Here is a 115,343-nt window from a genome sequence, read left to right on the forward strand (position 1 = left end):
GACACCGTCTATTTTGCCGGTGCAAAAAATCGATGGTCATTATGATGCGCATACTATGACACCAAATATCCGCCAGGTTGATGTTGTCGGCGGGTTTACTTCTGCAGCAGGCCATCATTTGTATACTGCCAGAAGTTTCCCAAAAGAGTATTGGAACCGGATGGCTTTTGTTTGTGAGCCTACCGTAAGACTTCTTCATAATGCTTTGATAGAACCAAAAGGTGCAGGTTTTGTCGAAAAAGATAAATGGAATTTAATGGCCAGCTCCGACGAATGGTTTGGCCCCGTACAGGCAGAGGTAGGACCTGACGGAGCCGTGTGGGTCGCAGACTGGTACAACTTCATCATTCAACACAATGTATTTGTAGAAAGGCAGGCGCCATCTGAAATGGTGTTGCCGTTTAAAGAGCAGCCTCGAGGCCAGGGAAATGCCTTTATCAGTCCATTAAGGGATATTAGCTATGGACGTATTTACCGGGTTATTTACAAAAATGCTAAGCCTGTCACTGCTTTAAAATTATCAAAAGATGATTTGCCTAACCTGTTAGCAGCGCTTCAGAACGAGAATATGTTTTGGCGAATGACTGCTCAGCGTCTTATCGTCGAATCGAAAAATATGCAGGCGCTGCCTTTTTTGTATAACATTATAAATAATCAAAAAGTCGATGAGGTTGGTTTAAACAGCCCTACTGTTCATGCTTTGTGGACGCTCCACGGACTTGGAGTATTAGACGGTTCAAATGCAGAGGCTTTACAAGTTGTTGTAAAGGCTTTATCTCATCCCGCAGCCGGGGTTAGAAAAGCAGCGGTAGAGGTTTTGCCAAAAACTCAACAATCTATCGAAATCATTCAAAGTAGTAACTTAATAAATGATCCTAATTTAAATACGCGGCTTGCAGCTATTAAAGCAATCATTACTATGCCCGCTTCCTCTAAGCTGGGTGAGTTAATATTTGCAGCATCTCTTAGACCAGAAAATGGAGACGATGAGTGGATCGCTAAAGCTTTACTTGCAGCAGCGATCACACATGAAGATGGATTTCGTGCCGCCGCTTTAAAAGCTCCGCCGGCTTCTCCGGAGCTAGGACAATCAAGTTTTACGGACAGGATCAGCAAGGCATTAAGCAACGAAATTTATACGCTCCCTCGAAGAGGAGCAATGCAATACTCGCCTGATGTAGCCGGAAAAGAGATCATCATAAAAGGCACCGTTTCAAAGCAGGAACAACGTGAATTACAGGGAGTGATTTTAGCCCAGGGAGGGAAAACTGCAGGTTATGGAATTTATATTCAGAATGGCAAATTAACGATGGTAGTAAAGCAAGATGGACAAAACTTCACCGCAACATCAGAGACAGCTGTACCTGATAAATTTGATTTTCTCGCAACCCTTTCTGGCAATGGCGAGATTGGTCTTAGTATTGACGGGAACGAAGTTGCGCACGCGAAAGCACCTTCGCTATTTAAGCAAAACTTGCTACAAAACGTTCGTACTTCCCAGGACTTTAATACGGAGGATAAGATGGGTGTGTATGAAGGCACCTACGGTTTAACAGGCAACCTGCAGACCGCCACAATAGAATTGAAGAGGCCTTCTAAAACCAACCTCAACTCTTCTACGCCGAGCGCTAAAAATTCAACTACTCCTACGGGAAAGGTAACTACTACGAAAACGTTGCCTTCAATAGAGATCAATTTAAAAGTTGTTCCAAACGTAATGAAGTATAGCAAAACACTTCTAACGGTTAAGGCAGGGCAAAAGGTTACCATCAATCTTGAAAACCCTGATGTAATGCAGCATAACATGGTGATCATAAAACCAGGAACCACGCAAAAAGTAGGCGCGGCGGCAGATGCACTTGCAGCAGATCCTAAAGGTGCAGACAAACAATACGTGCCCCGAATTCCTGAGGTGTTACAATTTATAAAACTCCTTGGACCAGGGGAAGATGGAACCATGCAATTTGTTGCTCCGACAACTCCCGGTGATTATCCGTTTATCTGTACTTTTCCCGGACATTGGAGAATTATGAATGGAATTTTACGGGTAACGAAATAAGGCAACAAAAAGATCATTTGTGTAGATTGTCAAGGTTTCCTTTTACAATGCTTATATAGTTACAATGAACTAAAATCAATAAGGAGGGAAGTCGTTTATGGTCAGCATCAGTTTTAGTTCCAACTTAATAAAAATGACAAAAGCAATTAAAACACTTTGCTATACTTTAATGGCTCTCGCAATAGTAGCAAGGTCAGCAGGGCAAAAGGCTGAAGTATTAAGCCGCATCTCCAACAGTGGTACGAACAAGTTTTACCTCACCAATAAAGCACCTCTCCAAAATCAATATTTCGTAAAACTTCCTGTTGCCAGTATTAAACCGGGAGGTTGGGTAAAAAAGGCGCTAGAACTACAGAAAGAAGGTCTGACAGGCAATCTTGGTGAGATCAGCATTTGGCTTTCGAAAAAAGACAACGCGTGGTTGAATAAAGAAGGCAAGGGTAAATACGGCTGGGAAGAATTGCCATACTGGCTAAAAGGGTACGGCAACATTGGTTATGTTTTGAATGATCAGAAGATGATCAGCGAAGCAAAATTTTGGATAGATGCAGTACTGAATAATCAAAGAGACAACGGAGACTTTGGTCCGGCGGTGGAGAAGGGCGCGGGAAAGCGAGACCTGTGGACGAACATGCCAATGCTCTGGTGCCTGCAGTCTTATTACGAATATTCAAAAGACCCACGAGTTATTAAGTTGATGACGAAGTACTTCAAGTGGCAACTGACCATTCCTGATAATAAATTTCTCGAAGATTATTGGGAGAAAAGCCGTGGTGGGGATAACCTTTCAAGTGTCTATTGGCTATACAATCAAACGGGAGAGAAATTTTTATTGGAGCTGGCGACAAAAATTGATAAAAACACTGCAAACTGGCGGCAGGAAAACAATCTTCCAAACTGGCACAACGTAAACATTGCGCAGAGTTTCCGCGAGCCTGCGCAATATTTCCAGCAAAGCAATAACCAGGCGGATCTGAAGGCAACCTACAATAATTTCAAATTAGTAAGAGACCTGTATGGGCAAGTTCCGGGAGGGATGTTTGGCTCAGATGAAAACGCGAGAAAAGGATACGACGATCCAAGGCAGGCAATTGAGACCTGTGGAATGGTAGAGCAAATTACTTCTGATAATATGTTGCTTGGCATTACCGGCGATCCTCTCTGGGCAGAAAATGCAGAAGACATAGCCTTCAATACTTTTTCGGCGGCCTTTACTCCCAATTATAAAGCGCTTCGATATTTAACCGCCCCTAACATGGCTATCAGCGATAGTAAAAATCATGCTCCCGGCATCGATAACAACGGCCCTTTCTTAATGATGAATCCTTTTAGCAGCCGTTGCTGCCAGCACAATCACGCCGCCGGTTGGGTTTATTATTCTGAAAATAGCTGGATGGCAACTCCTGATAATGGCTTAGCTGCTCAATTGTATTTTGAAAACTCAGTTAGTGCGAAAGTGGGTGACGGTACAAAGGTTAGAATTGTTCAAATCACCCGGTATCCTTTTGAAGACCAGGTTGCTTTTACTGTGAATACTCCAAAAGCTGTCACGTTCCCTTTATACCTCCGTGTTCCTGCCTGGTGTAAAAAAGCATCTGTCAAAATAAACGGAAGAACGTTGGCTCTTGAAGCAGATCGCACGGGCTATATCAAGCTAACCAACAACTGGAAGAATGGTGACAAAGTCTTACTGGAGTTACCAATGGAGTTAGAGATCAGGAAATGGGAAAAGAACAAAAATAGTGTTAGCGTAGATTATGGACCGTTGACTTATTCTTTAAGGATTAAGGAAGATTATGTTCAGAAAGATAGCAAGGAAACTGCTATCGGAGATTCAAGATGGCAGGAGGGTGCGGACCCCAAGAAGTGGCCGTCTTATGAAATTCTTCCCGGGTCGGAATGGAATTATGGACTATTGATAGATGAACAAAACCCCCGAAATTCCTTTAAAGTAGTAAAGAAAAAGTGGCCGGTGAATAATAACCCTTTTACCAATGCTACCGCGCCAATAGAAATTATAGCGACCGGAAAAAAGATACCTGCATGGGGGATTGACAAGTACGGATTGGTTGCCGTATTACCTCAAAGCCCTGTGATAACTGAAGAGCCCGTAACCACTTTAACCCTGGTGCCAATGGGAGGAGCGCGTTTGAGAATATCAGCCTTCCCTGTGGTCAAGTAGAACTTTTCAAGCCTCAACACCATAGAAAATTTTTTTCATGAGGGATTTTTCTACAAGCCTTATTTATCATCCTTCGCATTTCTAAAACGTACCATCAGCTAACGCTAAAATCGTATGCGCTATACTACTCTCTTTTTACTATTTCTTCTGTCCGCTTCATGTTCGCGTAGCCAGGTTAGGGTAGACCTTTCCGGTTACAATACAAAGAGTCCGGCAAAGGTGGTGGTAAGCGGAAATCTAATCACTGTAAGTTGGCCAGTGGGTAAAACAGAACATGCCAGATTATTGCTCGATCTCGAAAAAGGCAAGCCATTGGTTAAAACTATAGAATCAACTAATAAGGGAACATTTAAAAAAATTGCCCAAAACCTAGATCCGGCTTTTGTATTAACGGTGGGTAAAAGAGACCTTGTCTCCCAAAACGGCTGGAATATCTTCTTTGATAAAGTTCCTGATAAGCCACACCAGTCTTACACTGTTGACTTCGACAAAAGAAGCGCTTCAGTTGTAACCTCCGGTTCTCAAACGGTCGTGCGTATTTCTAATATGCAATCGGCTTCTTTTAAAGGTGCACTGGAAATTACTTTCTATAATGGCAGTCCTCTTTTCAATGTAGCTGCGGTACTTGCTACAAATGTTGATTCGACGGCTATCGTGTACGATGCAGGGCTGGTGAGTAAAACGCCTGTATGGAAGAACATCGTTTGGTCTGATACCAAAAATCAACTTCAATCAGCTACTGCTAACCAATCTGATACCAGCCGAAATCTTGAAGTGAAGTATCGCACAGTGGTAGGCGAAAGTGGACAGGGTAGCCTTGCAGTGTTTCCTGCTCCGCACCAATATTTTTATCCTCTTGACGAAGCGTTCAATCTCAAATTTGTTTGGTACGGCAGTAATTACCGGAAGATGATTCCCGACTTTGGTTTAGGTATAAGGCAAGACTTGTACGGTGACAGGCGTTACGTTCCGTGGTTCAACGCGCCCCCTAAAACGAACCAACGGCTAAATTTCTTCTGCCTTATAAGTACTGAAAAAGGGGGCAGGGCTTTAGAAGAGGTTAAGAAGTTTACACACAACGACGCCTACGTCACTTTGCCTGGCTACAAAACCATGTCGAGCCATTTTCATAATGAATTTATCATGAGCGTGGTGTTAAAAGGAAAGCCAATACCCGAGAAGCCAAACTTTGTTTCTGTCTTTAAAAACACCGGCGTTGACATTGTTCATCTTGGCGAGTTTCATTATACCGCCCATCCAAAGGGACCGGATGAACAAAGGCTGACAGAATTAAAAGCGTTATTTGACCAATGTAAAAGACTATCCGACAGTAAATTTCTCTTATTGCCCGGAGAAGAGCCGAACGAGTTTTTTGGTGGCCACTGGATGCAATTCTTCCCAAAGCCCGTTTACTGGATTATGTCGAGAAAACCGGAGATGCCTTTCGTAACGAACGATCCAAAGTATGGCAAAGTGTACCGGGTCAATAACAAAGAAGAAATGCTGAATTTGCTTCAGACGGAGAAAGGACTTGCATGGACCGCACACGCACGAACAAAAGGATCTACGGGCTTCCCAGATAAATATAAAGACGAAGCATTTTTTAAATCAGACCGTTTTATGGGAGCTGCATGGAAAGCGATTCCCGGCGATTTATCATTGCCGACTTTAAGCCGGCGTGTTTTCGATTTGATGGATGATATGAATAACTGGGGCTTACAAAAACATGTTATTGCAGAGGCAGATTTGTTTTCGATCGAACCCGAGAATGAGCTGTATGCACATCTTAACGTCAACTACCTACAGCTGGATAAACTGCCTGAATTCGAAAAGGGATGGCAGCCAATATTAACGGCTATGGAAAAGGGCCGCTTCTTTTCAAGTACCGGAGAAATTCTGTTTCCTGCATTTACGGTTAATGGAAAAGGAGCAGGTGAAACAGTGCAGTTAGATGCTACCGGAAAAGCATCGATTGCCGTCAACATCAACTGGACCTTCCCTTTAAATTTTGTCGAAATCATTTCAGGCGATGGTAAACAAGTCTTTAGAAAAAGGATTAACCTTAACCACACGACATCTTTCGGAAAACAAAAATTTACATTTCCTGTAAACGTGAAAAATATGAAGTGGGTGCGGCTTGAAGCGTGGGATGTAGCAGTAAACGGTGCGTTCACGCAATCAGTTTGGCTAAAATAAAGTGTAACTTTAGAAAGCGCTTTCATCAAAAATTCGAAACACTCAATAAAACAAACAAAGTATGAAACACGTGTTCGTGGCTGTTTGTCTGCTTGTCTCGATAAACTCACTTCGCGCTCAAGAGAACGGGTACACCGCGCCCATTAACCCTTACGTTTTTCCAACCTTTGTAGAGGGTACAGCTAAGCAAAAATCAGGTGAGGTCAACAAAGCCTTATTCAATTATAATACAGTAACCGAGGAAATGATCTTTGACCAGGGCGGTAAACAACTAGCTTTAGACAAGATAGAAAATATTGACACAGTATATATTGAGGATCGAAAGTTTATACCTTTTGGAAACGTATTTTACGAAGTTGCAACAACCGGGAAGATACCCTTGTTTATACAGCATAAAATGCAACTCATACCTCCGGGAAACAACAGCGGATTGGTGGCTCTTCACAAACTGCCGCCGTCACAAATATTAGCGAAATAAGAGCTGCTGGTATGGTCTATAGACTAAAGCTTCCCGACGATTATAAAACAATAGACAAGACTGTTTACTGGTTAAGGAAGAACAATAATTACTACATTATTAAGTCAGAAAAAAACACAGAGGACTTGTTTCCTGACAGGGCGGAGGCGATAAAAAAGTTTGTAAAAGAAAATAAAGTAGATTTCAAAAACGCGCAGGATTTGATCAAGGTTATTCAATTTTGCAATCAATAGGAGAGGGGTTTTATGAAATATAAAAGTAAGTTTTTCTGACCGGGCATTTCAGCGTTGCGAATCTTTTCTTGCGTCGCACTCTTTTACTGAGTAGCTACGATCAGCTAACCTTTTACCTCACCCATTTTCAACATCCACTTAAGTATCACAAGCATTGTGAAGTCGTCACTCTTTTCTCCATACTTCGCATCCGCATACTTTTACGAAGTTTTAAGAGAAATATATAAAACAGAGAAAAATATTACATTGCGTCTTATTAATTTCAGATAATGAAGTGTGGGATAATGCTAACGAGTCGCTTTAAATTTTTATCAATTTTTTTATTTCTTGCTCTAAAAGGATTTACTCAAAATACTACTAATACCCTGTTCCGTTTATTACCCTCATCACAAACGGGCGTTGGCTTTGCTAATACAATTACGGAAAGTGACAGCTTGAACATTCTCAATCAAGCCAATATATACAATGGCGGTGGCGTGGGAATCGGCGACTTCAACAACGACGGACTTCCTGATATTTATTTTGCCGGCAATATGGTTTCTAACCGCTTGTATATAAACAAGGGCTCGCTGAAATTTGAGGATGTCACCACAGCAGCAGGTGTTGATGGGGCAGGAAGATGGTGTACTGGTGTTTCAGTAATAGACATCAATAATGATGGTTTGTTAGACATCTATGTCTGTGCTTCGTTCCTTAAAAACAATGTCACCGGTCGCACCAATCTTTTATACGTCAACCAGGGAGTAAATAAGGAAGGCGTTCCGACCTTTAAAGAATCTGCTGCAGCCTATGGCATTGCTGATACCGGCTTTAGTACCCAGGCGTACTTTTTCGATTATGATAAAGACGGAGATTTGGACATGTACCTCGTCACAAACGAAATTTATGATCCTAAAACACCCATTAAGTTCCGGCCCAAAGTAACAGACGGAACTGCAGCCAACACCGATCGTTTATATCGAAATAATGGGAATGGAACTTTTAAGAATGTTTCAAAAGAAGCAGGTATTTTAATAGAAGGGTGGGGCCATGCCGCCTGCATTACCGACATCAATCTCGACGGATGGCCAGACATATACGTAGCAAACGATTTTGTTTCAAATGACCTTTGTTACATAAATAATAAAAACGGGACTTTTACGAATCGGCTCGGGGAATACTTCAAACACACTGGTTGGAACGCAATGGGAACTGACGCGGTCGACATCAACAACGACGGCTTTGTCGATCTGATATCACTCGAGATGCTTCCTGAAACAAACATGCGCAAGAAGCGCATGCTAAGCGGTAACGAATACTACAACTATACAAACAACGAAAAGTACGGCTATGAGCATCAGTATGTGCGCAACGTGCTTCAAATAAATAGCGGCAACATTCCCGGCTCTCATCCCATATTTAATGATGTTGGCTATATGGCTGGGGTTTACCAGACGGACTGGAGTTGGTGTCCTCTCGTCGCTGATTTCGATAATGATGGACTGCGCGACCTCATTATCTCCAACGGCTTACCACGTGATGTAACGGATCTTGACTATATCACCTACAACAATGGCCAGGGAGGCATCGGCGGCAAGTACACACTTTCTATGACAGATTCTTTGCCTGTCGTAAAACTCGCCAATTATGCCTTCAAAAATACGGACGGGCTTTCCTTTCAAAATACCACTGCAACCTGGGGACTAGACAAGGCGGCGTTTTCAAATGGTGCTGCTTACGCCGACCTCGATAACGACGGCGATCTTGATATTGTTATCAATAATATCAATGACGAAGCTTTCCTTTATGAAAATACTGCAAACAGTAACGGCCAGCGAGGCTTGTCTCATACGTTGACTGTAAAGATTGAAGGCCAGGATAAAAACATTAACGGCATCGGTACAACTCTTAAGGCTTACTACGCGGGAAAGCAGCAGTTCTACGAGCATCAGCCTGCTCGTGGTTACCTTTCAACAGATGACTACCGCGCTCATTTTGGCCTCGGCTCAGCTACTGTAGTTGACTCTATCAGGGTAGTATGGCCGAATGGTAAAACACAATTGCTTACTAGCGTCGGTGTCGACAAGACAATTACCGTTTCTGGTAAAGACGCTTCTAATTTAGATAAAGCTCCTTCGCTAAATACCAGCGTACCTCTTTTCACCAACGCTTCCTCGAAGTACGGAATAAAGTTCAAGCCAAAAGAAAGAGACTTTGTCGATTATAATATTCAACCTACCATTCCTCATAAACTTAGTCAATACGGTCCGGGCATTGCCGTCGGTGATATAGACAATAATGGTTTTGAAGATTTTTATGTTGGCGGAACATCGGGTAACCCCGGCGTTTTCTTTATGCAAGACGCACTTGGTAAGTTCGCGCTTGACTCTACGCGATTTTTACAGAAAGAAGATCGTTTGTATGAAGACATGGGCGTTCTCTTGTTTGATGTGGACAATGACAAAGACCTTGACTTATATATCGTAAGTGGTAGTTATGAAATTCCGCCGAACCATCCAATCAGTAACGACCGGTTGTTTTTAAATAATGGTAAAGGTAGGTTTGTAAAAAACGTCGGTGCGCTGCCTAAAGACTCCACTAACGGATCGTGCGTGCGGGCTGCAGATATTGACGGTGATGGAGATCTTGATCTTTTTGTGGGAGGTCGGGTAGTTTCAGGCTCTTATCCCGTTACACCGAAGAGCTTAATTCTTAAAAACGACGCCGGTAAGTTCACTGATGTTACCTCAGCATATTGTCCTGAACTGCAGTATGCTGGAATGATTACAGATGGCTTATGGAGTGACTTTGACAACGACGGTAAAGTAGATCTTATCGTTGCTGGAGAATGGATGCCGGTAACCGTGTTTAAGAACACCGGCAAAGGCCTTGTCAAGGTGACCAACACGGGATTAGAAAACCATCTCGGCTGGTGGAACAGCCTGGCAGCCGGCGATTTTGACAACGATGGCGACATAGATTACATAGCTGGTAACCTTGGTCTAAACACAAATTATAAAGCGTCGGTTTCAGAACCTATTACCATACTAGCAAAAGATCTCGACAACAATGGCTCTTTAGATGCCATGGTTTTTTGTTATTTAAAAGCAGAGGACGGTACGACGAAGCCTTATCCCATGGCTACTAAGGATGATATGGTAAGCCAGTTAGTGTCTACGCGTAAAAAATACCCGACCTATAAAGCGTACGCAGTAGCAACAATGGATGATTTTTGGAGTACTAAGGACAGGCAGGACGCTATTGTAATGCGGGCCAACGACATGGCTTCCTCTTTTATTCAAAACGAAGGAAACGGCCATTTTTCAATCAAACCTCTACCGTTCCAGGCGCAGGCTGCTCCGGTGTATGGGATGGTGGCTGAAGACTTTGACAACGACGGAAACCTGGATGTAATGATGGTGGGCAACGACTTCGGAATAGAACCTTACAGCGGTCGACACGATGCATTTATGGGCCTTTATTTAAAAGGTGATGGAAGAGGAAACTTTAGCCATCTCACACCTGCCGAGAGCGGATTTTTTGTAAAAGGGGATGCAAAAGGACTGGCACAAATTCATACAGCAAAAAACGAAGATTTACTGATAGCTACACAAAACCAGGACAGCCTGATTGCTTTCTCAAAAAACCCTTTAAAGACTTCAGTAGTTTCTAAATGGGTCAGCTTACGCCCTGATGATTGTGCTGCAGAGTTTGTATACAAAGACGGTACAAGACGAAAGGTTGAGTTTTATTACGGATCAACTTATTTGTCCCAATCATCAAGGAAGATTCCTTTTGCAAAAGGGTTGGAGAAAATGACAATTATCAATTTCAAAGGCCTAAAAAGGGAAGTGCTATGAAAGTAGTAGTTGTAATACTTTTTACAATTGCCCTTGCAGGTTCTACTTTGGACGCCTGTGCAAGATCTTGGAAAGAGAAAACCGAAAACGCGGTTTACTTACATCGTGCGATTAAAGAGGTCACAGATGTGATGGTGCATGATATATATTCTCCGCCTGTTGCCTGCCGCACGTATGCTTACGTTTGCATTGCTGCATACGAATCCATTATTCCACAGAACAACGAACGGTATCGCAGTTTTGCCGGCCAATTACATCAACTTACTTCGCTTCCGAAACCAACTGCCGCAGATTATAGTCCGTCACTTGCTGCCGTTCAGGCAATCCTTACCGTGGGTAAAGCATTGGTCGTTTCAGAAGAGAAAATTGAAGCATTTAAAGCCAAACTCCTGCAAGAATTTAAGGATGACGGGATACCTGAAGATGTCTTTAATAACTCTATTGCTTACGGTCAGAAAGTGGCAGATCATATTCTTAAATGGGCAGGGCAGGATAACTATAAGCAGACTCGCACCTTTGCAAAGTACGCAGTAACTGACGACCCGGCCACCTGGAAACCTACACCTCCTGCATACATAAAAGCCATAGAACCTCACTGGAATAAAATCAGAACTTTTGTTATTGACTCGGCTGCTCAATTCAAGCCTTTACCGCCAACCCCTTTTTCATTCAGCAAAAAAAGTAAGTTTTACCAGGAGGCGGTGGCTGTACAGATGATAGGTTTAAAGCTTTCTAAAGAACAAAATGAAATAGCCAATTTTTGGGACTGCAATCCTTTTAAAATGAATGTGAGAGGACATGTAATGTTTGCTACAAAAAAGATTTCTCCTGGTGGTCACTGGATTAATATAACAAGATTGGCTTGCAGGAAAGCAAATGCAGACCTGGCTAAATCAGCGGAGGTGTATGCTAGTCTTGCTATCACGCTTGCCGATTGTTTTATTAGTTGCTGGGATGAAAAGTATAGAAGTAAAGTTATTCGGCCCGAAACCTACATCAACCAGTACATCGACGCTCAGTGGGTTCCTTTGCTTCAAACGCCTCCCTTTCCTGAATATACAAGCGGGCATAGCGTGGTCTCTGCTGCCGCCTCAGTGGTACTTTCAAGGTTTTTTGGTGCAAATTTCTCTTACACTGATTCGACTGAGTTTGAGTTTGGATTGCCTGCGCGAAATTTTACTTCTTTTCAAAACGCTGCAGAAGAAGCAGCGATAAGTCGATTTTATGGAGGCATACATTATATGCCTTCCATTACCAATGGCTTACTTGAAGGAAAAAAAATAGGATTATTTGTAAGTCGGAAATTAAGAACAAGAACCGATGAACAGGCTGTCCTAAAGGAGAAAGTGGCGAAGTAGTACTTGTGCCTTGCGCTGTTTTAGATTACTTCCCAACTTTAGAATAGTAGTCTATAAATAAAAAAGCAGAGGCCAATAATCTCTTCAATAAATATTACCACTACACCTATAAAAACTTTTTTCATTACTGTTTTTTATTCTGGGAAAAATCCACGATCTGGACACTTACTTGTAAAGATGCCTTTGTTGCCGATTAAGTTGCAATTAAATGATAAGAGTAGATAGAGGTTTGATTTTTAAAAGCTTCAATTTCTGCCATAAGACTTCTCTCGTTACCATTATACACTTGCTGTGGACGCACATTCTTAACAAAGAAAAATAATTGAAAAAATTTAAGGAAGCGTTGGGTAATCTAAAAAATTAGTTTAGCTTTGAATTTCAAAGTACTTTTAGTACCACAAATATTTATAAGATGCAGCAACCAATCATTACGAAATTTTCTTCGGCTCTGTACAAAAGCATAAAAGATGAATGGAAGTAATATTTATATTTTTTTGCCGCTATACTTTGAAATTCAAAGCACTTTAAACTACAGCAACTTTTATAATTTAAACAAGCAATCTTATGACACACTCTGGTAATTCAACATCTCATCTCAATGAAGCTTCGTTAGTTAAGCGCATGCTGGTCGGCGCAGGCATTGGTTTATTACTGATCTCACTTTTTCTGTTTCCAGCAGGAAAACCCAACCCTGAATGGGGGAGGTTCTGGATGATAAGGCCGCTGATTATTGTTCCATTAGCGGGAGCAATGGGAGGGTTGTGTAACTGCTTTATTCTTCAGTTTCACAAACGGGTTGGGGTAAATAAGGCGCTTGCTATCATCATAAGCGTAATTGTATTTATTGTTGGATTATGGCTCGGAACCGTTTTAGGATTAGACGGAACAATGTGGGACTAAGCCCGTGATCATAGTAATACTATTTAAAACAAGTATAAGCAATACACAATGAGAGACGAGATACTCAAATATAAAGATGACCCAAAGCAGCTCGAGAAGCTGTTTAGAACCAATAAGACGCTTTTTAAAAAAGAGTTCAATGCCCAATACGACGAACTTAAAGGCAACACTTTGGCTGATTTTTGGAATGAAAGGCTGAATCATGAAAATGATGAGATTAGCTGGGGCTCGGGGAAAGAACTATTATTTGTGCTCGTCGCTTGCCTGGTGGCAGGTATCATTGCCAAGCTACCCGCACTTTTCAACTTGCAAGAAGAAGATTTTTACCGGAGAAATGTTGGTTTTATCATATTCCCTGTATTGTCAGCATACTTTGCCTGGAAGAATAATTTGTCGCTCGGTAAAAGTCTTTTTATTGCCGTAGCATTCCTTGCCAGCTCTGTTTTTATCAATTTTCTTCCCAACGAAAACAAGAGCGACACACTAATTTTATCGTGTATTCACTTGCTATTATTTTTATGGTCGGTACTTGGTTTTGCATTTGTTGGTGGGTCGCGCAATGACAATGAGAAGCGGCTTGGTTTCTTAAAGTTTAATGGTGATCTCGTAGTCATGACGGCCCTCATTCTAATCGCCGGCGGCATTATGACCGGCATTACTATCGGTCTGTTTTCGCTAATAGGTTTCAATATCGAGAAAGTATATTTCGAGTATGTTGGAATTTTCGGTCTTGCTTCCGCACCTATTGTAGGCACTTACCTTACGCAAACCAACCCGCAGCTCGTTGGTAGAGTTTCTCCTGTGATCGCCAAAATTTTCAGCCCTTTAGTATTAGTGATGCTGGTAATTTACCTGGTTGCGATGATCTACTCCCAAAAAGATCCATACAACGACCGTGAATTTTTACTTGTTTTTAATGCCCTATTACTTGGTGTGATGGCAATTATTTTCTTTTCCATCGCAGAAGGATCAAAGACAACTAAAAGCCAAACAGAGACTTGGATACTTTTCTTTCTTTCTATTGTAACAATCGTTGTTAACGGCATAGCATTGTCTGCCATCTTATTTCGGATTACAGATGGAGGAATTACTCCAAACAGGGCGGCAGTGTTAGGTGGCAACGTGTTAATTCTAATTAATCTTTTATTGGTAACAGGGCAACTGTACCGTGTACTTTCTAAAAAGGCTCCAATTGATGGGGTTGGGAAAGTAATAGCATCTTACCTGCCCGTCTACATTGTGTGGGCTGTAATCGTAACCTTCATATTCCCGCTGATTTTTGGGTTTAAATAGACAGGTGTTTAAAGTCAAGAGCAGATATATGCGTGCTATCAAGTAACACTTAAAGCTTTGTCCCGTAGAGTTGTAGTACTTTTTAACAAGTGATCTGCAGGACCACTCTTATTACTCTAAAATCAATAAAATTTAATCGGGAATAAGTTCCACTAACGAACGTTTGTTTATCTGTTGCTGCCACAATTTTAAACATAATGGCGCAATACTTCCTGCCATTTATGCGTTGTTGAATACCAAAAGGCATGAAAATCAGGAAAAAAGGTGTTGAATTTTAACGGCATGTCCTTTGTCAATGGTAGGCAAATCCTTAAAATAAATTTGGATGAAATGATGATGCTGCCATTTTTTTTAATTAAAAATATGGTTTATGAAGAAGGTTATTTTGATGTTAGTAGTTTTTCTAATTAGTGGTGCTGCAACTTTATATGGCAAAAAAATAAGACAAATTATTTTTGAAAAGCCCCAAAATAAGACGGTTCGTTTTTTAGTGTTTGCAGGCACTGATTATTCTGCTCCCATTTACAAAAAAGAAAAAGCTACGGTGTCCCTAACTATTTCACGGCTTACAAATGGCAAGGAAGAGATAGTTTGGCAGGAAGTTTTGGATAAAGGAAGCGTGCGAAATTTTCCTAACTATTCCAATGCGATGTACAGAGAGGTTTGTGTACACAACGTATTCGACAATAGAGAAACTTTAGTCGCTTACTATACGGTTTCTTATGCCTCCAGAAAATCACAGATGTCCTACGTTCAAGGGGAGGCCTTACCACAGGGTTCGGCATTAGATACTTTACAAGTTAAAATTTAATTCTTGTCATTAGGCCAAAGTAGTTGCTACAAAAACTTCTGCTGAAACAGTGCCAGTACTATCCGCTCCAGTTACTTTTAAATCTTTCTGATCTAGTCAGTTTCAAACTATTGGCAGTAGGATTTTAAAAGTAGCTCCTTCTCCGGGATTGCTTTCAGCAGCAATGTACCCGTTATGATTTTCCACCACTCTTTTCACAATGGCTAAGCCAACGCCTGAGCCGCTGTATTCCGCTTTTCCGTGCAGCCTTTGAAACATTCTAAAAATTCGCTCGGCATATTCTTGTTGAAACCCGATACCGTTATCCTGCACCTTGATTAGGTGATACCTATGATTTTTCTTTTCTAAGGGAAGGTCAAACGACGACGTTTCACCTGTTACGATCTCAGCAGTCACGGTAATGTGTGGCGTTATATTATTCTGACTATACTTTAGAGCATTTTGAATGAGATTATGAAAAAGCTGTTGTAGCTGCCTTTTATGTCCGTCAACTATTGGTAACTCTCCAATTTCAACAAATGCACCTTTTTCTTCAATAGCAATTTCCAAATCATGAATTACTGTCTCCAATTTCTTATTAAGGTCAACTTTTTCAAGCAAGTCAATACCCATACTTATTTGAGAGTAATCTAAAAGATCGTCTATCAACAAACTCATTCTATGAGTTGCATCTTCTACCCGGTCAAACAAATTTTGCTGTTCATTACTTAGAGAACTGAAACTTGATTTCAGCCGGCTATAAAATACTTGCATTTTTCTCACAGGTTCTTTCAAATCGTGCGAGGCGGCATGTGCAAACTCTTCGAGATTTGCATTAGATCGTTTCAGTTCTTCTATATGTTTTTCCAGTTGAAACTGAGCGGTTTTAAGGGGAGTGTGATCAGTAAAAGTAACCAGCACTTCCTCACCGACCTTGGTACTCATTAGGTCGAGGTATAAGTCATGTCCGTCTACGTTATAATGTATGTCCTGCCGCTGTGTTTCTCCAGTTATAAAAGTCTTCTTATACATTTCAAACGTCCCATTGCCTATATATCCGGGAAACCATGTACTGCCTAATGCTCCAGCTAGTACTTCGGGAGTTTGCCCTACGTATGCTGCAAAGTTTGCGTTGGTAATTACAAAACGAAAATCTACGATTTCACGAGCGTCATTATAAACGGGTGAAAAAGTAAACATACCAGATTGTGCAGCATTAAAAACAGCAGCTAGCCTCTTAACTGTCTGCCTGATTTCCAGTTCCGCTTTTTTAATGGTAGTTACGTCGGTAAAAACATTAATCAGGCTATCCTCGTTCATCTTAGCAACAGATAATTCGAGCCATTTCTCTGTAGGCTCAAAATAATATTGCATGATAAAGGGCTCGCCTGTTGTAAGGGTCTCAAGGGCTTTTTTGAAAATTGGGCTCGTTAAAATATTAGGATCATTTTCGGAAATTTTGTTGTCAAGCATCTGGTCTAAGGGCATACCTACATACTTCTCAGACATTGCATTAGCTATGATCGTTCTTCCATCAATCACATCACCCGAATCATTACGAATTACTTCGGTTACCGTTATGCCACTAGGCGAGTATTTCATAATGTTATCCAGTAAGTTCCGTTGCTCTTCAATTTGCAGGCTCGCTAACTTTTGTTCGGTGATGTCGCGAATTGTAACTACCACAGTTTCCTTATCAGTAGGAACAATCACATAGTCATACCAGTTACTAATACCAGTTGTTACAAAATGTGTTACATCATGTACTGGTCTACCTGTTTCAAGAACTTCACAAAAAAGCTGGAAAAAGCCGTTTGTTTTATTCTCCGGAATTATTGCCAACATGGAAGCTCCAATAACTTCTTCTGAAGAAAGCTGCAGGGGGGCAGTGATGTTTTTGTTCGCGAACAAGTAACGGAAATCAACAATTTCTTCTTCACTATTACGGACTGCTTTTAGCGCGTAGATGCCGTTAAAGGAGGCATTTAGAATACTATCTACTAATAGTTTTTGCTGTTCCAGGTCAGCAGTTCGTTCTTCCACTCTTTGCTGTAATGTGCTTTCACTTTGTTCCAGCTTTTTTCTGGTAAGGGCTTGCTCCGTTACGTTGTGAGCTACGCAAAATATACTGCTGATTTCTGCAGCTGAAGCATTTTCGTAATAGGGTTTGAAAACCAAATCGAAATAGCGCAGTTCCCTTACTTCGTTAATCAACAAGGTGGCAGGGAAGGCTGCAATAGAATAAGGCTTACCTGTCAACCTAACGTTTTCTAATATCGCAATTAATCCCTGCGAGTCTGCTTCGGGTAGTGCTTCAAGTATGGGTTTTCCTATGATGGCAGAAGTTCGGCCAAGAAAAAGTAGCATGTTTTCGTTGGCAAAATCGAATATATAATCAGGGCCGCGAACAATACAGATTGCTACGGGAGCTTGCGTAAACAAATGACGAAGGTGCTGCTCTCGATTTTTAATCCTTTCAGTTGCAAGTACTTTTTCTGTTGTTTCAGTAACCACACAAAACACCCCTCCGACTTCTCCTGACGAAAGAAAAACGGGGCTGTGGGAGTAGGTAAAATAAGCAGCCTCAACGTAACCATGCCTGTTAATTTCCAGCAGTTGATCTTCTGCCAGTGTAGCCTGTTTTTTATCAAACACTTCTTTAACCATGGGCTTTACTTCTGCCCATACTTCACTCCATACTTCATGTCCTTTGCCTCCTAATGCCTGCGGATGTTTTTTACCTGCAATTGGCAAATAGGCATCGTTGTAAAACATAACGGTATCTTCTCCCCACCACAGAAACATTGGGAAGCGTGAAGCCAACAGCAGACTAATTGTATTACGTAAAGTCTCAGGCCAGGTGTCAGGTAAACCAAGGGGCGAAGTGCTCCAATCCTTCGAACGCATAAGTGCGCCCACCTCACCTCCGCCATTTAAATTCATCAGCCAATCAGATCCTGTTACTTGCATTAATACAACGATTACTGTTAAATTCAAATGTAGAGATATTATGTATCCCATCATTAAAAAACAGCAAGTCGCATCCTATATCAAGCGTAAAAATGGCGCATTTTATCAAGGTAAGGCTACGTGTAACCTCTATGAAGTTTTAAGTATTTTGAGGCACCTTTTCGTTTTTCTAAATAATGGTACCAGAAGATCGATAGCTAGATGTATTTCAACCACCACTCTTTATGCTTTGCTTTATACTGACCGAACCACTTGCAAGGCCTGTATAAAATGGCTACGACACCTACCCAAATTAAATAAATAGCAGAAAGAGGTAGACCGGTCTGTAACCCTTTAGGTCTGCCAAATGTTCCTGAAGCAAACTCCATCTGGTCTAAATGAACGCCTTGTAAAAGCAGGATACCTAACAGGATAAAATGAATGAGGAAAAAGTGAACAAGAAAATAAAATAGCGGCACTTTTCCGTAGACAGAAAGCACATCTGTTAACCTGCCTTTTGCCCCTTCGGACAAGGCAAGAAACAAGAACATAGTGCCTAAAGTGATGAGGCAGAAAACCAGGGATGGCGGATACTTAGTAACATTCATAAAAGATAAAAATGTAAAGACTGCATTTTTTTGTGAGGACCAAGGAACTGAGTCGCCGTACACATTTATAAAACGAACAAGAACAAACAACAAAATAGCAGCACTTCCAATTTTTAAAAACAGTGTTTTTCTTCTCGGTTCGGGCAATTCAAAAAACCTTCCTAATGCAAAGCCTGCAAGCATAATACCCAGCCATGGTATAGGAGGATAAGCCATCACAAATACTCTATTAGAAAAGGGAAATGCAGCAGGTGCAAAGAAAGGCGTAAGTACCTTTTTTAGTAAAGATGTTTCCCCTAAAGGAATAATAGGAGAGAGGTTATGTAAAAAGATAATAGCCAGCCCGATAATGGCAATGGTGCGTAATGATAACTTCAGCAACAATGAAAGAATGATAAAGCCTACGCCAATGGTAGCAATTACTTCGAAAATGAGCGTATGGTAACCAACGTCGAAGAACAACCCTAAGTTGACAACAAGAAATTCAAGCAATACCAGGTATAAGCCACGCTTTAAAAGAAAGTTCCTGCTCTTTACCAGGTTGTTGTCTTTGCGGAAAGAAAGGTATGCGGATGTGCCTGCAAGAAAAACGAATGTGGGAGCACATAAGTAAGTAATCCAACGGGTGAAGAATAAAACAGGAGTCGTGGTGGCTAAATTTGTAGGACTTTCGGCAATGGAATCTACATGTATCAGGTCACGAACATGATCAAGAGCCATAATTATCATTACCAGTCCTCTTGTAAAATCTATACTATTAATTCGTTTCATATTTACTACTTAGTTCTAAAAAGATTTGGCGGATAGGTAGGGTTAGCTAGGTACTTTCTGTCGTCGTATTATCCCAACTGTAATAGTTATGTTCGTTATCCAATAAAGAACCCGCCGCGGGGTAGAGCCTGTTTCCAATACTATTCTCTTTGCTTGTTTCTAGCGTTAGTCCACAAGCGTTTGTTGACTTGCAAAGTTCTTTTGCCCTCTCGATCAGTTTTTTCGAATACCCGTTACCTCTGTGATGCTCGTCCACATACAAATCGTTTAACAGCCATAACCTTCGCATGCGAGTCGATGAAAACAGCGGATATAGCTGAACAAATCCGACGGCGACATTTTCTTTGCTAAAACAAATAAATATTTCAGATTCATTATTTGTAATGCGCGAAAAGAGAAACTTTCTTGCGTTTTCAAGGTCCGAAGCTTTTTTATAGAATATTCTGTAATTATCAAATAAGGTTGCTAAAACTTCCAAATCTTCTATTGATGCTTTTCTTATTTCCGCCATCGTATTAATTTTTGCGCCGCTTTAAATGTTTACTTATAACAAATGAAATTGTAAGTGAATTTATTTTTGTGAATATGAAAAAGATTTTTTTGTCGGATAAATAAGCAGGGTGTTTTTTACCGTTACTAAATCTGCCATGTCCGTTTCTTGTTGATCATTCATCTCTGATTTAAGCGCTTTCATTTTAGTGCGATACTCCAGTTCGTCTTTGTAAAAACTAATTTGCACCAATAGATTTTTATCCTGGAAAACAGGCAAAGCTGGAAAATCATTTATAGATGTTTCGCTCACCCAAAACGAAGTATTTTCAATATTGGCTTTGCTTAACATATAGCTATACTGCTTCTTAACAAACTCGATCAATTTATCAAGCTTAGTGTTAGAAATATAGAAGTCAATAACAGCAAAGCCTTTTTGTCTTCCAAACCAGTTGGAATTGAAGCTTGCTTCGTTCGTACTGTCTGATATATTCAACGGCTTTAAAAGGTGTACGTTGTCGTTGTTTAGTATCATCGAATTAGCTGTACTTCTATTTTGCTTCCAAATGATACTTGTATAAAAATCGTTCAAAGCTTTGTTTCTTGATGCCATGCTTTCGAAGCCCCTGATCCAAAAAAAGTGGTTTTCAGCACCCTTCACCTTATACTGACCCAGCGTGCAACTACCTGCTTCTTGCTGTGAAATGATAAAATTGGCCTCAAACAAATTTGTGAAGTTTTCTCTTTGGCCAGGCCGCAAAAGATAGTTCCGTAGTTCTATCACTGCTAAGTTCTTATTGGCACTTAGTTCGTTCCTCAATTGACCAAACGTGATGAATGGGTAAACAATCAGCGTTAACAAAAGGGCCTTTTTCCAAATCTTCATTGTATTTGTTTTATTAGAAATTGTAAGCAATTCATCTCGCAATAAGACGAGTTAAAGCTATTTGTACAAGCCATTTTTACCGCTTTATATTTCATGTTTTTTGACATGATTTACTTTACTTTCAATGTTTATTATGGCAAAAGAACTTGTAAATAAAGGTTTGGATGATTTTAACTGGAAAATCTTACAGGAGCTACAAATGAATGCTCGCATTACGATTGTAGAAATTGGAAAAAGAATTGGTTTGTCTGCACCGGCAGTAGCGGAACGGATTAAGAAATTGGAAGAAGAAGGTTACATAAAAGGTTACCGAACGGTTGTTGATTATGATAAGTTAGGTCTAAGTGTGCCCGTACTTATACACTATAAAGCGACAAAGATTTCTCATAGCGACATGATAAAAATGGTAGATAAAATGCCGGAAGTAATGGAGTGGTATGGCATTACTGGTACCCATTGTTCTATGCTAAAAGTCATCGTCGCCTCAACAAAAGAATTAGAAAATATTATAGAGCGGTTGCAGGAATTTGGAGAAACAAGTACGTCAATAATTTTGTCAAGCAATACTGATGCGAAGGTGGTGAGCAAGAAGTGACCAGTCTCAATCGCGCCGCATTAATATAGTACCATTTCTAGACCGGTAGTAATACATGGAAAGTCGATCCCTGACCAGACACACTATTGGCCCAAATGCGGCCATAATGATTTTCTACCACTTTTCGCGCAATTGACAAACCAACGCCAGTGCCTTCATAATCTTGTTTTCTATGCAATCGCTGAAATATCCCAAAGATTTGTTCTGCGAATTTCTGTTCGAATCCAATTCCGTTATCACTAACTTTTATCTCGTAAAAAGAACGCTCCTGCTGTTCCTGCAACTCAACAAACGGCAACTCATGGCCCATAACCATTTCGCATGTGATGGAAATTTCAGGCGCAATATTCGGCTTGCTGTACTTTAAAGCATTACTGACAAGATTTTGAAAAAGCTGTTGAAGTTGCCGGCGATATCCTTTAACTATGGGCAACTTAGTTGTTGTGATGCGGGCCTGCTTTTCTTCAATCAGAATTTCCAGATCTGCCAGAATATTTTCCAGTTTCTTATTCAAATCAACGTCTTCCATTTCTAAGGGCCGTTCGCTTACATGAGAGAACATCAAAAGGTCGTCCACTAAAAGGCCCATACGCTCCGTTGCTTTTTCCATGCGTTCAAACATTCGCATTTCACTCTCGCTCATTCGTTCTCCCAAGCTGTTTTTCAAACGGCCAGCAAATACGATCACCTTACGTATTGGCTCTTTCATATCATGAGATGCAGCATAAGCAAACTCCTCGAGGTTCGCGTTTGAACGGGCAAGCTCCCGGTTGGTTTTAACCAGTGAATCGTTCGCCTTAGCTAATTCCTCCGTTCGCTTCAGTACGAGGTCCTCTATCTTTTTCCGTGCTATCACTTGTTCAGTCACATCTGTCACCATTGCCATCACTCCTGAAATAGAATTATCCAGTTCACGAATGGCTTCATAACTAAAATTGATGAAAACAGTTTCTACTCTTCCATTACGTGGTAAACTTACAGGCTGCTCTCTTCCACGGTAAGGTTCACCAGTGGTAAGTACGTGAGTCATCAGTTCTTCATATCCTTCATTTCTAGCTTCGGCTACCGCCTCAAATAAAGGTGTTCCGATCACGCCCTCCCGCGCTACTCCCCATAGCTCAAACATCTTTTCGTTGGCTACTTCGACGACAAAATCAGACCCTCGTAAAATACACATAGCAACTGGCGCCTGTAAGATGATATTGCGGAGGCTTTGTTCACTCTCCTTAAGTTTTCGTGTGGCCAATACCTTTTCCGTAGTTTCAGTACAGGCACAAAAAACACCGGCTATACCGCCCCGTTCGTCCGAAATAGGACTATAGGAAAAAGTAAAATAACTCTCCTCCAGGTAGCCAAGTCTATTGATATATAGCAACTGGTCTTCTGCCCAATTGGATTCCCCTTGTTTCTGAACCCGGAGCGCCAAGGGCCCCACGACATCCCATATTTCGGACCACACTTTTGATCCCGGGGCTCCCAATGCATTCGGATGTTTTTTGCCTAGAATAGCCCTGTACGGGTCGTTATAAATAGTTGTTTCTTCAGGGCCCCACCATATAAACATTGGAAATTGCGAGTTAAGAAGTATGCTGATTGCAGCGCGTAAATTTGCTTCCCAACATTCCGGTGATCCAAGCGGTGTATCACTCCAGTCCTTAGCACGAATAAGTTCACCCATTTCGCCACCACCTCTGAGAAAAGGAAAGGTTTCTGCTTCTTTTGCTGCCATTCTAAAAATCAAATTAACTGATAAGATCAAAAATATCCCCAGAGATTGGTTGAAAGAAATTTAATTCAAACGTTAGGGGGTTTCAGTTCTTAGTTATACTCCAGGGCCTTGTACGTTTTAAAAAGAATGTTGACTCTCTTGTAGGAGTAGGTGCATTTAAACGACTACTTCATTTTGCGTCGGCACAGGCAAAAATAAATCGAGCTTATTCTGGCGGCTTATAAATGAGTGATAGTGTTGGTCAAGAGGCTTCGTCACATTTCGTCTGCACTTGGACCATATAACCCCGGAACCGGAACATCGAGCAAACGTAGGTAAACTGCTATTTGCCCGCGGTGATGAAAAAGATGGTTCATGGCCATTGAACGAACGGCTATCATACGGGGTATAGTAGCAAACACATGCTCGCCACTACGCAATGTAAAATTCGCCTGCATTTTCTCATCGCTTGTATTTTGCAGAGTTTGCACAACTTCGTCCAATTTCTGTTGAAAAACTGTCATCAGTTCCTCAGGCGTATTTGCATGCGAAGATTTGTAATGCCCTTTAGCAAAATCAAATTCATGCAGGGTTAGGATAGAATTTAGAAATGCCGGTAATTCGGCCACATGCGAAGCAAGGCGGCCCAAAGTCATTGATTTAGCATGAGGCTTCCAGTCGAATTTACCTTCGGGAACTCTCTCCAATATTCTTTTGGTAGATGCAGCTTCATATTGTAGTTCGGCAATAAAAGATTGATTGAGCATATGATGTGGTTGATTAATAATTTCTTCATCAATGTGTTCAAATGTAGCAGTTAATAGTTCGACTGATACATAGATTACAACATCTTTTTTCTCAAAATTCCCAGCTTCCTATAACGCCGCTGTGGTGCGCTTTACAATAACAAGGGGGCCGCAGGTTTACGGTAGTATTCCGGCAGCCCCCATAGTTATCGCTAAAACTTAAAGAGGATGTGTAGAAAAGATCGGCGAAATATTAAGCATATTTTGAACTTTGCGTTGAAGGATGTGGTAACTCTTTAACCGCTTTATTGATCAATTGACACCAGTAATCAGCTCTTCTTTTTATCTCCATCAGATTTTGCATTCCGTCTTTGTATTCATATAAAACCAGGTTCTTTTTTTGCTGTTCATCAATTAACGTTAATTCAAGTTGCAACTTGCTCACCTGCTTGTCAACGAGCACTGATTTGCCTTTTCTTTGCTCGTAGATACTGTTGTCTTCTGTGGTCACTTTTATCGTTTTTACTTGCCACAAGTCTATTAAAACAACTTCTTCTTTTTCGTTGCCAAAGTCGATATACAGGAGAATGAAGTTCACCTTATCAACCGCTAATAGATAATTGTTTATCGTTTCCTGCAGTAATAATTGAAGTTTGTTTTTCCAAACAACATCAGCCAATAGAATTTTTTGTTGGGCGGTTTTTTTATTTTGCCCCCTTTTGTGTAATAATATAAACAGGATAATAAATAGGAAGATCGCGCCTAAAATGATGGCGGTTATAAACAATGTTTCGTTCATGATAATATATTTTTTGCTGTGTTTACAACGGTTTAGATAATAGAGGTACTACAATGGTTTTTCACATTGTGATAATTAAATAGAAATAAGTATTTGTATTACTACCAGAAGGAATGATAGGGGTAAATTATTAGTAGCGCCCTATCAGTAGCTATGTGATGAACGATGCAATCGTCAGTTGCGTTAATGTGTCGTGCTGAGTAGTATGCAATGAACGATAAAAAGAAGCCATCTAGAAAATGACGCGCTTCTACTGATGTAGAAACGTGGCGGTGTTGTGAGCGTAAGATTTCACTAGTATTATGTAGAACTCCCTGCTTTAATTCGTGGCTCTTTGTTGAGTAATTTCCTGCTACATCATTTGTGCTATGAACGTTTGGATTACTTGCTTCCGCTTTCGAGACTATCTCATTCCCAACATGTTTGTAGATGTGCGTATTGCCTCTAACAAAAAAGGCGAAAGTGAAAAGTAATATAGTTAATGATAAACGCACTGCTGGTACTAATTAATTGATGTTTTATTTAAGATCTCTATTGCTATAAAATGTCCTTCTCCACTTTTTCTTCCCCCTGTAAGTAATGTTCATGCAGCTGCACTTTCGATTGTTTGGGTTTATGCATTTTCATCTGTAAAACGTCCACAGCTAAAGAAAATGCAATAGCAAAATAAATATATCCTTTAGGGATATTGAAGTTAAGCCCTTCACCAATTAAAGAAACGCCAATTAGCAACAGGAAGCTCAAAGCGAGCATTTTAAAAGCAGGGTGCTTATTTATAAAAGCGCTTATAGGTTCAGAAGCAAAAAGCATAATGCCTACTGTTATTATAACTGCTGCATACATGATCCATAGTTCATTTACCATACCTACTGCGGTTATTATGCTGTCTACAGAAAACACTAAGTCTAGTATTAAAATTTGAATGATTGTACTCTTAAAGGAAGTCGCCTTTAACGATGTAGACGCATCGCCTTCCTCGCCTTCGATCTTATGATAGATTTCTGAGGATGATTTATAGAGCAGAAATAGGCCTCCGAGAATTAGGATAACGTCTTTACTTGATATGCTGTTTCCGAAAATGCTAAACAATTCGCCTTGTAGTTTTAATATAATTGAAATGATGGTAAGCAGCGCCAGTCTTAGAACCATTGCTAACATAATCCCAAGACGCCTTGCCTTCTTCTGTTGATGTGCCGGAAGCTTTGCGGCAATAATCGAAATGAAAATGATGTTATCAAGACCTAGAACTACTTCCAATAATATCAATGTTACTAAAGCAATTATCTGTTCCATATTGATTGATTTGTTATCAAAGAAATAGTTGATTCTATTCTTTGTGACGTTATGCTTCTATAGTTGTAAAAGGTTTACCGCCAGCCGCAGTGTCCCATTCTACTTCTTTACTTTGATCTAAAACAACTCGTTTTTTTTGTTTACGGAATAAGGAAGTAACCACAAGCAGCGGTAGTGTTATGAATAAAACGGGATACAATTTTGGATTATGAACAAATGCTGTTTTTAAAATGATAGCATTTATAAAAACCAGCACTAAAAGAAATGATTTAGTGAAAACAGACGTTTTTTTGTCCTGGCTATTTCTTTTTGAATTATGTGACATGATAATTTATTTTGAGTTTTTTAAAAAAGAGGCTGCACAATCTTCAAAGTAATTTTCGGCCTTTGAAGTGGCAGCCTTCGATTGGGGGATATCACCTACTTCAGGCCCTTTCTTTCATGTGGACCGGCAATAATTTCGAAAGATCTCTTTGCCACTTTTTTGCTTGTGTCTCCAGTTGCTCTACACCGCCTTGTTGTTGCTTCTTCGCGTCGTACAAGCGAAGTGAAACTGTACGGTTCTTAAAAACAAGGTTTAAAAAAATACTCTTTAAAAAGTGATGAAGTTTCTTTGACTTCAGTTCTCCCGGTGCAATTCCGCTATATTCTTTTTTTACGCTGCAAGCTTGCAAATCATTCAAGTCTATAATTAAACAAGAAGTAGTGCCAGGTGTTTTTGCCGCGTACAAAAGCTTTCTTTTTAAGACATCCAAAGCCATAATATTAGCACCAACTTCGTCGTGGCTTGAAAAGTGAAGACTTCTTTTTTTTGCGAATTTTGTTAAGTTCCAAAGCTTCTTTATCCTGCTATTCAAATACCCGTATAGAGGTACTATAATCGTTCTCATTTTGAATGTTTTATTACAATAACAACTATGAATTATTTCCGCTCTCGAAATGAACAGTAACCATTAATCGAATAGAACGCAATACGATATAACAAGAAATATTGCGGCAAGCCTTAAGAAAATGGCTTTATAAAATCCTTATGAGTTGTGTTATTGAGAAACGAAACCCTATTTTGATTTCGAGACATAGTATTTCAATTTCAATGTAAAAACTGAAAAGAAAGTTACTTCCCCACGCCCGGAAGAATATGTTTAGGCGGGGGTAATAGTTTTAAAGGCTTTGAAGCTGGAGTAGTAATACATTCCGGAATTAAAAGGAAGGAACTCTGTAAACGAACAGGTAAAACAATCGCGCATATCAAGTACAGTATGGTACTTGTTGAACGTTGAAGAAATCATATTTAGCGTCTTACCCGACATGAAACAAACTTAAGCAATTATAATTAATCAAATGGTTAAAAAAGACAGTGATAGCAATGCATTTCATCTTTTGTGAATCTGTAAAAATTGCTGGTGCTGCAACCATTTAACGCTTTAAAGCTTTTGACGACAATAATACCCAAACGTAGAAAGTTTATACTCCGATCGCTCTACAAAAGCCTATCTTCCCAAGAATGACGAATAAAATACCAGAAGGTACCAGTAACAAACGATCCGGTATTTCAAGAAAAAGAACGACGGCCACAAAAGATTCTCTTCATCACCTTGCTTTCGACCATTCTTTGCAGCCAAATATTATCTTTTTAGTAAGTAGCGGGAAGGTAATAACAGCCAATGCTGCTGCGTGCAAACTATTGGGATACTCAAATTTGGAACTCGTAAATAAAAGCAGAAGTGCTATTTTTTCGGCCGGCGAAAACAGCTTCAAAAAGATGCTAAAGCAAAGAACCGCCAATGGGCATTCTACCGCCTTTGTTACGGCAATAAATAAAGAGGGTCGCAGCCTGCCGTGTCAAATCACTTCTGCCGTATTTATGGATAATGGCGCTGAAAAAGCAATTACTACAATTGTTGACTTGAGCCAAAGCATTCTTAAGCAAAAAAATATTGATGTAAAAAAGGACGAAATCGTTGCTGCTAACATTGTTATAGCTCAAACCAAATCAGACGTAAGGCTGGCTGAGAATAACGAATGGATAAAGTATATAGCAAAGAACTCGTACGATGTAATGTGGGACTGGGATATTGAGTCAGGTGAAATTTATGTAGGAGATAGTGTTGTAGAAGTGTTTGGGTATAAAGTGGAAAACAATCTCGTGAAATTTGAAGATTTAAGACGGTGTCTTTTGCCAAGGGAAAAAGATGTTGTTGAGAAAAAGTTGCAACAAATCCTCGCTTCAGATAGCAAAAGTTGGAAAGACTCATTCACAATGAAACGACTGGATGGTTCTATAGCATTAACCACGTGCAGAGCCAGCATTGTGAGAGATGAAGACCATAAAGCTGTACGCATGATCGGTGCTTTACACGACGTAAGCAGGCTGCAGGAACTCGAGAATAAATTAGAAGAGCAGAAAGATATTCTTCACGAAGCTAAGGCTGGCCTGGATGTACTCTGGGACTGGAATATTGTGACCGATGAAATATGCATAGGTGAAGGTTTTAATGAATTATTAGGTTATTTAGACGAAAGCAATAATGTCAATAGAACTGACTGGCGTAACTATTTACATCCCGATGATAGAAGATCCGTTGAACTAGGATTGCAAAATGTAGTTGTTTCATCTTACGGGCATTGGGAACATACATTTCGGCTTATACGTTCTGATGGCTCCACTGCAAAAGTATTTAATAGGGGAAGTATCTTCAGAAGGGCTAATGAAACAGCCTATCGTATGGTTGGAGTTATAAGAGATATCAGTCCCTATAATGAAAGAAAGAGTATAGACTCCGGATTGGGTGAAGACAAGAAAAGCAAACTGGTGGAAAAAATAAAAGGCATTGTTTTTAAACTGGTGCATTATTCCCACGACAAGCTTGTAACAAATCTCTCAAACTATCTGAGTACTAAACTCCAATACGATTATACTTATTTGGCAAACGTATTTTCAGAAGTGGAAGGACTTTCTATACAGCAGTATATTATCAATCAAAAGATTGAGCGGGTTAAAGATTTGCTTCAAGCTGATGAATTTTCACTAACTGAAATTGCCTCAAAACTTCAGTATAGCAGCGTAGCCCACTTATCAAATCAATTTAAAAAAGTTACTGCTACTACTCCCACTGAATATAAAAGACTGAAGGGGAAGTAGTAGAAATTGAATTGTTTTAACATGTGTGAATGTTGTAACCTTTTGATACTACAGTGTAACAATCGAAGTTGATGCCTCCTCGTTTAATTGTTATGTCTAATACTCGGACATGACAATTAAATGAAATTTATGAAAAAACAAACGCTCGCTATTACGAGTAATCTTTTACAGCTAATTAAAGGTTATTCTAACATCTACAACAAATCGTTTCTGATATTATTACTCCTGGTTGTTGTTGCAGGATGTAAAAAAGTTATGGAGGAAGCAGGAACTTCGGGCGTATGCCCTATAGTTATTTCTGCAAGCCCTAAAGATCTTTCAGAAGGTACAATTCTTAGCAGTAAGGTAAGTGCTACGTTTAATGAGGGTATGAATCCTTCAACTATTAATGCTAAAACTTTCACATTAACACAAGGCACTACCCCTATTGCAGGTGTCATTACCTACACAGGTACAACTGCAACATTTTCTCCGACAAGTAATCTTACACCGGCTACAACTTACACCGGCACTATCACTGCAGGTGTAGAGGATGTCGCAGGCAATGCAATGATCAGTAATTATGTATGGAGTTTTACCACAGGCTCAGGTCCTGATATTATAGCACCTACTGTTACTGCTACCGACCCCATTAATGCAGCAACCGGCGTTGCACTTAACAAAAACATTTCAGCTACTTTCAGCGAAGCGATGGACTCTTTGTCTGCAACCTCAGCCTTTAGCCTTACAAATACAACTGGCGGTGGCACAGCGGTAAACGGAGCGGTTACTTATACAGGAACAACTGCTGTTTTTTCTCCTTTAGGTAACCTTTTGCCTAATACCACTTACACGGCTACTATTACTACAATTGCAAAAGATATTGCTGGCAATAGCCTTGTAGGCAGTTATGTATGGAGCTTTACAACAGGTATTTTAGCAGACGTTATTGCACCAACTGTAATTTCAACAGTTCCGGCAAATGCAGCTACAGGTGTAGCCTTCAATACAAAAGTTTCAGCCACCTTCAGTGAAGCTATGGACCCTTCTACTTTAAATGCCACAACCTTTACGGTACAGCAGGGAACAACAGCGATCACAGGCTTTGTAACATATGTAGGAACAACCGCAACTTTCTCACCATCGGCTAACCTGTTACCTAATTCAGTGTACACTGGTACAATCACTACAGGCGCAAAAGACCTTGCAGGAAATTCTCTTGCAACAAATTATACTTGGAGCTTTACAACAGGTGCTGCAGCTGATATAGTAAGACCAACAGTAATCTCTACAGACCCTGCTAATAATGCTACGAATGTATTAATTGATAAAAAAGTTGCTGCAAACTTTAGTGAAGCAATGGATCCTTTATCAATCAACACGGCAACGTTTATATTAAAAAATGGCGCTGCAATTGTACCGGGAACGGTTACTTACTCAGGTATAAAAGCTTCTTTTTCACCTGTCGCTAATTTAAACCCCAACACTATTTATACAGCGACAATAACCGCGGGCGCAAAAGACCTCGCAGGAAATACATTATTATCTAACCATGTGTGGAGTTTCACTACACAGGCTCCGGTATTAGTGACTCCCTCAATAGGTAGTGCTTCTCTTTTCGGAATATTTGGTGGCAGTGCAGGTATAACGAACCAGGGATTAAATACGGTGATTAACAACGGAAGTATTGGTACAACTGGTGCATCTACTTTAATAACCGGCTTCCATGATGGAACAACAGGTGATATCTATACTGAAACGCCTTTAAACGTAGGAGATGTAAAAGGTAGAATTTATACAGCTCCTCCAACTCCTGGTAACGCCACTTCGTTTGCAGTAGCAACTAAGGGTCTTTCTGATGCGACCATCGCTTACCTTAGTATTTCGCCTGCTTCTAAGCCAGGCGGTACTGATCCAGGCGCCGGTGAATTGGGGGGATTAACCCTTGCACCCGGAATTTATAAATCTGCAAGCGGCACTTTCAAAATCACAAACGGAAACCTTACACTTGATGCTAAAGGCGATCCTAACGCTGTCTGGGTATTCCAAACTGCGGCAGGCTTAACAGTAGGTGTTGCCGGACCACAAGGTGCACGAAGTGTAAACCTGATCAACGGTGCCTTACCTCAAAATGTATTCTGGTACGTCGGCAGCGCGGCTACCATTAACGGTGCAGGCGGCGGTGTTATGGTCGGAACCATCATTGCTTCTGCAGGCGTTACATTCTCTACCGCTGGCAATGCTGTTCAAACAGTATTAAACGGCAGGGCACTTTCTCTGAACGCTTCAGTTACACTGGTAAACACAACTATCAATGTTCCTTAGATAAAAATTACCTGTTGTTTGCTTAAGATGAACTCTGGTTACAAACATCTGTTTTTCAATCAAGCATCGTTGTGTCACTCACTGGTACACTTGTACTGAGAGGCAACAATCAAAGCGAATTCTTAAGCAAACAACATTTCAAAAACAACCTGTAGGGGATCGAAAAAGTTATCCCAACCCTTGTTTTGGCTTCACAACAAAAATAAAATATTTAATAAAAAACATTCTATGACACATTATACAGCAAATAAGAAATTTGCTTTCCTGTTCCTCTCTCTAATGATTGCCGGCGTGGCTGGTAATGCGCAAAAAACAAAGCGGGTACAACCAAAATGGTGGTTTGGCGAATCAGGGGCTGCAAACTTTAATACTTACCGTGGTACCACACAAATGCTAAACAGTAACCTAACGGTTCCTACTGCATTTCATAAAGGAGATGGCATTAAACCTTACGCATCTTTACTAACTGAATACCGTCCAAATAAAGTACTGGGAGGTATGCTAAACATAGCATACGACAACCGGGGCGGAAGCTTCGACAGTGTGATGGCCCCTTGTAATTGCGGAGCAAATTTATCAACAGATCTTAGTTACATCTCTATTGAGCCAAGTATTCGTATAGCACCGTTTTCATCTGCATTTTATATATTTGGCGGACCAACTATAGGCATCAATATAAGCAAGGGCTTTTCTTATATCCAAGCCAAACAAACGGATAAAAGAGGCGATTGGAGCGATGTCCGTAAAACAGTCCTCTCAGCCCAGGCAGGTGCCGGTATTGATATTCCAATTTCAGCAAGAGCAAGTGCAACCCAGTGGACCCTTTCACCATTTGCATCTTTTCAAACAAATTTTGGCCAGGCGCCTCGTGCTATAGGATCATGGTGTTTATACACCGTTCGTACCGGAATCGCACTTAAATTTGGAACAGCCAAAAAAGCAGCCGCTGCAAAAACTACATCAGAACCAGTAAACGTTCCTGTAGTCGCTCCGGAAAAAGAAATACAGTTCTCGGTTAGAGCGCCTAAAGTGGTTCCCTTAAATCGTCGAGTGAAAGAAACTTTTGCGCTTCGTAACTCAGTATTTTTTAACCAGGGTTCTTCTGAAATACCTGCGCGTTATACCGCATTAAGCCGCACCCAGGCAAATGCATTTCACGAAGACCAATTGCAGCAAGACCAGCCAAATAATTTAAACAATGGCCGTTCGGTAAGGCAGTTAGAAGTCTATCATAACATTCTAAATATAATAGGTGATCGCCTTCGGGCAAATCCCGGTACTACAATAGCATTAAGCGGAGCATCAGATAAAAATCCTAAAGAAGGAAAATTGATGGCTGACAATGTGAAACAATACTTAGTATCAACTTTTGGTATCGATGCTTCGAGAATAAGTACAGAAGGAAGAGACAAGCCGGTTATTCCTTCAGAACAACCAGGTGCAACAAAAGAACTTGGTTTATTACGTGAAGGAGATCGCAGGGTAGATATTGTAAGTACCTCACCTGAATTATTATTGCAGGTTGGCGGGGTTGCTTCACCATTTTTAAAGCCTGTACAAATTACAGCAGTACAACAAGATCCACTTGATAGCTATGTTCTTTTCAATGCAACAGGAGCTGATGAATTATTGAAATCATGGAATGTGGAAGTTACAGATGAGCAAGGAACAGTTCAGCATTATGGACCTTTTACAAAAGACCAGGGATCTGTTTCAGGCAAAACGATTTTAGGAAACAATTCTCAAGGCAACTACAAAATAGTAATGCTTGGAGAAACCAAAAGCGGCCGTGCTGTAAAGAAAGAAAGCTCAGTTAGCCTGGTGAAAATGGATGATCCTAAACAAGAAGGTTTGCGTTACAGCATCCTGTTTGATTTTGATAAATCAAAAACAATTGCTTCTTATGCGAAGTTTCTTACTGATATTGTAACACCTCTTATTCCTGAAAACGGAACGGTTATTATTCATGGTCATACAGATATTATTGGCGACGAGAAATACAACAATGCGCTTTCTTCTGAAAGAGCCAATAGTGCACAGAAAATCATTGAAAGTGCTTTGTCGAAAGCTGGTAAGAAAGGTGTAAGTTTTCAAACCTTAGGCTTTGGTGAGGATGCAGCAAATGCACCTTTCGAAAACAATCTTCCTGAAGAGCGTTTCTATAACAGAACAGTCATTATTGATATTGTTCCTTTTAAGTAAAAAGCTTACAAAATCAATCAAACTAAAGGAGACAGGCATTGACGCCTGTCTCTTTTAGTTTTTTCAGTATGTACGTGCTGTGATAAAGCTGTCTTTAGTTTAACTGTTTAAAAATTCTTTCTCATCTGAAGCCTGATCCAGCAGGGCCAGATCTTTTGGCTACAGCATTCTTTGCCGCACCTGCTATTTGTACATCCTTATTTTTGTGCAATGGAAAATGTGAGCATTATATTGATACTATTGTTCGGTATCACTTTTTTAGGGTTATTGAGTAAACGCTACAACTTCCCGTTTCCTATTGTGCTGGTTTTGTCGGGCGTTTGCATCAGCCTGATTCCCGGACTACCCGTGGTTTTGCTGGATCCTACTATTGTATTTATTCTTTTTCTGCCACCGCTACTATATGCTGCTGCCTGGAATACCAGCTGGCACAACTTCAAAGCTTCTGTAAGACCTATCACTTTTGCCGCCGTTGGACTGGTATTTTTTACGACCGCATTAGTTGCATTGACCGCACACTTGCTAATACCGGGCGTAACCTGGCCACTTGCTTTTCTAATTGGCGCCATAGTTTCCCCGCCCGATGCAGTTGCTGCCACATCACTTACCAAAGGTTTAGGGCTGCACCCGAAGTTGATCACGATACTCGAAGGTGAAAGCCTCGTAAATGATGCGAGCGGTTTGATCGCTTATAAGTATGCCCTCGCTGCTATTGCTGCAGGAAACTTTTTCTTTTGGCAAGCGGGGCTGAACTTTATAATTGTAGTGGGTGCAGGTATAGGCATCGGCTTGTTGATTGGCTACCTTTTATACGTGATCCATAAAAAATTTGTTTGTGACTCTGTTATCGAAGTAACACTTACCATTCTTGCTCCCTTTGCCTCATACCTACTTGCCGAACACTTTCATTTTTCAGGTGTGCTTGCTGTCGTTACTACAGGGCTATACCTGTCTTTCCGTTCAGGACAAATATTTACAAATGAGAGTAGGATAATGACTTACTCTGTTTGGGAAGTGGTCGTATTTATATTAAACAGCCTTATTTTCATTTTACTTGGCCTGCAGCTACGAAGCGTAATGGAAGGTATAAAGGAATATCCTTCGGGGGCGTTGGCACTCTATGGAATCGTATTAAGTGCGGTAGTGATCCTGGTAAGATTTATATGGGTTTTGCCAGCTGCAATGCACCGTTTGTATATCACTAAAAACACCGTAAAGAAGGAGCAGTTTGACCGCCGTAATATGGTTGTCTTTGGTTGGGCAGGAATGCGGGGAGTAGTGTCTATGGCGGCAGCTTTGGCATTACCACTTACCATTCAGAACAACGTACTCTTCCCCCATAGGAACCTGGTCATTTATCTTACCTTCTGCGTTATCTTATCTACCCTTATACTGCTCGGTTTTACCCTGCCATGGATTATTAAAAAATTAAAAATCCCCCAGTATTCTATTGCTGCAGAGGAATATGAAGTAAGAACCAATGTAGTAGCCGAAACAATATCGCATATAGAAGAGAACCTTTCCTTATTACCTGATGAACTGCTCAATAACATTAAAAGTAAGTACGAAGTAAAATACAACCGGCTGCAAAAAACAGACTTACCCTCCAATTATTTCGGGCAAGGAAAAACGCTTGCAGGAAACATTTTTAATGAATTTACCAAATTACAATTAGACCTGATAGGTGTCGAACGACAGGTGATTGAGCGCCTACATTTGCAGGGAAAGACAAGTGATGAAATACTGAGAAAGCTTGAGAAAGAACTTGACCTGGAAGAAACGCGGTTACAGTTAGAAATGTATCATTAATTGCAAGGTCATCCACAAAGGCAGTCTTAGGTACGATCAATTCAAACCCCCTTAATTTAGCTTGCGTTATAAAGGCAATTGGCTGTTTTTGTTGATCAAGTACGATATTGTTTAAAACAGTTAATTTTCCGCTTCAAAAATTCTTACCCTTAATTTTTTGATACTCAAATCTTAATATCGCCAAATGAGAAAGGTAGCCTTCATCTTTTTATTGTTCCTTGATTCCGTAATCTATTCGCAAAACAATCAAACCTTGAAGCTTTGGTATAACAAGCCTGCAGGCAAAACATGGGAGAACGCTTTACCTATTGGAAACGGCAGATTAGGTGCCATGATTTATGGTAATGTTGAAAAAGAAACGATACAGTTAAACGAGCATACCGTTTGGAGCGGCAGTCCAAACCGTAACGATAATCTGTTGGCCATTGACTCTTTAGCTGCTATCCGCCAGCTGATATTTGAAGGCAAACAAAAAGATGCTGAAAGATTGGCCAACAGAGTCATCATTACTAAGAAATCGCACGGACAAAAATTTGAACCGGTTGGTAGCCTGCAACTTACTTTTAGCGGCCATGATAATTTCTCAAACTATGGTCGGGAACTAGATATAAAAAGAGCGGTAACGAAAACTTCGTATACCGTGGGAGACGTGACCTACACCAGGGAAGCACTCGCTTCATTTCCCGACCGGGTCATTGCCATGCGGTTGACGGCAAGCAAACCTGGGAGCATTTCATTTACTGCTTCTTTTACTACGCCTCAAAAAAGAGCAACAATCAAAACAACAGCATCTAAAGAACTCACCATTTTTGGTACTACTTCTGATCACGAAACGGTGAAAGGAATGTTGAATTACAAGGGTATTGTACGAATGAAGCCGGAAGGAGGTGCGCTTACAGCAAATGATACCTCTGTTACAATCAGCAATGCGAATGCAGTAACGGTGTATATTTCTATAGCAACCAACTTTAATAATTATCATGATATTACCGGTGATGAAAATGTAAGAGCAGCAGGCTATCTCGATAAAGCATTTCCGAAATCTTTCGCTACTATTTTACCGGCTCACGTGGCAGCTTATCAAAAATATTTTAACAGGGTACGATTAGATCTTGGAACTGCTGCAACCACTAATCTTCCTACAGACGAAAGGTTGAAAGCCTTTAATTCAACGAACGATCCACAGTTTGTAAGTCTCTATTACCAGTATGGCCGCTACCTGCTGATTTCTTCATCTCAACCTGGTGGCCAGGCGGCGAACCTCCAGGGGATATGGAATGATAAACTCAATGCGCCATGGGATAGCAAATACACCATCAACATCAATGCAGAGATGAACTATTGGCCCGCCGAAAAAACGAACCTTGCAGAGTTGCACGAACCGTTTCTTACAATGGTAAAAGAAATGTCTGAGACGGGGCAACAGACAGCAAAAGAAATGTATGGCGCAAGAGGTTGGATGGCACATCACAACACGGATATGTGGCGGGCAACAGGGGCTGTAGATGGAGCTACTTATGGCGTCTGGAATAACGGCGGTGGCTGGACAAGTCAACATCTTTGGGAACATTACCTTTACGGCGGCGACAAATCTTACCTCGCTTCAGTTTACCCCACATTGAAAGGCGCTGCCCGGTTTTATGCTGATTTCCTGGTAGAACATCCCAAGTATCATTGGCTGGTGCTTTGCCCGGACGAGTCGCCTGAAAATGCACCGAAAGCACACCAGAATTCTGCTTTAGATGCGGGAGTAACCATGTCAAACCAAATCGTTTTTGATGTGTTCAGTACTGCAATTAATGCCGCTCAAATTTTAAATAAAGACAAGACTTTTGTTGATACTCTAAAGAATATGCGTAGCCGTTTGGCGCCTATGCATGTTGGACAGTACAGCCAGTTACAGGAATGGTTGGATGATGTGGACGATCCAAAAGATAATCACCGCCATATCTCTCATCTATACGGGTTGTTTCCTTCAAATCAAATTTCTCCGTATCGCACGCCCGAATTATACAATGCATCGAGGAATACTTTGATCCAAAGAGGCGATGTATCCACCGGCTGGAGTATGGGTTGGAAGGTAAATTGGTGGGCTAGAATGCTAGATGGTAACCATGCATATAAGCTTATTCAAAATCAGCTTTCCCCTGTCGGTACTAACCCGGGTGGAGGCGGAACCTATAACAACCTTTTTGATGCCCATGCGCCTTTCCAGATTGATGGCAATTTCGGCTGTACGTCGGGAATCACGGAAATGCTGATGCAAAGTGCCGACGGTGCGCTGCATTTGCTTCCGGCGCTTCCGGACGTTTGGCAAAAAGGTAACATTAGCGGAATAAGGGCAAGGGGCGGCTTTGAAGTGGTGAGGCTTGAATGGCGCGACGCCAAATTGGTAAAGGTGGTTGTGCGCTCAAATCTTGGAGGAAACCTGCGTTTGCGCGTTCCAAATGCATTAAAAGTAAGCGGGGCAGGTTCATTAAAAAAAGCAACCGGCACAAATGCAAATCCTTTTTACAAGACAGAAGAAACAGCCACGCCAATTGTATCACCTAATGCTACCAATACACCTTTGCAATTAAAAGAAACGTTATTGTACGACCTGCCAACGCAAAGTGGAAAAGTATATACGCTGGTCGCAGGATAATAGGGTTGTTAAAGGGAATGGACGTTTTTAATAGGAAAAAGATTTTTGACGAATATTTGAAGTGTTGTTTTTATACAAGTCGACTAGGTAACAAGCTTTTAAAAAAGCCGCTATAAAAAGATACAGCACAAGTGAGTGACACAACCGCACCCCGGCTAAAGAACAAATGCTGGTTTCCAAAAAATAACCATCTTATGGCAGCAGCCTTCAAAATGAACATTTGTTTCTATAATTTGAGCAAGTGAGTGACTAAAAGAAAATACATTGCTATAGTTTTACTTGCTTATAACAAATATGCTGTAGAAATGTACCGTAAGATTTTAGCAATTGCCTGTGTCTCTCTCCTGACTTTACAAAAAGAAATAAAGGCCCAAAAAACATCCAAAGTAGTAAAAGCTGCGACGACAGACGTTAGAAGCGCTGACTCTTCAACCTATTATACCCAGGTTAGAACCTATGTAAACCCCGTATTGCCTGGCGATCATCCGGATCCCACTTTGCTTAAAGTTGGCGACGACTTTTATCATTGTGGCTCAAGTTTTCATTTCACACCGTATTTACCAATTTATCATTCTAAAGACCTAGTGCATTGGGAAGTAATTAGCAGGGTTGTGCCGCCATCAAAAGCAGGTTTTGTTACCGATAAGCCTTCTGCCGGAATTTGGCAGGGCGCCATCACCCACTTTTATGATTCTTACTGGATTTATTTCTCCGCTAACGGCCAGTGGTTTTCAAAAGCAACTTCCCCGAAAGGACCATGGACAGACCCGGTACAGGTAAAAGGCAACCCAAAAACAGGCCCGCTTGGTTACGATAATTCAATCTTTGTGGACGATGATGGCAAACCCTACATGGTGATAAAGAACGGGCAAAAAACAAATCGTATCCAGGCACTTGGTAGAGATGGGCAACTGACCGACACTGTTATTAATCTTGATTGGGTAAATGCAAAGCTGCAATACAGCTGGGCTGAAGGTCCTGTAATGTCTAAACGTAACGGCTATTACTATTATTTCCCGGCAGGTGATGTAACCGGTGGGCAATATGTCTTACGTGGCACTGAGCTTTCTGCCGACTCTACCAAGTGGGAGAGACTAGGCGATTTTTTCAAGCCCATCACAGATCCGGAAGCCGGCTTCCGCCGACCGAATCATATCGGAGCCCCGGTTCAACTTGCCGATGGAACATGGTGGACTATTGGGCAGAGTTACGAAAGAGTAAGAGAAGACGATTGGTATGGTACAGGCCGCCAAACCGGATTGTACCAGGTACCTTGGGAAGGCAACCGCCCGTGGGGAATGGCGCCGACAACTGCACCGGTAGAAAGACCAAATCTGCCGCAATCAGGTATTTTATGGCGTAGTGCGCAGTCTGATTATTTTGATTCAGATTCTCTAAACCTGGACTGGCATTTCTTAAATCGAAAAGCTGCTTCAAAATATTCTCTTTCGGCGAGAAAAGGATGGATACGACTGGTTCCTGATACAGCGATGGCTCACCTGGTTCAAAAAGAAACAGATCATTATTATTCTGCCGTTACCCGGGTCGATTTTAATGCTACGGATACGGCTTCGAAAGCGGGCCTTTATCTGACTAATGGAAATCAAAAAGTCTCGGTACAGCTGTATAGCGGGTATAATGGTAGCAAAAAGATTATTTTCAAACTAGACTCAGCTGTCCGTAGTATCGCTAATACTTTTGGTAATAATGTGTGGCTAAAAATAGAAAGAAACGAACACGAGCTCACGGCTTACTGCAGCTCTGATGGAAACAAGTGGATCGCAGTAGGCACTCCAATCAGTGCTGTTAGCCTCGATAAAGAGCATCCCAATTACAACTCGTGGGTGGGAACGAGCGTGGGTTTATTTGCTGAAGGCAAGCCCGCTGATTTTGACCGGTTCGTTTGTAAAGATGGATTTTCATTTCTTCCTGCGGCCGGCTATAGTAATTATTTTGGTGTCAAGAAAATTAAGCATACTGCGGGAAAGGCTGTGACAAACACTTCTGCAAATGGGGGTTGGTTTATGATATCTGGGGTAGATTTAGGCAGGGATAAGAACGTTGCTTCTCAAGTTGAAGTTTCAGCTTCGTCAAAAACACCAGCGAAGCTTGAAGTATGGTTAGACGATTTAACGAACGGCAAGCTGATAGCTACTATAAATGTTAGTGCAACGGGCGGAGAAGGTAGCTGGAAGGCATTTACTAAGGCGGTCAAAAATGTTTCTGGTCATCACGACCTATTTATAAAATTTCCGACAGGAAGTTCTCAAGAGCTTTTTATAAAAACCATTCGCTTTCAAAAGTGAATGTCATCATTTAGTTTATAATTTAAATCGTAGCCATATGAAGCTTAAATCTTCAGTTCTTGTTTTAGCAACTACATTTTGTAGTGCAGTTTGTTTTGCACAAACTCAGCCTACGCCCCTGGAGGACTTCAAGCCCTCTTTATTTAACCAGCCTTTCCAGGATTATCCGCAGGTAAACTCGCAGGGGTATGTGCGATTTCGTATAGTAGCTCCTCAGTCGGACAGTGTAAGAGTTACTCTTGGTTTAGGTGGGCAAGGTGGAACAAGATTGACAAAAGGAGCGGATGGTGTCTTTACAGGTACAACCGCTGGCCCAATGGACGAAGGTTTTCATTACTACCACCTGGTAATTGATGGGGGAATTTTTAATGATCCCGGAACAGCAAATTTCTATGGCTCACAACGTTGGGAAAGCGGTGTCGAAATCCCGGCCAGAGACCAGGATTTTTATGCACTTAAAGATGTTCCGCACGGCCATGTGCAACAGATTCTTTTCCCTTCAAAAAGCACTAACACATCACGTGTTGCCAATGTGTATACTCCTCCCGGATATGAAAAAGGCAACACTAAATACCCCGTATTATACCTGCAACATGGTTGGGGAGAAAATGAAACTTCATGGGCCATTCAAGGCAAGGCTAATTTGATTATGGATAACATGATTGCAGAAGGTAGAATAAAACCATTTATTGTGGTTATGACCTATGGTATGACTAATACCGGTGGTAGACCGGGTGGCGCCCCTCGTCCCGCAGCTCCGGCTGGTGGTGCTCCTGCCGCTGGTGCAACTCCTCCTACTGCCGGTGCGGCTGGTGCTCCTGCTCCACGTCCTGCCGGTGGCGGTATGGGCGCACCCGGTGTGGTGCCTAATGGTGTAACTGCTGGTGAACCTACTGGTGTTGGCGCCTTTCAGACTGTTTTACTTGATGAGCTAATACCTTATGTTGACTCACATTTCCGCACTATGGCTAACCGAAATAATCGTGCGATGGCAGGACTTTCAATGGGAGGTTTTGAAACACACACGATAACATTAGCTAAACCTGACGTGTTTGGTTATTGGGGCTTGTTAAGCGGTGGCAATTACAACCCCACTGAACTACAGGGAAAAACTAAGCCGAAACACATTTTTATTAGCTATGGTAGTAAAGAAACAAACGGAGCGAATGCGCTTCCAAAAGTTGAAGCTGATTTGAAAGCTGCCGGCTATAACGTTACTACCTATGTTTCTCAAGGTACAGCACATGAGTTTCAGACATGGCGCCGTAGCTTGTATGTACTTGCTCCTATGTTGTTCAAAGATTAGCAAGGTGAGGTTCGAAAGGGATTTGTCAAAAATAGAAAACATCTCAAAAAAGCTTTAAACCATTCACCCTGATAGTACAAATGAAAAAATTAATAATTGTCCTTTTTGTCTTTATTGCATCTGTCTTTAATGGTTACTCGCAAGACCTCGTTAAACAAGCTCCAGCCCATTTCGATTCCCTTCACGCTGATATTCCCCGTGGGAAAATCAACACAATTACCTACACATCTACTACCGTCGGGACAAGTAGGAGAGCGATTATTTATACACCTCCCGGCTATACCAAAAAGAAGAAATATCCTGTTCTGTACTTGTTACATGGCATCGGAGGCGATGAAAAGGAATGGCTAAACGGTGGCAAGCCACAGGTTATTTTAGACAACCTCTATGCGGAGAATAAGCTGGAACCGATGATAGTGGTTATGCCCAATGGCAGAGCCATGAAAGATGATCGGGCAACGGGAAACGTCATGGCGCCTGACAAGGTACAGGCATTTGCTACATTTGAAAAAGATTTATTAAATGATTTAATCCCCCATGTTGAAAAGACCTTTCCGGTTTTAAAAGACCGTGAGCATCGTGCTATTGCCGGGCTTTCTATGGGTGGCGGCCAGTCGTTAAACTTTGGGCTTGGCAACCTCGATAAATTTGCCTGGGTTGGCGGTTTTTCTTCCGCCCCAAATACTAAAAAGCCGGAAGAATTAATTCCAGATCCTGAAGCTGCAAAGCAAAAATTAAAACTGCTTTGGATTTCCTGCGGCGATAACGATGGTCTCCTTTCCTTTAGTAAACGCACCCATGATTACCTCTACGAAAAGGGCGTTCCGCATGTTTACTACATTGAACCGGGGGTACACGACTTTAAGGTTTGGAAGAACGGTTTATACATGTTTTCGCAATTTTTGTTTAAGCCTGTAGATGCTTCTTCATTCTCTAAGTATACTGTTCTCGGTACGCCAGCTGCTACCAATATTCGCTCAGCGAAATTTCCACAGATATTACCAGACAATCGTGTCATGTTCCGGATAAAGGCACCGGATGCGCAGAAAGTGCAAATCGATTTAGGCAGGAAGTACGATATGGCAAAAGACACCGGCGGGTATTGGAATGTAACAACCGATTCCATAAGTGAAGGGTTTCACTATTATTCCCTATTAATCGATGGTGTCGCCGTTGCAGACCCTGCAAGCGAAAGTTTTTATGGTATGAGTCGTATGGCCAGCGGCATCGAGATACCTTTTGCTGGCGGCGGTTATTATGCACTTAAAGATGTTCCTCACGGCGATGTACGCATCAAGCGTTACTATTCAACTGCTACCAATTCGTGGCGTCGCTTCTTTATGTATACTCCTCCTGGTTACGATGCTAATACAAATCAAAAGTATCCGGTGTTGTACATATTGCATGGTGGCGGAGAAGATGAAAGAGGATGGGCGGCCCAGGGAAAAACGGATTTAATTTTAGATAACCTGCTTGCAGAAGGAAAAGCGAAGCCGATGCTGGTGGTAATGATGGATGGAAATATAAGTGGAGGCGGAATGGCAGGATTTGGCGAGCCTTCATTACGAATGTTCGAAAACGAATTAAAGAATGCGGTTATTCAATATGTTGAAAAAAACTTCAGGACTGAGACCGATGCTAAGAACAGGGCGTTAGTCGGTTTATCATTGGGCGGTTTACAAACCCTTTATGCAGGAATAAAGAATACTCCATTATTTTCTTATCTCGGCGTATTCAGCTCTGGGTGGTTTGCCAATCAACCTGCCCTTTCTAATCCCCAATATGATTTTATGAAGGCTAATGCTGCGGCCATAAATAGTAATTTAAAATCATTGTGGGTGGCAATGGGCGGCAAAGAAGATATTGCTTACAACAACTGTAAAGTCATGTTGGCGAAGTTTGATGAAATGGGTATCAAGTACACTTACAGCGAATATCCGGGCGGACATGCCTGGCCGGTATGGAGAAACAATCTGTACAATTTTGCTCAACTGCTGTTTAAATAAACCCTCTTTCCAAGACCCCGTTATCTATAACTGATCGTACTTTAAATGTTTTTTATTGCAAAAGCAATTTTCAAGAAAAAAGGCATTAGAAACACAAGCCACAAAAAAGGAATGATAAGAAAATTAATCTTCGTCTTCGCAGTATTCTTTGTGCAAGCTTTAGATGCTCAGCAAAATCTAGCACGTAACCCGATCCTCTATGCTGACGTTCCTGACATGTCGATGGTGCGTGTTGGCGATACTTATTACATGAGCAGTACCACAATGCATATGAGCCCCGGTTTGCCCATCATGAAATCGAACGACTTGGTAAACTGGAAGTTGGTAAGCTATGCTTATGATACGTTGGTTAGTAATGATGAAATGAACCTTAATAACGGTAAGTCCACTTATGGAAGAGGCTCATGGGCTAGCAGTTTACGCTATCATAATGGCACCTATTATGTTTCCACGTTTGCAGCAACAAGTGGTAAAACACATATTTATTCAACAAAAGATATCGAAAAAGGTCCCTGGAAGGCTCAGTCGTTTAAACCATCTTATCATGACCATTCCTTGTTTTTCGATGATGATGGTAAAGTGTACCTAATATGGGGCGCTGGTAAATTGAGTATCGTTGAATTAAAGGATGATTTCTCTGGCGTAAAAACTGGGACGGAACAAGTGCTGATTGAGAATGCAAGTGCGCCATCAGGCAACGGAGGTCTGGCCGCAGAAGGCTCGCAATTATTTAAGGTAAATGGAAAATATTATCTCTTTAATATCACCTGGCCAAGAGGAGGGATGCGTACTGTTGTTATCCATCGTGCTGATAAAATTACCGGTCCCTGGGAGGGGAGAATTGGGCTTCAGGATTTGGGTGTAGCACAAGGTGGTTTGATTAACACGCCTAAGGGTGAATGGTATGCCTACCTGTTTCGTGATAATGGTGCTGTTGGTCGTATTCCTTATCTAGTTCCAGTGAAATGGGAAGACGGATGGCCTGTATTGGGAGTGAATGGAAAAGTGCCTGAAACACTTGATCTTCCTGCAAACAAGTCCTTGATACCAGGCATTATCGCATCTGACGAATTCACCCTAAAAAAAGGCCAAACTACACTACCCCAAGTTTGGCAGTGGAACCATAATCCGGATAACAGGCTTTGGTCACTTTCACAACGAAAAGGTTTTCTCCGACTCACAACCGGAAGACTTGATACCTCTTTTCTACTAGCAAGAAATACTCTAACGCAACGGACTATTGGACCTGTTTGTTCCGGTTCTACCATGCTCGACATATCAAATATGAAAGATGGTGATTTCGCAGGCTTGTGTTTGTTGCAAAAAAATTATGGGCTTGTTGGGGTAAGAGTGGAGGGAGATAAAAAATCAGTTGTTATGATCAATGCAACTGCTGGAAAGCCCATAGAAGCAGCGGTTGTCCCGTTCATCGAAAAGGCCATTTATTTCAAAGCCGAATGTGACTTCACTAATAAAAAAGATGTTGCGGACTTCTTCTACAGCTTCGACGGAAAAGATTGGAAAACGATAGGCACCCAGTTAAAGATGTCGTATACACTCCCTCACTTTATGGGTTACCGTTTTGGCCTGTTTAACTACGCCACCAAAAACACTGGCGGTTTTGCCGATTTTGATTTCTTTCGTATCAGTGACCAGATTATCAATAAAAGTCCAGGTTTATAATAGACCGCTTGAGACTTTTAAGTGTAACCCTATTCCAATTTAAAGGAGTAAGATATTATCGACTCTGTTGTACTGCTATTTGCCTTGCAGTTTAATCTCTTATCAATAAACCCGCTGGTATTTTGCTTTCAGCAGAAGGAAAGGAGAAACCCAATAATTTAGAAACAGCCGGTGCTATATCCCTTACATTCATAACCGGTATCACACCGCCTTTTTTTATGCCAGGACCGAACGCCACAAAACCTGTTTGTATTTCATGAAAATCAGGGAAATAACCGTGAGCACCACCTTTACCTCGCTTTGTTGCATCACCGGTAGCCGCATTGCCAAATGAGGCTCCGTTTTCACCTGTTAAAGCTAAAGCCACTTCAGGATTTGCCCCTGCTGCATCTAACTGCCTACGGTCGATAATCTTAAATAATTTTTTCTCTTCTTCCGGTAATTTTGAAAGCATTTCCTTTACCTGGTCGAGCGTTTTCGAATCGTTTTTATCTTTCAGATACAAGTATGCAGAACCGCCTACTGTATAGAACTGAGCTTTCCAGTCATCTTTTTTAATATCGGTCAAAAGGCCTGCCTTCGCGAGCCAAACATTCGGACTTACATTTGTTTTTACATCCACAAACCCATGGTCTCCTGTCACGATCAAAACCGTATTGTTCCAGATGCCCTCCTCTTTTAAAGCGTTTATAACAATCCCAACAGCCTGGTCTGCGTCTTTAACGGCTGCCTTCAACACATCCCCTTCACGTCCTTCCTGGTGTTCTATGTGGTCCACCCAAAAAAAGTGAATCGTCATCAGGTTCGGTTTATCTTTCTTAATCACATACGCTGCTATTTTAGCTACATTTTCATCTTTTCCCCATTCAACTTTTTCGGCACCATTAAACACTTCCTTTTTTATTGTATTTACAAAGCCTTCAGGTTTGCTGTATTGTTCGCGAACTCCTTCTCCCATACTGCCGATGTCAGGAATGTTATACGAAACGGGTGCGTCAGCAGAAACAGGCCAGAACAGTGCTGTAGCTTTCAAGCCCTTGGCCTGTGCCGCTCCCCACAGAGTGGGCGTCTTTATTTGACTTGTATTCCAGTATATCTTCCCGGTTGAACCAGTAGGTTCAAACATGTTGTTGTAATAGATACTATGTTTTACCGGTTGAACCCCTGTTACAATGGTGGTATGCGAAGGATACGTCATTGATGGAAAAACACTATTCATGCCTTTAGTATGGGCACCATCTTTCATCAAACCACGAATATTTGGCGCATCCCACTTTTCATCGAGGTAAAAATCCGGGCGGAAGCCATCGATGGTTATCAGGATAACATGTTTCACCTGCTGCGAACGCAACTGCAAAACAAGAAAGGAAACAAGAAATAAAAGAGAAGCCTTTTTCATTGTTGTTGGGTTATAGATTATGTTTTATACAAATGGCAGAAAGACAATTTAGTACTTTAATCCATTACCTAAAAAAGCTGATGGTGTGTTCTGCGGAACGCTTAAATATTTTTTGGGATAAGAGTAAAAAATGCGTCTTGAAGATACTTCATAAATTTACTTTGGGTTCGTCGATCTAGTAAATACTTTAATAGTTGCAGTAAACGTAAATATCAATACCTTATAAGCCTTAATCATAATCAAAATGAAAATAAGAATATTATTAAGTCTCGCATTTGTGGTGACATTTGGACTTGGTTTCGCGTTCAAGTCGTTCATGACAAAAGAAGACCCAGAACAGCCTTCCATAAGAAAAGCAACGGGTATCGGAGGGATCTTCTTTAAGTGTAAGGATCCTAAAAAAATGAGAGAATGGTATCAAACTCATCTTGGTTTAAGCACCAATCAATACGGGGCTGTTTTTGAGTGGAGGCAAGGTGAAGACACTACAAAAAAAGGTTTCAGCCAATGGAGCCCGTTTTCTGAAAAAACGAAATACTTCGAACCTTCAACAAAAGACTTTATGATCAACTATAGAGTGGAAAATTTGGAAGGGCTCGTTGAACAGCTTAGAAAAGACAGTGTATTAGTAGTGGATAAAATTGAAACGGTTGAGTACGGAAAGTTTGTTCATGTGATGGATATAGAAGGTAACAAGATCGAACTATGGGAGCCAAATGATTTAGAATTTGAAAAGCTCGGTAAAAAAATAGGCGCCAGGACTACCAAATAACTTAGGATAAGATTAAGGCTAAGCCGCTTTGAAAACAAAAAAATGGCATCTTCAAAGAAACTATTAAGAACTTGTCCCACAGGACACAAATATTATAAAAGTAGCGATTGCCCTAGCTGCCCGGTTTGTGAAGAGGAACGCAAGCCCGAAGAGAGTTTTCTTTCTCTACTTGTAGCACCCGCAAGACGAGCACTAGAAAATAAAGGGATAACAACGTTGCAGCAGCTTTGCAAATTCACCGAAAAAGAAATCTTACAGCTACATGGAATGGGACCAAGCACAATTCCAAAATTGAAAAAAGTTTTAAGCGAAAATGGATTAGACTTTAAAACGAAAAAATCATGAAAATGTCTGGCTGTTTGAATACAAACTTTTACAGCTGCCCTAGGTCGGACCTTAAATCAACGGAGCTTCCTTTAGGCTAAATACAATTATTGCATGAAAAACATTTATACTAAAGCATGTACAAATTGTTCCTGCACTACTCGTCATTTTACTGATTGCATTGCTTGTATTTGTTTTTAAAAAAACTTCTTTCTTCTTGTGTTCCCTGGCAGTTACATCTTAACGGCTTATCAATTGTTCTCTATCGTTGAGCAACTTTTATTAACTACGCCAGACATTCTTCTCCGTTAAATCTCTTTAATCACAAGAAAGAAAATTTTGACATTAAAATATTTTCCTCTTTCTTTGGGGCCTTGGAAAATATTTTTTATAAATTATTTTCCAGACAGAGCAGATGAAGCAACAGATTTTACAGACATCACTTAACCAGTTCTTGAAATATGGCATTCGTAAAATGTCTATTCAAAAGCTGGTTGAGCCGTTAGGTATATCAACAAAAACAGTTTACAAGTACTTCAAAAACAAGGAGGACCTATTAGAAGAAGCGCTGCATCTTTATTATGCTCAGCAATACCAGCTGTTAGAGAATTATGCTGCTGCCCAAAACCCGGCTCACCTTCTTTTTGATGTATGGTTTACAGCGATAGAACAATCTAGTAATGTCAACACTGTTTTTTTTCGGGACTTGCATTACTACTATCCCGATCTGGAAAAAAAAATAGAAGTAATTATCGGTAAAAAATTCGACAAACAATTCATCGGAATAATAGGGAAGGGGATACAGGAAGATATTTTTAGAGGCGACGTAGAACCGCAAATTGCGATGGAAGGGGTTTATGTTTTATACAATGCGATTGCTAAGAATGAACAATTTAAAGTTAAGGGGCATTCTACCCTTGATATATTATCAAACACCATTGGATTAACTATCAGGGGTATGTGCACAGCAAAAGGGTTGGAAGATCTAGATAGTCATATCCAAAGCGTTATAGAGTCAGGAGGCGTCAAGGTATTCCAGGAAACAATGGTGTTGTCATAATCGAATAACCGTCCAGCCTTATGTATTAGCTATATTTTATTTAATTAGAAATTTTCAATTTTTAAACATTCAGAAATACAAACAAGATCATGAAAAAGTTAAGTGCATTATTCGCAGGTTTATTTTTCCTACTTCTATCATTTAATGCTAAGGCACAAACACCAGCTGCAAAAGATTATTACGCTGGCAAATGGGATATAGTATTAGAGGGATTACCTCAGGGAGATCCCAGGATGATTGTAAGTCTCGAACGTAAAGATGGTAAGCTAACAGGTTCTATTATGGACTCTACAAAAAAAGAAATTGCGAAGATTAGTAAAGTAGAAGAAACAGATAAATCAGTGACAGTTTACTTTACTGCCCAAGAGTACGACGTCAACCTTCAGATAAATAAGAAAGATGAAGACAACGTAACAGTAAGTCTCCTTGGAATGTTTGAGGGGAAAGGTGTGCGTGTTAAGGAAACAAAATAAGCGAGCCATAAGGTATTGCAATAAGAAAGGTCTTTGCTCCCTGATGCTTTGCAAAAATCTCTTTCAACATTAAGTCCACTGAATCTCAGTGGACTTTTATTTTGCCTTGAAGTACTGCGTGAGATCAAGAGCTACTTACTTGCACATGTATACTAAAGTGCCACACGAAAAGATTCTACATCAGTAGAATTATTAGGTAGCCGTGTAGCGCCAATACTTAGAAAATAAGAAATTGCATTCGTGATCTAAAAGCCGTTCAACAACCGGTCGACAGGTTCAATCAATTCAATAATAAAATAGTGGGTGATGAGAATGAAAGACAATGCAGCAAGCACAAGAAGAAATTTTCGGTGGTACATGAGGTATCTGCACAATAAAGTCGGGTTTTTTATTGTTGGCCTTGTAATCATTTACGGCTTGACGGGTCTTTTACAAACCTATCGATATACTAACTTACTGAAGCATGATGTGGTTCATGAAAAGCAACTGGAAACCGGTTTAGCAGCCTCTGGTATAGGTGCGGGTTTAAGGATGCCAAACTTTAAGGTTGATAGGATAGAGGGAAAGATCATGTATTTCAAAGATGGCTCTTACAATGTTGAGACGGGAATGGCAAAATATGTTACCAAAGAATGGTACTCCTGGTTAATTCCTTTTGTGCAACTACATACAACGTCAACGGAAACCCGCGTACATTATTTCACTGTACTCTTTGGCGTTGCCTTGCTTTTTATGTCAGTCTCCGCTTTTTGGATGTTTAAGCCCGGAACAAAACCTTTTAGTTCAGGTGTTTGGCTAACTGTTGCTGGCATAATAGCATCAATCATTTTGTTGCTTATGAAATGAAGGTGGTTAGCGTAAAACTTTAAGAAGAGCTTTAAATGTTTTTGAGGCAAAAAAAGGATTAGTCTAAAATGCGTCTTTACCTCTACTTTGTTGCAACGTAATTATCAACTTGCTTAAAGCTTCCTTCCGTACCGTAAAATTTATTACTAAAGTTTACGAACCCATGTCTGTTATGACTATAAATAAAAAATATCCTTTAATCTTCTTAAAGGATATTCTTCGTGTTATTCTTATTATTTAAAATACCTGTCTATTTTATTGAAACAGGCACTTCGAGTTTCTCCCACTTTAAAACAATGCCCTTGCCGTTTACCTGGTACAACAAACTTTCTTCCATAGAAGAAGTTACCTGGGGTTTAACGTTCACAACTAATACGTCTTTATCTGCTTTGCGGGTAGTTTCTCCTGACCTCTCTATTCCCCATTGCCCCGTTTGAGAGTTGAAGATAAACTGCCATTCTTTTTCACCTGGCAGTGCGTACAAGCTGTATTTTCCTGCAGCAAGTTTTTTTCCTTCGACCATTACATCTTTGTCAGTTTCAAATATTGTTGCCTCATTAGCACCTGCGCGCCAGACTTTGCCGTAGGGTACGAGTCCGCCCCAAATGTTTCTTCCTTTAACTGCGGGGCTGCTGTAGGTGATTGTTATGTTTGCTTCACCAATTTTACCTGTTGCTGTCATCTTTGGACTTTGCCTCGCTCCGCCCTGCGCGTTCGAGCTTAAAAATCCAGCTGTAAGAAGAAATGCGGTAAGCAATAAGCAGGGAAATAATTTTAGTTTCATAATCATTTTTATTTAATGATTAAATATAACAGCTTTTACCAAAACTTTCTAGCTAGAGCTTTTATTTATAAGAGCGACAACTTTGCGGCATTTAACCTGGAGTTCCTTTTCCTTCGACTAATAGCGGCAACAAACTTCCTTTGATATAACGGTCCCACGCTTTAGTGCAATTATTAAAACATTCAATTTCGGGCACGAGGCCGATGTGCCTAAAGTCAATCCTGGTTTTGTCGTTCTCACGGGAAATTTCAAAACTAATTTTAGTGTTCGTCCATTCCTGCTTGTCTTTAATAAAATTGAGCTTGCTATCAGTTACCAGCCACACAACTTTTTCGCCGGGAACCACTTCAACTAACTTTTGTTTTGAGTAGTGAACGTCGCCGAACCGAACGGTGAATTCATCGCCCGTTTTTTGCGAGCTGCCTTCCAGGTTTTTAGTCCACCATTCCGTTACATTGTTGATACATTCAAAGGCTTCATGAGCAGTAGCATCAACGGTTATGCTTGTATGAAAATCTTGTTCTTGCATAATTTTATTTTTTGAAAGGTGAACCTATTTATAGTGATTAATAGATACCTCGTAGTCCTTATCGCTTTGGGAAAGATGGATTTGCTTTTACCTCTTCGATCTGTTGTGTATGCCTGTTGCTATGACCGGCAATTAATAAAATAAGTTGATAAGCATCGTAGGTGCCAATGGGTAACGCGGATATATGCGCCCGCAAGTCTTCGTTGCTCGTTTTTACAAAAGCTACCAGTTTCTCTCGGTTCTCTTTGAATGACGCGACTGCTTCAGCAGCAGTTTTGTAAGGAGCATTCGCCGGCTCCAGTGCCTCAAAAGTTTTTGATTTGTGCGCTCTGTCTTTTACCGCACCCACCAGTTGTTCGTCTGTCATTTTAACCTCTGCTCTTTTTTCACTGTTAGCCGGCTGCTTTAGCGACTCTGTTACCATTGCCCAAAGATTTGTTTCCGCTACCGCAATGTGCTCTAAGCATTCTTCAATGCTCCATTTTTCCGGCGCAGGTTTAAATTTCAACTGCGCTTCACTCAAATTTTTCACTGCGTCAAAAACACCTTGCTCGGTCTCGTTTAAAAACTTTGTCGCGTAGTTCCTTTCCTGCTGTGTTAATCTGCCTTTTTCAACTTCGGAAACCGCTGTGGCATTTGCTGTTGTCATGGTTATAATTTTTAGTTGTCTTGCAGTTTTTTGCTGAGCATGGCTTGCATGAGAGGCAAGGCTTAGCGCTGCTACAAATAAGGAGGTTACTCTTCTCATAATTGATTATCGATTTTTAGGAAAACGGTGTTTTTTTGTCCATACTGTAATGCTACTATCATCATCGATGTGTCACTCACTTTTACTACCTGTTCTTTTTTCAGCTAGCTCTATTCGGAGAGCGCAATTAAAAAACGAGGCACTGTTTCCAGGGATTGAAATTCTTTGTCAGACAAAACTATTGTCTAAATGTTTCTTTGCCGGGGTGTTAAATGGACTTTCTAACGGGTTGATTTGGACAAAGGTTGTATCTATCTTTGTAGGACCGGAGGCTAGAATAATCGCTGTGGTAAAAGTTGCCTGACGTTATGCAGATGAAGTGATTGCGACGCAACAATGACTCCACGGAGCTGTAGGGCTGGAAAACAAATATTCAACATATTACAAAGAGTGCCCCGAAACGTTCAAAACAATTCTAATGAAACATCTTACCATAGTAGTCCCCGACGGAGAAGGCAACAACCTAAGCAGCATAGTAGGAGCTTACAAAATATTTTCAAGGGCTAATTCGTATCGAAAGGAATCGGGCAAAAGAGAATTGTTTACAATTGAACTGGCAGGTATTTCAGAGCAAGTGGAATATTATGATGGCCTGTTTTCCGTGAAGCCTCATAGAAATATTTCAGAGATAAATAAGACAGACCTGGTTATTATTCCTTCTTTAAACCATAACTATGAGCAAGCCGTAAAGGAAAATCAATTGCTGATTGACTGGATTGAAAAACAATATAAACACGGCGCTGAAATCGCAAGTATATGTACCGGTGCATTCATGCTGGCAGCAGCAGGTTTGGTTGACGGAAAAAGTTGTTCTACACATTGGGCCGTCGCTGAAAGTTTTAGAAGCATGTTTCCAAAAGTGAATTTGCAAACTGATAAATTAATTACCGACGAAAATGGAATTTATACGAATGGGGGCGCTTACTCTTTCCTGAATCTAATCATCTACTTAGTCGAAAAATATTATGACAGGCAAACGGCAATCTTTTGTTCCAAGGTTTTCCAAATTGAAATGGACAGGCAAAGCCAGTCGACATTTATAATATTTAAAGGGCAAAAATTGCATGGGGATGAAATGGTGAAAGATGCGCAGGCGTACATTGAAAGTAAGCTGCATGAAAAAATATCTGTAGAAGATTTATCAGCAAAATTTTCGGTAGGCAGGAGAAATTTTGATAGAAGGTTTATTAAGGCTACAGGAAATACACCTGGTGAATATTCGCAAAGGGTAAAAATTGAATCAGCTAAAAAAGCATTTGAAACGAGTCGCAAAACGGTTAACGAAGTAATGTACGAAGTTGGGTATTCGGATGTGAAAGCGTTTCGCGAAGTATTTAGAAAGATAACAGGAATGTCGCCCTTAGACTATAGAAGCAAATACAATAAGGAGGCGATGGCAGGATAGAGGAGTAGACGATTTCAGCTTATGTCTGTTAATTGGATGACCTTGTCATCTAAAAAAGTAAAGACTGATTTTCCTTTTAGATGTAATTCTTGAACGCCTTTCAGTCCGTTAAGAAAGTCCATGTCGAATTTGTTGTAGGCCTCATGTAGTTCTTGATTGTACTTTCTCTGCCTCCATGTAAAACTTCTTTTAGACTTTTTACAAATTCGTTGGTAGAAAGGTGCGTTCTGTCTATTGTTTTTCAATCATTACTCTTGATCCAAGAAAAATGCTGAGGGAGTCTTTTACACGGGTCGAATCAGAAGGTCTTATTCTTACGGGTAAGAACAACCGGTACCGCACTACATCTCCAATATGTGTAGTATCGTATTTACTGTTGTGGTTGTAGGAATGCAATTGAACCGTTCTTCTATGAGCCCTTTCTTTTGAGGTAGTTATTTCAAAAATCATTTTATAGTTAGCAGAATCGGTGGCAGAAGTTGCGTTATTAATACCTGAAGCGGTAGGTGTATTTGATGAAGAGATTGCTGTTGTGATGGGTGTTGAAGTGTCAATTCCTGTCTGTGGTATTGTATCAATGGATCCCTGCTGCTGCTCGTTGTTGTTTGACACTTGCCTTTTTGAGAGCAGGTTCGATACTCCCCAACCGATACCTCCTAATGCTGCCAGTGCCGCTATTACGATAAGTATAACAGCAACTACTCTTCCTGCATTTGATTGAGATCGCACCGGGTAATTGTGATCAGCATTTTCTCTTTTAGGATTTAGTTCTTCTTTTACCGGTAAAAAATTACCTGGTGTAAATTCAAACGTACCCTGGTTATTTTTGCTGAGTGTGCCTACGCCTTCAATTGTATAGGGCTTACCTAAATTAATAAACTGCCTGATGTTGGATAAATAAGACTCAAGGTCGGAGCGGATTAAAGGCTGTATTTTATGAAGCTTTCTTACCAAATAAGTAATTACATCTTCATCTGTTTCGCACTTTGGATTATAAGTAAATGAAAGTCCTTCTATCGGGTAATAAATCTCTTTTTCCAGCTCACTCGGTACGCTCACTTTGCTATCTAAAGTGAAAGTTCCTATTCCTTCAAGCCTCAATGTTTTGTTTTCATAGAGAAATGCGGCCAGTTGGTCATCAAATTTCACTAGTATTAATTTAGGGTTTGCAAACTTAATAATTTTGGAAAGGAAAGCCTGATCCTTTCCAAAAGACGGCATTTAAAAGCACCTGCAATGTACCTTTTTTGATGTTACCTTTACCGCATGCTCACTGAAGAGGAAGAAAAATTTTTAAGCTATTGGGAAAAGAACCGGGAAAAAGATAAGAGCCCTTTAAAGCATTTATGGATTGGGTTACCCCTGGCTCTTTTAATATGCATTGGCGTAATCCTCAATTATATTTCGGGATGGTATACGAGGGCAATGATGGTTGCGAATGGTCGCTCCACTCCGCTGGTATTAATTTTTGCTTTCATTCTTATCATCGTTTTCTGTACCGTCTTTTTCAAACAACACCGGTGGGAAATGAATGAGCAGCGATACACGGAATTGTCTTACAAGAAGAAATCCCAAAATTCTTCGACGACTATGCAGCAAGACGATCAAATAAACAGTCAAGTAAGCAACTAAGAAAGTATTTAATCAAAAGATTTAATGAAGAAGTTACTGTTGACTGTTTGGATTACTGCTTTGTTTTTTTCCGGCTGTACAAAAAAAGAAGGATGTATGCCCGTATCTCCGCAATCTGAAGAATTGCAAATAACAAGCTATGCAAGCACAAATGGAATGGATGTAGTAAAGCATGGTACAGGCATGTATTATCAAATTCTCGATGGTGGTATGGGTGTAACGCCCACAGCAAATTCTACTGTAACTGCTACTTATACTGGAAAGCTTCTCAACGGCACTGTCTTCGATTCTCGAACCGCAAGCTTCCCGTTGTCAGGAGTGATCGAAGGATGGCAAATTGGAATCCCTCTAATTAAAAAAGGCGGTAAAATTAAACTCATCATTCCCTCGTCTTATGCGTATGGTTGCAATGGCAGTCCGGGAGCAAATATTCCTCCTAACGCTGTTTTGTTTTTTGATATTAATCTTGTAGACGTTAAGTGATAAAATACTTATAAACACAAATAGCGAAGGACCTCCTTCGCTATTTGTGTTTATATTATCTAATAAACTTTTTCTAATAATGCCATCTTACAAAAGCTTCCATGGCAGAGTATTGGGTCATGCCCAACTGGGCGTATAAGTTTGCGGTGTTTTTGTTTCGTTCTTCAGCTCGTTGCCAAAATTCGCGGCTGTCACTTCCCTGAAATGGCACCATGTCTTTTTGGGATTGATGAATAAAAATGCCAAACCTTTTCTTCATCAACTGATCGGGACTCATTGGGATCGCCATTTCAATTTCAGAAATCCCCCATTCCTGCCAGGCGCCTTTGTACAACCAGATCCAACAATCACTAACCCACTCTTCACCTTTTTCCTTTAGTCGACGCATACTTTCAAATATTATGTCGAGGCAAACTTTATGTGTGCCATGAGGATCGGCAAGATCTCCAGCACAAAATACCTGGTGCGGCTTTATTTTCTGTAAGAGTGCAATTGTTATTTGCACATCTTCTTCAGCCATCGGCTTTTTTTCTATTGTGCCTGTCTCATAAAAAGGGAGGTTGAGAAAGTGCGCCCGGTCATCAGTAAGACCTGCATATCGACACGTAGCTTTTGCTTCACATCTCCTGATCAAACCTTTAATTGCCCTGATCTCGGGAGTATCTCTTTCATTTTTCCTTTTATGTGCCAAAAACATTTGTGCTGAAGACAATAACTCTTTGCTGGTCTTGTTGTCGATGCCAAACATATCTTCGAAGCCCACGGCGAAGTCGAGAAAGCGAGTTACAAACTCATCCGTCACTGCAATGTTTCCACTGGTTTGATAGCCCACGTGCACCTCGTGACCCTGATCCACCAGGCGCATAAATGTGCCGCCCATGCTGATAATGTCATCATCAGGATGGGGAGAAAAAATAAGGCAACGCTTGGGCTGAATATCACTTCTTTCCGGGTGCCCGGGAATTACTGAGTTTGGCTTACCACCTGGCCACCCAGTGATAGTGTCGCGAAGCATATAAAATACCTGTAGGTTTATTTCATAAGCATCGCCTTTTTCTACCAGCAAATCGCCAAGGCCGTTTTCGTTATAGTCGTGGCTGGTGAGACTTAGCACCGGTTTTTTCGTTTTAAGAGCAAGGTTGACTACAGCTTTTTTAATGCTTGCTGGTGTCCATTCTATTTCACCAGTAAGCCATGGAGATTTGAATCTTGTCAGTTCTGTAGCAGCAGTTTCATCGATCACGAAAGTGCAGTCGTTGTGCTGTTGCAGAAAACTTGCCGGCACATGTTCAGTCACATCCCCTTCGACGGTTTGAGCAATTATCGGTGCTTTCATTCCCCAGGCCATAAGAAATATTTTCTTTGCCTTTAGGATTGTGCTTAGTCCCATCGTGATAGCAAGCCGTGGCACCTGTGAGATGTTTTGAAAATCTCTTGCATTTGCTATCCGCGTACTGTTATCAAGTGTAATTAATCTTGTTCTTGAAAAAATACTTGATCCTGGCTCATTAAAACCTATGTGACCGTTATTACCAATACCCAATATTTGTACATCAATTCCACCTTTTGAATCTATTAGTTGTTCGTATGCCTGGCAGTGCTTTTTTATTTCTTCTTTAGGCAATTCTCCGTCAGGTATAAAGATGTTTGAGTGATCAATGTCTATGTGATCAAACAACTGCCGATGCATGAAGCTGAAGTAGCTTTGAAATGCCTCTTTCTCTATGGGGTAGTATTCATCGAGGTTAAAGGTTATGACGTTTTTAAAGCTTAAACCCTCTTCCCGGTGAAGACGTACCAATTCTTTGTAGAGGCTGATAGGAGTAGAACCTGTAGCAAGCCCGATGACTATTGACTTTCCGTTTTGTTGAGATTCCCTGATTTTTTCTGCGATCTCGTACGCTACATATGCAGAACCTTCTTTGGGGGTTGAAAAAATCTTAACCGGTATCTTCTCAAAGCTATCTGTCAGATCGACGTTCAATCTTGGATTGGGCATGCAAGGTTAGTTTTAATGGTAATAGTTGTAATCGTTATGTGGGCGAAAGGGAAGCACGAATGTATAAAAAAATAGAGACGAAAACCGGGACGAATAACAAATGAACATGCTATACATTAGAAAATTATTAGAAGCACGAGTAGATCATAAAAAATCTACAGGTACAAGAGTGTGACACAACGATGATTCAAAAAGAAACAAAAGGCGGGTCAACATTACACTTCAGTTAGCTGCCTTTCATCCATCGAGTACTTAGCTGTTCTTGCTTATCGCTGGTACCCTTAGCGATTTTTTCAATTTTTATCCATGGATCTTCTGTAAGTGTAATAGTCGTTTTAATCGGATTATTGCGGTGCAGGTAGGTTAGGACTATTTTATCACCAATTTTGTGTTTGGCGATAATTTCATTAACAGTGGTTATTCCTTTCAATCTTTTTCCATCGACGTCAACTAGAATGTCATCCACATCTAAACCTGCGTTGTACAAAGGAGTATTTCGGATAGTATTTCTCGAAATGGTTAAACCGTTTTCTGTACTATCAAAATTTACCCGGCCAAGGGAAGCTTTGCCCGCATTTGCAGGGTTAATAGAATAACCGGCAGCAGCAAACAATTTTTTATAATCAATCGCTTCATGACCATAGACATACTTTTTAAAAAAGTCATTTGCGTAACTGACGTTGGTAACTGCAGCAAGCGCATTTTGAACATCAGGTATGGTATAAGGAACTTCAGTTTTGCCATGCTTCTTCCAAAGTTCCTTCATCACATCGTCCTGCGATTTATTGAAGCGGTTGCGGAGTTCGAGGTCAAGCGCTAATGCAATTGCACCGCCGTATGAATAGTAGGAGGTGAACATGTTAGGATAATTGGTGCGATCTATTGAGACACCGGCATCTACAAAAACAGCTCGCTGGCTATTTTCAATGGGGGTATATAACTGACCACCTGGAGTATTGGTTTTTGCGTTTACCAAACCACTCATGTTGCTAATGAAATCCGAGTCGTGCATCACTCCAGCGCGTACTTGTAAAAGGCTTCCATAATACTGCGTAAACCCTTCTGCCACCCATAGCGCCCCACTCATATTGCTTTTTTCGAAGTTGAAAGGTTCAAGACTTTTAGGCCTGATACGCTCCACGTTCCAGCAATGAAAGAATTCATGTGCGAAGACACCTAACAGGTCGTCACTTCCATCGAAATCCGCAGGGATAGTTATCATTGTAGAGTTGCGATGCTCCATCCCGTCGCCATGCACAAAGGGATTGATGCTGGCAATAAAAGTATACGTCCCATAATCATACGCAGGTAATTCTCCGAATACGTTTTTTGCAGCAATTACAATTTGCTTCACTTTTTCAGTGAAACTATCAATAGATGCTTCAGTTCCTTCGGCCTCAAGCGCAAGTCTAAATTTATAGGGCTTATTATCGGTGTTGGTTACCGTCCACTCGCGCCAGTGCAGGTTGCCAACCTTCGTTGGAGCATCCATAAAATATTGAAGATTTGGCGCAGTAAAAGTCAGCGGATCAGATGTTGATTTTAGCTGCGTCGCAATTTTCCAACTCGCTACCGGTACTGCAAACTGTATGGTTATTGGTGCCGCTTCAAGTCCTTTGACCCACATAAAAGATGCAGGCATATTTAGGTGATATCCCGAAATGTCTATACTTGCATAAGTACCATCAGCATAGTTGCCAAACAGGGTATAGGTAAGCTTTACGGTTCCTTTGTGGCCAGTTACCCTATACACGTCCGCGTCGTCTTTATCTACCTTCAGAGGTTTGCCCGCTGCACTGTACGCCATCACGTTGTACACGTTTTTCCCAAACTCATGTTTCGCATAACGGCCCGGGGAGGAGCGACTCATTCTGAAAATTGCAGAAGACCCCGTAAGTCCGTCGGCCACTATAGTGATCTCTGCCTCATGGTGTACTGCGTTAGGAGCGGAGAACTGGTAGCGGAGGTGTTGAGAAATAGCGGACAATGAAATAAAACAGCATAGAAACCAGCAAAATAATTTTCTCATTATTATTTTAATAAGCGCGAAAATTACTGCTTTTGACTGATTTGTTATTTGGGCTTTTTATGGTACCGGCAATTTTGCTTCGATCGAACATCGTTGCGTCGCATTTCGTTCATCTGTAGTTTCTCCTTTCAACTTTTTTCAAAGTTTGTAGGAACAACCACGCTGAGGTAGCTACTAAAAACCTATTAGCCAGCAAAATGACAGGAGTTATAATTCCTTTCCACCCTTCGATTGCTTCAATGCATCAGCCAAATTTTCTCCTCCTTTTATGGCAAAATCCAATGTTCTTATCGGGTATGGAATACTTATGCCATTTTCATCGAAAGCTTTTTTTATCAGCATGATCGCTTCGCTTGTTCCCTGCCAAAAAATGGGTTGTTCTGTTGAATTGATCCAAACCTGTAAAGTGAAGTTGATAGAGCTTTCTGCAAACTCAGTGTAAAAGAGCGTGGCCGGCGTTTCCGGATCAAGCACGGTCATATTTTTTACTGCCTGTAACGCCACCTGTTTTACTTTATCCAGGTTATCTCCGTAAGAAACTCCTACAGTAAGATCGATCCTTCTTTTACCGGAGCGTGTAAAATTTTCAAGGCTGTTTTGAAAGATTTCTTTATTCGGTACGATCACCAGCTGACCCTGAAATGTTTGTATGATCGTATCTCTCATATTGATGGTAATTACTTTACCCATGATGTCCTTGGACTTTACAAGGTCACCAATTACCAGCGGTCTTCTGATAGATAGTAAAATGCCGGCCATAAAGTTCGCCGCGATATCCTGGAAGGCAAAGGCAAGGGCAATACCGGCGATACCTGCACCGGCTAAAATGGAGGTGACTGCCTTATCAAGATGTAAAACGCTTAAGGCAACAAAAAGGGTTATACCGATTACAACAATATAAACAAAAGACGAAAACAGGTTTGTAATTGTATCATGTTGGGTAAACCTGTGGAAGATCTTTTGAGCCAGTTTCCTGATAAGCTTTGCTACGTAAAATCCCAATACGATTAATAAGGAGGCAATAATAATATTGGGTAAAAGTCTTACAAGCTCGCGTAGCCAGATGAGCAGCTTTGTTTCTATTAGGTGATATGCTTTGTTAATATCCATACAACTATTTTGTCTATCTCCTTTTGCGTTGGCGGGTATCGGCTAACTAGTTCTTGTTGAACAAATAGTTTTATTGTATTTCCTCTATTTCCCTTTTTGTCAAATTGCCCCAAAAATGCTTGTAACCTTCCACGTCAATTTTTTCAACTGTAGATTGCATGGTAGGAGCTACTTGTTTAAGTGCCTCTAATAATACCGGGTAAGGCCGATAGCCCGTAAGCATGATCGCAGACTTGCCGCTAGTTCGTATAATTAAGGTTGGGGTGCGGGTTATATTCCGGTTTTGCGATTCCCGCCAGTCGGGACGAAATGCTTCAAGGCCGTTATCATTAGTCAAATTATTGGCGAACTTGTCGAGATCGATACTGCCCCGGAAGTTATTTGAAAGAGTTTTTGCAACCTGCAGCAGAACATCTTGTTTTGCTATGTTCTGACCTTGTAGCATTACCGCTTCCCTCAACAGTCTCAAATATTTAACGGCTGCATCTTGCGATTGCAGTTCTACAGCTTTAACTGCAATGCATGCAGGATAAGAAGATGCAGGCGGGTCTTCAACCCAAATTCTACTATTCATCGGCATGCCTGAAGTCTCGCTTGCTTCCATCCAGACGGGTCCCATTTGCTGCGGCCTGGTGACAGAATAAACAGAATCAGAATAGTTTTTCCAACTTGGCAAAAGACCAGTCATCACGTTCCTAAAAACTATTTGATTCCGAAACTGATATTGCAATTTGCGCCACTGCGGCTCAAAAGCCCAACTCCAACAACAAAGCGGATCAGTGTAAAAAATTATTTCTACACGATCCGCTTTGTTTTCTTCACCCTGCACTATGTTTCTTACCTCTTGTTCTTGTTGTTGTAAATTCATCAAATTTCTAAGTTCGCTTTTTCCATACTAACACCAAGGTCATCTTCGCCCAAAGGTTTGTTCCATTGTTGTGGACCGATAGGGGCAGCAGTATTGACAATTTCGCTGCGCATTTTGCCCAGGTCAATCTCCAGCTGGTTGTTTTGATCTACAGTGCTGCTGGCACCCACGGGAGACTGATCGAGCAGGCTATTTGTTTGCAGTACATGCTTTATCGGGTCTTCAATATATTGCCATGTTTCACCTAATTGCGTGCTTTCTCCCTGGTTCCATGGACCGCGAATAGCATTGCCGCTTGACATGTTGAAGTATAGGTTGCTGTATCTTGGATCAGCTTGCAAAACTCCCATTGGAAAGTTTGGTTTAATAGTCGCCAAAGCAGCCTCGAACATTTGGTAGTGCGCTACTTCTCTTGTCATAAGGAAGCGTAAAGTTTCTTGCACGTAGGGATCGTCAGTAAACTGCAGCAGGTATTCGTACACCATTTTTGCACGCGTTTCGGCTGCAATGTCCGAGCGCAAATCAGAGGTTAGATCACCTTGCGCATCACCATTGATATATGCAGCAGTCCATGGAACGCCCTGGCTGTTTGTATATGCCGGTCCGCCGCCTGTTGCTACAAAAAATTGAGGTGCTACCATCGCCTGGTGAATCATATTTTCTTTAGCAGCCTTGCCATCAAGCAACTGCATAATCTCTGAAGTCTCTGCTGCTTTTTTCAAATCTCCATTTACACCCGTTAATAGCATTTGTATAGTTGCGCCCACTATTTCGAGGTGACTAAACTCTTCAGTAGCAATATCCATTAGTAAATCATATTTGTCAGGATAAGGATTCTTAGCTCCAAAAGCCTGGACAAAATATCGTAGTGCGGCAGCAAGTTCTCCGTTCGCTCCACCAAATTGTTCTAATAGCAATGTAGCAAACGCAGGATCGGGTTTCGAGACCCTAGCATTGAATTGTAAATCTTTTACGTGGTAAAACATAAGAATAAAATTTATAGTATAAAAGTTCAAGAGTCAGCAAAACCATGCCATTGCATAGGTTAGAGATTTGGGGAAAGGTTTCCTTTGTAGAGGAATGTAACCCAACGTTCGTCCGACAAAAATTCTAAGAATTGAGCCATTTTTTGCGGTCAATATGCATTGCATTAATGTTGCATCCATTTATTTTCACAAAACTTAGGCGATAATGCAAGAGACAAAAGAAAAAGCTGGATTAACTAGTTTGCATTTATGGGTAATGACAATTGCAACGGGCTTAGTTGTAGCCAATATTTATTATAATCAGCCTTTGCTAGCCGACATTTCGAAAGACTTTAATGTTTCAGAAGCAGAAGGTGGAATACTAGCCATGCTTACACAAGTTGGGTACGCAGCAGGAATGCTTTTCTGCGTACCGTTAGGAGATATGCTTAAAAGAAAGCAATTAATAATGGCAGTTTTTGTGATTGATATTATCGCGCTTTTGTTAGCAGCCTGGTCGCCTACAATACACATTTTAATGTTGGCTAGTTTTTTAATTGGGGCGTTTTCTATCATTCCCCAATTAATTATCCCAATGGCCGCTCATCTTTCGTTGCCGGAACGGAGAGGCAAGACGATCGGTTTTGTTATGAGTGGATTATTAATAGGTATTTTGTTATCACGTACCGTAAGCGGCTATGTCGGTGCACACCTCGGATGGAGAGCAATGTTTTGGATTGCTGCTGGTTTGATGGTTATTCTGGCAGCAAGTCTTTACTTCCTATTGCCAGAAGTTTACCCCGAATACAAAGGAAACTATAAGCAGTTGATGACATCTTTAATTTCAATCACGAAAGAAGAGCCAATACTTAGAATTGCTGCAATACGGGGGGCGTTGTGTTTTGCAGGTTTCGCCGGCTTTTGGAGTACATTAGCATTTCTGCTACGTCAACCACAGTTTAATGCAGGAAGTGAGGTTGCCGGTGCATTTGGTTTAGTGGGTGCATTTGGAGCGTTGGCCGCATCACAAATGGGCAAATTTAGTGATCGGGGAAACGGGCATCAACTGATCGCTATCAGTATCGGAATCGTGATCGTTTCATTTATAATTTTTGGTTTTTCAGGTAGTAGTATAGCGGGGTTGATAATCGGTGTCATTCTAATGGATATGGGGGTACAAGGTGCACATATCTCCAACCAGGCTGCTATTTTTTCAATTCGACCAGAAGCGCGAAACCGAATGAATACAGTGTATATGGTTACTTATTTTATTGGCGGTGCCCTCGGTACATTGCTTGCAACACAAGCATGGGAAATCTATCACTGGAAAGGTGTTGTCGCCATGGGCTTAGTAGTATCAGTTATAGCACTGTTAATTCATTGGTATTATAGACCTGCAGTTGTGGTAAGCGAACCCGTTGTTTAAACCTTTTTACTGCTTAAAAGTCAGAAGAGATAATCCTACTGATCAACTAGTTTTTAAATATCCTATCAGCCCCCCCCCACCAATATCTACGAATGCTAATTGTCTGCGTACTGTTTTAAACACTACGCAGATTTTTTTTGCAACCCATCGTCTCTTTCAAGCTTTTAATCTTTTCAACAGGCATTTACAATAAAGCCATTTTTGTTGCCGTCGTTAATTTCGATAATGGAATGGCATATAATCTGTGGCACTATTTATTCATGAAATAAAAAAATTAAAAAGGCAAGTAATGAAGTTGGGTATTCAATGAATGGGAGAGTAGTTCCTTTCAAACTTTATTAACTTCCTTTGTAGTCTTTAATTGTTAATCACAAAAAATACTTTTTATGTTGGTAGAAAATAATGCAATCGATGCGACTGAAGAATTTGTAGCCGATGAAAGGTTTGCTTCCGCAGAATCAATAGAACCCGAAACAGATCCAAAGCAGAAACCTGAAGTTGAGCCAGAGCAGTTACCTAAAGAAGATCCCGGACAAGCAGATCCAGATACAGAAGAAGATGACGACGATGATGAAGATCCTTTTACAGAAACAGAAATTGGTGACGATCCCGATGAAATAGAAAAGAAGACGACCATCTTTTAAAGCGGAAAAAATAATTTGTAAACTTTTACAAGATGGTTTTCAGATCATAGAACTCGCTTTTTCGGGTATGCTGGTTCCTTTTAAATTCATCAAATAACTTCCATAGTTTAAAACTCAAATGTTAGTGGATTTTTTGCAGCGGTTCATAAAATCTAAACTTGCTGTTTATTGTATAGTTACATTTTTTCTTGTAACGAGCGCCAGTTCATCCTATTCACAGAGCGGCTGTACCGATCCATACGCTAATAATTACAATGCTGCAGCTACCACTAATAACGGTAGCTGCACTTATAATACGACAAACTATAGGCCGTCTGTAAAACTTCGCCAACTCAGCAAAATCTTAAATGAAAGCAGTGGGTTACAGATGGCAGGTAATTCTCTTTGGAGTTGTAATGACGGAGGAGGGGCGGCTGCCATTTATAGGATCGATACTGCATCTGGTAATGTACTGCAAACTGTTAATCTGGAAGATGCAACAAATGTGGATTGGGAAGAACTTTCTTTCGACGGCACTTTTTTTTATGTCGGAGATTTTGGCAATAACGTAAATGGAGCAAGAACCGACTTGAAGATTTATAAATTTGCTTTCAGTGATATACCTGACTATTCAACCAAGCCGCTTGCAACTATTCCTAAAGAAAAGATTGAGATTATCTCTTTTCGATATTCTGATCAATTAATGCCCAAAGCTTCAGCTACAAATAATACAAGATACGATTGTGAAGCAATGGTTGTAGATAGCGGTAAAATTCATTTGTTTAGCAAGAATTGGGTTGACTTAAGTACAACCCACTACATACTCAATAGCACTGCAGCGGGCTCGTATGTAGCCGATTCTGTAGAGACGATGCCAACGGGTTATGTTGTAACGGGGGCAAGCAAATCACCCGGGCAGGATATAATAGTTTTGTTAGGATATTTTCCCAAAGCTCCCGGAAAACACTTTATGCATATACTGAGCGGGTATAGCGGTGGTACTTATTTCAATGGAAACAAAAGAAAACTTAATCTACCTGACGCATTACAAATGGGCCAGGCAGAAGGTATCACATTCACGAACGGTAGCTACGGGTATATTAGCAATGAAAGGTTAAGTGCTGGTCCGTTTACTATTCAACAAAAATTACGTTCTTTCGATATTAGCAATTTTGTCACTATTTCCTCTAAAGCTTCAGCGTCTGCTCGCTGAATTTCTACATTGTTTTACCTTACCGTTATCGAATAACTAGAAGCAGCGGCCATCTTTCCAATTGATTTACTAAATGCTTCATATCGGTTTTGAATGAGTAGCTCTTCAACTTCTTTTACAGAATTTTCGCTTACTGAAATTAATAAACCTCCATTGGTTTGAGGATCGGCTAGCAGGTGAATAGCCTGCTGTTGATTGATGGAATCTGCAAACGTTACCTTGTTACTTATGCTATTCCAGTTTCGGTTTGTTGCGCCGGGTACGACTTTCTTTTCCAGGTATTCTAAAGCCCCATCTATAATTGGTAATCTGGCATATTCGATTTCAGCCATCAGCTTGCTTCCCTCCGCCATCTCTGTTAAATGCCCGAGTAAGCCAAAGCCCGTTATATCGGTCATCGCATTTACACCTTCTATCTTACCCAATTTTTCACCAAGAGAGTTTAATTGAGTTAGTTGCTTCAACAGTTGGGTAAAGTGCGCTTCAGATATCAATTCTCTTTTTTGAGCGGTGGATAAAATGCCTACACCTAACTTCTTAGTGACAAAGAGCAAGTCACCTTCTTTGGCTGTATTGTTTTGCTTAAGGTTTTCAAGATTAACCATGCCCGTTACCGCCAAACCAAAGATCGGTTCGGGAGCATCAATACTATGACCGCCCGCGAGCGGTATTCCTGCCTCAGCACAAACAGCCCGGCTTCCTTCAAGCACCTTCTGGGCGACTGATGCCGGTAATTTATCTATCGGCCAACCCAATATCGCTATAGCCATAATTGGTTTGCCACCCATCGCGTACACATCACTAATAGCGTTGGCTGAGGCGATCCTCCCAAAATCGAACGGATCGTTTACAATGGGCATAAAAAAGTCGGTAGTGCTTATCACCGCAGTGCCATTGCCAAGATCATATACGGCAGCATCGTCTTTACTATGATTACCAACTAGCAAATTTTTATTATCGGGAAAGGCAAATTGGCTGTTTAGTATTTCCTCTAAAACACCTGGAGCTATTTTGCAGCCGCATCCACCGCCATGAGAGTATTGAGTAAGTTTTATATTGTCAGGCATTAACTTTTTCTATTTGATGCGCAAAAATAAGCTTTGCATTTTTTACGGCATCTACCGTTTCACAATCAATGTTATTTAAGAGGTCGTTTAGATTTTCGCGGCTATGCAAACCTTTCAGGTATTGCTTATCGTAGTATTTCAGAAGAATTCTAAAACATTCAACGAGGTTGTCTTCAACCAGGTAATTAAGCGCTGTTTTTGTTTCGAGGCCGCCCAGCCTTTTTTGAATTCGAATAATAGCACCTGCAATTTCCTGTTTATCGCCTTTACCATAACCAGAGACGATGTGTTTCAATCTTTCCTCAAATGGAATATCTAAAAAGTAGACGGGCTTGTTTCTCATCTTTTTAAAGAAGGTGGATGGAATATTCACCAAACCAATTCGTTGACTTTCATCCTCGAGCCAGATGGAAGATGAAACGTTGTTTGTTCCAGCTTCATGAACTTCATCAATACTCCCCGCGTTCATTATTCTGCAATTATCAACAGCGTTCTTAAGTTCGAGTGCCAATAAGTTTTCGAACATCTCCTGGCTCGGTTGGGTAGGCATTCCAATATTTCCAAAAGCAGAACCCTTATGCTTTGCCAAATCTTCAAGATCGATGATTGTTGCGTTCTGTTGTTTCAATTCCTGCAAAGCGTAGGTCTTGCCGCTACCTGTATATCCGCCCAAAATCTTTATCGGATAATCATTCTCAAATTGTTGTAAGCCCCAAAGCCGGAAAGCCTTATAACCTCCGATAATGGTGTACACTTTAAAACCATACATATCTAATAACCAACTCACGCCGCCACTTCTCATACCGCCGCGCCAGCAATGAACAACAACTGTTTTAGATGATGTACCTCTTTGTTCGCCAACTAGTCTTTCGACAAATTCGACCATTTCCACCATCTTTTTTCCAAAAATGGCAAGACCCAATTTAATAGCTTGTTGCTTACTTTGTTGTTTGTAAGCCGTGCCTACAACCTTTCGTTCTTCGTTATTAAACAATGGCATCGAAACCGCGCCCGGAATATGAGCATGCGCAAATTCTCCCTCTGACCTTACGTCGATTATGGGGTGTTGAAAATCTAAGGACAAAAAAGTTTCGATGTCAATTCGAGTAACAGCCATTTCTACATATTGAGGTGTAATATTAGTACTTCTTACAAACCACTCATAAGGAATAAGGTTTTCTTTACAATTAGAACAGGTAGACAAACGCCTCTTTAAATCTGATTACCTTTTGGTGTTGCCAACAGCAAACATCTAATCAACATTGTTGTGTCACTCACTTGTACTGGTAAATTTACTTGCACCTTTTTAACTGCGACTGCATTCTCTTCTTTATAAAATTATAGTTGCAATTATTTAAAGTATTCCCCAATTTTATTCTTAGTTGAATAAGCACTTCTTTTGCCATATTTATTTGTAATTAGGTTTTTGGTCTTAGAAAGAGTTAAACTAAGCCGAATAGTAAAATGAAAGTTTAAGAGTGCGACGCAACAATGTTCAATAGAATCATTAGCTGAATTCAAAAAAATACCTACCCGAACATGGCTATTACAAAGTGATCGGAGACGGTTAACTAGAAATTTATGTATAGAAAAATACACTTTGCCATACTTGTTGCCTTTCCTTTTTTCTTTGGTTGTGTTCCCTTAACTGAGGTACATAATTATGCCGCTTCTTCGGTAGAGGCACTGAATAAATACAACAGCATTGATTATACTTATAAAGATTATTGTCACCAGGACTGCGAACTGCAGCAATTGAGAATTGGGGAGATTAGACCAAACTTCGTATGCAACTGCCAGGAGGCGGCAGCGAGCGCAGATGACGCGATGCAAAAAATACGACTTACAATTACGGCATACCTGGAAGCAGTAGCTCAGCTGAGCAATAACAGCGAGTTTTCTTACGACGTTTCAGGGTTAACCGGCGCGCTGCAAAAAAGTCCACTATTACGACTAACTGATGAACAAGTTTCGATTTCAACAAAGGCCGGAAACTTTATTGCGACGGCAGCAACGAGCTTTTATCGCAAGAAGAAATTGAAGCAGTATTTGACTGAGGCAGACAGTATCTTCCAGCAATTGACTGAGACGTTTATTTATCTCATTGACAACAGACTACGGGCTCAACTAAAGTTCGAATACGATGCGCGCCTTCCTAATATCAAACAAATGCTTGACAACGCGACGGACCGCGGGTTGAAACAAATTTTGGTAAAGCAATACCTGGATGAAAAAGCTTACTTCGACAAACACAACGGCTTAATCGATAATTATGTAGCCCTACTAAAATCGGTGCAAAAAGGTTATCGTGATTTGTACATCCATCGTTATAATCTTAAAGATGTAAACACAAAAGAAGTGTTACAGAAGCATCTCCAGGACCTGCAATATTTAGCCTCTAGTCTCCGATAAAAAATTATTAAACGGTAATTATGGTTAATCCAAATACACAACAGGTATTTATGCTGGCCGATTATTTTGGAAGCCTGGCTAATGCTGTTGGAGAATACATAGATTTCAATAAGGGAAACATGAGTGTTTCGGAGAGAAACAGCTTATACGACATAGAGATAGACCTGGCACGAGTAGGCGGTGAGATAAATATGATTGGCGTTAACCTTGTTTTCGAGGACGTTAAAGAGATGCTAGATCAACTGGAAATTATAACTCATGGAGTAAAAAAAGCAGTAAAAAAAGCGTTAGCTGTACAAGATGCTATCAACATTGCATCTAAGCTGGTAACTATAGGAACGGCGATCATTTCTAAGAACCCGAAAGCGATTGTACAAAGCACAATTGATTTTGGAAAAAGCCTAAATATAAAAATGTAGATATAGGGGGCGGCGAAACTCTCTGCTGTAACAGTTCTTAATTGGAGTGAAAAATAGAGTAGGAGGGGTTAAATATGTCTAGATAAATTTCTCTTTTTTTTTAAAATTTACGCTAGTTGGCTGTATAGGAGCTATGTCTTTCGCAAAACGAACAATGGGCATTTTTAAAACTTCACCCGCATAATCAACCGGTAAATCTTTCAGTGTATAAGTTTTTATACTCCGCTTGAATTTTCCTTCTAGACTTGTTTTCGTTTCGACATAAAAATTATCAATCTGAAAAAGTTGGTAATTTGAGTCCTGGTCAATTTTCTCAGAAATCTTTTTTGCATCAAAAATCATTTGAACCTTTTGGCGGTCTTCTAATATTTTGAAATCATCAACAGTCATGCTTTCCCTTTTCTTACCAGTAGGAAGAATAATGCCATTTTTTATCAAGTGATAATTATCCAAATTTTTTTGGAGAAGTGGGGAAATAAGTTTACGAAAGGATGATTTCTTTAGATAAAATCCTCAAAAAAGTATCATATATGTTTAAATTTTTATGTATATTTTAGCGCTCTTACGTGTTCGCAACTGTACCTGTTTGAGCCCATTTAACTAGAAGTAAAATGATCACCATTTAAGATGATGGAATCGATAAGAAGAAAATTTTTTATAGTTTTTAAAAATTCCTGTTTTTAAAGGCCCGCGGAAATAGCAGTTGTAGAATTTCTGGATGGAATGAAAATAGCAAAGGGATACAAAAATGATAAAATGGAATTTAAGCCTTTGGAAAATACATCTCAACTAGAGAAGATTGGAGAAGCAACGGGAACAAATATTATTTTCAAGCATAATACAACTTGCCCAATTAGCAAAAGTGTAAAGCAGAAGTTAGAACAGGAGGGAGATTTACTACCACCAAACACACCGGTCTTTATACTTGACTTGCTTTCGCATCGCGATATCTCTAACGAGGTTGCTGAAAGATTTGATGTACCTCATCAATCTCCCCAGCTATTGTTGATTAAGGACGGGAAGTCGATATACGACGAAGCCCTCTATGATATTTCCGCTAAAGGAGTGGCCGACGCATTGGAAACAAGTCGGTAAAACATTAACTAAAAAAGAGAGGTATAATTTTTTTAGAATAGTTAGAAAGTAACATTAGTTAATAAATAAAAATTTTATGTCACAAAAAGTAAAAGTTTCAGAAGTTGTAGTTCTAGCCGGACTGGCCGCATTTGCTTATTGGAGATATTCAAAAATGACAGTCCACGAAAAAGAAAAAGTCTATTCTGACATAAAAGAAATTGGAGAGAAAGTAATTAAGGAATTGTTGCCTGAGGGTATCAAAGGTCTTTTGCCATCTTTTGCAAAAAGCTAGGCTAATTCATTTCAACTCAAGAAAAAAATATTTGCTGCAGTAGCAGTTGTATTCCTATTACATAGAAAGATGGTTTAACTACCATCTTTTTGTTGTTTTAAGAATTGTTTAATTGGGGTATACACTGAGTCCGGAAATGTGTATAAGCCAAAATGATCCCCTTTCATTATAGCAAAAGGCTCGTCGGGAGCATTGACAATAATATCTGTTTTTGAATGAATTCTTAAATCCGGAATGACTGACGGAGGTTGACTAATTGGATTATAAACAACCATTAACTGTTTTGCTACAATTGATTTATCACTTCTTTCAAGCTTGTCAAAAATAGTAAGCAATACGTGTTTGGAAGGTTGTTTGTAATACAGCAGCGATAAAAGAAATCGAACGAAGCGGTTAAAACCCCATCCCTTCTTAGCAAACCAGTAAAGTAGATTGAGATTCGGTAACACTTTTATTACCTTTTTCCTGTCTGTCCACCCTGCAATTTGTACAATTTTGCACCCAACAACTTCTTTAATCCACAGAGCAACCCAGGCACCCAAAGAATGTCCTATAACAACATCTTCTGCTTTGATGCCAAATCTTTTAACCAGGTGAGTTGCGTACACCAACGTTGTTAAGTCTTTTTCCGGTACTTCACTCAATAAAGTCCAATTATCTAAAAAGATTTTTTCTCCGGCAATCACGTTTTCTATCTTGTCGAAAATGAATTTCTCTTCGCCTAACCCGGGAATAAAAAATACACGCATGTAACTGGTTTAAAAAGGAGTAATTCTACTTTGTAATTTTTAAGAACACTTTCGTTCTTTCATTATAAAGGTAGAGACTGAAGATAAAAGCGTGCCCACATAATCCGCCACCTTCTTCACCGTTACTTCGCTCCAAAATATCAGCAGTCTTACTAAGCAACATTTTCAGGCGTTTTTGGTATTTGGCCTATATTTATTTTTTCGTTGTCATCAAGAACTTTTCTTGAAAAATTAGTTCCGTTATATCCAAAAGACTAATTATTCTTATCAATAAATAATAATATGAGAAAAGCAATAGTTCTACTGCTTTTTGTTTTTATTCAGTTAGCCTTGTTCTCACAAACGCACCTTGACAGCATTTTACCTGTCAGAGGTTTCTGTATTGCTGCGCCAAAGCCGAGGGGAGTCGATTCATTTACAAAATTCATCGTTGAAGAACTCGCTCCCCGAAAGGTGAATACCCTTATTCTTCGTATCGATTTCAATTACGAGTATAAAAGCCACGCTGAACTAGTAGACACATTAGCACTTAGTAAAAGTGAGATAAGAAAGCTGGTGAATGCCTGCAAGAAAAATAACATAACACTTATTCCACAACTCAATCTTTTAGGGCATCAATTGTGGGCAAGCCATACCAACAAACTGCTTCAGGTTTACCCTCAATTTGATGAAACACCACATGTAAAGATGCCGGAAAAGTACGAATGGCCAAATCCTGACAATTTGTATTGCAAGAGCTATTGTCCCCTTCATCCCGGTATCCACCAGATTGTATTTGATTTAGTCGATGAGATTTGCGAGGTATTTGAAACCAATGCTTTTCATGCCGGCATGGACGAGGTGTTTTACATCGGGGACGACAGGTGTGTAAGGTGCCAGGGAAAAGACAAAGCCGAATTATTTGCAGGGGAAGTGCGTGTTTTGAACGATCATTTAGCACAGAAAAAACGGCAGCTTTGGATTTGGGGAGATAGACTTTTGGATGGTAAAACGACCGGAATTGGAATGTGGGAAGGTAGCTTTAATAATACTCACAGAGCAATAGATATGATTCCGAAAGATGTAGTAATCTGTGACTGGCATTATGAGCGGGCTGACAAAACGCCTGTCCATTTTTCTATGAAAGGGCTTAATGTAATTACTTGTCCGTGGCGAACGCCTGCTCTCGCTATCGAGCAAACGGAGGATATGGTACGTTTTAGAAAACAATCTTCGAAAGCAATGCAGGAAAAATTCAATGGGCTAATGCAAACCGTTTGGTCAGATGCAGCAACATTTTTAGATGGTTTTTATCAGTTTAAGAAAGATGAAAAAGTGGTGATAATACGCCATGGAGCTGCTTTAGGAGGATGTATGAAAAAATAAATAGCTTATAGAATATTACTGTTATAGTTAAAAACCGTATTGAAAGGTGGGAAGAACTATAGAAATAATCGAATCAAAAATTAAGTATGTCAAATTTTAAATATTTATTGTTTTGCTTGCACCTCTTTAAGTTTTTTTATAATAATTTCAGCAAATAATACTGATAAAGGTATTTTTGCGTTTAGTACAGACCCGAACCATTAAAATTATTAGCGAAAGAAAATTATACGAAATGTTGCATTTATTAAAGGTTATCGACTTGTCTTATTCCGTGTAATTACTGTCCAATTATGAATAGCCGGTCAACCAACCTTTTCAGGTTTTCATTTGCTGTTTTCGATTTATTGTGCCTCAACATAATACATTTTGTACTTATGTTGTTGATGCAGAATGTACCTGTTCAAAAAGAATACATCACGTTATTTTTAATTAACAATGGCGCATGGGTTCTATGCGCTTATATTACTGCACTCTACATAGGCAAACAGAATAGTACCGATAATTTCTTTAAACGTTCTGTCGTTTCATTTTTCCTTTTTTCAGGGATCTCCTTATTTAGCATTTTTCTTTACAACTTTAGTTTTTCGAGGCTATTTGTAGTACTTGTATTTATAGGTTTCGGAACGACAGTTCTTATAAGCCGCACCCTCTATGTCGGCGCGGCGTATTACTTAAGAAAGCAATACCCTCTGAATAAGAAGGTGATTGTAATAGGACATAACGAGTTGTCAAAAAGGTTGGTTGAAAATTTTACGCGCTACTACAAGTCCATCTCTGTAGCCGGATTTTTTGAGGATGACGAGTATGAACCTGCAAGCGCTAGCATTCCGATGCTTGGAAGAATAAACGATAGTGTTCAGTACGCGATCGAAAACAATATCTCTGAAATTTATTCAACTGTTTCTCCCGAGCGGAATTTTTATATCTATGAATTGGCGCAATTAGCAGAAACTAATTTTATTCGTTTTAAGTTTGTTCCAGACTTTCGGATGTTTATCAACCGAAAGGTTCACATAGACTTCGCAAGAAATATTCCTGTTCTTTCTCTCCGCACAGAGCCATTAGAAAACGTCGACAGTCAGATCAAGAAAAGAAGCTTCGACATCATTTTCAGCACATTTGTTATTTTCTTCCTTTTATCCTGGTTGGTTCCGTTTATTGCAATACTTATTAAATTAGAGTCAAGAGGCCCCGTTTTCTTTACTCAGCTTCGGTCGGGAAAAAATAATAATCCTTTTTTGTGTTATAAGTTTAGAAGTCTAAAGGTGAACCACGAAGCGCATCACAAACAGGTAACTCGAAACGACGATAGATTTACCAGAATTGGAAGCTTTTTACGTAAATCGAACATTGATGAATTGCCACAGTTCTTCAATGTTTTTAGAGGAGAGATGTCAGTAGTAGGTCCTCGCCCTCATATGTTGAAGCATACTGAAGAATATTCACAAATGTTAAATCACTACATGATTAGGCACTATGTGAAACCAGGAGTAACCGGCTGGGCTCAAATTAATGGCTATAGGGGCGAGATAAAAAAGAAGAAAGATCTTCGGGGTAGAATAGAACACGATATATGGTACATGGAGAATTGGACAATGTGGCTTGACTTAAGGATAATCGTATTAACAGTTTACAAAAGTATACGCGGAGATAAAAATGCTTTCTAAAATAATAGCCCGATTGCAACAGTAGTATTGTTGTAGTCGTCTAATACACACCGATTTGCCATTTAAATTAAAATGTAAAGAAACAATTCTATGAAAATTGTTATTGTTGGAACTGGTTACGTTGGACTTGTAACTGGAGCCTGTCTTTCAGAGGTGGGCGTCGATGTAGTTTGCGTTGATGTAAATCAGGAAAAAATCGATAACCTTAAAAAGGGCATACTCCCGATCTTTGAGCCGGGTTTAGATACCATTGTAAAAAGCAACTACAGTAAGGGCCGTCTAAGTTTCAGCACAAATTTATCTGAGGCTGTGAAGGACGCACAAGTAGCTTTTATCGCCGTTGGTACCCCCCCGGGCGAAGATGGAAGCGCCGATTTGAAATACGTGTTGCAGGTCGCTAATACAATAGGAAGTTGTATTGACGATTATATCATCGTTGTAACTAAAAGTACTGTTCCGGTCGGCACCGCGAAAAAAGTTAAATCTGGAATTGCGTCAGCTTTAGAAAAAAGAGGCGTCCAAATAGATTTTGATGTTGCATCTAATCCCGAATTTTTAAAAGAAGGAGCTGCGGTCGAAGATTTTCTGAAGCCTGACCGGATTGTCATCGGCGTAGAATCCGACCGGGCAAAAGAAGTACTTAGCAGGTTGTACCACCCATTCTTATTGAACTCTCACCCGGTTCTGTTTATGGATATTCCTTCGGCAGAAATGACCAAATATGCAGCAAATGCAATGTTAGCGACCAAAATATCTTTTATGAATGACATTGCTAATTTATGTGAACTAGTAGGTGCAAACGTAAATGAAGTACGAAAAGGGATTGGCTCAGATCCTCGTATAGGAAATCGTTTTATTTATCCGGGAATAGGGTATGGTGGTTCTTGCTTTCCAAAGGACGTAAAAGCATTATTTCACACTTCTGATGATTACGGCTATAATATGCGAATATTAAAAGCAGTAGACGCAGTAAATGATGATCAAAAGCATATAATTTTTAGAAAGATTGAGCAACATTTTCAGGGTAATTTAAAGGGGAAAGTTTTTGCCTTATGGGGCCTGTCTTTCAAGCCTAACACAGACGATATGCGTGAAGCTCCGTCATTAGTACTTATCCAATCCCTACTTCAGGCGGGAGCAAAAGTTCATGCATATGATCCGGTAGCCATGGATGAAGCTGCGCACATGGTTGATGACCAGGTAATTTTCACCAGGGGCGCTATAGATGCTGTAAAAGGAGCGGATGCACTTGTTTTAGTAACTGAGTGGGCTGAATTCCGTTTACCCGACTGGACCAAAGTAAAATCAATTATGAATGGGCAAGTGATTTTTGACGGTCGTAATATTTATGATTCTTCACAAGTTACAGAAGCGGGTTTCTCTTATTATGGAATTGGTGTACAGCCGTCAAAATTATAAGATATGAAGAAAAGAATACTAATAACGGGAGCAGCAGGATTTTTAGGCTCCCACTTATGTGATCGTTTTATAAAAGAAGGGTTTCACGTAATAGCAATGGATAACCTTATTACGGGAGACTTGAAAAATATTGAGCATCTTTTCCCTTTAGAGAACTTTGAATTTCATCACCATGATGTATCTAAATTCATTCATGTTCCAGGAAAATTAGATTACATATTACATTTTGCTTCGCCGGCGAGCCCGATAGATTATCTAAAAATTCCTATCCAAACACTAAAGGTCGGTTCATTGGGTACCCATAATTGCATGGGTTTGGCAAAAGATAAAAAGGCGAGGATACTAGTGGCTTCTACTAGCGAAGTCTATGGAGATCCACTTGTACATCCTCAAACTGAAGATTATTGGGGTAATGTAAACCCTGTCGGACCAAGAGGTGTATACGACGAAGCAAAGCGTTTTCAGGAAGCAATTACAATGGCCTATCACACCTTTCATCAGGTAGAAACACGGATAATTCGCATCTTTAATACATATGGGCCCCGAATGAGATTAAACGATGGCCGTGCTTTGCCTGCGTTTATTGGCCAGGCGCTGAGAGGAGAGAATTTAACAGTATTTGGTGACGGCTCACAGACGAGGTCTTTTTGTTATGTGGATGATCTGGTAGAAGGCATCTATCGATTACTTATGAGTGATTACGCAAGCCCTGTAAATATTGGAAATCCTGATGAAATTACTCTAAAGGAATTTGCAGAAGAAGTTCTCAAGTTGACTGAGTCTAATGTCGAAATTGTATTTAAACCACTGCCAGTCGACGATCCAAAGCAAAGACGTCCTGATATCACAAGGGCAAAGGAAATCCTTGGGTGGCAACCAAGAGTTTCGAGGTCAGAAGGATTGAAAATGACATATGACTATTTTAAAAACTTGTCAAACGAAGAACTATACAAGACTCCGAAAGAATTTGTAAGTAAATAAATTAGGTATAATAGGATAAATAAGAGATAATCATTGAAAGTAAAAAGCAAAAGAAGCGAATTCGCTTCTTTTGCTTTTTGCACCTGCCCTCTTACTACGGGTAATGCTATTTTATGTGGTTGGAGGTTTTAGGTTTTAAGATACAAATTATCAAAATTTTTAAAACAAGATTTTGCTGGCTGAGCAGTTATAGATATTATGATTAGAGAAAAGTAGTCTTTAACGAAAAAGAAGAAATTGTTTAATATCACGGCGAATTTGCAAATCTTTTACAACTTTCAGCAATAATTCTTTTTAAAATGTTGGATGATAATATGTAACCTCTTACCTTTGCGCTCCCAAATCAGATTAACGAAGGCAATAAAAACTATTTTTGAACCTATTAATTGGAAAAACTGGGGATAGATTATGTCTCAAAGAATCAGAATCAAACTACAATCTTACGATCACAACCTGGTAGACAAATCTGCCGAGAAAATTGTGAAGACAGTTCGGAGCACTGGAGCAGTGGTTACAGGTCCTATTCCTTTACCAACGCAAAAGAAAATTTTCACCGTACTACGTTCACCACACGTTAACAAAAAAGCAAGAGAGCAGTTTCAACTGTGTACACACAAAAGATTGCTTGACATCTATACTTCTTCTTCTAGAACTGTTGATGCTCTAAGTAAGCTTGACTTGCCTTCAGGCGTTGAAGTTGAAATCAAGGCATAAGTTGCCTTCCTAATAGGAAAAAACTAAGTTCTTAAAATATCATCTCTCAATTGTAGGATTACAAAAAAAGAGCGCTGATAAAATAAACAAAAAAATCCTCATCTCTTTTAAAGAGATGAGGGGACATATGAACAAGCCCTTCGAGGTTTGTTTACCATCGGTACTTCCTCTCTCGCAAGTGAGACACATTGGAAAAGGTCGATGGCAAACGGGGATTGAATTACGCACAGCGTAATGTCCTTGCAACATCGGAGGCTAAAACAAAATAACAATGAAAGGTATTATTGGCAAAAAGATTGGGATGACCAGTATCTTCGGCACCGATGGAAAGCAAACAGCTTGTACCATTATCGAAGCTGGTCCCTGCACAGTAACCCAGGTTAAAACTGCGGATACTGATGGTTACACTTCCACTCAGATCGCTTATGGCGACAAAAAAGAAAAGAACTCCACTAAGGCCGAGATCAATCACTTCGCAAAGGCCAACACTACAGCTAAACGTGTAGTAAAAGAATTCAGAGATTACTCATTAAACAAATCATTAGGAGATACTATTACCGTTGATATTTTCACTGAAGGTGAAAGTGTTGAAGTAGTTGGTACTACCAAGGGTAAAGGTTTCCAGGGTGTTGTCAAGCGTCATGGTTTCCATGGTGTGGGTGAAGCTTCTCACGGTCAACACGATCGCCAGAGAGCTCCCGGTTCTGTTGGTGGATCATCTTATCCTTCACGTGTATTTAAAGGTATGCGCATGGCCGGCCGCATGGGTCAGGACAGAGTAAAAGTGAAGGGTTTGAAAATTGTGAAAATTTTCCCTGAAAAGAATTATTTATTAATCAGTGGTTCTGTTCCCGGCCACAATGGTTCCATCGTTTTAATACAGAAATAATCATGCAAATAGACGTTTTAAATATACAAGGTCAACCAACCGGCCGTTCTGTAGAATTACCGGAAGAAATTTTTGGTGCAGAACCTAATAACCACGTGATCTACCTGGCCGTTAAACAATATTTAGCAGCTCAGCGTCAAGGTACTCACAAAGTTAAAACACGTGCTGAGGTGCAAGGTGCAAGCCGCAAACTTCACAAACAAAAAGGTACTGGTGGAGCTCGTAAAGGTAACATCCGTAACCCTTTATATAAAGGTGGTGGTACCATCTTTGGACCAAAACCACATAGCTACGATATTAAGCTGAACCGTAAGGTGAAAGATCTTGCTAAGATCAGCGCACTTTCTCATAAAGCGAAAGACAATGCAATTGTTGTTGTTGAGGATATCAATATGGATACTCCTAAAACAAAACAATTTCTAAATATCATGGGTACACTAAATGTGTCCGATAAGAAGACTTTGTTTGTTGTTCCTGAATATAATGAGACGTTGCATTTAAGCAGCCGTAATATTCCAAATGCAGCAGCAGTTTTATTAAGCGATGTAAACACTTATGAAATTGTAAATGCAGACGTGCTAGTACTTACCGAAAGCGCTGCTAAGATTTTTGTTGATGACGAAGCTGCAGTAGCTGAAGCATAATTAAAGATGCTAATTAAGAAATTTTCAAATTAAGAATAATGAAACTCACAGAAGTTTTAGTTAAGCCGATACTTACAGAAAAAGCAAATCTTCAGCAAGATAAGCTGAGAAGATATGCTTTCAGAGTTGGTCGTAAGGCAAACAAGCTGGAAATTAAGAAAGCGGTTGAAGAGTTTTACGGTGTTACAGTTATCAATGTAAATACTGCTGTAGTACCGGGCAAAAATAAAACTCGTTATACAAAAGCTGGTTTTGTAAAAGGTCAAAAACCTGCTTACAAAAAAGCACTTGTTACCGTAGCAGATGGTGAAACGATAGACTTATACGGAAACATCTAGTCATAATAATTAATAGTTGGCGACGCTGATAAGTTCGCAAAAACAGATAAGATGGCACTAAGAAAATACAAACCGACGACAGCAGGTACCAGATGGAGAATTGGTAATGCCTATGCTGAAATTACAACTGACACACCTGAAAAGAGTTTGTTGGATGTTAAGACCCGTACTGGTGGTAGAAACTTCCAGGGTAGAAGAGCAATGCGTTACATTGGGGGCGGTCACAAAAAGATGTATCGTATCATTGACTTCAAGAGAGATAAGAAAAACATTCCTGCTACTGTTGCAAGCATTGAGTACGATCCAAACCGTACAGCATTCATCGCTTTGCTTAACTACGTAGATGGAGAAAAAAGATATATAATAGCTCCACAAGGATTACAGGTTGGTGCAACTGTTTTAAGTGGCGATACTGTAGCTCCTGATTTAGGAAATGCACTTCAAATGAAAAACATGCCGCTAGGTACTGTTGTTCACAATATTGAAATGCAACCTGGACAAGGTGGTAAGCTGGTAAGAAGTGCTGGTGGATCTGCACAGTTAAGTAACAAGGAAGAAAGATATGCTGTACTTAAAATGCCAAGTGGTGAGTTACGAAAAGTATTGATCAATTGTTACGCTACTGTAGGTGTTGTTAGTAACAGTGACCATAGTTTGCAAAGCATGGGTAAAGCTGGTCGTAATGTATGGAAAGGTATCAGGCCACGTACAAGAGGTGTAGCTATGAACCCGGTAGATCACCCAATGGGTGGCGGTGAAGGTAGAGCATCTGGTGGACAACCTCGTAGCAGAACCGGTCAATACTCAAGAGGTTTGAAAACAAGAACTAAGGGTAAAGCAAGCGATAAACTGATTATTCAGAGAAGCAACGGTAAGAAACTAGCAAAATAAGATTTTCACAATAATAATTTAACTCATTAACTAATATGGGTCGTTCAATTAAAAAAGGTCCTTACGTAGCAGCTAAACTGGAAGGTAAAGTGCTTGCTATAAATGATGGTACCGCTAAGAAATCTGTTATTAAAACATGGTCTCGCCGCTCTACCATCACCCCGGATTTTGTGGGACATACATTCGCTGTACACAACGGTAACAAATTTATTCCTGTTTATGTAACGGAATTTATGGTAGGCCATAAATTAGGTGAATTTGCCCCAACCCGCAACTTCAAAGGACACTCTAACAAGAAGCAATAAAACATAGTTACCAGTTACGGTTTCCGGTTAACGGCGACTAGTAACGGGAAACTGGAAACTTATAAAAAATGGAAGCAGTAGCAAAATTGATGAATTATCCGACTTCTCCCCGCAAAATGCGTTTGCTGGCAGATCTTATCCGTGGAATGGCGGTTGAAAATGCCATAGCTACTTTGGAGCATCATCCAAAGCATCCGGCTACACCACTGGGGAAGTTGTTGAAAAGTGCAATTAATAACTGGGAGCAGAAGAATGAAGGCACAAGTGCTGCAGATGCTAACCTGGTTGTAAAAACAATTTTTGTTGATGGAGCCCGTACTTTACGTCGTATGCGTCCTGCACCACAGGGCCGTGGATACAGAATTCGTAAGCGCAGTAACCACGTAACGATTATTGTCGATACTAAAACAAATGAAGTGTCAAAGAACGTTTATGGTTCTAATGACAGGGCTTCTAAAAACAATCATTCGTAAAACTTATATAACCAAAATATGGGTCAGAAAACAAATCCTATTGGTCTAAGGTTAGGTATCATCAAAGGTTGGGAAAGTAACTGGTATGGTAATCACAGAGATTACGCAGGTAAACTTATCGAGGACCATAAGATCAGAACATACCTTACTGCACGTATCAATAAAGGTGGTATAGCCAAAATTGTGATCGAGCGTACTTTAGGAAAGTTGATTATAACTATTCATACATCTAAACCAGGTATCATCATTGGTAAAGGTGGTGGAGAAGTTGATAGAATTAAAGAAGAGCTTAAAAAGCTTACTAATAAAGAAGACGTTCAAATTAATATTCTTGAGATCCGTCGTCCTGAGTTGGATGCAAATATTGTAGGAGATACAATTGCACGCCAAATCGAGAACCGTATCAATTTTAAAAGAGCTATTAAAATGTCTATCGCTTCTGCACTTCGTATGGGTGCCGAAGGCATCAAGGTAAAAGTAAGCGGCCGTTTAGGTGGTGCTGAAATTGCCCGTAGCGAGGAAATCAAGCAGGGCCGTACTCCATTACATACTTTACGTATGGATATTGACTACGCAAGTGTTTTCGCTCAAACAGTTTATGGAAAGATCGGTATTAAAGTATGGATCTGTAAAGGTGAAGTATTAGGTAAGAGAGAGTTGAATCCGAACTTCGTTGGTGGTAAAGATGGTGGCGAAAGAAGAGATGGCGGTGGAGATAACAGGAGAGGAGATGACAGAGGTGGATTTAGAGGTGGAGACAGAAGAGACAACCGTGGCGGTGGTGGAGATAACCGTGGTGGCGGTGGAAGAGATAACCGTGGCGGCGGTGGCGGATACCAGGGCCAGGGCGGTGGAAGAAGATAATCTCTTTAATGCAAGGGAGGCATAAAAAACAATTTATTGAAACATTCGGGTTCAGGCTAAAACTTGAAACCTGAAACTTGAAACTTGAAACTATATAAAAGATGTTACAGCCGAAAAGAACGAAGCACAGAAAAATGCAGAAAGGCCGGATGAAAGGTGACACGAAGCGTGGAGCTACTTTATCTTTTGGCTCTTTTGGTTTGAAAGCATTAGACTCTGTTTGGTTAACTAACCGCCAGATCGAATCTGCACGTCAGGCAATGACCCGTTCAATGAAACGTGAAGGTAATGTTTGGATACGCATTTTCCCTGACAAGGTAATTACTCATAAGCCTGCTGAGGTAAGGATGGGTAAAGGTAAAGGTAACCCTGAATATTGGGCTGCTGTGGTACAACCAGGACGTATTATTTTTGAAGCCGATGGTGTATCTGAAGAAGTGGCTAAAGCAGCATTTGCTCTTGCCGCACAAAAGCTTCCTATTCAAACTAAGTTCGTAGTTCGTCGAGAATTACAAGCTTAATCACAACAAAAAAAGTTTTAGCAATGGCTAATAAGAAATTCGAATTTAATAAAGGTCTGAAAGATTTGAACGAAAATGATCTTAAGGCCCGCATCCAGGAAGATGAGCTTCGATTGAAGAAGCTTGAATTTGCCCACGCAATTTCTCCGCTGGAAAACCCTATGAGTATTCGTGCCTTAAGAAGGGACGTTGCCCGTTTGAAAACAGAATTAAAGAATAGAGCGTTAGGCGTCTAACCCATAATAAACATTACAATGTTAGAAAGAAATTTGCGTAAAATCAGGATCGGGGTGGTTAGTAGTAACAAGATGGATAAGACCATTGTAGTTGCCGCTGAAAGAAAAGTAAAGCACCCCATTTACGGTAAATTCGTAAAGAAAACTACGAAGTTCCATGCCCACGATGAGAAGAACGAATGCAGCATTGGAGATACTGTAAAGATCATGGAAACTCGTCCTCTTAGCAAAACTAAGCGTTGGAGACTAGTTGAGGTTGTTGAAAAAGTGAAGTAAGAACAATAAGCCGCAGGCTGTTAGCTTCAAGCTATAAGCAATATTAGCGGATCAAGCTTTTAGCTAAATAGCTACAAGCCTCTGAAAAAGATTAAGTCAAAAATTTGTTTATTGGCTATTAGCAGCAGCTAATAGCTTAAAGCTAAAAGCTAATAAAATGATTCAGCAGGAAAGTAGATTGAACGTAGCTGATAACAGCGGTGCAAAAGAAGTTTTGTGTATTCGTGTGTTAGGTAACTCCGGTCAGGACTACGCAAGAATTGGTGACAAGATTGTTGTTACTGTTAAAGATGCAATGCCGGCTGCCGGCGTTAAAAAAGGAACTGTTTCAAAAGCGGTTATTGTTCGTACAAAAAATAAATTGCGTCGCAAAGATGGTTCATACATCCGTTTTGATGATAACGCAGTCGTATTGTTGAACAACTCCGATGAGCCAAGAGGTACCCGGATTTTCGGGCCTGTTGCTAGAGAATTGAGAGATAAGGGATATATGAAAATTATCTCCTTGGCTCCGGAAGTTTTATAATAAGTATAACGAGAAATTAGAGACCGGCTTGATTGCTAATGATTACTTTCGCGCCTCGTTTTTCTCGTTTTATAGTGTAGAAGGGTGTTTTAGGGTACAAATGAGTGACACAACAGGAGCAGAAAAAAGAAACAAAGCAGGCTGACAAATAGAAATAGTTGCGGAGCCGGAAATTTCGCAAATAAGCAATAAGCATAAAAAAACAAACAAAGTGAACAACAGATTTAAACCTAAATACAACATCAAAAAGGGCGACCAAGTGGTGATAATCGCCGGTGATGACAAAGACCTGAAAAAACCACGTACGGTTTTAGAGGTAATTCTTGAAAAAGGTCGTGTTGTAGTTGAGGGAGCAAATATCATTACTAAGCACACTAAGCCTAGTGCGCAAAACACTAAGGGTGGTTTGGTAAAAAGAGAAGCTTCTATAAACATCAGTAATGTGATGTTGTGGGATGCTAAAGCTGGCGCTGCTACTAAAGTTAAGCGTGATCGCCAAGAGGGTAAATTAGTTCGTATTGCAAAAAAATCAGGGGAGGTAATTAAATAATGGCTACCACTACTTATAAACCGAGATTGGCAGACAAGTACACGGCTGAAGTTGTACCTGCTTTAATGAAAAAATTTGGATACACGTCTATCATGCAGGCTCCTAAGCTGCTGAAGATTTGCCTTAACCGTGGTGTTAACGGCGCTGTATCTGACAAGAAACTAGTTGATGTTGCTGTGGATGAGCTTACTACCATTTCTGGTCAGAAGGCTGTTGCCACAATGTCAAAAAAGGACATCTCTAATTTCAAGTTAAGAAAGAACATGCCTATCGGCGCAAGGGTTACTCTGCGTGGAGTTAAGATGTATGAATTTCTTGACAGGTTTGTTTCTGTATCACTACCTCGCGTTCGTGACTTTAAAGGTGTTAACGACAAGGCTTTTGATGGTCGTGGGAACTACACACTTGGAATTACCGAGCAAATCATTTTCCCTGAAATCGATATTGATAAAGTAAACAGGATCACCGGTATGGATATCACTTTTGTGACATCAGCTCATACTAATGAGGAAGCTTACGAATTATTGAAAGAATTGGGGATGCCATTTAAAAACGCAAAAAAAGAAAATCAATAATATAGATTATGGCAAAAGAATCTGTAAAAGCTAGGCAAAGAAAGAGGGAGAAAATGGTGGCCAAGTTTGCTGAAAAAAGAACCGCTCTTAAAGCAGCTGGTGATTATGCAGGACTGGACTTACTTCCAAAAAATGCTTCTCCGGTTCGTTTGAAAAACCGTTGCCAGCTGACAGGCCGTCCAAGAGGTTACGTAGGCTACTTCGGACTATCAAGAAACGTGTTTCGAGATATGGCTTTAGGTGGCAAAATTCCCGGCGTAACTAAAGCAAGCTGGTAAGATAGATAGTTGACAGTTGTCGCATGACAATTGGCAGAGATATCAAGGATATCGCATTGTAACAACATTATAAATTTTTCAATTACACATAAACAATGGTAACTGATCCTATAGCAGATTTTCTAACCAGGGTTCGTAATGCTCAGATGGCAAATCACAGGATTGTTGAAATTCCTGCTAGCAATCTGAAGAAACGAATTACTGAGATTTTGTACGATAAAGGATATATTCTTAAGTATAAATTCGAAGATGATAACAAGCAAGGGGTTATTAAGATAGCCTTGAAATACGATGCTAACACTAAAGTACCTGCTATCCGCAGTCTTGAAAGAGTTAGTCGTCCGGGTCTACGTACATATTCAAAGCCAGCAGACTTCGAAAGAGTTCAGAACGGTTTAGGTATCGCAATCATTTCTACCTCAAAAGGTGTAATGACTGATAAAGAAGCTAAAGCACAAAATGTGGGTGGAGAAGTTCTTTGCCACATTTATTAATATAGTTGCATTTTGAAAGAACCGGAAATGGTCTTCAAATTTGTTTAAAGAAAGGTTGATGTGATAATTTAAGTTCTCTATACGGTAACTGAACACTGTCAGCTTACATTTCCAAATTATTAATTCTCAAATTTTTAAATTATGTCTCGTATAGGTAAACAACCAGTTGCTCTCGCAAGTGGTGTAACGCTTACAGTTGGTGCGGATAATACCATCACTGTAAAAGGACCAAAAGGAACATTGACCCAAGCTATTGATAGAGATATCAAAGTTGAGGTGAATGGCAACGACGTTTTGGTGACTCGTCCTACTGACCAGATCCGTCATCGTGCAATGCACGGTTTGTATCGCTCTTTAATCAGCAACATGGTTAAAGGTGTTAGTACAGGATTTACAAAACAACTTGAACTAGTTGGTGTCGGTTACAAAGCAACTAACACTGGAAATACACTTGACCTCTCCTTAGGTTATTCTCACAACATTATTTTTGATGTTCCTTCTGAAATTAAAGTTGCTACTGAAACTTTAAAAGGTCAAAATCCGAAGATCAATTTAGAGGGTAGTGATAACCAACTATTAGGTGCTGTCGCGGCTAAAATTCGCAGTCTTCGTAAGCCTGAACCTTACAAGGGAAAGGGTGTTAGATACTCTGATGAATTCATCCGTAGAAAAGCTGGTAAGGCGGCTGGTAAATAGTAGTCCGCTAGCCCCAAAGGGGGAACTGAAAAAGCATTTAAATATATTGATAATACGCTCCCTGCTCCCCTTTAGGTGTCAGGGGCTTCTCCCGGCAGTATCGGGAAATAAATAAAATAACAATGGACAAATTAATAAAAAGGCAAAAGATCAGGTATCGCGTTCGTAAGAAGGTGTCTGGTACTGCAACAAAGCCACGTCTTTCTGTTTTCAGAAGTAATTCTGAGATTTATGCTCAGCTGATTGATGATACTACAGGAACCACGCTGGCTGCTGCTTCGTCAAGAGAAAAGGATATTGCTGCACAAACTGCTCCTAAAGTAGAGAAAAGCAAAATGGTTGGAGCTGCTATCGCCCGTAAAGCAACTGCACTTGGTCTTACCACATGCGTTTTCGATAGAGGTGGTAATCTTTATCATGGTAGGGTCAAAGCTGTAGCTGATGGTGCAAGAGAAGGTGGACTTCAATTCTAATTAAGAAAATGGCTCAATGGCTAAATTGCTCAATGTAAAGCCAGGGAGTGAATTATAAAAGCAGATTGAGCAATTTTCGAATTTTCAAATTTTCATATTAAAATGTCAAAAGCAATCTTAAATAAAGTAAAAGGCGCTGACCTTGAACTTAAAGAAAAAGTAGTAGCCATCAATCGTGTGGTTAAAACTACCAAAGGTGGCCGTACTTTTAGTTTCTCTGCTCTTGTGGTAGTGGGTAACGGTGCTGGTGTTGTTGGTCATGGTTTGGGTAAGGCTAAAGAAGTACAGGAAGCTATTACAAAAGGTATTGAGGATGCTAAGAAGAATTTGATTAAAGTTCCAATTATGCATGGTACTATTCCTCATGAGCAACTTGCAAAAGAAGGTGCTGCATATGTATTGATTAAGCCTGCCGCCCATGGTACTGGTGTACTTGCAGGTGGTAGCATGCGCGCTGTACTTGAAAGCGCTGGCCTCACAGACGTGTTGGCGAAAAGCCTTGGTTCTGCAAATCCGCACAACGTGGTTAAAGCTACTTTTAAGGCTTTGGCTCTTTTAAGAGAACCGATCCAGGTGGCAAGAACAAGAAACATTAGTTTAAAGAAAGTATTTAGTGCATAAAACAAGTCGCTAGTCATTAAACACTTAAACCAATACGTAGAGATACTCCTTGTTTAATTATTGGATGACTAAATGACCAAATGACTTTATCATGAAAAGAATTAAAATTACGCTTGTAAAAAGTGTTATCGACAGGCCAGAGACAGCTAAAAGAACTGTCGCTGCATTAGGTATCAAAAAGCTAAACGGAAGTGTAGAAGTAGAAGCAACTCCGCAAATTTTAGGAATGGTAAGAAGGGTTGCTCATCTTTTGAAAGTTGAAGATGTTCAGGCCACTGAAACTACTCCGGCGGTAGCAGCAGTATAGTTTTCTAAAAGTATTAGGCACTCCTAATACTAGGATCAATATTAACAGTATTAAGGAAAAGCGAGGGGAATCAACCCCGTAAGTAAAAATTAAATAAGATGAAATTACATGAATTAAGGCCTGCTAAAGGTGCAACGCACAAAGAAAAAAGAATTGGCCGTGGTGAAGCGTCCGGTAAAGGTGGAACTTCTACAAAAGGTAACAAAGGTGGACAGAGCCGCGCAGGTTATAAAAGCAAAATGGCCCATGAAGGGGGCCAGATGCCAATTCAACGTCGTATACCTAAACGGGGCTTTAAAAATCCACATCGTGTCGAATACAAAGTTCTTAATCTTGGACAGATAGACCACATCGTTGAGAAGTACGGTTTCACTGAAATTAGTGCTGAAAACTTATATGTAAATGGTCTAATAAACCAGACTGATCTTGTAAAAATATTAGGAAATGGTGAGCTTAAGAGTGTAGTAACTTTTAGAGTGAACGCAATAAGTGAGAAAGCTAAAGCAGCTGTAGAAGCCGCAGGCGGAACAGTTGAAATTGTTAAGTAATTTTAGCGATATTTGCCAGACGCATCTGTGATGCGTCTTTTTTGGCTTTAGAGAGATTAACACCTACAACTCAATTTAACAAGTGAAAAAATTCATTCAAACTCTTAAGAATATTTGGTCTATAGACGAACTACGTAGTAAAATTGTTGTTACGCTTGCCTTACTGTTTACGTATCGTTTAGGAACTCATATAGTATTGCCTGGCATAAACCCTAACCTCTTGGCAAATGCGCAAGCAAATGCTTCTCAAAACGGATTATTGGGATTGTTCGATACTTTTGCTGGTGGTGCCTTTTCACAGGCATCTATTCTTGCCTTAGGTATTATGCCATACATCTCTGCTTCGATTTTTATGCAGCTGATGACTATTTTAGTTCCGCAGCTACAGAAGGTCCAGAAGGAAGGTGAAAGTGGCCAGAAGAAAATTAACCAGTGGACACGTTACCTGACTGTAATTGTTACAGCTTTCCAGGCAAGTGCTTATGTTGCTTACTTAAACGGTCCTGGTTATGCAGAAGCAATTATTCCCGCTTTCAAAGCATACTTCGCTATTTCAACTATTGTTACTCTAACTGCAGGTACTTTGTTTGTAATGTGGTTAGGTGAAAAAATACAGGATAAGGGGTTAGGTAACGGTACCTCTATCATCATCATGGTCGGTATCCTTTCTCGTTTTCCGCAAGCTCTTATCCAGGAATTTGGTGCTAAGCAAACCAGAGGTGGTGGCGGTTTATTGATCTTCTTGATTGAGATTGCCATTCTCATTGCGATCATTATGGGAATTATTATCCTTGTTCAAGGGGTTCGTAAAATACCTGTAAACTATGCGAAGCAAATTGTCGGAAACCGCCAGTTTGGAGGCGCAAGACAATTCTTACCTATGAAGGTTAATATGGCTGGTGTAATGCCAATCATCTTTGCCCAGGCTATTATGTTTTTGCCTACTTTATTCTCTTTTACCGAAAGCGGAAAAGGTATTGCGAAAGTCTTTGGAGACCACAGTAACTTTTGGTACATGGTAGTCTACGCTGTTATGGTAATTGCATTTACATTCTTGTATACAGCTTTAATTTTTAATCCAAAGCAAATGGGTGAGGATTTGAAGCGTAACAATGGATTTATTCCCGGTGTTAAGCCTGGACAGCCAACATCTGATTACATTGGATCCATTATGGATAAGATTACCTTACCAGGTGCTATTTTCTTGGCTTTGGTGGGGATCCTTCCCGGTTTCGCTCAAAGGTTGGGAGTAACATCAAGCTTCTCTTCATTCTTCGGCGGGACATCCTTACTCATTATGGTAGCTGTTATTCTCGATACTCTTCAACAAATTGAAACTCATTTAATGATGAGACAATATGATGGATTGATGGACAGCGGCCGCATTCAGGGAAGACAGCAGTTAACTACGACAGCATCTGTTTAGCTTAATAAGAAATTCAATTTAAAAACCTGTTAGGATTTCCTGGCAGGTTTATTTTTTACATGTCGAGAATAAGAAATATGGTCTTTTACAAAACAGAGGCGGAAATAGCTTTAATGAGAGAAAGTTGCCTGCTTGTGGGAAAGGTAATAGCTGAAGTGGCTAAATTTTTAAAAGCAGGAGTTACAACAATGCAAGCTAATAATATAGCTGAACAGGTTATTCGCGACAATAAAGCCGTTCCCAATTTTCTAAATTATCGTGGTTATCCATACACTGCTTGTATCTCGGTTAACGATGCCGTTGTGCATGGATTTCCTACTCACGACGTTCTAAAGGAAGGCGATATCGTTTCTGTTGATTTGGGAGTTTTCAAAAACGGGTTTCATGGTGATAGTGCTTATACTTTTGCTATCGGAAATCCGGGTGAGGAGATTTTGAAGTTGATGAAAATCACGAAAGAATCTTTATATAAGGGAATTGAAAAAGCGCATCATGGTAATAGAATTGGCGATATCGCTTTTGCTATACAGGATTATACGGAGAGAGTTAACGGTTACGGCGTCGTAAGAGAATTGGTGGGACACGGGTTGGGAAGAAGTTTGCACGAAGACCCGCAGGTTCCTAATTTCGGTAAAAGAGGTAATGGACCAAAGTTGAAAGAAGGGATGGTATTAGCTATTGAGCCGATGATCAACTTAGGGGTTAAGGAAGTTTTTTATGACGACGACGGGTGGACAGTTCGTACAAAAGATCATAAGGCTTCAGCCCATTATGAACACAACGTTTGCATAAGAAAAGGAAAGGCGGACATTCTTTCGTCTTTCAAGGAAATCGAGGAAGCCGAAAAAGCAAACTCCAATTTGTGCTCCGAATACTATTAAATGTGAAACCTTCTTACTGAAGGTTTTTATCTTTTCAGGATATTTTTTGTTCCGGCCATAAATGCTCTTATCAACATCGTTGTGTCACTCACTTGTACTGTTGGAATAATATCAGCTGCAACTGACGCCGTACGATTCTTTTTCGCAATAATAATACAGGCCTTAAACTTACATCGGACGAGTTAAAATAATATTGTCACTAAAGGATTAACTAAATTAATGAGCAAGTTGATAGTGATCGGTGGGGGAGCAGCAGGTTTTTTTTGTGCGATTAATGCGGCACGTTTAAACCCTAGCCTCCAGGTTACAATTGTTGAAAAGACAAGCAAACTACTTGCTAAAGTACGGGTGAGCGGTGGCGGAAGGTGTAATGTTACTCATGCCTGCTTTCAAATACCAGCGCTTGTAAAAAAGTATCCAAGAGGTACTAATCTTCTTAAGAAGAGTTTTCACCAATTCAATACGGCTCATTGCGTTTCATGGTTCGAAGAGAGAGGCGTAAAGTTGAAAACTGAAGCAGACAATAGGATGTTTTCGATTACAGACAGTTCTCAAACTATTATAGATTGTCTTCTAAGAGAGGCAAGTAAATATAAAGTTGAGATCCTGATGAATAGGGAAGTGAAACAATTGGCAAGAGTAAACGATGAATGGCAGCTGGTGTGTTCGGACAACTCCCTAATTACGGCAGATTATGTCTGTGTCGCATGTGGTGGATATCCAAAAAGCGCAATGTTCGAATGGCTAACACGGCTGGGACATTCTATCGAAGAACCTGTTCCTTCATTGTTCACTTTCAATATACCCAACAACCCTATAACGAAACTTATGGGTGTATCTGTTGAACAGGCAACGGTAAAGATTGTAGGTAGTAAACTATCAGATGAAGGGCCACTGCTTGTTACTCATTGGGGAATGAGCGGACCTGCGATTTTAAAGTTGTCAGCGTGGGGAGCAAGAGAACTTGCCAATAAAAATTATCACTTTAATATTCTCGTTAATTGGTTAAGTAGTTACAACGAGCAAACTTTACGCGATCAATGGCAATTATTAAGAAATGAAAAATCTGCCCAAAAAATTGGAAACCGTAACCCTTTTAATTTGCCATCTCGCTTGTGGATTTACTTGTTGAACGAGAGCGGGATAAATGAAGAGATTCGATGGGCAGATCTGCCGGGAAAAGAACAAAACAAACTCATTAAAAACTTAACAGCCCAGGAATTTGAAGTAAAAGGCAAAACTACCTTCAAAGAAGAGTTTGTTACTTGCGGAGGAATAAAACTGAGTGAAGTAGACGCAAATACGATGCAAAGCAAAATAGTCCCTAACGTATACTTTGCTGGCGAAATTTTAGACGTCGACGGAATCACTGGAGGCTTCAATTTCCAGCATGCCTGGACAAGTGGATGGATAGCTGCAAAGGCAATAGCAGAACCAGAGTAGCAGTCAAACTCTCAAACCCATTCTGAACTACGATCTCTTCTGGTGCTTATAAGCCTTCATATATTTTCCAATTGCCTCAAGTTCATCCTTAGAGATTTCGTTTTTTTTAAATGAAGGCATTACCCCTAAACCATGTCTCACCTGGAATTTCTTTATAAAGGAAGGAGCGGGGTTCCAGTTGATATCGGGGCCAAGGCCACCTTCGCCTCCTGGGTGACATTTTTGACAGTACTCGTTGTAGAGCACTTGCCCTTTTGCAACCTCGGTGGTTTTTGGTTCAAAGGTTCCTACCAAAGGTTCGCTTCTTCTGAGAGCGCAACCGGCAAAAACGCCAATGCAAATAAATCTTGCAATACTTTTCAGGTAAGTCTTCATAAGCCCTCCTTTGTTATTTTCCAGATCATTCCTGTTTTGGCTTGAGGTAGCTGAAGTTTTTTTGTAGATTTTACAATGCCAAAGTCAACTATATAAAGCGACGTCCCTGAAGGGTCGAACTTTACAGATAATGGTCTTTCAAGACCACCGCTTTTTCGTTTAGAAGCTGGTCCGTTTTTATGTCCTCTGTTCACTGCAAAATCCTCAATTACCCCATTGTTTACATTTACTCGCACTATTTTAAATCCAACCGGCGACATTACCTTTCCCACTTCCGGAGCCATGTCTCCAAATTGTGCAACAAACGCTTCGCCTTGATAACCAAAACTGCTATTCTTTGAAAAGTCAAATCCATTAGAAGACGAGTGTACAGCAAAAATTGCAGTTGGCTTTGGAGGTGTGTTTGGATATTTTGCTAATAGAGGTTCTAACTTCTTTTTACCTGGTGCATGAAACTCTTCATCATTGACAATAGATTTCCCCGCTGAAAAGTCAGGCCATCCGTACCATAGTCCATCCTTTATCTCCCACAAAACATCGCCCGCGCCCCATACTGGCCTGCTACCGCGATCATCATATGCGTTTTCTGTTACAAACAATTTTCCTGTAGGAGAAACAGCAAGCCCGTAGGGATTTCTAAATCCCCATGCGACAACTTCGGGGTTGCCACCGGAAACAGGTATTCGAAGTATTGACCCTGTGCAGGGACATGCTCCTTTAATAACCTGGCCACTTGCTGTTGAAGTTCCAAAAGGAGAGAAAGCACCGGTTGTCGTTGTATCTTCTTTGGCAGTTGTCAAAACATTTGGGCTACCAAAATTTTTTCCGGCTAGTGTGATGTCTGCACAGGGTATGTCATGAAAAGTATTTTTTCTTAGAAGCCATCCATATAGTGCATTATCAGGTCCAACGACTCCAGAATTAGTGGCAGTACCTAGCCCAAAATAAATGTAGCCATCTTTAATAACTGGCCCGTTTGTATGATGATCTCCCATCGTGGGCAGATTGCTGATGAGGGGAGTAATTTTTCCATCCATTGATATTCTCAATATTTTACCGCCTTCCAGCACCCCGCCTTCTGCTACATAAAAGTTGCCTTGGTAAAAGGTGATTCCGGTCCACGGACCATTGTTAGTACCGGTTGCAATTGTTGTAGTATTGCCGCCTTTGTTTATTCGCAATAACTTCGGCAAGTTGAATACTTCGCCATAAGAGTAACCCGCTTCAACTACATACAAATTTCCATCGCCATCAAACGCAACAGCACTTGGAAACGTTAGGCCAGTTGTTACAGGTTCTATTTTATATCCTTTAGGCAACGCGATGTCCGCGGCGTTAACCTGTCTTGCTTGGACAGTTTTTATTTGCCCGCCCCCCGTAGACTTCCTCATTTTATAGCAGGAGGAAAATCCTAACATAGTAACACTGACAATAAGTAATGGAAGCCACCTCATGTAAAAAAGTTTCTGATTTTAAGACCTAAAATATTTATACCAGATGTACGAAAACTTAAATATGTGCGGTTTTCGAAATTGAAATTTCCACCCAATGTTTCTTATTGAAGCAGCGGTAGCTTCGATATTAAAAAAAGAGACCACCTCTTTACGAGATGGTCTCTTTTGAAAAATGCAACTGCTAATTTTATTGAATGAATATATTCTGGGTTAGACTTTCACTTTCGGAACGCAAAGTAATTCTGTAAATGCCTTTCGTTACGTTAGTAGGTAGCTGAATTTGTTTGTTGAGGTAGCCGTCAATTTTTATACTTGAGTTCTGTAAAGTTTGTCCTAAAGGATTTACGATTAACAATTTGTACATTCCTGAAGCCAGGTTGTTTACTTGTACATTTAGGGCATTGCCTATTTGTTGAATTTTGAATTTTGCCGCAATATTCGTTTTAACTGTTAAAATATTACTCAGCTCTTTTCTATCCTTCTCAATAATTGCCAGCCTATAGTAATTGTTTCCCTGTAAAGGATTGTTATCAGTAAAGCTATATTGAGAGTTGATGCCTGAATTGTTCCGGGCAGGAACAGTAGCGATAGTCGAAAACTGAATACCATTACCTGAGCGTTTCACTTCGTATCCTTCAATATTTGTCTCTTGCGCGACGCTCCAATTTAACTGTACTTTTTCTTGCAGAGGGGAAGCTTTAAAGTCCTTAAGAACTACAGGCAAAGCAGTGCTTGAGTTGTAGGTATAAAACGATTTGATAGTGTAAGGCTGGGTGCTACCAATTCTTGCAGTGCCATTGTAGCCTGTAAACGGATCTCCAAATCCTTCTGCAGAACGAGACACGGTGTTACCATCAATATAAGTTCCTACGAAATTTAGACGAATGGTTTGCCCGGGAGTCAACCCTAGCTCAGATTTTGAAAATCCTTTGCCATAAGAGTTGCCTACCGCATTTATTGCAAACGTGTTACCTTCTATCATCACATAGCTAAGGAAAAGAAATTGAAATGAATAAATTTTTCCCCCGGTTTTGTCAAAAGCTATTGCAAAATCAGGAGTAAAATTGGTTGGAAAATTTAATACAGGATTTTCAGTTCCACCCTGAGCCATTGTAGCCTTGCTATACTTATCTATCGAACCGAAACTAGAAAGTTGGCTTGTGCTGGTTATACCAGCTGTAGAAAACGTGTCGATATAAAGTACAAGAACACTATCAAAAGTGCCGGTTCCTTTATTTAAATAGATGGAAAAAGAATCCGGTGTGTTTATAACATTTAAAGTTCCTTTACCAACTGCACCTCCAAAGTCCGACTTACCATTTCCCTGGAATACGGTTGTTTGAGCGAATGTAGATGCTGAAATAAATACCAGAATAGCGAGTAAAAATTGTTTCATGGGTCTCTAAAGTTTAAGAATTAATAATAAGAAGTGTCGACTACAAATTAGGACAAATAAAAGACTTAAGAGCCCGGTGTATTAAGATTTTTTTCACATAGTTATTCCCTGACACCTAGTAGATAGCGTGCAAATATGGAGTTCCCCCCTATTATGAGGCAACACTGTTTTTTATAAAAGAAATTGAACAACAATGAAGACAATTCTCTTGATTAAAGAGCCAAAAACAATAAATTGCTTAAATGATAGCACAGGTCATAGCCTATTTCAATAGCATTTGTAGCATGCCTGCGGAGTTGGTGGCTGATCTTGAAAGGTTGGTTGAAATAAAGGAATTGAAGAAAGATGATTTTCTGTTGAAGGCAGGCAAAATCTCCAACCACGCTTCATGGATTTTAAAGGGTTTAGTAAGGAGTTTTTATCTGAAGGATACAGAAGAAATTACTACCAAGTTTTTATGGGAGGGAGCGACGGTCACTTCAGTGTATAGCTTTTATTCACGTAAGCCTGGTAATGAAAACATCGTTGCTCTCGAAGACACCACTCTTGCAATGTTGCGCTTTGATGATTTGCAATATTTATATAAAAACCATCCTGTCTTCAATTACATTGGAAGGGTTATCACCGAGCAGTACTTGTATATGCTCGAGATTGAAGTGTACAACCTCAGAAAGCAAAAGGCTGAAGACCGGTACCAATTTATCGTAAAGCACCTTCCAGACCTCCTACAGCGCGTGCCTCTTAAATATCTCGCCACTTATCTGGGAATGAACCTCGAAACATTAAGCCGCATTAGGGCAAAGCGATAAACCTCTTCGGGCCTTTTTTTGATAAAAGTCAAATTCCTTTTGTCGTTTCTTGAAATTGACTTTTGTCAAACGTTTTCCAACTAATCATCTTTTCCTTTGAGAGATAATAAATAGCTGTATGAAAACTCTTCAAGTAGTAACGTTCGCCATCCTGGTGCTTGGTTTAGTAACAACTAATAGTTTTGCCGGTAACGATAAAGGCTTAGCTTTCTATCTTTTGATGCCTTATTTAATTATGATTATTATCGCACTTTATAGAAACTGTAAGTATCCAACAGGTGCGTCACATATTTCGCTTTTCATAGCTGCTTCTTCGGTTTGTTGGTTAACAGGCAGGGAATATTACAATGCTATTTATCATCCCGCCTCCTCTACCGCAGGCTTAACATTTCTGGTAATGCCGGTAATGTCAGTTGTCTTGTTTCTCGGTGTGTACGCCATAGCTTTTGCCTTGTTAGGGCTAAGACAACAAAAATTTGAAGCAAGTATTATAAGTGTCACCTCTTTTAGAAACGTGTTGTTATTAATTGGTCTACTAATTTGTTTGTTGCTTTATCGCTCATGCAGATACAGTAACACAAAAAGAAGCACCTCTTATGAGGGAAGAGACTTTTTATCTGGAGACATTACAAAGGCAAAAAAGCTAGGTCTTTTTGTTAAGGAATTAAATTACAAAGTTGACAAATTTAGCGGGTCAATAAACTTTCATCCATACGTAGAAAAAGGTTTTATATATGGGGAGGACAGCACAGAAATCGAATCTTTAAGAAACACTGATTACCCTTATACTCTGGGGTTTCAAAGACATGCTGTAAAAGATGCAGTAATTGTAATAAGTAAAGAACGGCCCATCCACGTTAATTATTACGGACAATACCTTTTGCAAAAGCCCCAATTTGTCGATACTTTTTATTTTGACATAAAGAGTTCTGGTGTCACATTAGGGACAATAAAAGTTTGGGACTAAACCTATAACTATTGACCCATTTGCAGAAGTATTAGTTGTTTTATTGTTATGTCCGCACGACCTTGTCTTATTGTTACTTGAGCTTTAAACATTTCTAACATAAAAATTAAAAAATGAACAATTTGCTTGAAACTCGCGAAGGCGGCGCGCTTGTAGTTAAGGTTGCCTCGCAGGAAGAGTTTGATAAAATTCACCAGTTCAACCATGAGACTTTTGCGGATGAAATACCGCAGCACGAAAAAAGAGAAGATGGTAAGTTGGTCGATGCTTTTCATGAAAAGAATACTTATATAGTTGCCTTAGAGGGTGAAGAGTTGGTAGGGATGGTATGTTATAATGCAATACGTCCGTTTTCGTTGGACAAAAAGATGGACAACCTTGACTCTTTTTTGCCTCCCCACCATAACCTGGTTGAAATAAGACTTTTTGCAGTGAAGAAAAATAAACGCAAGCAAGGGATCGCCATTGCTATGCTAAAGCACTTAATTCCCTCTTTAGTAGCAAAAGGATATGATCTTGGAGTTATATCTGCGAGCTTAAAAGAACTAGAGCTCTATCACAATATCGGTGCTGTTCCTTTTGGTTCGTTGGTTGGAACAAAGGACGTTCCTTATCAGCCCCTTTATTTTCACATCAATAATTTAAAAGGTGCTTTTAAAGTGGAGGGTAAATAAATGTGAACCACTTATTGCAATTAAGTGCTTTCATCATCCTAATTAATTTGTCATGAATTCTCAAACTGTAAATGTTAGTACGGGTCCTGTGCAGATTTCGAAGCAAGTACAAAAGGCGTTTGCTGCTTCTCCAATCTCTCACCGATCAAAGGAATTTCGACATCTGTATAATGATAGCACCGAATTTTTATGCGAGCGATTCAATGCCCAGAAAACGTACCTACTATCTGGTAGTGGAACTGTAGCAAACGAGGCAATGATCTGGCAGATTAAACTGTTAGGGGGCAAAGGTTTAATCCTTTCCAACGGAGAATTTGGTGAGCGTCTAATAAGGCAGGCATCGAGGGCATCATTACAATTTATTGAATACGCTTTGGCCTGGGGAGAAGTATTTGAACTGCAGACTTTGGAAAATGAGATCGAGAAAAATAAGATTGAATGGATCTTGTTCTGCCACTGCGAAACTTCCACAGGAGTTCTCAACGATTTTGACTCCATTACTGAAATATGCGTCCGCAATAATTGTCGTTGTTTTGTTGATTGCATGAGTACGATCGGCACCGTTCCGCTCGATCTGTCTCGTGTTGCTATGGCTACTGCATCTTCAGGAAAAGGTCTTGCATCCATTCCTGGTCTTGCAATTATTTTTTGCAACAACACAGTCGTTTCATCAGAACAAATTCCTGTTTACTTCGATCTTGGTATGTATGATAAAAAAGATGGAATACCCTTTACCCTTTCGTCTAACCTCCTTAAAGCCCTCCAGATTTCTGCCCGTCAAAAGCTTCAAAGTAATCAGTTTGAATTGATAGATGAATATGCAGGAAGTTGCTTCGATTTGTTGAAGGAAAAATGTTTGCTATCTTTTAATGAGTCCCGTTCTAAGGTTTTTACTGTTGTTCAACCTGGCAATACTTCCACTGATTTGGTTGTTGGATTAAGGCAGAAAAATATCATTGTCAGTCACGAAAGCGAATATCTCAAGCTAAGAAAGTGGTTCCAATTAGCTTTCTTCGGTTACTATAAGGAGGTGCAGCTTGATAGGGTATTTAAGACTTTACAAAAAGTGCTCAATTGCCCTATTTAGTCCAATTGTTGGCAGACCAATTATACAAGATTAAATACACGTAATTACTTTGTAACCACACTCGCTACTGGTTGTGCTATTAGCCTTGCAGGCTGCTGCTGTACCTTAACCGCATTAAAAGGGGTTTGAATAATATTTCCATCAGGAAGTTCAGCGAGATAACCTTTGGCGTTTACTGCCAGCGGAACCAGCTCTGTATTCGCTTTTATTAGAATTCCCTGTGCAGTCTTTTGTGCCTTTAAAAGCTTTAAAGAACCAGACAAACTTTTAGCCGGAACTGCAGGCGCTGTTTTGATAGTGCGATTTACAAACGGCAATGGATTAACAGGACCATCAGAAGTATACACCCCAAAATGAAGATGAGACGGGGTATGTATGGCGTTGCCTGTGTTGCCAACCAATCCTACTACCTCACCTTGTTTCACCAACTTTCCTTCCTGAACCAATTGTTTATCGAGGTGCGCATAGTAAAGAAAAGTGTTTTTATCTTTTACTTTCAGCCAAACCGTTTTGCCACCTAATCCACCTTCTCTTACCCCGGTAATCACCCCGTCTGCACCAGCAACAGCAGAAGTGAGTTTAGGAGCGAAAATGTCAATGCCTTCATGCGATCTTTTACCTGCATCCCGATTATCTCCCCAATAACTTCCAATACTAGCCTTGCCACCAGACACCGGAAAACCAAGTGAAGGGCCTACTGAAATGGAAAGGGTATAGTCGCCGCTGTTAAACAATTGCGGCTGTAGTCGTAAGATATATGAACCAGTTTCTTCGATGTCAAAACTAAACTGCGTAGCACTTGTATCGGCCGAGAGCAGGCGCGAAGTTTTTTCGTTTTGCTTAAAAAGGTCCGCAAATATTACAAAGCGTCCAGCTGTCTTTTTAGTAAGATCGAACGTTATGCGTTCACCGAATTTACCCTCAAACTCCAACGCCAATGCTCCCGGTCTATCGGAATGGAAGTGTCCATTTTGCCTGTATGGAAGTTGAATTGCCTGGGCATCTTCCAAAGCCCTTTTAGAAAGTGCAAGCCACTGACGTCCCTCCGGGGTTTCGTCGAGGTGACGGTCTTCAAGCTTTTCCGCATATTTTTCGTGCGGTGTTTTAGCTGCGAAAATATTTTTAACTGATTTACAGGAAGTGCCAAGAAGGACAATCACTGCGAGGTAGGATAGAAATTTTTTCATACGATTTACCCTTCCTAGCAAAGCTAAAGCCGAAGAAAGTGAATAAAAGATTAATGTATTCGAAAGAGTCTTAGTAAATTCCTAAAGGATAGGAGAGACTACACTTGAAAGGTTACAAGCTTTAAGTTGGTAAATCTCGAATTACCCGGACTGGTAACCGGAAACAGGTTTGAATGAATTTATCGTGAAAAAGATAAAATTAAAAAGAGCCTTAAATCAAGGCCCTTTCGTTGTTCTCATGTGCTAATCCTAAAACGCGCCTTCGCCTCGTAACTATAATCGTTCTTGAAAAAACTGACTTTCGACGCTACAACTTATCTCTTAAACATAAACCCAACATTCACCATAAGGTTTCTGCTTCTATAATTTTCTTCGTCCCGACTTACATTAGTAAGTCCGTGCAGGTAGTTAGTCGAGAGGTAAAAGCCGCTATTATGACGAATAGCCAAAAGGGCACCTGCACTTGTTTCGAAACGTCTAAACCCTGCTCTGTCATTTTCTTCTGACTTGAAAGCATCCGCCGTGCCTGTGGTTTCCATCGCTGGTGTTCCCGGTGCATTAACTACATACATAGCTTTTACTTTACCGCTTAATCCGTACCCAAATGATGGCCCTGCTCCAACCATTATACTAAACGATCTTACGTTTAAAGTGTAAGCCAGGTTCAAAGGCATTTCAAGATAATCAAGCTTGGTCTCTAACGATGAAAAATAGGTATTCATTCCACCAGGTGTTGTATTAGCTTGCAAATAAAGACTGGCGCCTTTCTGCAGATATCCCAGGGAAGTATGAATTAGCAGATGTTTTGTAACAGGAAGTTCGGCGACAGCCATTGCGCCTTTAAGTGTTCTTATGTCTTTTGTAAAACTCTTAAAGTTTGTGCTTTTAATATCTGCGGTACCCTGGTTTACGGATACTTGCACTCCGTATCGAATTTGAGTGAATGCAATAGACGTGATGAAAGAACATGTAAGCAGTACAATTGCCTTTTTCATTTTTTGGTGTTTAGGTTAATTTTTCTGCAAAAAAAGGATGAAAAGGGTTACACCTCTACCACACGTTTATGTGATTATTATAAACGGTTGATAGGTAGTTTTAAGACGCAAAGCGGAAAATGGGAGTTTCCCTAAATAATAGAAAAAACAAATCCAAGTCTTTTTAAAAGAGCGGAGATTATATAAAATACTTCTCTAGAAAGTATTTCTAATCTTAATATTTACAATGCTTTTTTTATTTGCCGAATCCTTATGCTACGATAAGTTTTTCATGATCCCCGGCCATCAACAACAATTGGTGTCTGAATAAAAGGCAGCAGCTTTCAATTTCAAGCGTTTTGTTTTCTAGTACAGTTACATAAGGAGCATCACCATGAATGTGACAAGTAATGGTTTCAAGCTTTTCCTTTAATTTATCAGGAGCCATTTTCTAATTTTTCTTTTTAAAACGAATTAAGGCGCAAATTATTTCTTGTTTTTGAATTTCAAATAGTTATATCAAATTAATATGTTCAAGCCATCTAGTACCGTTAGGTCTAAAATGTCAACAGTTGACAATAAAAGGCAGGGAAAGTAGCAATACTTAAACAAAAAGATCCCGATTTCACTCCATTACAGCTTTAAACATAATGTGAAGCCTTTTTGCGCGTTATAATAATATGAACGTACGAATGCTTATTCTTATTTGCCTTTTAGTTATGACTGTAGGCGGGCAAGCTCAAAAACCGCTTACTTCGGATGAATTATTTAAAGCTGCACGGAATGCTGCTTTCGAAGAAAAGGATGATAACAAGGCAAAACAATTGGCGATGCAAGCGCTCATTCAAAGCCCTCAGTATTCCGAAATCCAGGTGTTCCTGGGAAGATTGTACAGTTGGCATAAACAGTACGATACTGCGATATATCATTATCAAAAAGTGTTGGCGTACGCTCCGGCGAACGAAGAAGCAAGCATAGCTTATACAGATCTTGAATACTGGAATGATAATTACGACAGAGCTCTTTCAATTTGTAAAGATGGATTAACCGCCAATCCAACTTCAGCTGATCTGTTGCTTCGCAAAGCGAAAATTTTGAATGCGTTGAAACAATATAAAGAGGCGTCGGAAATTACTAACAAGCTTTTAAAATCAAACAAACACAACACAGCGGCACTGGCATTGGCTTTATCTCTAAGAGATGCGGCCGTAGCAAATAAAATAGGCGTGAGCTACGAGTATACTTATTTCGACAAACAATTCAGTCAAGACTGGCATTTAGGTAGTATTGGTTATAGCAGGTATACAAAGATGGGTTCTGTTTCCGCTAACGTTAACTATGCAAACCGTTTCGGTAACAGTGGGTGGCAGGGTGAAGTGGACGCTTATCCTCGTATAAGCAAGACTTTTTATAGTTATGTAAGTGTTGGGTACTCGCCTGGCGAAACCGTGTTTCCGACTTATCGGGCAGGCTTCTCTTTATATGCAAATCTTCCCCGAAGTTATGAGGCAGAGGCAGGCATTCGCTATTTAAATTTCGGTAGCTCTACCTACATATACACTTTGTACCTCGGCAAGTATTACAGTAACTTTTTGTTTGGCGGTCGCACTTATATTACTCCGGCTACCGGTGGTGCATCGCAGTCTTACAGCGTGCTGGCAAGATATTATTTCAAAGGCGCTGACGACTATATCGGTCTTACTGCCGGATCAGGCATCTCTCCTGATGACCGTTCAACCAGTATTCAATACAACAATAAAAGCAAACTTACCTCGAGGCAGGCTTCCCTATCTTTTAATCATAATCTTACAAAAGTCAACATCATTTCTCTAAAAGCCGGCTGGATCAATCAACAGTATAAAACAGACGAAACCGGCAACCAGGTTAATCTTTCTATAGGGTTACAACGAAGGTTTTAAAAAAGGGATGCTGGAAATGGTTAATTTGAACAATAGAAATTCAAGGGCTATGGTGCTAACATTTGAACAGTTCTGATGTGCACCAGATGCTTTTGCGACAATTATACTATTTGAACAAATACCACGGGAAAATGATGAAACAAACAATTCTTCGTCGAGACTTTATAAGGACAACAACAATTGCTGGCATTGGAGCCGCTGTTTTAAACAATCTGCCTCGTTCATTTGGCAGAAGTGTATTGCAAAATGAAATGCGTGTAGGTATTATAGGTCTCGATACCTCCCATAGCGTGGCCTTTACCAAGTCGTTGAATACTCCCGGCAAGGCTGCAGAATTACAAGGGTTTAAGGTAGTAGCCGCTTACCCAAAAGGAAGCAACGATATAGAGTCGTCAGTTAAAAGAATTCCTGGTTATATAGAAGATGTGAAAAAGCTGGGTGTAGAGATTGTTGGATCAGAAGAAGAGTTGCTAAAAAAAGTGGATGTTGTTTTATTGGAGACCAACGACGGAAGACCTCACCTCGAACAAGCTTTAAAGGTTATTAAGGCAAAAAAGCCTTTTTTTATAGATAAGCCTGTAGCAGCATCTTTAAGCGACGTGATTTCTATTTATGAAAGTGCTAAGCGGAATAATGTCCCAATATTTTCATCTTCTTCCCTGCGATATATGGAAAGCGTGCAAGACGTTGTCAAAGGAAAAGCAGGCGCTGTATTAGGTGCCGATACTTTCAGTCCGGCTACTTTAGAAAAAACTCATCCGGATCTTTTCTGGTACGGCATTCACGGCGTTGAGATTTTATTTTCGGTGATGGGTACCGGTTGCAGCGAAGTAAGACGGGTTCATACAAACAATACAGACATTGTTATTGGTACCTGGAAAGACGGGAGGGTAGGCACCTTTCGGGGGACCCGGACGGGTACCCATGACTACGGCGGAACAGCTTACGGCGAGAAAGGGAATATTACTTTGGGACCATTCAAAGGCTATGACAATTTATTAGTGCAAATCTTAGAATTCTTTAAAACCGGCAAGGCGCCTGTGGTGCCGGAAGAAACCTTGGAAATCTACGCCTTCATGGAAGCTGCTGACGAAAGCAAACGGAAAAGCGGCGCGACTGTTAGTATAGAATCAGTGATTCAAAAAGCTACAAAGAGATAGCCTCCCCAGAACTTCAGCTTCTTCAATTTCTGGTTAACTCAATTTCTTAGTATTCAATTGCCTCTGCGTTTTAAAACCTAACTTTTTGTAAAATGGATTTAGTGGCTGTGTCTGTAATGTAAATTTGTGGTTGAAAAACACACACCCATGAAAATAAATACTTCGATGCGTTTACTTACGACAGCCAGCCTTTTTGTTGTAAGTATAGTTTATGCGGGTCCAGGAAAAAACGACCCAAAAGTTTCAAAGTACGTCGACAAGTCAAACATGGATTTGTCAGTAAAGCCGGGCGATAATTTTTACCAATATGTAAATGGTAACTGGATAAAAAACAACCCGGTACCTGCTAGTAAAACCCGTTGGGGAAGTTTTGATGTTTTACGCGAAGAAAGCTCGCAACGGCTAAGAACACTGTTGGATGAATCGGCGAAGAACACCGGCAAAGACAGGAAGACGCAAATGATCGGCGACTTTTATGCGAGTGGCATGGACAGTGCTGCTATAGAAGCTGCAGGCATCATTGGTATCAAAGCAGATCTTGACCGCATTTCTGACATTAAAAACCTGCAGGCTGCTCTTACCGAAGTGGCTATGTTAAGAACAATGGGTTACAGCAGTCCCATCTTCCGTTTCGGAGTACAACAGGACAGAAAAAATGTAGATCAATACATCCCCCAGGTAAACCAGGGAGGAACAACTTTACCTGATCGCGATTACTACCTCAAGAACGATCCGCGTAGCATGCGCATCCGTGAGGCTTACAAAACTTACTTGCAACAGTTATTTTCACTAGCGGGCGAAGAACCCGTGAAAGCCGCTGCAAGTGCGGATGCAGTAATGCGTATAGAGACAGCGCTTGCTAAAGTGCAATACAGTCGTGTTGAGCAACGTGATCCTTATAAAACCTATAACAAGTTTGCAATTAAAGACCTCAATGCTTTAACTCCCGACATGAATTGGAACAACCTATTTGTTCAAATGAAGGTTCAGGCGGGTGATAGTGTTTTGGTTGATAACCCGGCATTTTTAAAAACTGCTGATTTATTGTTAGGCGTGCTTCCCCTAAACGATTGGAAAAGCTACCTGCGTTGGTCGGTCCTAAAAAGCAGCGCGCCTTATTTAACGACTCCTTTTGTAGAAGCTAATTTTAAGTTCACACAAGTCCTTTCTGGTCAAAAAGAGCAAACTCCAAGATGGCAAAGAATTGCTGGCTTAGTGGATGCTTCGTTGGGAGAGATGTTAGGCCAGCTGTACGTCGAAAGGTATTTCAAGCCCGAGGCTAAGCAAAGAATGGTTGATCTTGTAAATAACTTGCAAACAAGCTTCGAGGAAAGAATTAAGCGCCTTGACTGGATGAGCGAAGCCACCAAGAAAAGAGGTATCGAAAAACTACATGCCTTCACTAAAAAGATCGCTTATCCTGATAAGTGGAAAGAATATGAAGGTCTGAACGTTTCGAGGAAAGATTTTATAGGCAACGTTCGCAGGGCCGACATGTGGGAGTATAATGATATGATTAACCACATGGGTAAGCCTGTCGATCGTACACGTTGGGGTATGACGCCGCCGACTATCAACGCTTATTATAGCCCTGTAAATAACGAGATTGTTTTTCCAGCCGCTATTCTGCAATCGCCTTTCTTCGATTTTGGTGCTGATGATGCGATTAACTATGGAGGTATTGGTGCTGTCATAGGACATGAAATGACTCACGGTTTCGACGACCAGGGCCGCCAGTATGCAGCCACCGGAAAACTGGAAGATTGGTGGACAAAAGAAGACGCTGATAAATTTAAAACCAAGGCTGACCAGGTTGTAAATCTTTACAACAGTTTTACCGTGCTGGATACAATGCACTTAAATGGAAGACTGACGCTTGGTGAAAATCTCGCAGACCTTGGTGGTTTAAGCATGGCTTATGATGCTTTCACGAAGACAAAACAATTTAAAGAGAATCAGAAAATAGATGGATTTACGCCAGCACAGCGCTTCTTCTTAAGCTGGGCGCAGGTGTGGCGCAGCAACACTGTTCCTGAAACGCAGGCTCAGTTGGTGCTAACTGATCCTCATTCACCAGGCATGTACCGTGCTAACGGTGCCGTTATGAATATTGATGCGTGGTACACGGCATTCAACGTACAACCTGGAGATAAGATGTTTATTCCGAAGGAAAAAAGAACCTATATCTGGTAGTAACAAAAAGTATCGTTCAATAAAAAGGTCCACATTTTTGTGGACCTTTTTTATTGACTAAGCATTTGTTTTTTATAGCATCATCGTTGTGTCACTCCCTTGTGCCTTTATCAAAATTGCATCGCTGTGGCCTTCATGCAATTTTAAATATTTGTAAAGTAAGCACGCGGTGCTATCGAATATTTTAGAAATAACAATGGCCGATGCGTAAACATCAGCCACCATAATTAGAGAGATAAAAGATTACTTAGAAGATCCTTTTGATGGAGCCTCTACCTTTTGTTTAACCTTAACTCCTTTATACCTTTTATTCTGCTTTTTCCTGAAAGTGTTCGCGACCTTCTGACCAGGAGTAGATGTTTTTTTCACTTTGGTTTTTTCGACCGTTTGTGCTATTGACGATGTTGGTAAAGCAAAAGCACTTGCAAAGGATACGAGTAATAGAAAAATGATTTTTTTCATAAATTAAATTTCCAATTATTCACAAATAATCATGCCAATAAATCAACAAGAAACTAAGAATGAAAGTGTTACACCGATCACGAGCGCGATTTGCCGGTCAAGTAGCAGTTAAGAATAGCATGAAAAAATTACAGAGTTGATGGGTTAATCAGTTGTAGTGCTGTAAAAATTTATAGGCCCGGTTAAACATAAAGAAAATTATTAGCATAAAGCAGTTACTTGTCTCGACATGTAAGCGGAGGATTTATACCATTAGTATAAAAGAATGGAAGGGGTTTGAGAATATTTATTAATTATGTAAATTAATACCTCCTTTACAACCCTAACTATCTAATAGAATGAAGGCCGTTCGACCCACAATTTTCTGTTGCTTTTTGTTTATCGGTACCATCTTGTCGGCTCAGAAAGTGGACAGTGTAAGATTTTTTGTTGATGAGCCCCCACTCAACGTTACCCTTACTACAGACATGGGAAAACTAATGAGCGAAAAGATGAAAGGCGAACTTTTAAAAGCAACCTTCTCAACTAAACTTTACGATAGCACTGTGGTAGACGAAGAAATTCGAATCAACGCGAGAGGTGTCTACCGCAGAAAATATTGCTACATCCCGCCGATGCGTTTAAGTTTCCTAAATACTTCTTCGTCGAGGCTCCGTTCGCTTAAAGCTTTAAAAATGGTTTCTGGCTGCACCATTAACAAGCAGGCAGAACAACTATTGTTGAAAGAATATCTCGTCTATAAAATTCACAATCTGCTTACCCCTAAAAGTTTTCTTGCCAGGTTAGCCAAAGTAACCTACAGGGATAGCAAAGGCAAAAAGAAGCCTTTTACTCAGTACGCATTCTTTCTCGAGAATGTTGATGCTATGGCAAAAAGAAATCATTGTAAAGAGTGGAAGAGCGGTCCAGTAAATTATAATATGCTTGAGCGCGAAGAAACAACTATGATGTTTGTCTTTCAATATATGATTGGCAATACCGATTGGGGCCTCACAAACAATCACAACCTGAAAATAATCTATGGTAAAAAGGATACCAGTACAACGCCTTTTGCAGTTCCTTACGATTTCGATTATTCAGGGTTGGTAAATGCCGAATATGCTGTTCCTAACGAAGAGTTAGGTATAACCAATGTAGTGCAGCGGTTATACCGGGGCTTTCCAAGATCGACTATGGAGTTGCAGGCTGTTTTCGATGTTTTTAACAGGCAAAAGGAAAAAATCTATAATGTCATCTCAGACTTCGAGCTGCTTGACAAGCGCAACAAAAAAGAAATGCTTGCGTACCTCGACGACTTTTATAAAACCATTAGTCAAAAATGGGAGGTGCAGTCCATCTTCATTAAGAATGCCCGGCAGCAATAAGGGGAACTGGTCTTAGGGCTGCAAAGAATTACGACGGCACAAGTGTGCGACTCAACAAAAGCAAAATAGAAAAGTGTAGCCGGGTTAATAAATAACCAACTACACTTAGGAAATTTATAAGCATTAAATATTCAGGTTATAAGTTCCCCTGTATTGTCTTTTTACAAACTGATTTGCCGGTTCAAAATTGGTGATGCGTTGATTTTCTCCATCCCACAATAATTGTTTTCGACCCGGGTAAGTGATTTCACCTTTCGAATTTTTTTCCTGGTAGTTGTAACTCTTCACGGCAAGATTACCCATCAAAACGGTTTCAGTAAGTGGACCGCTTTTGTCAAAAGACGAACTCGTGTATGTGCCGTAACCCTTCTTGCAGGCATTTACCCACTGCGTTTGGTGCCCTTCGGTACCACGCTCAACAAAAGGATATTTCGACCCAGGCAAAGTAGTTTCTTTCATTCTTTTAGTTGGTAGCAAAGTTGGATTTCTACCAAACAGGCCCGCCATCAGTTTGCCTTTCGTTCCTTCGAAAATAATTCCACCATCCCATTCTCCCATTTGCTCAACGGGCATTAGTTCGTCCGGTCTTCTTGGTTTTATACCGCCATCATACCAAACGAGTTCTACAGGTCCCATTGTTTTTCGGGCAGGAAACTTAATATAGGTAACCGACGAAGGTGGATAGCTGTCGGTGTAAACCTCCTCTTTAAAAAAGCCGCTAAACACAGAACCAACGCTGCACGAAACGGCAACCGGGTATCCAAGATTTAGGGCACGATATGGAACATCAATAAAATGGCAACCCATGTCACCCAACGAGCCGGTACCAAAGTCTGTCCAGCCACGCCAGATGGCAGGCAAATAAATCGGGTTAAAGTCGCGATACGGAGCAGTGCCTAACCACAAATCCCAGTCAACCTCTTTTGGTATATCAAACTTACCCGTTGGCGTTGGTATTCCCTGTGGCCACGTAGGACGATTGGTCCAGACATGCACCGTATGCACGTCGCCGATTACACCTTGTTGTATCCATGTTTCTACTTTGCGCGTATCGTCGCCACTACTGCCCTGGTTACCCATTTGAGTGACAATTTTATATTTTGCTGCAGCCTTGGTCAGTACCCTTGCCTCGTAAATGTCATGGGTTAGCGGCTTCTCACAATACACGTGCTTACCCAATTGCATCGCAGCGAGTGCAATGGGTGCATGCATATGATCAGGCGTAGTAATTATTACAGCATCAATGTTCTTGTGCTCCTTATCAAGTAGCGTTCGATAGTCTTTATAATAAGGTGCGTTTGGCCATTTTGCCCTTGCCTTCACGGCCATGCGATCATCTACATCGCATAGTGCAGCAATGTTCTCTGCACCATTGTTCCATGCGTAGGGTAGGTTTACTTCTGCCTTTCCACCCGCGCCAATACCCGCAATATTTAGTTTGTCACTAGGGGCAACGAAACCTCTTCCCAAAACGTGGCGAGGCACAATGTAAAAGCCTGCTGCAGTAAGTGCAGTGTTTTTAATAAAGCTCCGTCGGCTGTTATTGTTATTCATTTTTAAGCAATTGTTAGAGCGTGAATGAGTGTTATAAATGTAAGAATTTTTATCCTTGGAAAGCTTGAATATAAAGCCTGGTTTAGTGCAAATAAATCTTTTATGGGCCCAGCAGTGGCTCCTCAATCTATCATTCGTTGCGTCGCACACTTGTACTTTTTGTTTAGATGCATCTTTTGAAAAAACTATAATCTACGTTTCCTTTTGATTAACTTTCTCAGGGGTACTAAAAAGTAGGTTTATAGAACTCGTGCAACACCCTTCTATCCAATTTATGAAAAAATGAAAAGATTGAATAAAACGTTCAAAGCTTTAGTTTCAGTAACTACAAAAAGAGTCGCTGATAAAGTAGAGATTACAATAAAAGACAATGGTATAGGCATACCACAGAAAGCAGTTGATAAAGTTTTTCAACCATTCTTTACAACAAAACCAACAGGGCAGGGAACGGGGTTAGGATTGTCGTTAAGCTATGATATTATAAAGGCGCATGGTGGAGAGCTCCAAGTGGAAAGTAAAGAAGGCCTAGGGGCAGAGTTTATTATTCAATTGCCAATTATCTGAACAGGGATTTGTGAGAAGGGCGTACATCCCATTTATCTCATAAATCCCATAAATCCCCGTTCAAACAACTTATGATCTTGTAGAAGCGCATAGAGTCGAATTGAACATGAAGACAAAGGGAGGGCATTCTTAATTCAATTATCAGTAAAACTCGGCTTTTTATGAGATACAATTTTTTGCATATTCTCATCATACTAATTGCCAACAATGCTTTTGCACAATTTGTAGACTCAGCTAAAGCCAGGCAAATGTTTGCTACAAGTGTTAGTGATTCTACAACCTTGATTTCGCATTTGTACCTATCAAAGATTTTTATCGATATAAACAATGACAGCAGTATTAGCCATGCTCGACAAGCTTACCAGTTAGCATTAAAATTAAAGTCAAAGAGTTATCAGGCTCAGTCTCTAGATTTGATGGGCGCCGTGCTTTTAAGAAGAGGTAATTTAGATCAATCTCTTGATTATTTACTTCAATCTAATTCAATTTTGAGTTCCTTAAACGATATTCATTTCCTAAAAATTAACAACAGAAATATTGCTGGTGTTTATAAAAGTTTGAATGATTATGATAGAGCAAGGGGGTACTATTTATCTGGATTAAATATTCCGCTTTCAGGAGACTCAACTGCTCGAAGCTGGCTACTTATGGACATCGGTGATTTGTACCTGCAAATGGGTAAGTTAGACTCGGCCCTTTACTACACAAAAAAATCCATCGATATTATATCTCTGCTATCTGATCGGGTCGGTAATAAGTATCTGCCTGTTGCTCTACTTACTTTAGGGAAAATTCTAGAAAAAAAAGGTAATGTGTATGAAGCACAACAAAAATATCGGCAAGCTGTAGAAGTAGGACTAAAGTTTCATAATCTACAAGCCGCCGCCGAAAATTATATAGCTATTGCACATTTATTTAAAAAAAGCGGTAAGACAGACTCTTCGTTTATCTATGCGAAAAAAGCTTTTGATATAGCAATTAAAGTAAATAATCCAAAATCTATTGCGGTAGCAAGTTCATTTTTGAAAGATTACTATAGAAGTAAAAATAATTTTGACAGTGCTTTTTTATACCAAGAAATTGGAAGCGCAGCTAAAGACAGTTTATTAAGTCTTGAAAAGATAAGGCAAATACAAAATCTATCTTTTAAAGAACGATTGCAACAACAAGCAATACAAGACGCAAAAAACGAACTAAGGAACAGGGTAAAAGTATATAGTCTTGTTGCAGGATTAGTTATACTTATAGGAGCAGCTTTGTTTCTTTATAGAAACAATCGGCAAAAGCAGAAAGCGAATGCTTTACTGAAATTTCAAAAAGAACGAACTGAACGGGCATATGAGCAATTAAAGGCTACTCAAGTTCAACTCATTCAATCAGAAAAAATGGCATCTCTTGGAGAACTAACAGCAGGCATCGCCCACGAGATCCAAAACCCTTTAAACTTCATTAACAATTTCTCAGACTTCAATACAGAATTGATAGAAGAGTTAGAACAAGAGGCAGACAAAGGAAATCTTGTTGAACTGAAATCAATAGCAAATGACATTAAAGAAAACGAACGAAAAATCAACCATCACGGCAAGCGAGCTGATGCAATAGTAAAAGGCATGCTCCAACATTCTCGTGCAAACACGGGCAAAAAAGAACCAACTGATATTAACGCTTTAGCCGATGAATATCTACGACTAAGCTATCATGGCTTAAGAGCAAAAGACAGAGACTTCAATGCAGACTTTACAACAAACTTTGATGCACAAGTAGGTAAGATCGACGTTGTTCCCCAAGACATAGGAAGAGTTTTATTGAACGTATACAACAACGCTTTTTTTGCAGTTTTTGAAAAAATGAAAAGATCGGATAAAACGTTCAAACCTTTAGTTTCAGTAACGACAAAAAGAGTCGCTGATAAAGTAGAGATTACAATAAAAGACAATGGCATAGGCATACCACAGAAAGTAGTAGATAAAATCTTTCAACCATTCTTTACCACAAAGCCAACAGGGCAGGGAACAGGACTTGGCTTATCATTAAGCTACGACATTGTAAAAACACATAGTGGAGAGATAACAGTGGAAAGTACTGAGGGCGACGGAACTACCTTTATCATAACCATTCCAACAACTTAATATGGAAATTCAACAGGTAGGGTTGCTGTTAGAAAAAAATGCGGAACTAGAAAAAGTGTTAGCCGCAAAAAACCGGGAGTTGGAAATAGAAGCGGCATTGGAACGGGTGCGATCAAGGGCCATGGCTATGCACCATAGTCATGAATTAGCAGAAGCGGCAAACTTGTTATTTCTACAGGTCCAAACATTAGGTTTGCCTGTTTTAAGTTGCGGTTATAATATTTGGGAAAGGAATGAGACTATTTGCATGGCATGGATGAGTGATCAAAGCGGCTTAATTCAACAACCTTTTAAAATACCGCTAACAGAAAGTCCGGCCTTTATCAAGTTTTATAATTCTAAACAAAGAGGTGAAGAATTTTACACTGAGGAAGTACGCGGAGAAGCCTTGGCTGCTCATTATCGGTACATGATTACACTTCCGGGCTTTGAAAAAATCGTAAAAGGATTTGAAAAAGCTGGATTTACACTCCCCACTTCTCAAGTTAACAACGTCGTAAATTTTTCACACGGCAACTTGGTTTTTATTACCTACCAACCTACTCCCGAGGCTCATGATATTTTTAAACGTTTTGGAAAAGTTTTTGATCAAACCTATACACGTTTTCTTGACCTACAGAAAGCTGAAGCGCAAACCAAGGCTGCTCAAATTGAGCTTGGTCTGGAGCGTATAAGGACGAGGGCCATGGCGATGCAGAAATCGGATGAACTGGCCGAGGCAGCGAAGCTCCTTTACAATGAGTTGAGAGCGCTCAACATTAACCCCGTCTCATGCGGATACATGTTTGTGAATGAAGAACAACAAACACAAACAGCGTGGGTTACTTTGCCAGATGGAACCCTATTGCCTGATTATATCGTTTTCCCCTTATCAGGTGATCAGACTTTAAACGACCGATATAATGCCTGGAAGCAAAAAGAGCCGCTTCACAAGGCCAGGTTAGAAGGCGAGGAAAACAAAGAACATCATCGTTTTTTAGCCTCACAGGTACCCGCGGATATTTCAGCAAACATTTTTGCCCACATTCCAGACAACATCGTTTTTTACAGCGCTAACTTTTCAGCCGGCTATTTGATGATCATTGCCGCAGAATCATTTTCTTCTGAAGACGAACAAACCATCATACGCTTTGCAAAAGTTTTTGAAATAACCTACACCCGTTTCCTTGATCTGCAAAAGGCGGAAGCACAAGTAAGAGAAGCGCGAATTGAGGCAGCGTTGGAACGCGTTCGTTCGAAGGCGTTGGCAATGCACAAAAGCGATGACCTTCAGCAAGCGGCAGTAACGCTTTTTAACGAGCTTGAAAAAATCGAACCGCAAATCCTGCGTTGCGGTATTGCTATTCTTGACCCAATGAGGCCAAGAGCTGATGTTTGGATTGCGGTAAAAGGAAAGGAAGGAAATGCAATTCAAGTTTCTGGCAGTGAGCCGCTAGACACCCATCCCATGCTTCTTAACGCATACGAAGCATGGAAGCGGCAGGAAGACTATTCTCATCAGCTTCAGGGGGACGAGTTAATGCAGTATTATAATTCTATGGCTGTAAATACATTTCAAGCAACAGTTTCAGAAAGCCACAGCAGCAGCAATTTGGCCTACGGGCAGCGTTATTTCAACGCGGTGTTCACCCACGGATCCCTTTTCGTTTTTTTTAACCAATCTGGTTCAGAAGCAGTAGTTGCATTGGTGAAGCGTTTTGTTAATGTATTTGACCTGGCTTATAAGCGTTTTTTAGATTTGGAAAATGTCGAGGCGCAAGCAAGAGAAGCACAAATCCAACTGGCTCTAGAACGGGTAAGGGCAAGAACAATGGCGATGCAGAAAAGTGATGAACTTACTGATGTGGCGGCGTTACTGTTCAGGCAAGTAAGTGATCTTGGAATAAAGACTTGGACGACCGGTTTCAATGTTTGGAGTGAAGACAATAACTTTTATACCGACTATATCACAAATCCGCAAGGTGGGTTTATGGATCCATACGTTATCGACGCGAGCATAATGCCGATTTCTATTAAGTTGCGTAACGCCAAAATAAGGGGCGAAGAATTTTTTGTTAATTCTGAAGAAGGAGAGGCTCTTGCAGAGGTCTATCGTGAATTAGCGAAGTTTGGAAAAGATCAATTTAAGGGAGTATTGGAAAGCGGGTTTGAGTTTCCAACGAGTCAATATGAACACTTTGTCTTCGGGTCGAAGGTTAGCCTCATCTTCATTACGTATGAGCCGGTACCTAAAGCACACGATATTTTTAGGCGGTTTGGAAAAGTTTTCGAACAGACTTACACCCGCTTTCTGGATCTGCAGAAAGCAGAGGCGCAGGCAAGAGAGGCCAGAATTGAGTTGGCATTAGAAAGAGTTAGAGCAAGAACGATGGCAATGCAGAAAAGCACTGAGCTAC

Annotated in this window: 107 protein-coding genes (2 of these 107 only partly in view); 74 read left to right on the top strand and 33 right to left on the bottom strand. The window is 40.3% G+C overall.

Going from position 1 to position 115,343, the window contains the following annotated elements:
* From SAE01_RS01445 to SAE01_RS01490, 10 genes are all read left to right on the top strand, one after another.
* Positions 1-2,059, top strand: partial view of a PVC-type heme-binding CxxCH protein gene (locus SAE01_RS01445; RefSeq protein ID WP_147201751.1) — the 3' portion only. 1,625 nt of this gene lie to the left of the window's left edge; 2,059 of the gene's 3,684 nt are visible here — the last part of the coding sequence; the start codon falls outside the window, past its left edge; its stop codon occupies positions 2,057-2,059.
* Between the two features lie 133 nt (positions 2,060-2,192).
* Positions 2,193-4,241, top strand: coding sequence for a beta-L-arabinofuranosidase domain-containing protein (locus SAE01_RS01450; protein ID WP_147201752.1), 2,049 nt, complete (start codon positions 2,193-2,195; stop codon positions 4,239-4,241).
* A 114-nt stretch (positions 4,242-4,355) separates the two neighbouring features.
* Entirely contained in the window at positions 4,356-6,437 is a 2,082-nt protein-coding gene (locus tag SAE01_RS01455; RefSeq protein ID WP_147201753.1) for a CehA/McbA family metallohydrolase domain-containing protein, read from the top strand.
* 61 nt (positions 6,438-6,498) lie between these two features.
* Positions 6,499-6,915: a hypothetical protein gene (locus tag SAE01_RS01460; RefSeq protein ID WP_147201754.1), complete on the top strand. Its 417-nt coding sequence runs from the start codon at positions 6,499-6,501 to the stop codon at positions 6,913-6,915.
* An 11-nt stretch (positions 6,916-6,926) separates the two neighbouring features.
* Positions 6,927-7,148: a hypothetical protein gene (locus SAE01_RS01465; RefSeq protein ID WP_147201755.1), complete on the top strand. Its 222-nt coding sequence runs from the start codon at positions 6,927-6,929 to the stop codon at positions 7,146-7,148.
* 269 nt (positions 7,149-7,417) lie between these two features.
* On the top strand, positions 7,418-10,987 hold the full coding sequence (locus tag SAE01_RS01470) for a VCBS repeat-containing protein (RefSeq protein WP_147201756.1): 3,570 nt from the start codon (positions 7,418-7,420) through the stop codon (positions 10,985-10,987).
* Positions 10,984-12,345, top strand: coding sequence for a vanadium-dependent haloperoxidase (locus tag SAE01_RS01475; protein ID WP_147201757.1), 1,362 nt, complete (start codon positions 10,984-10,986; stop codon positions 12,343-12,345). The genes SAE01_RS01470 and SAE01_RS01475 overlap by 4 nt, the downstream gene beginning before the upstream one ends.
* Before the next feature lie 564 nt (positions 12,346-12,909).
* Entirely contained in the window at positions 12,910-13,245 is a 336-nt protein-coding gene (locus SAE01_RS01480; RefSeq protein ID WP_147201758.1) for a potassium transporter KefB, read from the top strand.
* 48 nt (positions 13,246-13,293) lie between these two features.
* Positions 13,294-14,538 (top strand): hypothetical protein, encoded by a 1,245-nt coding sequence (locus SAE01_RS01485; protein ID WP_147201759.1) that lies wholly within the window; start codon positions 13,294-13,296, stop codon positions 14,536-14,538.
* A gap of 370 nt (positions 14,539-14,908) precedes the next feature.
* On the top strand, positions 14,909-15,349 hold the full coding sequence (locus tag SAE01_RS01490; RefSeq protein WP_147201760.1) for a hypothetical protein: 441 nt from the start codon (positions 14,909-14,911) through the stop codon (positions 15,347-15,349).
* 102 nt (positions 15,350-15,451) lie between these two features.
* On the opposite strand, the gene SAE01_RS01495 is transcribed toward SAE01_RS01490, so the two are convergent.
* The 4 genes from SAE01_RS01495 to SAE01_RS01510 form a co-directional block, all read right to left on the bottom strand.
* Positions 15,452-18,325, bottom strand: a complete 2,874-nt coding sequence (locus tag SAE01_RS01495; protein ID WP_170234050.1) for a PAS domain-containing protein — start codon at positions 18,323-18,325, stop codon at positions 15,452-15,454.
* 170 nt (positions 18,326-18,495) lie between these two features.
* Complete coding sequence (locus SAE01_RS01500; RefSeq protein ID WP_147201762.1) at positions 18,496-19,656, bottom strand: acetyltransferase domain-containing protein; 1,161 nt, start codon at positions 19,654-19,656, stop codon at positions 18,496-18,498.
* Between the two features lie 46 nt (positions 19,657-19,702).
* Positions 19,703-20,167 (bottom strand): GNAT family N-acetyltransferase, encoded by a 465-nt coding sequence (locus tag SAE01_RS01505; protein ID WP_147201763.1) that lies wholly within the window; start codon positions 20,165-20,167, stop codon positions 19,703-19,705.
* A 60-nt stretch (positions 20,168-20,227) separates the two neighbouring features.
* Positions 20,228-21,031 (bottom strand): NIPSNAP family protein, encoded by an 804-nt coding sequence (locus tag SAE01_RS01510; RefSeq protein ID WP_147201764.1) that lies wholly within the window; start codon positions 21,029-21,031, stop codon positions 20,228-20,230.
* Positions 21,032-21,164: 133 nt separating this feature from the next.
* On the opposite strand from SAE01_RS01510, the gene SAE01_RS01515 reads away from it, so the two are divergent.
* Positions 21,165-21,626: an Lrp/AsnC family transcriptional regulator gene (locus tag SAE01_RS01515; RefSeq protein WP_170234051.1), complete on the top strand. Its 462-nt coding sequence runs from the start codon at positions 21,165-21,167 to the stop codon at positions 21,624-21,626.
* 37 nt (positions 21,627-21,663) lie between these two features.
* Here SAE01_RS01515 and SAE01_RS01520 read toward each other — a convergent pair whose 3' ends face one another.
* From SAE01_RS01520 to SAE01_RS01550, 7 genes are all read right to left on the bottom strand, one after another.
* Complete coding sequence (locus SAE01_RS01520; RefSeq protein ID WP_147201766.1) at positions 21,664-23,355, bottom strand: sensor histidine kinase; 1,692 nt, start codon at positions 23,353-23,355, stop codon at positions 21,664-21,666.
* A gap of 254 nt (positions 23,356-23,609) precedes the next feature.
* A complete protein-coding gene (locus SAE01_RS01525; protein WP_147201767.1) occupies positions 23,610-24,101 on the bottom strand; it encodes a DinB family protein in 492 nt (163 codons plus the stop codon).
* Positions 24,102-24,333: 232 nt separating this feature from the next.
* Positions 24,334-24,879: a hypothetical protein gene (locus SAE01_RS01530; RefSeq protein WP_147201768.1), complete on the bottom strand. Its 546-nt coding sequence runs from the start codon at positions 24,877-24,879 to the stop codon at positions 24,334-24,336.
* A gap of 101 nt (positions 24,880-24,980) precedes the next feature.
* Positions 24,981-25,373, bottom strand: a complete 393-nt coding sequence (locus SAE01_RS01535; protein ID WP_147201769.1) for a hypothetical protein — start codon at positions 25,371-25,373, stop codon at positions 24,981-24,983.
* Between the two features lie 43 nt (positions 25,374-25,416).
* On the bottom strand, positions 25,417-26,172 hold the full coding sequence (locus SAE01_RS01540; RefSeq protein WP_147201770.1) for a TerC family protein: 756 nt from the start codon (positions 26,170-26,172) through the stop codon (positions 25,417-25,419).
* A gap of 49 nt (positions 26,173-26,221) precedes the next feature.
* A complete protein-coding gene (locus tag SAE01_RS01545) occupies positions 26,222-26,497 on the bottom strand; it encodes a hypothetical protein (RefSeq protein WP_147201771.1) in 276 nt (91 codons plus the stop codon).
* A 100-nt stretch (positions 26,498-26,597) separates the two neighbouring features.
* Positions 26,598-27,062 (bottom strand): hypothetical protein, encoded by a 465-nt coding sequence (locus SAE01_RS01550; RefSeq protein ID WP_147201772.1) that lies wholly within the window; start codon positions 27,060-27,062, stop codon positions 26,598-26,600.
* 614 nt (positions 27,063-27,676) lie between these two features.
* Here SAE01_RS01550 and SAE01_RS01555 point away from each other — a divergent pair.
* From SAE01_RS01555 to SAE01_RS01600, 9 genes are all read left to right on the top strand, one after another.
* Positions 27,677-29,314: a PAS domain-containing protein gene (locus SAE01_RS01555; protein ID WP_147201773.1), complete on the top strand. Its 1,638-nt coding sequence runs from the start codon at positions 27,677-27,679 to the stop codon at positions 29,312-29,314.
* A 129-nt stretch (positions 29,315-29,443) separates the two neighbouring features.
* A complete protein-coding gene (locus SAE01_RS01560; RefSeq protein ID WP_170234052.1) occupies positions 29,444-31,618 on the top strand; it encodes an Ig-like domain-containing protein in 2,175 nt (724 codons plus the stop codon).
* Between the two features lie 228 nt (positions 31,619-31,846).
* Positions 31,847-33,820: an OmpA family protein gene (locus tag SAE01_RS01565; RefSeq protein WP_147201775.1), complete on the top strand. Its 1,974-nt coding sequence runs from the start codon at positions 31,847-31,849 to the stop codon at positions 33,818-33,820.
* Between the two features lie 210 nt (positions 33,821-34,030).
* Positions 34,031-35,629: a Na+/H+ antiporter gene (locus tag SAE01_RS01570; RefSeq protein ID WP_147201776.1), complete on the top strand. Its 1,599-nt coding sequence runs from the start codon at positions 34,031-34,033 to the stop codon at positions 35,627-35,629.
* Between the two features lie 184 nt (positions 35,630-35,813).
* Entirely contained in the window at positions 35,814-38,273 is a 2,460-nt protein-coding gene (locus SAE01_RS01575; protein ID WP_147201777.1) for a glycoside hydrolase family 95 protein, read from the top strand.
* A gap of 245 nt (positions 38,274-38,518) precedes the next feature.
* Complete coding sequence (locus SAE01_RS01580) at positions 38,519-40,579, top strand: family 43 glycosylhydrolase (RefSeq protein WP_246113128.1); 2,061 nt, start codon at positions 38,519-38,521, stop codon at positions 40,577-40,579.
* 37 nt (positions 40,580-40,616) lie between these two features.
* On the top strand, positions 40,617-41,885 hold the full coding sequence (locus SAE01_RS24885; protein WP_246113129.1) for an alpha/beta hydrolase-fold protein: 1,269 nt from the start codon (positions 40,617-40,619) through the stop codon (positions 41,883-41,885).
* 80 nt (positions 41,886-41,965) lie between these two features.
* Positions 41,966-43,891, top strand: a complete 1,926-nt coding sequence (locus SAE01_RS01595) for an alpha/beta hydrolase-fold protein (RefSeq protein ID WP_147201778.1) — start codon at positions 41,966-41,968, stop codon at positions 43,889-43,891.
* 111 nt (positions 43,892-44,002) lie between these two features.
* A complete protein-coding gene (locus SAE01_RS01600) occupies positions 44,003-45,574 on the top strand; it encodes a glycoside hydrolase family 43 protein (RefSeq protein WP_147201779.1) in 1,572 nt (523 codons plus the stop codon).
* 91 nt (positions 45,575-45,665) lie between these two features.
* On the opposite strand, the gene SAE01_RS01605 is transcribed toward SAE01_RS01600, so the two are convergent.
* Positions 45,666-46,973, bottom strand: coding sequence for an alkaline phosphatase family protein (locus tag SAE01_RS01605; RefSeq protein WP_147201780.1), 1,308 nt, complete (start codon positions 46,971-46,973; stop codon positions 45,666-45,668).
* A gap of 244 nt (positions 46,974-47,217) precedes the next feature.
* On the opposite strand from SAE01_RS01605, the gene SAE01_RS01610 reads away from it, so the two are divergent.
* The 5 genes from SAE01_RS01610 (at position 47,218) to SAE01_RS01630 (ending at position 50,448) form a co-directional block, all read left to right on the top strand.
* Positions 47,218-47,745: a VOC family protein gene (locus SAE01_RS01610; RefSeq protein WP_246113130.1), complete on the top strand. Its 528-nt coding sequence runs from the start codon at positions 47,218-47,220 to the stop codon at positions 47,743-47,745.
* A 42-nt stretch (positions 47,746-47,787) separates the two neighbouring features.
* Positions 47,788-48,090: an RNA polymerase alpha subunit C-terminal domain-containing protein gene (locus SAE01_RS01615; protein ID WP_147201781.1), complete on the top strand. Its 303-nt coding sequence runs from the start codon at positions 47,788-47,790 to the stop codon at positions 48,088-48,090.
* Positions 48,091-48,484: 394 nt separating this feature from the next.
* Complete coding sequence (locus SAE01_RS01620) at positions 48,485-49,129, top strand: TetR/AcrR family transcriptional regulator (RefSeq protein ID WP_147201782.1); 645 nt, start codon at positions 48,485-48,487, stop codon at positions 49,127-49,129.
* A gap of 89 nt (positions 49,130-49,218) precedes the next feature.
* Complete coding sequence (locus SAE01_RS01625) at positions 49,219-49,602, top strand: hypothetical protein (protein WP_147201783.1); 384 nt, start codon at positions 49,219-49,221, stop codon at positions 49,600-49,602.
* Between the two features lie 312 nt (positions 49,603-49,914).
* Positions 49,915-50,448 carry a hypothetical protein gene (locus SAE01_RS01630; RefSeq protein WP_147201784.1) on the top strand — a complete coding sequence of 178 codons (534 nt, stop codon included), beginning with the start codon at positions 49,915-49,917 and terminating at the stop codon, positions 50,446-50,448.
* A 250-nt stretch (positions 50,449-50,698) separates the two neighbouring features.
* On the opposite strand, the gene SAE01_RS01635 is transcribed toward SAE01_RS01630, so the two are convergent.
* From SAE01_RS01635 to SAE01_RS01645, 3 genes are all read right to left on the bottom strand, one after another.
* A complete protein-coding gene (locus SAE01_RS01635; protein ID WP_147201785.1) occupies positions 50,699-51,232 on the bottom strand; it encodes a DUF2911 domain-containing protein in 534 nt (177 codons plus the stop codon).
* 91 nt (positions 51,233-51,323) lie between these two features.
* Positions 51,324-51,761 (bottom strand): SRPBCC domain-containing protein, encoded by a 438-nt coding sequence (locus tag SAE01_RS01640; protein ID WP_147201786.1) that lies wholly within the window; start codon positions 51,759-51,761, stop codon positions 51,324-51,326.
* Between the two features lie 58 nt (positions 51,762-51,819).
* Positions 51,820-52,509 (bottom strand): DinB family protein, encoded by a 690-nt coding sequence (locus SAE01_RS01645; protein ID WP_147201787.1) that lies wholly within the window; start codon positions 52,507-52,509, stop codon positions 51,820-51,822.
* Between the two features lie 418 nt (positions 52,510-52,927).
* Here SAE01_RS01645 and SAE01_RS01650 point away from each other — a divergent pair, with 418 nt between their 5' ends.
* On the top strand, positions 52,928-53,914 hold the full coding sequence (locus tag SAE01_RS01650) for a GlxA family transcriptional regulator (protein ID WP_147201788.1): 987 nt from the start codon (positions 52,928-52,930) through the stop codon (positions 53,912-53,914).
* A 231-nt stretch (positions 53,915-54,145) separates the two neighbouring features.
* On the opposite strand, the gene SAE01_RS01655 is transcribed toward SAE01_RS01650, so the two are convergent.
* Positions 54,146-55,063 (bottom strand): hypothetical protein, encoded by a 918-nt coding sequence (locus SAE01_RS01655; protein WP_147201789.1) that lies wholly within the window; start codon positions 55,061-55,063, stop codon positions 54,146-54,148.
* 117 nt (positions 55,064-55,180) lie between these two features.
* On the opposite strand from SAE01_RS01655, the gene SAE01_RS01660 reads away from it, so the two are divergent.
* Positions 55,181-55,546 carry a hypothetical protein gene (locus SAE01_RS01660; RefSeq protein ID WP_147201790.1) on the top strand — a complete coding sequence of 122 codons (366 nt, stop codon included), beginning with the start codon at positions 55,181-55,183 and terminating at the stop codon, positions 55,544-55,546.
* Between the two features lie 24 nt (positions 55,547-55,570).
* The gene (locus tag SAE01_RS01665) at positions 55,571-56,029 is read left to right on the top strand and encodes an FKBP-type peptidyl-prolyl cis-trans isomerase (RefSeq protein WP_147201791.1); all 459 of its coding nucleotides are present in this window, start codon (positions 55,571-55,573) and stop codon (positions 56,027-56,029) included.
* 73 nt (positions 56,030-56,102) lie between these two features.
* Here SAE01_RS01665 and nagB read toward each other — a convergent pair whose 3' ends face one another.
* The 5 genes from nagB to SAE01_RS01690 all read right to left on the bottom strand — a co-directional run bounded on the left by nagB (position 56,103) and on the right by SAE01_RS01690 (position 63,021).
* Positions 56,103-58,028: a glucosamine-6-phosphate deaminase gene (nagB, locus tag SAE01_RS01670; RefSeq protein ID WP_147201792.1), complete on the bottom strand. Its 1,926-nt coding sequence runs from the start codon at positions 58,026-58,028 to the stop codon at positions 56,103-56,105.
* Positions 58,029-58,254: 226 nt separating this feature from the next.
* Positions 58,255-60,057, bottom strand: a complete 1,803-nt coding sequence (locus tag SAE01_RS01675; RefSeq protein WP_147201793.1) for a M61 family metallopeptidase — start codon at positions 60,055-60,057, stop codon at positions 58,255-58,257.
* Positions 60,058-60,264: 207 nt separating this feature from the next.
* A complete protein-coding gene (locus SAE01_RS01680) occupies positions 60,265-61,167 on the bottom strand; it encodes a mechanosensitive ion channel family protein (RefSeq protein ID WP_147201794.1) in 903 nt (300 codons plus the stop codon).
* A gap of 70 nt (positions 61,168-61,237) precedes the next feature.
* Positions 61,238-62,035: a DsbA family oxidoreductase gene (locus SAE01_RS01685; protein ID WP_147201795.1), complete on the bottom strand. Its 798-nt coding sequence runs from the start codon at positions 62,033-62,035 to the stop codon at positions 61,238-61,240.
* Positions 62,035-63,021: a manganese catalase family protein gene (locus SAE01_RS01690; protein WP_147201796.1), complete on the bottom strand. Its 987-nt coding sequence runs from the start codon at positions 63,019-63,021 to the stop codon at positions 62,035-62,037. Before SAE01_RS01690 ends, SAE01_RS01685 begins: the two co-directional genes overlap by 1 nt.
* A 205-nt stretch (positions 63,022-63,226) precedes the next feature.
* Here SAE01_RS01690 and SAE01_RS01695 point away from each other — a divergent pair, with 205 nt between their 5' ends.
* The 3 genes from SAE01_RS01695 (at position 63,227) to SAE01_RS01705 (ending at position 66,262) form a co-directional block, all read left to right on the top strand.
* Positions 63,227-64,426 carry an MFS transporter gene (locus SAE01_RS01695; RefSeq protein WP_246113131.1) on the top strand — a complete coding sequence of 400 codons (1,200 nt, stop codon included), beginning with the start codon at positions 63,227-63,229 and terminating at the stop codon, positions 64,424-64,426.
* A 386-nt stretch (positions 64,427-64,812) separates the two neighbouring features.
* On the top strand, positions 64,813-65,070 hold the full coding sequence (locus SAE01_RS01700) for a hypothetical protein (protein ID WP_147201797.1): 258 nt from the start codon (positions 64,813-64,815) through the stop codon (positions 65,068-65,070).
* Between the two features lie 118 nt (positions 65,071-65,188).
* Complete coding sequence (locus tag SAE01_RS01705; protein WP_147201798.1) at positions 65,189-66,262, top strand: hypothetical protein; 1,074 nt, start codon at positions 65,189-65,191, stop codon at positions 66,260-66,262.
* A 14-nt stretch (positions 66,263-66,276) separates the two neighbouring features.
* Here SAE01_RS01705 and selD read toward each other — a convergent pair whose 3' ends face one another.
* Together selD and mnmH are read right to left on the bottom strand one after the other, a co-directional pair.
* On the bottom strand, positions 66,277-67,329 hold the full coding sequence (selD, locus tag SAE01_RS01710) for a selenide, water dikinase SelD (protein ID WP_147201799.1): 1,053 nt from the start codon (positions 67,327-67,329) through the stop codon (positions 66,277-66,279).
* Entirely contained in the window at positions 67,322-68,446 is a 1,125-nt protein-coding gene (mnmH, locus tag SAE01_RS01715) for a tRNA 2-selenouridine(34) synthase MnmH (protein WP_147201800.1), read from the bottom strand. The genes selD and mnmH overlap by 8 nt, the downstream gene beginning before the upstream one ends.
* A gap of 464 nt (positions 68,447-68,910) precedes the next feature.
* On the opposite strand from mnmH, the gene SAE01_RS01720 reads away from it, so the two are divergent.
* Both SAE01_RS01720 and SAE01_RS01725 read left to right on the top strand, forming a co-directional pair.
* Positions 68,911-69,741: a hypothetical protein gene (locus tag SAE01_RS01720; protein ID WP_147201801.1), complete on the top strand. Its 831-nt coding sequence runs from the start codon at positions 68,911-68,913 to the stop codon at positions 69,739-69,741.
* Positions 69,742-69,761: 20 nt separating this feature from the next.
* Positions 69,762-70,160 (top strand): hypothetical protein, encoded by a 399-nt coding sequence (locus tag SAE01_RS01725; protein WP_147201802.1) that lies wholly within the window; start codon positions 69,762-69,764, stop codon positions 70,158-70,160.
* A 78-nt stretch (positions 70,161-70,238) separates the two neighbouring features.
* On the opposite strand, the gene SAE01_RS01730 is transcribed toward SAE01_RS01725, so the two are convergent.
* On the bottom strand, positions 70,239-70,598 hold the full coding sequence (locus SAE01_RS01730; RefSeq protein WP_147201803.1) for a hypothetical protein: 360 nt from the start codon (positions 70,596-70,598) through the stop codon (positions 70,239-70,241).
* A 285-nt stretch (positions 70,599-70,883) separates the two neighbouring features.
* Between SAE01_RS01730 and ytxJ the strand changes: the two genes are divergently transcribed.
* Together ytxJ and SAE01_RS01740 are read left to right on the top strand one after the other, a co-directional pair.
* Complete coding sequence (gene ytxJ, locus SAE01_RS01735) at positions 70,884-71,255, top strand: bacillithiol system redox-active protein YtxJ (protein WP_218029044.1); 372 nt, start codon at positions 70,884-70,886, stop codon at positions 71,253-71,255.
* 76 nt (positions 71,256-71,331) lie between these two features.
* Positions 71,332-71,529, top strand: a complete 198-nt coding sequence (locus tag SAE01_RS01740) for a hypothetical protein (protein WP_147201804.1) — start codon at positions 71,332-71,334, stop codon at positions 71,527-71,529.
* A gap of 74 nt (positions 71,530-71,603) precedes the next feature.
* Here SAE01_RS01740 and SAE01_RS01745 read toward each other — a convergent pair whose 3' ends face one another.
* Entirely contained in the window at positions 71,604-72,278 is a 675-nt protein-coding gene (locus SAE01_RS01745) for an alpha/beta hydrolase (protein WP_147201805.1), read from the bottom strand.
* 282 nt (positions 72,279-72,560) lie between these two features.
* Between SAE01_RS01745 and SAE01_RS01750 the strand changes: the two genes are divergently transcribed.
* From SAE01_RS01750 to SAE01_RS01885, 28 genes are all read left to right on the top strand, one after another.
* Positions 72,561-73,643, top strand: coding sequence for a family 20 glycosylhydrolase (locus SAE01_RS01750; RefSeq protein WP_246113132.1), 1,083 nt, complete (start codon positions 72,561-72,563; stop codon positions 73,641-73,643).
* A 290-nt stretch (positions 73,644-73,933) separates the two neighbouring features.
* Entirely contained in the window at positions 73,934-75,310 is a 1,377-nt protein-coding gene (locus SAE01_RS01755; protein WP_147201806.1) for an undecaprenyl-phosphate glucose phosphotransferase, read from the top strand.
* Between the two features lie 90 nt (positions 75,311-75,400).
* Positions 75,401-76,729: a UDP-glucose dehydrogenase family protein gene (locus SAE01_RS01760; protein WP_147201807.1), complete on the top strand. Its 1,329-nt coding sequence runs from the start codon at positions 75,401-75,403 to the stop codon at positions 76,727-76,729.
* A gap of 3 nt (positions 76,730-76,732) precedes the next feature.
* Positions 76,733-77,710 carry a UDP-glucuronic acid decarboxylase family protein gene (locus SAE01_RS01765; RefSeq protein ID WP_147201808.1) on the top strand — a complete coding sequence of 326 codons (978 nt, stop codon included), beginning with the start codon at positions 76,733-76,735 and terminating at the stop codon, positions 77,708-77,710.
* 408 nt (positions 77,711-78,118) lie between these two features.
* Complete coding sequence (gene rpsJ / locus SAE01_RS01770) at positions 78,119-78,424, top strand: 30S ribosomal protein S10 (protein ID WP_039142986.1); 306 nt, start codon at positions 78,119-78,121, stop codon at positions 78,422-78,424.
* 271 nt (positions 78,425-78,695) lie between these two features.
* The gene (gene rplC, locus SAE01_RS01775) at positions 78,696-79,313 is read left to right on the top strand and encodes a 50S ribosomal protein L3 (protein ID WP_147201809.1); all 618 of its coding nucleotides are present in this window, start codon (positions 78,696-78,698) and stop codon (positions 79,311-79,313) included.
* Positions 79,314-79,315: 2 nt separating this feature from the next.
* Positions 79,316-79,957, top strand: coding sequence for a 50S ribosomal protein L4 (gene rplD / locus SAE01_RS01780; RefSeq protein WP_147201810.1), 642 nt, complete (start codon positions 79,316-79,318; stop codon positions 79,955-79,957).
* A 38-nt stretch (positions 79,958-79,995) separates the two neighbouring features.
* A complete protein-coding gene (gene rplW / locus SAE01_RS01785) occupies positions 79,996-80,295 on the top strand; it encodes a 50S ribosomal protein L23 (RefSeq protein ID WP_147201811.1) in 300 nt (99 codons plus the stop codon).
* A 51-nt stretch (positions 80,296-80,346) separates the two neighbouring features.
* Positions 80,347-81,186, top strand: a complete 840-nt coding sequence (gene rplB / locus SAE01_RS01790; RefSeq protein ID WP_147201812.1) for a 50S ribosomal protein L2 — start codon at positions 80,347-80,349, stop codon at positions 81,184-81,186.
* 35 nt (positions 81,187-81,221) lie between these two features.
* Positions 81,222-81,491 carry a 30S ribosomal protein S19 gene (gene rpsS, locus SAE01_RS01795; RefSeq protein ID WP_133267769.1) on the top strand — a complete coding sequence of 90 codons (270 nt, stop codon included), beginning with the start codon at positions 81,222-81,224 and terminating at the stop codon, positions 81,489-81,491.
* 68 nt (positions 81,492-81,559) lie between these two features.
* Complete coding sequence (rplV, locus tag SAE01_RS01800; protein WP_147201813.1) at positions 81,560-81,964, top strand: 50S ribosomal protein L22; 405 nt, start codon at positions 81,560-81,562, stop codon at positions 81,962-81,964.
* 18 nt (positions 81,965-81,982) lie between these two features.
* Positions 81,983-82,828, top strand: coding sequence for a 30S ribosomal protein S3 (gene rpsC / locus SAE01_RS01805; protein WP_147201814.1), 846 nt, complete (start codon positions 81,983-81,985; stop codon positions 82,826-82,828).
* Between the two features lie 101 nt (positions 82,829-82,929).
* Complete coding sequence (gene rplP / locus SAE01_RS01810) at positions 82,930-83,349, top strand: 50S ribosomal protein L16 (RefSeq protein WP_147201815.1); 420 nt, start codon at positions 82,930-82,932, stop codon at positions 83,347-83,349.
* Between the two features lie 23 nt (positions 83,350-83,372).
* Positions 83,373-83,585 carry a 50S ribosomal protein L29 gene (gene rpmC / locus SAE01_RS01815; RefSeq protein ID WP_147201816.1) on the top strand — a complete coding sequence of 71 codons (213 nt, stop codon included), beginning with the start codon at positions 83,373-83,375 and terminating at the stop codon, positions 83,583-83,585.
* Positions 83,586-83,603: 18 nt separating this feature from the next.
* Positions 83,604-83,861, top strand: a complete 258-nt coding sequence (rpsQ, locus tag SAE01_RS01820) for a 30S ribosomal protein S17 (protein ID WP_147201817.1) — start codon at positions 83,604-83,606, stop codon at positions 83,859-83,861.
* 157 nt (positions 83,862-84,018) lie between these two features.
* Positions 84,019-84,387 (top strand): 50S ribosomal protein L14, encoded by a 369-nt coding sequence (rplN, locus tag SAE01_RS01825; protein WP_147201818.1) that lies wholly within the window; start codon positions 84,019-84,021, stop codon positions 84,385-84,387.
* Positions 84,388-84,598: 211 nt separating this feature from the next.
* A complete protein-coding gene (gene rplX, locus SAE01_RS01830; RefSeq protein WP_147201819.1) occupies positions 84,599-84,937 on the top strand; it encodes a 50S ribosomal protein L24 in 339 nt (112 codons plus the stop codon).
* The gene (gene rplE / locus SAE01_RS01835) at positions 84,937-85,512 is read left to right on the top strand and encodes a 50S ribosomal protein L5 (protein WP_147201820.1); all 576 of its coding nucleotides are present in this window, start codon (positions 84,937-84,939) and stop codon (positions 85,510-85,512) included. The genes rplX and rplE overlap by 1 nt, the downstream gene beginning before the upstream one ends.
* Before the next feature lie 8 nt (positions 85,513-85,520).
* Entirely contained in the window at positions 85,521-85,790 is a 270-nt protein-coding gene (gene rpsN / locus SAE01_RS01840) for a 30S ribosomal protein S14 (RefSeq protein ID WP_147201821.1), read from the top strand.
* A gap of 95 nt (positions 85,791-85,885) precedes the next feature.
* Positions 85,886-86,284: a 30S ribosomal protein S8 gene (rpsH, locus tag SAE01_RS01845; RefSeq protein WP_147201822.1), complete on the top strand. Its 399-nt coding sequence runs from the start codon at positions 85,886-85,888 to the stop codon at positions 86,282-86,284.
* Between the two features lie 141 nt (positions 86,285-86,425).
* A complete protein-coding gene (gene rplF, locus SAE01_RS01850) occupies positions 86,426-86,980 on the top strand; it encodes a 50S ribosomal protein L6 (RefSeq protein WP_147201823.1) in 555 nt (184 codons plus the stop codon).
* Positions 86,981-87,102: 122 nt separating this feature from the next.
* A complete protein-coding gene (gene rplR, locus SAE01_RS01855) occupies positions 87,103-87,453 on the top strand; it encodes a 50S ribosomal protein L18 (RefSeq protein WP_174834594.1) in 351 nt (116 codons plus the stop codon).
* Positions 87,454-87,555: 102 nt separating this feature from the next.
* Positions 87,556-88,074, top strand: coding sequence for a 30S ribosomal protein S5 (gene rpsE, locus SAE01_RS01860; RefSeq protein ID WP_147201825.1), 519 nt, complete (start codon positions 87,556-87,558; stop codon positions 88,072-88,074).
* A gap of 91 nt (positions 88,075-88,165) precedes the next feature.
* Entirely contained in the window at positions 88,166-88,381 is a 216-nt protein-coding gene (gene rpmD, locus SAE01_RS01865) for a 50S ribosomal protein L30 (RefSeq protein WP_147201826.1), read from the top strand.
* A gap of 98 nt (positions 88,382-88,479) precedes the next feature.
* Positions 88,480-88,929 carry a 50S ribosomal protein L15 gene (gene rplO, locus SAE01_RS01870; protein ID WP_147201827.1) on the top strand — a complete coding sequence of 150 codons (450 nt, stop codon included), beginning with the start codon at positions 88,480-88,482 and terminating at the stop codon, positions 88,927-88,929.
* 82 nt (positions 88,930-89,011) lie between these two features.
* Positions 89,012-90,355: a preprotein translocase subunit SecY gene (gene secY / locus SAE01_RS01875; RefSeq protein ID WP_147201828.1), complete on the top strand. Its 1,344-nt coding sequence runs from the start codon at positions 89,012-89,014 to the stop codon at positions 90,353-90,355.
* 59 nt (positions 90,356-90,414) lie between these two features.
* The gene (gene map, locus SAE01_RS01880) at positions 90,415-91,236 is read left to right on the top strand and encodes a type I methionyl aminopeptidase (RefSeq protein ID WP_246113133.1); all 822 of its coding nucleotides are present in this window, start codon (positions 90,415-90,417) and stop codon (positions 91,234-91,236) included.
* A 219-nt stretch (positions 91,237-91,455) separates the two neighbouring features.
* Complete coding sequence (locus tag SAE01_RS01885; protein ID WP_170234054.1) at positions 91,456-92,679, top strand: BaiN/RdsA family NAD(P)/FAD-dependent oxidoreductase; 1,224 nt, start codon at positions 91,456-91,458, stop codon at positions 92,677-92,679.
* Between the two features lie 27 nt (positions 92,680-92,706).
* Here SAE01_RS01885 and SAE01_RS01890 read toward each other — a convergent pair whose 3' ends face one another.
* The 3 genes from SAE01_RS01890 to SAE01_RS01900 all read right to left on the bottom strand — a co-directional run bounded on the left by SAE01_RS01890 (position 92,707) and on the right by SAE01_RS01900 (position 95,904).
* On the bottom strand, positions 92,707-93,054 hold the full coding sequence (locus SAE01_RS01890; RefSeq protein WP_147201829.1) for a c-type cytochrome: 348 nt from the start codon (positions 93,052-93,054) through the stop codon (positions 92,707-92,709).
* Positions 93,051-94,445: a PQQ-dependent sugar dehydrogenase gene (locus SAE01_RS01895; protein ID WP_218029045.1), complete on the bottom strand. Its 1,395-nt coding sequence runs from the start codon at positions 94,443-94,445 to the stop codon at positions 93,051-93,053. Before SAE01_RS01895 ends, SAE01_RS01890 begins: the two co-directional genes overlap by 4 nt.
* A 250-nt stretch (positions 94,446-94,695) precedes the next feature.
* Entirely contained in the window at positions 94,696-95,904 is a 1,209-nt protein-coding gene (locus SAE01_RS01900) for a T9SS type A sorting domain-containing protein (protein ID WP_147201831.1), read from the bottom strand.
* Positions 95,905-96,146: 242 nt separating this feature from the next.
* Between SAE01_RS01900 and SAE01_RS01905 the strand changes: the two genes are divergently transcribed.
* From SAE01_RS01905 to SAE01_RS01920, 4 genes are all read left to right on the top strand, one after another.
* Positions 96,147-96,713, top strand: a complete 567-nt coding sequence (locus SAE01_RS01905; protein WP_147201832.1) for a Crp/Fnr family transcriptional regulator — start codon at positions 96,147-96,149, stop codon at positions 96,711-96,713.
* A gap of 118 nt (positions 96,714-96,831) precedes the next feature.
* The gene (locus tag SAE01_RS01910; RefSeq protein ID WP_147201833.1) at positions 96,832-97,680 is read left to right on the top strand and encodes a hypothetical protein; all 849 of its coding nucleotides are present in this window, start codon (positions 96,832-96,834) and stop codon (positions 97,678-97,680) included.
* A gap of 113 nt (positions 97,681-97,793) precedes the next feature.
* Positions 97,794-98,354, top strand: a complete 561-nt coding sequence (locus tag SAE01_RS01915) for a GNAT family N-acetyltransferase (RefSeq protein WP_147201834.1) — start codon at positions 97,794-97,796, stop codon at positions 98,352-98,354.
* Positions 98,355-98,406: 52 nt separating this feature from the next.
* Positions 98,407-99,441, top strand: a complete 1,035-nt coding sequence (locus SAE01_RS01920) for an aminotransferase class V-fold PLP-dependent enzyme (RefSeq protein WP_147201835.1) — start codon at positions 98,407-98,409, stop codon at positions 99,439-99,441.
* Between the two features lie 44 nt (positions 99,442-99,485).
* On the opposite strand, the gene SAE01_RS01925 is transcribed toward SAE01_RS01920, so the two are convergent.
* The 3 genes from SAE01_RS01925 to SAE01_RS24350 all read right to left on the bottom strand — a co-directional run bounded on the left by SAE01_RS01925 (position 99,486) and on the right by SAE01_RS24350 (position 102,050).
* Positions 99,486-100,628: a M23 family metallopeptidase gene (locus tag SAE01_RS01925; protein ID WP_147201836.1), complete on the bottom strand. Its 1,143-nt coding sequence runs from the start codon at positions 100,626-100,628 to the stop codon at positions 99,486-99,488.
* A gap of 314 nt (positions 100,629-100,942) precedes the next feature.
* Positions 100,943-101,623 (bottom strand): outer membrane beta-barrel protein, encoded by a 681-nt coding sequence (locus SAE01_RS01930; RefSeq protein WP_147201837.1) that lies wholly within the window; start codon positions 101,621-101,623, stop codon positions 100,943-100,945.
* 250 nt (positions 101,624-101,873) lie between these two features.
* Positions 101,874-102,050: a hypothetical protein gene (locus SAE01_RS24350; RefSeq protein WP_170234055.1), complete on the bottom strand. Its 177-nt coding sequence runs from the start codon at positions 102,048-102,050 to the stop codon at positions 101,874-101,876.
* Positions 102,051-102,294: 244 nt separating this feature from the next.
* Between SAE01_RS24350 and SAE01_RS01935 the strand changes: the two genes are divergently transcribed.
* The 3 genes from SAE01_RS01935 to SAE01_RS01945 all read left to right on the top strand — a co-directional run bounded on the left by SAE01_RS01935 (position 102,295) and on the right by SAE01_RS01945 (position 106,874).
* The gene (locus SAE01_RS01935) at positions 102,295-103,521 is read left to right on the top strand and encodes a YaiO family outer membrane beta-barrel protein (protein WP_218029046.1); all 1,227 of its coding nucleotides are present in this window, start codon (positions 102,295-102,297) and stop codon (positions 103,519-103,521) included.
* 131 nt (positions 103,522-103,652) lie between these two features.
* Positions 103,653-104,681, top strand: coding sequence for a Gfo/Idh/MocA family protein (locus tag SAE01_RS01940; RefSeq protein WP_246113134.1), 1,029 nt, complete (start codon positions 103,653-103,655; stop codon positions 104,679-104,681).
* Positions 104,682-104,828: 147 nt separating this feature from the next.
* Positions 104,829-106,874, top strand: a complete 2,046-nt coding sequence (locus SAE01_RS01945; protein ID WP_218029047.1) for a M13 family metallopeptidase — start codon at positions 104,829-104,831, stop codon at positions 106,872-106,874.
* 243 nt (positions 106,875-107,117) lie between these two features.
* Here the strand turns inward: SAE01_RS01945 and SAE01_RS01950 are convergent, their stop codons facing one another.
* A complete protein-coding gene (locus tag SAE01_RS01950; protein WP_147201839.1) occupies positions 107,118-107,336 on the bottom strand; it encodes a hypothetical protein in 219 nt (72 codons plus the stop codon).
* 338 nt (positions 107,337-107,674) lie between these two features.
* On the opposite strand from SAE01_RS01950, the gene SAE01_RS01955 reads away from it, so the two are divergent.
* Positions 107,675-108,700: a hypothetical protein gene (locus SAE01_RS01955; protein WP_147201840.1), complete on the top strand. Its 1,026-nt coding sequence runs from the start codon at positions 107,675-107,677 to the stop codon at positions 108,698-108,700.
* Positions 108,701-108,823: 123 nt separating this feature from the next.
* Here SAE01_RS01955 and SAE01_RS01960 read toward each other — a convergent pair whose 3' ends face one another.
* Positions 108,824-110,254 carry a Gfo/Idh/MocA family protein gene (locus tag SAE01_RS01960; RefSeq protein WP_147201841.1) on the bottom strand — a complete coding sequence of 477 codons (1,431 nt, stop codon included), beginning with the start codon at positions 110,252-110,254 and terminating at the stop codon, positions 108,824-108,826.
* A gap of 282 nt (positions 110,255-110,536) precedes the next feature.
* Here SAE01_RS01960 and SAE01_RS01965 point away from each other — a divergent pair, with 282 nt between their 5' ends.
* The 3 genes from SAE01_RS01965 to SAE01_RS24895 form a co-directional block, all read left to right on the top strand.
* A complete protein-coding gene (locus SAE01_RS01965) occupies positions 110,537-110,818 on the top strand; it encodes a sensor histidine kinase (protein WP_218029048.1) in 282 nt (93 codons plus the stop codon).
* 161 nt (positions 110,819-110,979) lie between these two features.
* Complete coding sequence (locus tag SAE01_RS24890) at positions 110,980-112,947, top strand: tetratricopeptide repeat-containing sensor histidine kinase (protein ID WP_147201842.1); 1,968 nt, start codon at positions 110,980-110,982, stop codon at positions 112,945-112,947.
* 1 nt (position 112,948) lies between these two features.
* Positions 112,949-115,343, top strand: partial view of a sensor histidine kinase gene (locus SAE01_RS24895; RefSeq protein ID WP_246113135.1) — the start only. It continues 2,462 nt past the right edge of the window; only the first 2,395 of its 4,857 coding nucleotides appear in the window; its start codon is at positions 112,949-112,951; the stop codon falls past the right edge of the window.

The sequence above is a fragment of the Segetibacter aerophilus genome, from assembly GCF_007991655.1.
Classification (GTDB): domain Bacteria; phylum Bacteroidota; class Bacteroidia; order Chitinophagales; family Chitinophagaceae; genus Segetibacter; species Segetibacter aerophilus.

Bases quoted from the DNA above. Each gene is read 5' to 3' on its own strand.
- SAE01_RS01450 (WP_147201752.1), top strand. From the start codon at position 2,193: ATGACAAAAGCAATTAAAACACTTTGCTATACTTTAATGGCTCTCGCA.
- SAE01_RS01455 (WP_147201753.1), top strand. From the start codon at position 4,356: ATGCGCTATACTACTCTCTTTTTACTATTTCTTCTGTCCGCTTCATGT.
- SAE01_RS01460 (WP_147201754.1), top strand. From the start codon at position 6,499: ATGAAACACGTGTTCGTGGCTGTTTGTCTGCTTGTCTCGATAAACTCA.
- SAE01_RS01465 (WP_147201755.1), top strand. From the start codon at position 6,927: ATGGTCTATAGACTAAAGCTTCCCGACGATTATAAAACAATAGACAAG.
- SAE01_RS01470 (WP_147201756.1), top strand. From the start codon at position 7,418: ATGAAGTGTGGGATAATGCTAACGAGTCGCTTTAAATTTTTATCAATT.
- SAE01_RS01475 (WP_147201757.1), top strand. From the start codon at position 10,984: ATGAAAGTAGTAGTTGTAATACTTTTTACAATTGCCCTTGCAGGTTCT.
- SAE01_RS01480 (WP_147201758.1), top strand. From the start codon at position 12,910: ATGACACACTCTGGTAATTCAACATCTCATCTCAATGAAGCTTCGTTA.
- SAE01_RS01485 (WP_147201759.1), top strand. From the start codon at position 13,294: ATGAGAGACGAGATACTCAAATATAAAGATGACCCAAAGCAGCTCGAG.
- SAE01_RS01490 (WP_147201760.1), top strand. From the start codon at position 14,909: ATGAAGAAGGTTATTTTGATGTTAGTAGTTTTTCTAATTAGTGGTGCT.
- SAE01_RS01500 (WP_147201762.1), bottom strand. From the start codon at position 19,656: ATGAAACGAATTAATAGTATAGATTTTACAAGAGGACTGGTAATGATA.
- SAE01_RS01505 (WP_147201763.1), bottom strand. From the start codon at position 20,167: ATGGCGGAAATAAGAAAAGCATCAATAGAAGATTTGGAAGTTTTAGCA.
- SAE01_RS01510 (WP_147201764.1), bottom strand. From the start codon at position 21,031: ATGAAGATTTGGAAAAAGGCCCTTTTGTTAACGCTGATTGTTTACCCA.
- SAE01_RS01515 (WP_170234051.1), top strand. From the start codon at position 21,165: ATGGCAAAAGAACTTGTAAATAAAGGTTTGGATGATTTTAACTGGAAA.
- SAE01_RS01520 (WP_147201766.1), bottom strand. From the start codon at position 23,355: ATGGCAGCAAAAGAAGCAGAAACCTTTCCTTTTCTCAGAGGTGGTGGC.
- SAE01_RS01525 (WP_147201767.1), bottom strand. From the start codon at position 24,101: ATGCTCAATCAATCTTTTATTGCCGAACTACAATATGAAGCTGCATCT.
- SAE01_RS01530 (WP_147201768.1), bottom strand. From the start codon at position 24,879: ATGAACGAAACATTGTTTATAACCGCCATCATTTTAGGCGCGATCTTC.
- SAE01_RS01540 (WP_147201770.1), bottom strand. From the start codon at position 26,172: ATGGAACAGATAATTGCTTTAGTAACATTGATATTATTGGAAGTAGTT.
- SAE01_RS01545 (WP_147201771.1), bottom strand. From the start codon at position 26,497: ATGTCACATAATTCAAAAAGAAATAGCCAGGACAAAAAAACGTCTGTT.
- SAE01_RS01550 (WP_147201772.1), bottom strand. From the start codon at position 27,062: ATGAGAACGATTATAGTACCTCTATACGGGTATTTGAATAGCAGGATA.
- SAE01_RS01555 (WP_147201773.1), top strand. From the start codon at position 27,677: ATGACGAATAAAATACCAGAAGGTACCAGTAACAAACGATCCGGTATT.
- SAE01_RS01560 (WP_170234052.1), top strand. From the start codon at position 29,444: ATGAAAAAACAAACGCTCGCTATTACGAGTAATCTTTTACAGCTAATT.
- SAE01_RS01565 (WP_147201775.1), top strand. From the start codon at position 31,847: ATGACACATTATACAGCAAATAAGAAATTTGCTTTCCTGTTCCTCTCT.
- SAE01_RS01570 (WP_147201776.1), top strand. From the start codon at position 34,031: ATGGAAAATGTGAGCATTATATTGATACTATTGTTCGGTATCACTTTT.
- SAE01_RS01575 (WP_147201777.1), top strand. From the start codon at position 35,814: ATGAGAAAGGTAGCCTTCATCTTTTTATTGTTCCTTGATTCCGTAATC.
- SAE01_RS24885 (WP_246113129.1), top strand. From the start codon at position 40,617: ATGAAGCTTAAATCTTCAGTTCTTGTTTTAGCAACTACATTTTGTAGT.
- SAE01_RS01595 (WP_147201778.1), top strand. From the start codon at position 41,966: ATGAAAAAATTAATAATTGTCCTTTTTGTCTTTATTGCATCTGTCTTT.
- SAE01_RS01600 (WP_147201779.1), top strand. From the start codon at position 44,003: ATGATAAGAAAATTAATCTTCGTCTTCGCAGTATTCTTTGTGCAAGCT.
- SAE01_RS01605 (WP_147201780.1), bottom strand. From the start codon at position 46,973: ATGAAAAAGGCTTCTCTTTTATTTCTTGTTTCCTTTCTTGTTTTGCAG.
- SAE01_RS01610 (WP_246113130.1), top strand. From the start codon at position 47,218: ATGAAAATAAGAATATTATTAAGTCTCGCATTTGTGGTGACATTTGGA.
- SAE01_RS01615 (WP_147201781.1), top strand. From the start codon at position 47,788: ATGGCATCTTCAAAGAAACTATTAAGAACTTGTCCCACAGGACACAAA.
- SAE01_RS01620 (WP_147201782.1), top strand. From the start codon at position 48,485: ATGAAGCAACAGATTTTACAGACATCACTTAACCAGTTCTTGAAATAT.
- SAE01_RS01625 (WP_147201783.1), top strand. From the start codon at position 49,219: ATGAAAAAGTTAAGTGCATTATTCGCAGGTTTATTTTTCCTACTTCTA.
- SAE01_RS01630 (WP_147201784.1), top strand. From the start codon at position 49,915: ATGAAAGACAATGCAGCAAGCACAAGAAGAAATTTTCGGTGGTACATG.
- SAE01_RS01635 (WP_147201785.1), bottom strand. From the start codon at position 51,232: ATGAAACTAAAATTATTTCCCTGCTTATTGCTTACCGCATTTCTTCTT.
- SAE01_RS01640 (WP_147201786.1), bottom strand. From the start codon at position 51,761: ATGCAAGAACAAGATTTTCATACAAGCATAACCGTTGATGCTACTGCT.
- SAE01_RS01645 (WP_147201787.1), bottom strand. From the start codon at position 52,509: ATGAGAAGAGTAACCTCCTTATTTGTAGCAGCGCTAAGCCTTGCCTCT.
- SAE01_RS01650 (WP_147201788.1), top strand. From the start codon at position 52,928: ATGAAACATCTTACCATAGTAGTCCCCGACGGAGAAGGCAACAACCTA.
- SAE01_RS01660 (WP_147201790.1), top strand. From the start codon at position 55,181: ATGCTCACTGAAGAGGAAGAAAAATTTTTAAGCTATTGGGAAAAGAAC.
- SAE01_RS01665 (WP_147201791.1), top strand. From the start codon at position 55,571: ATGAAGAAGTTACTGTTGACTGTTTGGATTACTGCTTTGTTTTTTTCC.
- nagB (WP_147201792.1), bottom strand. From the start codon at position 58,028: ATGCCCAATCCAAGATTGAACGTCGATCTGACAGATAGCTTTGAGAAG.
- SAE01_RS01675 (WP_147201793.1), bottom strand. From the start codon at position 60,057: ATGAGAAAATTATTTTGCTGGTTTCTATGCTGTTTTATTTCATTGTCC.
- SAE01_RS01680 (WP_147201794.1), bottom strand. From the start codon at position 61,167: ATGGATATTAACAAAGCATATCACCTAATAGAAACAAAGCTGCTCATC.
- SAE01_RS01685 (WP_147201795.1), bottom strand. From the start codon at position 62,035: ATGAATTTACAACAACAAGAACAAGAGGTAAGAAACATAGTGCAGGGT.
- SAE01_RS01690 (WP_147201796.1), bottom strand. From the start codon at position 63,021: ATGTTTTACCACGTAAAAGATTTACAATTCAATGCTAGGGTCTCGAAA.
- SAE01_RS01695 (WP_246113131.1), top strand. From the start codon at position 63,227: ATGCAAGAGACAAAAGAAAAAGCTGGATTAACTAGTTTGCATTTATGG.
- SAE01_RS01700 (WP_147201797.1), top strand. From the start codon at position 64,813: ATGTTGGTAGAAAATAATGCAATCGATGCGACTGAAGAATTTGTAGCC.
- SAE01_RS01705 (WP_147201798.1), top strand. From the start codon at position 65,189: ATGTTAGTGGATTTTTTGCAGCGGTTCATAAAATCTAAACTTGCTGTT.
- selD (WP_147201799.1), bottom strand. From the start codon at position 67,329: ATGCCTGACAATATAAAACTTACTCAATACTCTCATGGCGGTGGATGC.
- mnmH (WP_147201800.1), bottom strand. From the start codon at position 68,446: ATGGCTGTTACTCGAATTGACATCGAAACTTTTTTGTCCTTAGATTTT.
- SAE01_RS01720 (WP_147201801.1), top strand. From the start codon at position 68,911: ATGTATAGAAAAATACACTTTGCCATACTTGTTGCCTTTCCTTTTTTC.
- SAE01_RS01725 (WP_147201802.1), top strand. From the start codon at position 69,762: ATGGTTAATCCAAATACACAACAGGTATTTATGCTGGCCGATTATTTT.
- ytxJ (WP_218029044.1), top strand. From the start codon at position 70,884: ATGAAAATAGCAAAGGGATACAAAAATGATAAAATGGAATTTAAGCCT.
- SAE01_RS01740 (WP_147201804.1), top strand. From the start codon at position 71,332: ATGTCACAAAAAGTAAAAGTTTCAGAAGTTGTAGTTCTAGCCGGACTG.
- SAE01_RS01745 (WP_147201805.1), bottom strand. From the start codon at position 72,278: ATGCGTGTATTTTTTATTCCCGGGTTAGGCGAAGAGAAATTCATTTTC.
- SAE01_RS01750 (WP_246113132.1), top strand. From the start codon at position 72,561: ATGAGAAAAGCAATAGTTCTACTGCTTTTTGTTTTTATTCAGTTAGCC.
- SAE01_RS01755 (WP_147201806.1), top strand. From the start codon at position 73,934: ATGAATAGCCGGTCAACCAACCTTTTCAGGTTTTCATTTGCTGTTTTC.
- SAE01_RS01760 (WP_147201807.1), top strand. From the start codon at position 75,401: ATGAAAATTGTTATTGTTGGAACTGGTTACGTTGGACTTGTAACTGGA.
- SAE01_RS01765 (WP_147201808.1), top strand. From the start codon at position 76,733: ATGAAGAAAAGAATACTAATAACGGGAGCAGCAGGATTTTTAGGCTCC.
- rpsJ (WP_039142986.1), top strand. From the start codon at position 78,119: ATGTCTCAAAGAATCAGAATCAAACTACAATCTTACGATCACAACCTG.
- rplC (WP_147201809.1), top strand. From the start codon at position 78,696: ATGAAAGGTATTATTGGCAAAAAGATTGGGATGACCAGTATCTTCGGC.
- rplD (WP_147201810.1), top strand. From the start codon at position 79,316: ATGCAAATAGACGTTTTAAATATACAAGGTCAACCAACCGGCCGTTCT.
- rplW (WP_147201811.1), top strand. From the start codon at position 79,996: ATGAAACTCACAGAAGTTTTAGTTAAGCCGATACTTACAGAAAAAGCA.
- rplB (WP_147201812.1), top strand. From the start codon at position 80,347: ATGGCACTAAGAAAATACAAACCGACGACAGCAGGTACCAGATGGAGA.
- rpsS (WP_133267769.1), top strand. From the start codon at position 81,222: ATGGGTCGTTCAATTAAAAAAGGTCCTTACGTAGCAGCTAAACTGGAA.
- rplV (WP_147201813.1), top strand. From the start codon at position 81,560: ATGGAAGCAGTAGCAAAATTGATGAATTATCCGACTTCTCCCCGCAAA.
- rpsC (WP_147201814.1), top strand. From the start codon at position 81,983: ATGGGTCAGAAAACAAATCCTATTGGTCTAAGGTTAGGTATCATCAAA.
- rplP (WP_147201815.1), top strand. From the start codon at position 82,930: ATGTTACAGCCGAAAAGAACGAAGCACAGAAAAATGCAGAAAGGCCGG.
- rpmC (WP_147201816.1), top strand. From the start codon at position 83,373: ATGGCTAATAAGAAATTCGAATTTAATAAAGGTCTGAAAGATTTGAAC.
- rpsQ (WP_147201817.1), top strand. From the start codon at position 83,604: ATGTTAGAAAGAAATTTGCGTAAAATCAGGATCGGGGTGGTTAGTAGT.
- rplN (WP_147201818.1), top strand. From the start codon at position 84,019: ATGATTCAGCAGGAAAGTAGATTGAACGTAGCTGATAACAGCGGTGCA.
- rplE (WP_147201820.1), top strand. From the start codon at position 84,937: ATGGCTACCACTACTTATAAACCGAGATTGGCAGACAAGTACACGGCT.
- rpsN (WP_147201821.1), top strand. From the start codon at position 85,521: ATGGCAAAAGAATCTGTAAAAGCTAGGCAAAGAAAGAGGGAGAAAATG.
- rpsH (WP_147201822.1), top strand. From the start codon at position 85,886: ATGGTAACTGATCCTATAGCAGATTTTCTAACCAGGGTTCGTAATGCT.
- rplF (WP_147201823.1), top strand. From the start codon at position 86,426: ATGTCTCGTATAGGTAAACAACCAGTTGCTCTCGCAAGTGGTGTAACG.
- rplR (WP_174834594.1), top strand. From the start codon at position 87,103: ATGGACAAATTAATAAAAAGGCAAAAGATCAGGTATCGCGTTCGTAAG.
- rpsE (WP_147201825.1), top strand. From the start codon at position 87,556: ATGTCAAAAGCAATCTTAAATAAAGTAAAAGGCGCTGACCTTGAACTT.
- rpmD (WP_147201826.1), top strand. From the start codon at position 88,166: ATGAAAAGAATTAAAATTACGCTTGTAAAAAGTGTTATCGACAGGCCA.
- rplO (WP_147201827.1), top strand. From the start codon at position 88,480: ATGAAATTACATGAATTAAGGCCTGCTAAAGGTGCAACGCACAAAGAA.
- map (WP_246113133.1), top strand. From the start codon at position 90,415: ATGTCGAGAATAAGAAATATGGTCTTTTACAAAACAGAGGCGGAAATA.
- SAE01_RS01885 (WP_170234054.1), top strand. From the start codon at position 91,456: ATGAGCAAGTTGATAGTGATCGGTGGGGGAGCAGCAGGTTTTTTTTGT.
- SAE01_RS01890 (WP_147201829.1), bottom strand. From the start codon at position 93,054: ATGAAGACTTACCTGAAAAGTATTGCAAGATTTATTTGCATTGGCGTT.
- SAE01_RS01895 (WP_218029045.1), bottom strand. From the start codon at position 94,445: ATGAGGAAGTCTACGGGGGGCGGGCAAATAAAAACTGTCCAAGCAAGA.
- SAE01_RS01900 (WP_147201831.1), bottom strand. From the start codon at position 95,904: ATGAAACAATTTTTACTCGCTATTCTGGTATTTATTTCAGCATCTACA.
- SAE01_RS01905 (WP_147201832.1), top strand. From the start codon at position 96,147: ATGATAGCACAGGTCATAGCCTATTTCAATAGCATTTGTAGCATGCCT.
- SAE01_RS01910 (WP_147201833.1), top strand. From the start codon at position 96,832: ATGAAAACTCTTCAAGTAGTAACGTTCGCCATCCTGGTGCTTGGTTTA.
- SAE01_RS01915 (WP_147201834.1), top strand. From the start codon at position 97,794: ATGAACAATTTGCTTGAAACTCGCGAAGGCGGCGCGCTTGTAGTTAAG.
- SAE01_RS01920 (WP_147201835.1), top strand. From the start codon at position 98,407: ATGAATTCTCAAACTGTAAATGTTAGTACGGGTCCTGTGCAGATTTCG.
- SAE01_RS01925 (WP_147201836.1), bottom strand. From the start codon at position 100,628: ATGAAAAAATTTCTATCCTACCTCGCAGTGATTGTCCTTCTTGGCACT.
- SAE01_RS01930 (WP_147201837.1), bottom strand. From the start codon at position 101,623: ATGAAAAAGGCAATTGTACTGCTTACATGTTCTTTCATCACGTCTATT.
- SAE01_RS24350 (WP_170234055.1), bottom strand. From the start codon at position 102,050: ATGGCTCCTGATAAATTAAAGGAAAAGCTTGAAACCATTACTTGTCAC.
- SAE01_RS01935 (WP_218029046.1), top strand. From the start codon at position 102,295: ATGCTTATTCTTATTTGCCTTTTAGTTATGACTGTAGGCGGGCAAGCT.
- SAE01_RS01940 (WP_246113134.1), top strand. From the start codon at position 103,653: ATGATGAAACAAACAATTCTTCGTCGAGACTTTATAAGGACAACAACA.
- SAE01_RS01945 (WP_218029047.1), top strand. From the start codon at position 104,829: ATGAAAATAAATACTTCGATGCGTTTACTTACGACAGCCAGCCTTTTT.
- SAE01_RS01950 (WP_147201839.1), bottom strand. From the start codon at position 107,336: ATGAAAAAAATCATTTTTCTATTACTCGTATCCTTTGCAAGTGCTTTT.
- SAE01_RS01955 (WP_147201840.1), top strand. From the start codon at position 107,675: ATGAAGGCCGTTCGACCCACAATTTTCTGTTGCTTTTTGTTTATCGGT.
- SAE01_RS01960 (WP_147201841.1), bottom strand. From the start codon at position 110,254: ATGAATAACAATAACAGCCGACGGAGCTTTATTAAAAACACTGCACTT.
- SAE01_RS01965 (WP_218029048.1), top strand. From the start codon at position 110,537: ATGAAAAGATTGAATAAAACGTTCAAAGCTTTAGTTTCAGTAACTACA.
- SAE01_RS24890 (WP_147201842.1), top strand. From the start codon at position 110,980: ATGAGATACAATTTTTTGCATATTCTCATCATACTAATTGCCAACAAT.